The sequence below is a fragment of the Haloferax sp. DFSO52 genome, assembly GCF_048158745.1.
In the GTDB taxonomy this organism is placed as follows: Archaea; Halobacteriota; Halobacteria; order Halobacteriales; family Haloferacaceae; genus Haloferax.
In genome coordinates, this window is record NZ_JBLOPB010000001.1 from 888580 (window position 1) to 998346 (window position 109767).

Here is a 109767-nt window from a genome sequence, read left to right on the forward strand (position 1 = left end):
CTCTTTCGCCTCTTTTACGCCCCGCTGGTCCGCACGCTCGCCGACGAGACGAACGCGCCAATCGTCCACTATCTCGACTCGTTCCGGTACGCACTCGCTGGTGAGTTCGCGATGACGAGCGACCTCGCACAGAAGATGCGGTTGCCTCGCGCGTGGGGTCTCGAAGTCGGCACACTGGGTGACGCATTCACTCACGCAGGATTCGACAGAAGCGCGCAAGTTGACCTCGGTTCGTACGAACACGACCATCGGGCCATCAGCGGCCCGACCGGACTCTCGGATATGAGCGAGTCTGTCGGCCGGACGCTCCTCCAAACGGTAACTGAACACGGTGTCTCTCCCGACTACGAGACACTCGCCGAGCGGTATCGCGAAACTGGCTACCAGTTCGTCGAACAGTACGCCGCCGACGCGGCGTTCAATGGATTCGGCTACGACCGAACAGGTGAACGCAAGCAGGTCGAGACGTACGCCGACGCCGTCGTCGAACCGGACGAAGACCCCCGACTTCCACCGTGGGCGGACACATCGATTTCGCCCGAGGACGTACTCACTGCTGCGGCCGATGACATCGCGGCGATACAGGAGGGACGATGAGCGAGTCGATGTACGACGACCTGGCGGGCGTCGTCGACCTCTTCGGAGCGCTCACTCGCGAGGAACTCGAAGATGCACTCGACGAACTCGCGTTCAAGCAGGGCCGCGAAACGGACACCAACGCACTCTCTGATGCAATCTCGGACGCCATCGAAGCCTACTACCTCGTCGCGTACGACCCGGATGCCGTTGGGGAGCGTGAAGATTCACCCTCGGATGCGGACAGCGACGAACCGAGTGAACTCATCACTGTCGGACCGATGGCCTTTCCGACGTTGCCGCCGCGGGCAGAAGACCTGCCACACATTCTCGACTATCCCGAACGCGAGGTGCCGCGTGACGAACTCGCGACACAGGTCGAAGCGCGTCTGCGTGCGGCCGCGGCGGCCGCAGTCAACTCGGATGACACCGACGAAATCGCCCGACTGCTCGACGTGACCTACGACCTCGAAGCGTGGGCGAACACCGACGTGGCGGAGATTCGAGAGCGACTCGACGCAGCATTGGCCGAAGAGGGGCAGGCCTAAGTCGCGCCGTCACTTTACGATGTGTGACGATGGACCTCGCGGGCGTCACCCGACACGAACCGGTGGCAGTCGAGGCGGGACGACGGGCGGCGGTCATCGCCCCCGTTTTGTTCCGCGACGAGCGGCCGCACGTTCTGTTCACGAAGCGTGCGGACCACCTCGGACAACACCCGGGCCAGATGAGTTTCCCCGGCGGCGGGAGCGAACCTGTCGACGTGGACCTCAGAGCGACTGCCCTGCGAGAATCCAACGAAGAGATTGGGCTCCTCCCAGAGGAAGTCACGTTTCACGGCCGTCTCGACGACATCCAGACCGTGACCGATTACGCCGTCACCCCGTTCGTGGCGACGATTCCTGACCGCGAGTACGAACCAGACTACCGGGAGGTCGCCGAGATTGCCGCGCTCGCGGTAGACGACCTCACCGACCGGGCGAACTACGAGTCGGAACTCCGTGACCATCCGAAGTACGGCGAGGTTCGACTCCACTTCTTCCACGTCGACGGCTACACCGTCTGGGGTGCGACGGGGCGAATGCTCGTGCAACTCCTCGAACTCACGACAGAGTGGGAAGCCCCGCCAGAAGTCGACCGAATCGTCGATGCGGACGCCGACTACCCAGTGTAGCCGGTTCCTTTTTCCTGTCTCTTGCTTCCTGTTTCTCACAGACATGTGTCGAGACGGGCGACAGACCGAATGACTGGTCTCCGAGCCACAGACCGAATGTCGCCTCCGAGCCACAGCATCGCGTCCTGCAACGCTCACTCACCAGTGTCGCCACTGCTCGCGGTGTAACACACGTCAAAAATCAGCCACCGAAATCCCCCTCTCGTCTGGCCGGTATCCGGCCTTCAGCCGAGGAGGTATTTGAGCGCCGGGCGCTGGCGGACGAACTCCATCTTCTGGATGATGGCGTCGAGGCCGTAGATGCTCCCCGCAGCGGTGGTGCCGATGACGAGGAACAGCAGGAGGCCGAAGAGGTCGCCGTTGACCAGGCCGTGGCCCCAGTCGGCGTTCCCGAGGTAGAAGAACACCATCAGGACGCCACCGAATAAGGCAGCGAGCCGGGTGAGTGCCCCGAGGAGGATTCCCAGACCGATGAGGAATTCACCGACGGGAATCATGAAGTTCGTCAGGTCGAGCAGCCACGGGGTGTTCGCCGCGAAGACGAAGAAGCCGTGGATGGGCGAGCCACCGGTCGCGTTGGCCAGCCAGCCGCCTGCGTTGAAGGCTTCGGGACCCATCAGTTTCCCCCAGCCCGCGTGGAGGAACCAGTAGCCCGTCAGGATGCGGACGAGCAGGAGGACGTACCCAGTGACGCCCTGCGAGTAGTCGAAGTCCATGCGGTTCCCCAGCATCTGAATCTGTCCGGTTTCGGCCATCTTAGTTCACCTTACATCTGAAACGTCGGGCCGACATGCCATATAAAGAGAGAATGATTTCCGAATCTTTGGAACTGGGAATCATCGAAACAGCACCGCTGAGCCCGTTTCCTCCCCGAATTCGCCAGTTCACTTGATTAGACAATTGCCCGAACTTCACAATTCTGAGAGTTCGAGAGGCGAACCACCGACTGGCGGCTATGTGTGGAACAATCGTGACAGTTTGTGCATCTGGTGCTGTCGCCGTAACTGCAGTATATAAGGGTCTGTTCGCGAGGTTAGCATCGCCGTCATCGACAGGGTTTTGCCGTCAACCGCGCTATCCGTTCTCACATGGTCGCACAGACGATGGATCGCGTTCCGCGACGGTACTGAAATTTTTGTGGTGATAGCATGCTGACCGCCGGACGTGCGGTCTCGAAAGCTGGATTGGATGCGGTCGCACTCAAACCCGCCGAGTGTGACGTGCGTCGAGCGCTCGATATCCCGCTGGATATCGTCGCCATCGATTACGAAGGTCCGCACAGGATGCCCGACAGCGACGTTCTCGAAGCGCTCGCCGAAGAGAAAGAAGTCAGACTGACGACGCCAGTTCGAGTCGATGGCTTCGACCCACTCGGTGACGACTCGCTGTTCGATTGGGTTCCTGCGGGTGTCAATCAAGTGCTGGTCGCTGGTCACCCCGCGTATCTGACCGACGAAGAAAAGCGGCGGCCAGTCGCACCTCGACTCCGCGCCGCGCGAGAGCGTGTCCCAGACGCGTGGGTCGGCACCGAGGGAATCGAGCGAATCGCGCTCGCCGCCGGTGGCACCCAGTACGAACTGCTGTCGCGTTCGACCCGCCGCGACGTTCGTGCGCTTCGGGCCGCCGGATACGACGGTGAAATCGCACTCTACGCACCGACTGTCCTCTCCGCCGACGATGACGAGATTCTCGACGCTGTCGGCGCGTACGTCTCACGACGCCGACCCGTCGCCCGGGCGCTCCCGGACGGCGCGCCCACCGACTCGTCGGCCGAGGGTCGCGCGCGTGAGGTTCTCCTCAAGGCCGCCCGCGACTACGCGCTCATCGGGTCTGTCGCAGACGTTCGCGAGCGTATCGACGACCTGCGCGACATCGGTGTCGACCTCTTCGTCGGCTACCCCGCACGCGGCGTCGACGAGTTCACCACGTAGGGAACTCGCTCTCCACCCCCATTCATTCAAATAGCATGCCGACTCAGCGGTGCGTATGGATACTCCCGACCGAGTCGCCGTCGTCGGCGCGGGCGCAGTCGGTCTGACTGTCGCCCACGACCTCGCAACTGGCGGCGCGCACGTCTCGCTCTTCGAGCGGGACGCACCCGGGTCGGGGATGACTGGCCGCGCAGCAGGCATCTGTTACGACGCCTACGCCGAGGATATCGACGTGTCGGTGGCCGACCGAGCGATGGAGCGAATTCGGTCACTGTCGGGAACTGGTGAGTTCATCTTCCACGAGACGCCGTACGTCTTTCTGGCGCGCGAGGGCGACGACGCCGCAGTCTCTGCGCTCGAAGAGGCAGTCGAACGAATGCAGGTTCACGGCCGCGAGGTATCGACGGAGAGCGCCGACGAGGTTGCAGAGCGGTTCCCCATCCGAACCGACGACGTTGCGTTGGCGGGCGTCGCGGAGAATGCTGGCTGGGCCGACCCGGCGACCTACGTCGACCTGTTCGTCGACAACTGCGAAGACGTGGGCGTAGAGTTCCACGTCGGCGACGCGGTGTCTGTTCGGGCCGACCCACCGAGTGTCGTCGTCGACGGCGACGTGGTCGACGACGACGTGACCGACGTGTTCGACGCCGTCGTCGTCGCGGCGGGCGTCCACTCACGCCGCGTGCTCGAAGCCGCAGGCTATCCGATTGCGCTCAAACCGTATCGGGTGCAGGCGCTCGTCGGTAGCTGCGACTACCACGGACCAATCGTCTACGACGCCACGGACGAGTCGTATCTCCGACCCCATCCGTCGGGCGTCCTCGCAGGCGACGGTGTCGAACCAGTCGAGGCCACCCCGGACGAGTGGGACGAAACCGCAGACGACTGGTTCGTCCGCGACTCGCTCGCGGCGGCCGGGCACAGAACCAACACAGACCCGAGCGTCGAGCGGGCGTGGGCGGGGCTCTGCGGTGCAACACCGGACAGAAATCCACTCGTCGGCGAAGTCGCAGACGGCGTCTACGTCGCGTGCGGGTGGCACGGCCACGGATTCATGTGGGCACCGGCGATAGGGGAACTCCTCGCTGGAGAGATTCTCGAGAACGCGGGCGTCGTCCCCGACCCGTTCGACCCGCGTCGGTTCGACGGCGACGAGTCGTTCGCCGTCGTGGAGGGGATGACGCAACCGGACGACACCGAAACAGAGGGACGACCGAACAGAACCGACCGACAGTGAGAGAACTCAGGCGTCCTGGTCGTCGACGTCGTCGTAATCGACAGCTTCGTCCGCGGATTCGTCGCCTTCTTCGGTGACTTGGATGTCGCTGCTGCGTTCGTCTTTGGGAATTCGAATCTGTATCGTGCCGTTCTTCTTGACCGTCGCCGACCCCTCGGCCGCTTCGACGGCGGCATCGGAGGGAAGCGGTGCGCTCCCCGAGAGCGTCAGGCCGCGGCCGGGGAAGCGCATCTCGAAGCCTTCGTGGAAGTCGCGGAAGCGGTCGATACGAATCTCGACTTCGCCGTCGAGGAAGCGGACCTGCACGTCTTCGGCGTGGGCACCCGGCGCGTCGAAGACGAGGAGATAGGCGTCGTCGGATTCCAGCAGGTCGTGGGCGAGCGGTTTGCGCTCTTGCATCTGGCTGATGCCTCGACCGACGCGTTCGAGAACCGCGTTGGCCGCCGACTCGCCGAACTTTCGAAGGTCGCTCACAGTTGAATCTCCTCCAGGAACTGCTGTTCGCCGCAGTACGGGCAGTCGAAGTCTGCGAGCGTCACGTCGTGCGGCATATCGTAGGTGTAGTGCAACTCGAACATGTCGAGTTCGCAATCTTCGTTGGTGCACTTGATTTCGAGCGTCGAAGGCATACCCGATTGTAGCGTTCCCACGCTCATAAACGCGCGGGAGGCGGAACTCGTCACACGTCGGGGGAGTCGTCTCATCTCGCCCGTAGAACCTCGTGGTCGTCGTCGCTTCTCGCCGCGACGGTGCTGGACGCTCACAACCCTGACGCTGGACCGGTTGCGTTTTCAGCGTCGAACGCGAATCGCGACCGATGACCGACCCCGCCGACCTCACCGTGACAATCGTCGACGGATACGTCGACGAACCGGCGCACTTCGGGGTGCCGCCGTACATCTCGACGTATCCGCGATTCACCGCAGGTGCGGTGGTCGACGCGGGCGTCCCCGAGTCCAACGTCGTCTATCACACCATCGACGAACTCCGCGACGACCGCCAGAAGTGGCGCGACGTCGCCGACGCGGACCTCATGATTTACATCGGCGGCATGACCGTCCCCGGCAAGTACGTCGGCGGAACGCCCGCCGAACCCGACGAAGTCCGCGAACTCGCGTGGGTCGCCGACGGAACCGCGCTCATGGGCGGGCCGATTCGCTTCGGTGTCGGTGACGAAAACGCCGGCGGACAGGACATGCAGCGCAAGGACCTCGACTACGACTTCGTCGCCAAAGGCGACATCGAGGCGGCCGCCTACGACCTCGTCGATTCCGGTCTCGAAGGCTTCGGGAACCGGATGCGCGACAACGAGGAACTCGACCGCTGGGCGGCTAACGGGGCGTTCGTCGTCGAACAACACCCGAACCACCCCGACCACCTCATCTGCGAGATGGAGACCTCTCGCGGGTGTGCCTACAGATGTTCGTTCTGTACCGAACCGCTCTACGGAAATCCCGCCTTCCGAACCGCAGACTCCGTCGTCAGGGAAGTCGAGAATCTGTACAACCGAGGCGCACGGCACTTCCGCCTCGGCCGACAGGCAGACATCCTGGCGTTCGGCGGCGACGGCGAAGCACCGAATCCAGACGCACTGCGTCGTCTCTACGGCGGCATCCGCGAGGTTGCTCCCGACCTCGGGACGCTCCACCTCGACAACGTCAACCCGATTACCATCGTCAAGTGGCCCGAAAAATCGCGCGAAGCACTCCGCATCATCGCGGAACACAACACGGCAGGCGACACCGCCGCATTCGGCCTCGAATCGGCAGACCCCGTCGTTCAGGAAGAGAACAACCTCAACGTCTCCGCGGACGAGTGTTTCGAGGCGGTCAAAATCGTCAACGAAGTCGCTGGGTGGCGGCCCGGTGACGACCCGGCAGACGCGCCAACACACGGCCCGGACGCCGCAAGTCGCCTCCCGAAACTGCTGCCCGGAATCAACCTCCTCCACGGCCTGAAAGGCGAATCCGAAGAGACGTTCGCGCACAACAAGCGATTCCTCCAGCGCGTCTACGACGAGGGCCTGATGGTCCGCCGTATCAACATCCGGCAGGTCATGGCGTTCGACGGCACGGACATGTCCGAGACTGGCGCGTCTATCGCCCGCGACCACAAACAGCTGTTCAAGACGTACAAACAGGAAGTCCGCGAGGAGATCGACCGACCGATGCTCCGACGGGTCGCCCCGCCGGGGACCGTCCTCCCGGACGTTCACCTCGAATATCACCAGGACGGGCGGACGTTCGGCCGGCAACTCGGAACGTACCCACTCCTCGTCGGCATCCCCGGCGAGCGAGAACTGGGCCGGACCGTCGATATCGTCGTCACCGACCACGGCTACCGGTCTGTCACGGGCGTCCCGTATCCGCTGGATATCAACGACGCGTCGATGGACGAACTGACGGCGATTCCCGGTATCGGCCGGTCGACTGCCGGCGACATCGTCGTGAACCGCCCCTACGACGACCCGGCCGACGTGGGTATCGACGCGAATCTACTCAAATACGTTCAGTAGAGGATACAGCGCTTCTGACGGCGTTCTTCACGTGAAAGAGTACTCTCTCGTTCACTCGCAAGACCGGTGGGTGGTTCACTCGTAACCGTGGTCTGTCTGGGTCGAGACAGCGTCTGTTCGTGCGAGTGCGGCAGTACTACGAATGAATCGGCAGCAATCACCCCGAGAGAGGACAGCAGCACCGCAGTGTTCGAAAGATGAAGCGCTTAGAAGTCGTCTTCGACCACTTCGCCGACTGCGAAGTTAGACTTGACTTCGGTGATTTCGACTTTTACGCGTTCGCCAACGTCGGTTCCGGGGACGATGATGACGTAGCCACGCTCGACGCGGGCGATGCCGTCACCTTGCTTGCCGATATCCTCGATTTCGACGTATCGAAGCTCACCGGGTTCGACCGGCGGTTGTGGTTCGGCGGACGGGGCCGTCTCGCCGCTCGATTCAGGCTCGACAACTTCGTGCGTTTCACGAGAGATGAGCGCGACGCGATACGTCTCGCCAGGGTCGATCGCCCCATTTTCGACTTCGCGGCGAGGAATCTCGACGATATATCGGTCGTCCTCGGTGCGAACGTCAGCATTGAACAGACACAGGAGTTTATCTGAGATTTCCACCGTTAGACCTCCATTATGTGGTCATCCCGAACTGTTAAAGATGTACCGCCGTCCCTGACATTCGGCACTCACACGTCCGACCCATCCGGGGATTTGGCACCTTCAGAGTCGTGGACGACCACCTCACCCGGACCAGTTTCGACCGGGGAGTAGGCGTCCGAGACGGCGACTGCTTCCTCGATCTCGCGGATGGCGCGTTCTTTGAGTGCACTCGCCAGTTCCGCTGCGTCTGCCCGTGAGATATCTCGGCCGAGGCCTTCACACTCGTGTGCGCGGACGACTCCTGCTTCGTCGACCGCCTCGCCCATCGGTTGACTCGTGCCCGCGAGGTCGACGCTGAACGGGTACGTCTCGCAGATGAGTGGTCGGTCCGCGTGGACCTGACAGGCTCCCTTCCCCGCGTCGTCTTCTTCGTAGAATCGGCAGTCGCCGCAGGCGTTCGTCTGGAGTGCCCACTCGAACGTCTCGCCTTCGAGGCCGTCGTCGCCCTCGACGAGGCCGTAGGGCATGGGACGAGCGACGTCTCTCCACTCCAGTGAGGCGTCCGAGCTGGAGGCCACGGCGACGGAGTCGCCGTCTGCGTCGTAGTTGGTCGCTTCCTGAATCCTCCGCACTTCGTCCGGGAAGATAGTCGCGGTGTGGGGTTCTCGGTCGCCGTCGTCCGTCTCGTATCCTTTGCAACACGCGCCACAGCGTGTGCATTCGAAGCCGAGCGACTCGATGGCGTCGGCCAGTTCCGACACGTCGAGGTCGCGGGCGCGTGCGAGTTCGGCTTCGAGGTCCATACCCCTGATGCGAGCGCGAGCGTCAAGAGGCACGCGGTTCAAAGCGACCAGGAGCGTTCGCCGACCGTTGTCGTCACCGACTCAACGGGGAGTGACGTGTTCGTTTTCGGGGTCCCACCGGACGCGACGCTCGGCCGCGAGTTTCTCGATGTGGGCGACGACCGTCGCGCGAGCGAGGTCACGAACGGCCGAGATGTCCTTGTCGTACGCGGCGTCGGTGACGGCGTCGGGCGTCTCGTTGCCCGCGCGGATGGCGTCGAAAATCTTCGATTCGCGGGCGTTTCTGTGGTCGATGAGGCGAGCCAGTGTCGCGCGCGAGTCGGTAATCGGTGGGCCGTGGCCGGGATAGAGCGTGTCCGGGTTCCGCGCGTGGAGCCGTCTGAGTGCGACGAGGTAGGCGCGAACGTCGCCTTCGGGCGCGCCGACGACGACGCTCCCTTCGGCGACTGCGAGGTCACCCGTCAGGGAGTCGTCGCCGACGACGAACGTCACGTGGTCGCGTGCGTGCCCCGGTGTGTCGAGTACCTCGACACCGGATCCAACGGGGATGGTCGTCCCCTCGACGAAGGTCTGGTCTGGTTCGACGCCAGTCGCGGCGACGAACTCGCGCTCTCGGCCGCGACGACACCAGACGGTTGCGCCTGTGTCGCGCGCGTAGTCGGCCACCGCACCGACGTGGTCCGAGTGAGTGTGGGTGACTGCGACGTGGTCGAGGCCCGTTTCGACGAGTGCGTCGAGTTCGGGCGTTCGGGCCGCCGGGTCGACGAGCAAACGTTCGCCGCCGTCGGAGACGAGATAGGCGTTGGTCGCACCAGTAGGGGCGCGAGTCGCGACGGGAACCGAGACGCGCGTGACGTGCATGCCGACGGCTACGCTCGCGGGTGGTTTATCGGTTCGGCAGAAGTGGTGGCTTGGTCTGCGGGGTGCGCCCCCGCGGGCGTAGTCGACTGCGATTCGGTGGCCGTCCAGTTTACGTGTTGAGGAAGTAGACCTGCTTGCGCGCGTCCTTGAAGGAGTAGCGCGAACCGACGAGGTCGGACTCTTCGAGACGGTTGAGAGCGTAGCGGACGGTGCGGTCCGGCAGCAGCGACTCTTCTGCGAGTTGGCCCTGCGAGAGCGGGGCATCGCTTTCGAGAACTTTGGCGACGAGTTTCGCACTCGGCGGTAGTTCGCGGAGGCGGTTACGGAACTCGGCTTCCGTGAGGATGTCTTCTGTATCTGGCTCTGCGGTAGTGGTGCTCATACCAGTGTCAGATTGTTCCTCTGTGTTAAGAGTTAGCTTCAAGTGTGACAAAACAATGCAGACACCTTATACACATATTATCGTCTGCGGTTCGGGAGACATTCGCCACCCAGCAATCGATTTATCAGGCCTTCTGCATCGTATCGACCGCTGGCGCGCCGACGTGGTAGCTCCCCATCGGCGCGTGGCAGTCGGGACAGTGGATGATGAGATACTCTTCGATGACGTGACGCGTCAGTTCTTCGGCGTCGTGTTCCGACCTGCAACTTCGGCACGTTGGCATATACCATGGTATGCGTTCTACAGATGAAAGTATATCCATAGACCGCAACGGATATCCAGTACCGTTTTACCATCGCCCCCGCGACTATGCGTAGCGTGAAAGGAAAGGAGTGGTACCAGGCCGACGAGGTCGCCCAGGAGTACGACTCGAAGCGGTTCTCCAAGGGTGGTCGGCTCATCGACCGGCGAGAAAAAGAGGCAGTCCTCGCGGCACTCGGCCCTGTCGAGGACAAGAATATCCTCGAAATCGCCTGTGGGACCGGTCGGTTCACCGTGATGCTCGCCCAGGAGGGAGCGAACGTCGTCGGACTGGACATCTCGCGGGCGATGATGGTACAGGGGCGGGAGAAAGCCCGAGCAGCAGGAGTCGCCGATCGGATCGAGTTCCTTCGGGGCGACGCTGCACGGCTTCCATTCCCGGATGACTACTTCGATGCAGTGTTTGCGATGCGGTTTTTCCACCTCGCGGACACACCAGCGAAGTTCTTGGCGGAGATGGCTCGCGTCTCGAAAAATCAGGTGTTTTTCGATACATTCAACGACCAGAGCCTTCGCGTCGCGTACAACTGGTTGCTTCCGATGGGGTCGCGACTCTACTCCGAAACGGAGGTCAACAGACTCCTCACCGACGCGGGACTCGAACTCACGGACGCCAAACACGACTTCGTCGTTCCGTTCGGATTCTACCGAAAGGTGCCGAACGGGATCGCGCGGCCGTTCCGGTCGCTCGACCTCTCGGTCGGTAGCTCACCGATTGGTGACGATATCGCATCGGTGTCGTACTGGAACGCCAACGTCGAAGGTGCGGCGACAGCAGCGCGTGCATCGACACGCGCAAGCGATGCTGAGTAAGCGTTCGTGACGCCTTCTCTCGATACACAGTAACACGGTTGCCGATTCACATTTAAGTGCGTCCATCGCAAGTGTCGGGTATGGAACTCTCGGTTGTGCTTCCGACCCTCAATGGTCGGGAGCGTCTCGCCACCAGCCTCGACGCGCTGGCGGAGTACGCCCCCGACGCCGAGGTTATCGTCGTCAACGGCCCTTCGGCCGACGGAACGACCGGGATGGTACGCGAACGCGACGACGTAGACGTACTCGTCGAACTCTCCGACAGAAATCTGAACGTCGCACGAAACGCGGGCATCGAAGTCGCACGCGGCGACGTCATTGCCCTCCTCCGATACGACCTCGCAGTCGAACCCTCGTGGCTCTCGGCACTCGAAGACGCCATCGACGACGCCGATGTCGCCACCGGACCGCTCCATCAGACGCTCCGTAACGGGATGACGACCGAATCGGTAGAGGAAAACACCATCGCAGGCCGCGAGGTCACCTACTTCAACGGGAGCAACGTCGCCTTCCGCCGCCACGTCATCGAATCGCTCGACGGGTTCGACGAGTATCTCTTGACTGGCGGTGCTCGTGACGCCGCACACCGCCTCGCATCTCTCGGTCGAGACGTCGCGTGGGCACCCGAGATGTGCGTTCGCCGTGAGTTCGAAGCCGATGGCGGTATCTCGGAACAAGAGTGGGGGTGGAAGTATCGAGCGTTGACCTATCGCCTCGTAAAGAACTACGGACTTCGACCGGCGACCATCAAACGAACCGTCAAACACGCCGCCTCCGACGCGGGCCAAGCCGCCGTGGGCGTTCTCAAAGGCGACGTAACGCCGTCTGGGTGGGTTGGAACTGGACGCGACGTGATTACTGGCATCGCGACAGGTGCGTCCGATGGGATGGTCGCTCGCGCCCGTGACCGCTCTCGGGCCCGCAATCCACACGGGTGTTCTGCGCGCGCGGACCGCGCAGTCGCCCGCTACGACTGGCGCTAACAGTCAGGACTCTCCCGGCCCGAGCGCCGAGATGACTCTGGCAGCGTTTTTCGAGAACGCACGAGCCAACGCGTCTTCCGACACGTCGAGTGTCAGTATCTCCATGACGCCGACGTTCGGGTGCGTCTCCGGTGCGCCACTCCCGAACAGGACACGGTCTGGATGTTCGAGGAGCGCCTGTTCGAGAACACTGCGATAGCGGACGAAACTCGTTTCGAGATACAGGTCCTCGTGGTCGTCGAGGAGTTCCAGCGCGTCGTCCATCAGGTCTCGGTCGAGTGGGAAGCCACCGAAACTCGAGAGAATCACGGGGAAGCGTCCTAACAGCGACTCAGCGACCGCACTTGGTTCGAACTCCTGTCCGCTCTGGACGAAGACGGGGAGGCCGACGTCTTCCAGCATCGAGAGCGTCTCTTCATCCGGCAGGCCATCGATGGCCGGCGCGAGACTGAATCCGTGAAACCTGTCGTCGTAGGCGTACTGCTCGACGTCGTCGGGGTCCGTGTGGTAGTCTTTTCGCGACGACGTGAGATTCCGGAGTCGAGCAGACGTCCGTCCACTCGGGTCGCGCGGCCCGTTGACGCGAGCAAACGCGAGGAACGGTCGGTCCACGCTCATCCGCGCGACGGCGTTGTTCGGCCGGAGGTAACTCTGGTCTCCGGGTTGGGCACCCGGCGACACGATCGCCCGAACGACACCCGCCTGATGCAGTTCTCGTTCTAATCGCTCGGGGCTAATCTCTCGCCCGCGCGTCGCAATCGACTGTTTGTCTGGGTCGAGGCGAGCGTTTACGTCGACCACCCTGAACCCGTGTTCCAACTCCAGCATCATTCTTGGGTCACCCGTGTTCGTCAAATAGGTTGTAGAATCACGGCGCTGAATACGTGTTGGCCGTTTGAATTGCACCAGCACGTTTCGACGCCAGCCGCGGGAGAGATTCGAGACAGGATTCCGACAGCATTCGAGACCACAATTAGGACAGCATTCTGATAGCATTCGAGGCAGAATTCAGACAGAACTCGAGACAGTCATTTCTCCCAGAGTGCCGCGAGAGAATACAACGACGCAGCTTTTTGGTCTGTTCCGGCTATCGTTCACTGTGTGTCTGATTGCTGAGGTTCTCGTTCCCCTTTCTGTACTCCCACTCGGTCTGTCAGTCGAACGATACGACGTCGACGTCGAGCTGGAACGAGTCATCTCGGTTTCGGCGGACGAGCCCTCGTACGTTTGGGTGTGGGGCCCTGACGCAGCCGATTTCCTCGACGCATTCGAGTCTGTGCGTGACACATCTGCGGTGGAACTCATCGAGGCGGTTCCGAACGGGGCACTCTACGCGGCTGACTGGGATTTCACCCAGGACCGACTTTTCGCGGGAGTATCGAACTTCGATGCCGTCCTCCTCGAATGTGCCACCACCACCGAATCGTGGCGACTCAAACTTCGTATTCCGTCCCATAGCGCACTGAGCGACTTACGCCGATACTGGGCCGCCCACGGCATCGACTCCGAATTCGACCGCATCACTCCCCTCGACTCCGTCGAAACGTCTGTCAGTGACGAGTTGACCGAGAGCCAACGCGAGGCGCTGCTTCTCGCACTCGAACACGGCTACTTCGACGAACACCGGCGAACCTCACTCGACGAACTCGGTGCAGAACTCGATATCTCGCGACAGGCCGTTGCGGCACGTCTCCGGAGGGCGTACCGAACGTTCGCGGAGTTGACACGGGAACAGGGTCGTTGACCCGCAAGATTACATAGTCAACCCACACCCATACGTACTCCACTACCGTTGCGAACAGTATGGACGACCAGCTGGACGAACACGCTGGGTCCGTGGTAACCATCTCCGCTGACCGATATGACGAAGTCGCCGTTGCAATCACCTCTGCTGTCGCGACAGCAACTGAACTCAGCCCACTCGAACTCCCTCCATTAGCCGACATCGGGGTGGACCCTGAAGCGTTAGACGCCCTGTTCCAACCCTCTCGTGATGCATCTCGGCATATTCGGTTCCACTACGCCGGATTCCTCGTCTCACTGTTCGGCGATGGAACGGTGACTGTCGCAAAAGGAGAGGATTGACCAGCTGACCACGTGACTCTTTAGCTCGGCAACCGCCACCCTGTCGTGCGATTTCTTAGCTCACCCCACGCCGAAACATATTTATAGAACTGCAATCGTTGTTAGCGCTTGAGGTTTCAATATGGCTTCACGAATGCAGCAACCGTTATACATTCTCGCAGAGGGCTCGAACCGAACGCGCGGCCGCTCCGCACAGGACTCTAACATCCGTGCCGGCAAGGCCGTCGCAGAGGCAGTACGGACCACACTCGGTCCGCGCGGCATGGACAAGATGCTCGTCGACTCCTCCGGTGAGGTCGTCATCACGAACGACGGTGCGACCATCCTCGAAAAGATGGACATCGAGCACCCCGCCGCGCAGATGATCGTCGAAGTGTCCCAGACGCAAGAAGAAGAAGTCGGTGACGGGACGACCACCGCCGCCGTCCTCACGGGCGAACTTCTCGCGCACGCCGAGGACCTCCTCGACTCCGACCTCCACCCGACCGTCATCGTCGAAGGGTACACCGAGGCGGCCCGCATCGCACAAGAAGCGGTCGACGACATGGTCCTCGACGTGGACCTCGACGACGACCTGCTCCAGAAAGTCGCCGAGTCCTCGATGACCGGCAAGGGAACCGGCGACGTCACGGCCGACGTGCTCGCGAAACACGTCGTCAAGGGCGTCCGAATGGTCCACAAGGACAGCAACGGGAAGTTCCACCGCGAAGACGTTCGCGTCCTCACCCGCACGGGCGCATCGTCGTCTGCGACCGAACTCGTCGAGGGTGTCGTCCTCGACAAAGAACCCGTCAATGAGAACATGCCCCACTCCGTCGAAGACGCGACTGTGGCCGTCCTCGACATGAAACTCGAAGTGCGCAAGAGCGAGGTCGACACCGAGTACAACATCACCTCCGTCGACCAGCTCACCGCAGCTATCGACGCCGAAGACCGCGAACTCCGTGGCTACGCGAAGGCACTGAAGGACGCCGGCGTCGACGTCGTGTTCTGCACGAAGGCCATCGACGACCGCGTCGCCGGGTTCCTCGCCGACGCAGGCATCCTCGCGTTCAAGAGCGTCAAGAACTCCGACGCTCGCTCCCTCGCCCGTGCGACGGGTGCAAAGCGCCTCGGGTCGCTCTCCGACCTCGAAACGTCCGACCTCGGGCACGTCGACTCCGTCAGCATCCGCCGCTTCGGTGACGACGAACTCACCTTCGTCGAAGGCGGTGCCGCGGCCAAGTCCGTGACGCTGTTCCTCCGCGGTGGCACCGAGCACGTCGTCGACGAACTCGAACGCGCTATCAACGACTCCATCGACGTGGTCGTCGCCGCCATCGACAAGGGCGGTGTCGTCCCCGGCGCTGGCGCGACTGAAATCGCGATTGCCGACCGTATCCGGTCTGAAGCCGCCGGTATCGAGGGTCGCAAGCAACTCGCTGTCGAAGCCTACGCCGACGCCGTCGAAGCCCTCCCACGAACGCTCGCAGAGAACACGGGGATGGACCCCATCGACGCGCTCGTTGACCTTCGCGCTCGCTACGAGAAGGAAGGCATCGCCGGCATCATCTCGACCGGCCGTGCCGGCGAAATCGGTGACCCCGTTGAACACGGCGTCATCGACCCCGTGGCCGTCAAGCGCGAGGCCATCGAGTCCGCAACCGAAGCCGCGACGATGATCGTCCGCATCGACGACGTCATCGCTGCCAAGTAAGTAGTCACGGACGACTACATCTGTACTGCTCATCGACGGCACGCCTCTCGCCGTCGGGCTATTTCGTGTCGCTTTTCGTTCACTCATTCGCTCGTCGTCGACCGTCCACTCTCGAAGAGAGTCTTCCAAACAGCCAGTATATTCAACTGACAGGAGGGCCGAACACGACACAGTATGTCCGACAATGTCGGGCTTCCAGAAGCCGTGTCGATGGCACTCGGTGGAATGGTTGGCGGCGGCATCTTCGCCGTTCTCGGTGTCGTCGCGGGTGCGACAGGGACGCTCGCGTGGGCAGCGTTCGTCGTCGCTGGCGTCCTCGCGCTATGTGCAGGATACTCGTTGCTCCGGTTGAACAGTCTCTGTGATTCCCCCCGAACGCCAGTCGGGTACGTCCAGCGATTCACCGGAAATACGACGCTCTCGGGTGTCGTCGGGTGGACGTTCGTCTTCGGATACGTCGGGACGATGGCGATGTACGCCTACGCGTTCGGTGGCTATTTCACCGAACTCACTGGCGTCTCGACAGTGGACCTCACCGGTCTCGTCGGTGTCTCGACAGTGGGGTCGTTCGCGCTCCAACCCGTCATCTCGGTTCTCGTCATCGCGGTGTTCGTCGGACTCAACATCTTCGGTGCGCACGCGTCTGGTCGCGCCGAAGACGTTCTCGTGGGACTCAAAGTCGCTATCTTGCTCGTCTTCGGCGTCGGTGGCGTCTCCTACGGAGCGACACACGGCGGCCTCGAATTCGGCCTCGGCAACGTCGGCGTCGGGCCACTCGTCGCGGCCGGCATCTCGTTCGTCGCGTTCGAGGGGTGGGAACTCCTCTTGTTCGACCAAGAGAGCATCGAGGACCCGCGCGAGACCGTCCGAACGGCGGTGTACGTCTCCATCGTCGGCGCGACTGGGTTGTACATCCTCGTCGCACTCGTGACCACGAACCTCGCAGGGACACAGGCAATCCAACAACACGCCGAGACCGCGCTCGCTATCGCTGCCCGGCCCTTCCTCGGGCAAGCAGGTTTCGTTCTCATCTCCGTTGCGGCGCTGTTCTCCACCGGAAGCGCAATCAACGCCACACTGTTCAGTTCTGCGCGTCTCTCGAAGAACCTCGTCATCGATGACTTGCTCCCGAGCAGACTCCGCGACGAGGAGGCCGACGAACCGATTCGACCACTGCTCACGCTCGGTGTGCTCGCCGCTGGATTCGCCCTCGTCGGGAGTTTAGACGCGATTAGTTCGTTCGCCTCACTCGCCTTCATCAGTATCTTCGGCGGACTGTGCTTCCTCGCCTTGCAGGAGCGCGAGAACCTTCTGAGCACTGCAATTCCGACGCTGGGGACTGTTGGTGCGGGGGCGTCTGTGGTCGCCCTCCTGTGGCATCTCTTCGACGCAGAACGCGGGACGTTCTGGACGGTGCTCGTCCTCGCTGTGGTGGTCATCGGCGTCGAACTCCTCTACTTCGAACGGGAACCGCTAGAACGCGAGGTTCGGTCGGTCGAACGCCGCATCGAAAACGAGGTGTGAGGCCAATCGCTGCCGAAACCGCTGCGTTTCCCCGTTCTATCTCGGTAGGTCACACTCGCGGCAATCGCCACTCGTATCGGAGCGCGAGCATCCGCACCGTGAACACGAGCGCGGCACAGAGCGCCGACGGAACGACAGTCGGTGCACCGACTGCCTCGGCGATGAGAAACGCCACACCACCGACGACCGCTGGAGTCGCGTAGAAATCGTCGCGGAGGACGGTTGGAACGCGCCCGATGAGGATGTCCGCGATAGAGCCACCACCGACGGCGGTAATCGTCGCGAGGATGACGATGCCGAACGGCGAGACGCCCGCCTCGACGCCGACGAGCGCGCCGGTTGCCGCGAACGCCGAGAGCCCAATCGCGTCAGAGGTCAAGAATGCGGGATGGTCTCGCACCTGCCCGTGCAGCGAGCGAATGAGGACGAGTGCGAGGCCCACACCGACGAGCGCGACGCTCATGTCTCCAGTCGTTGCGAGTGAGGCCGGGAGGCGGTCCACGAGAATATCTCGGGTCGTCCCGCCGCCGAGTGCCGTCACCACCCCGAGCACTGCCACGCCGAAGATGTCGAGGCCGGCGTCGGCGGCTTTGAGCGACCCGGCGATGGCGAACGCCAGCAGTCCGACGACGTTCATCACCGCGAAGGGGTCGATTGCTGCCGCCATCACTTGACAGTGAGAGTGAGGGTGTCGCCGGGCACGAGGCCGAACGCCTCGTCTCCTCGCCCGTGGTTTACGTCGCACTCGACGTTGCCGTGACTGCCGACTGTGACGAGTCGTTCACCGCGTTCGACTGCCTCGAAGGTGTGGCCCACAGGCACGGGTTCGCCGTTGACACTGACGGTGTCGTGGCCGCGGACGAACGACCCGGGAACGTTCGTGAGACAGTTGCCGAAGTCGTCGACGACGAGCACTTCGCCGCGTGCAGTCGTCGCGTCGACGTCGATATCTGCCACCGGAAACCGAAGGTCGGTGAGTGAATCGACCGAGAGTGCTTCGAATCGGTCGATGGTGTCGAGCGCGTCCGCGCCGACGACGTGGGCATCTGCTGCCGCAGGGGCGAACACGTCGCGTCCGTGGAAGGTCGTGGAGTCGGGGTCAGGGACGTGAATCTCGTAGGCTTCGACTGGGGTGTCTCCGTCGCCTTCGGTCTTGACCGGACTCTCTCCATCGCCTTTGGTCTCGACCGGACTCTCTTCGTTGCTCTCCGCTTCGATGCGACGTGCCGGGGGGCGAAGAACGCCGTTGTCGGGGCCGACGAAGACGTGGTCGCCGACGCGGAGGACGACTGCTCGGCGGTCGGTTCCGACGCCGGGGTCGACGACGGCGAGGTGCGTTGCAGGCGGGAAATACGGGAGCGTCTCGCGAAGCCAGAACGCTGCGGTGCGAACGTCCTGTCGGGGCAGGTCGTGTGCAACGTCGACGAGTCGAGCGTCCGTCTTGGAGAGGATGACGCCCTTCATCGCGGCGGGATACGCCGACCCGAAGTCAGACGCGAGCGTAATCATCTCAACAGGGGTTCGAATCGTCGGTGACACCGGACGATGCGGCCTCGGACCGGTCGGTGTCGGTGATGTGTTGAATTCGCTCGATACCGCCGATTTCGCGGATGACGTCGGCGACGGCATCGGGAACGAGCGACTCCCAGTCGCGGTCTTCTATCATTCGCTGTCGCACTTCGGTCCCTTCCAACACGTCGCGGTTGAACATGGGCGACTGCCGAACTTCGACGCCCGCCTCCGTGAACAGTTGGATGACGAGCGGGTTGTTCGAGTACGCGACGTCGAACGCTGGCGACATCGACTGCACGTGACTGACCCACACCGAGTTGCGGTCGAGGTCCTCGATTGGGACCGCGTAGGTCGTGATGTCGAAATCAGAGACGGCCTTGTTGACCATCATGATTCGCTCGCCAGCAGTAAACGGATTCCGCGGTGAGTGTGAGTCACCTGCGGACCCGATGCCGAGGACGAGTTCGTCGACCTGTGAGGCAATTTCTTCGACCATTCGGTGGTGGCCGTTGTGGTACGGCTGGAACCGGCCGATGTAGAACCCCCGCATTGGTTGGCCGTTTGGTCGGACTACTTATAAATACGCCGAGTTGGTCTAAATCCGGTATTCTGGTGGTAGGGGCTTCGAAACATGCAGTATCGGCAATGTACGAGTTATGCAAATGGGGAGAAAGTATATCAGGCGTAGGGCCTACATTAGAAGTAGCGACGACAGTTCTATGAGTAACGATACGAATACCGACGACAGCCTCCAAGAGCAGGAGGATTCGCCCGCTGAGGTCCCCTTCGACGAGGGGACAGACAGCGAGTCGAATCTCCAGCAGGACGAGGCCGAAGAGGTCGATAACAAAACTATCGACGACCTCGGGAGCGACGTCGAAATCGAGGCCGACGTGGCCGACGACGTGGACGAAGACGACCTCCTCGGTGGACTTCAGATAGATTCCTCCGAAGAGATTACTGTCCCAGACCGACTCGTCGACCAGGTCATTGGACAAGAACACGCCCGCGACGTCATCATGAAGGCGGCCAAACAGCGCCGCCACGTCATGATGATCGGCTCTCCGGGGACGGGGAAGTCGATGCTCGCGAAGGCGATGTCCGAACTCCTCCCCCGCGAAGAGTTACAGGACGTTCTCGTCTACCACAACCCCGACGACGGTAACCGCCCGAAGGTCCGCACTGTTCCCGCGGGCAAAGGTGACCAGATTGTAGAGGCCCACAAAGAGGAAGCACGCAAGCGCAACCAGATGCGCTCGTTCCTCATGTGGATCATCATCGCGGTGGTGCTGGGCTACTCCCTCATCATCGCACAGCAGGTCCTCCTTGGCATCCTCGCTGCGGGTATCATCTATCTCGCGTTCCGCTACGGCTCGCGTGGCGGCGACGCGATGGTTCCGAACCTCATCGTGAACAACGCCGACCAGAAGGCCGCGCCCTTCCAGGACGCGACCGGTGCTCACGCGGGTGCGCTGCTCGGCGACGTTCGGCACGACCCGTTCCAGTCCGGTGGGATGGAGACGCCGAGTCACGACCGCGTCGAACCCGGGGCCATCCACAAGGCCAACAAGGGTGTGCTGTTCATCGACGAGATAAACACCCTCGACGTGCGCAGTCAGCAACACCTGATGACGGCGATTCAGGAAGGCGAGTTCGGTATCACCGGCCAGTCCGAGCGTTCCTCGGGTGCGATGGTCCAGACCGAACCCGTTCCGACTGACTTCATCATGATCGCGGCGGGTAACCTCGACGCGATGGAGAACATGCACCCCGCACTTCGCTCTCGTATCAAAGGGTACGGGTACGAGGTCTACATGGACGACACCATCGAGGACAGCCCCGAGATGCGCCGCAAGTACGCACGCTTCGTGGCACAGGAAGTCTCCAACGACGGCCGTCTGCCGCACTTCACCGAACAGGCAATCGAGGAAGTCATCCTCGAAGCCCGTCGACGTGCCGGCCGCAAGGGCCACCTGACCCTCGAGTTCCGTAATCTCGGTGGGCTCGTCCGTGTCGCTGGCGACATCGCTCGCGGCGAGGCCGCAGAGTACACGACTCGCGACCACGTGTTGCAGGCGAAGATGCGCGCGCGCTCCATCGAACAACAGATTGCCGACCAGTACATCCAGCGCCGCAAGGACTACGAACTCTCGGTCAACGATGGGTTCGTCACCGGCCGCGTCAACGGTCTCGCAGTGATGGGCCAAGACTCCGGTATCATGCTCCCCGTGATGGCAGAGGTCACGCCGTCGCAGGGTCCGGGTCGCGTCATCGCCACGGGGCAACTCAAGGAGATGGCAGAAGAGTCCGTCCAGAACGTCTCGGCCATCATCAAGAAGTTCTCTAACCAGGACCTCTCGGAGATGGACGTGCACGTGCAGTTCGTCCAGACCGGCCAGCAAGGTGTCGACGGTGACTCCGCATCCATCACGGTTGCGACCGCCGTCATCTCCGCGCTGGAGGACATCCCCATCGACCAGTCGGTCGCCATGACCGGTTCGCTGTCAGTGCGCGGTGACGTGCTGCCAGTCGGCGGTGTCACCCACAAGATCGAGGCCGCCGCGAAGGCTGGCTGTAAGACGGTCATCATCCCGGCCTCCAACGAGCAGGACGTGATGATCGAAGACGAGTACAAGGAGATGATCGACATCATCCCCGTCTCGCACATCAGCGAGGTTCTCGAAGTCGCCCTCGAAGGCGAACCCGAGAAAGATTCGCTCGTCGACCGCCTCAAGAGCATCACTGGCTCTGCCCTCAACAAGGGCAAGGGCGTCGGGCCCTCCAGCCCAAGCCCGCAGTAACGCGGGATGGCTGACTGGGCGACGTTTACGGGCTTTACCGGCCTCGTCCTCGTCGTCCTCCTCTCGTTCGCATATTTTTCACGCGGTATCCCACACGGAGACGGAGTCAGTTCTCTGCCGTCCGACGACACTGACGCTCGAGTTGCGACAGACGACGAGGCTGATAGGTTCGGTGGCGACGCTGCTGAGTTCGACGGCGACGACACAGCGTCCACGACGGTCGTCTCAGCGTCGGCGGACGACCACGAACGCGACCGTCCCACGCCCACACCCGTCGTCCCGAGGGCACACTCGTCCTCGTCACCCGCGGACATGCCGACGTACCTCCTCATCGCCAACGTCGCCGTCTCACAGGGGTTGCTGGGCGGGTTCTTGGCCATGGGTGCGTGGTACGCGGGTATCCCAGCGTCGGCGCTCGGTATCTCTGTTGGCAACGTTCCGATGGAACTCGCCCTCGGTACGGTCCTCGGTGTCGCCCTCTACGGATTTAATCGGATTGGGTCGTCACTCAGTCGGCACCTCGGGTTCGCTCCCGACGAAGCACTCAGAGAGTCACTCACGCCCGAGACGACGATGGGGTGGGTGTTGTTGCTCGTCGTCGCCCTTCCGCTCATCGCAGGATTCGAGGAGTTGCTGTTCCGTGGCGCGCTCATCGGTGCGCTCTCGGTCGGATTCGACGTGTCGCCGTGGCTGTTGGCCGCCGTCTCGTCGGTCGCATTCGGTGCAGGTCACACGGCTCAGGGCCGGCTGGGTATCGTCGTCACTGGCCTCCTCGGGTTCGTCCTCGCGGCGACGTTCGTCCTCACAGGGAGTCTGCTGGTCGTTTTCGTCGCCCACTACCTCGTGAACGCGCTGGAGTTCGTCGGCAACGAACTATTCGGCTGGTAGCGTCACACCGCTCGAACACTTGTGCGGGGATGTGTTCAAGTGCCCAGCCTGCGCGGTACTGGTATGGACATCGACACGAAGATGCTGACACAGGCGGGACTCATCGGGTATCTCGTCTTGGTCGTTGCGGCCATCGCCACGGGGAATCCAACACTTCAGTTCGCGGCAGACGTCGCGTTTGGTATCGTCGCCATTCTTCTCGGCGTCGTCACACTGCAGGTGCCAGTCGACAGTCAGCTCAAATACATCGCCGGTGGTGGCTTTCTCCTCGCCGGTATCGCACAGTTCGCCGAACTCGTGACCGGCCTCCAGTCGATCGCCTTCGCCAGCACGTTGTTCCTGCTCGCTGGCCTCCTCGGCTATCTCGCACTGCGCCGGCAGACAGACGCCGCGCCGTTCTGACGGACCGAAGACTTAGATTCCTTCCGCTCGGCGGAGTGCGTCAGCAACATCGGCGGGCGCTCCACTCGGCGTGTCTCGAACCCGGTGGTCGGGGATGACGACCGGAATCGGATTCGCCGCCAGTGTCTCACGAACGAGACGCTTCGAGTCGTCGTCTTCGGGGTCTAACCCTGCCATCCGAACGACGACACCGATATCGACCGCGTCCCCCCGTGGGACGTTTCGGACCGCTTCCAACACCGCACGCTGGTCGGTGGGGACGGTGAGACCGATTTGAATCGCACCCAAATCGGCGTCTTCGCCGGCGATGGCGTCGATGACAGCGTCGAGATATGCGTTGTCGTGCTCGGCGTCGTCTGGAATCGCGTCGGGAAACGAGACGCTGATGAGTTTCCCACTGACGACGCCGACTTGTACGACACGGTCGAGTGTCGGTGACGTGCGAGCGTAGATTCCGGAGACCTCCATACGTTCGCGTCTTCACGCAGGACGCTTGACCCTTCCGGCGACGACTGGATACTTGTACTCGACTTCGCGCACGTGCGCGTGCGATTGACGGTCAGTCTCCCCGCCGACGCAAGCCTTATGTACAGATGCGTTCGTTAGTGTACATCAATGAACGCTAGCGGAGATGAATTAGCTCCCGAAGTACGCGCCATCCTGGACGCGGCACGGGAGCGACCGGGCGGCGACACGCGCGTGTCGGTCGATGCGCGGTCGTTTCCAGACGCCGTCGCCGAAACGGCGGCCGACGGACGAGTTCCGGTCATCACTGAAGTCAAACCGACGAGTCCGACGACCGACGGCGTCCGCGACGACGACCCGGTCGAACTGGCCCGTGAGATGGTCGCTGGTGGGGCGACGGCGCTGTCGGTTCTCACCGAACCCGACCACTTTGGCGGGTCGCTCGAATCCCTTCGCCGTATCCGCGACGCGGTGGACGTGCCGGTCCTCCGGAAGGACTTCATCATGCGGGAGGACCAGCTCGACGCGGTCGAATCTGACCTCGTGCTCCTCATCGCGCGATTCGTCGGCGACGACCTTCCTGACCTCGTCGCGGCAGCACGCGAGCGAGGCTTCCAACCGCTCGTCGAGGTCCACACGCGCGACGAACTCGTGGCGGCCCTCGCCGCAGGTGCGGATATCGTGGGAATCAACAACCGCGACCTCGGGAAACTCGAAGTCGACCTCGGAACCTTCGAGGAACTCGCACCCGAGGTGCCCGACGACGTGCTGCTCGTCGCAGAGAGTGGCGTGAAGACCCTAGACGACGTTCGTCGGATGCGCGAGGCAGGCGCAGACGCCCTCCTCGTCGGGACGGCCATCATGGACGGCGACGTCCAAGCGAACACACAGTCACTGACGACATCACCATGAGTGTAGACGGAAAATTCGGAGAGTTCGGCGGACAGTACGTTCCCGAGGCCCTGATGCCGGCCATCGAGGAACTGGAAGACGCGTACGAGCGATACGTCCTGAACAACGAAGACGGCTTCATGGACGACTTCCGGACGCGACTGCGTGATTTCGGCGGGCGACCAACGCCACTTCAACGTGCGGACCGCCTCTCGGAACGCTACGGCCGCGAGGTGTATCTCAAGCGCGAGGACCTCGTCCACGGCGGCGCACACAAACTCAACAACGCCCTCGGGCAGGTTCTGCTCGCGAAGTACATGGGCAAAGAGCGAATCATCGCCGAAACGGGTGCCGGCCAACACGGGACGGCGACGGCGATGGCCTGTGCCCACCTCGATATGCCCTGTGAAATCTACATGGGCGAACGCGACATCAACCGCCAGCGCCCCAACGTCTTCCGGATGAAACTCAACGGGTCGGAAGTCAACCCCGTGACTGTCGGCCGTGGGACGCTCAAGGAAGCCATCTCGGAGACGATGCGCGACTGGGCGACCAACGTCGAAGACACCCACTACGTCATCGGGTCTGTCGTCGGTCCGCACCCGTTCCCGAGTATGGTCCGCGACTTCCAGTCGGTCATCTCTGAGGAAGCGCGCACGCAAGCACACGAGAAGATGGGCCGCCTCCCCGACGCAGTTCTCGCGTGCGCAGGCGGCGGTTCGAACACGATGGGCGCGTTCGCCGAGTTCGTGTCCGACGACGAAGTCGGACTCTACGCCGTCGAAGCAGGCGGGTCGTCGCTCGAAGTCGACGAAGAGGCTGGTGTCGCACCCAACTCTGCGTCGCTCACGACTGGCAGTGAGGGCATCCTCCACGGTGCGCGAACGACTATCCTTCAGGACCACGACGGGCAGATTATGGAGTCTCACTCCATCTCCTCGGGGCTCGATTACGCCGGTGTCGGCCCGGAACTCGCGTACCTCGTCGATATCGGCCGTGTGACTGCGGTCAACGTCGGCGACGACGACGCGCTGACCGCGTTCCACCGCCTCTCGCAGATGGAAGGCATCATCCCCGCGCTGGAGACGGCCCACGCCTTCGGCTATCTCGAAGCAGTCGCAGGTCCCGACGCTCCCGACGACGCTGACGACCTCGGCGAGTTCGTCGTCGTCAACGTCTCCGGACGCGGCGACAAGGACCTCGAATCGGCCATCGAAGAGACCTACGAGCGCGATATCGACATCGCGCCGAACATGGACGAGTTCACGGGGGGACTGTGATGGCGCTCGAAGACGCCTTCGCGGACGGCCCCGCGTTCATCCCGTATCTCGCCGCTGGCGACCCCGACTACGAATCGTCGCTCGAATACGTGGAGGCGCTCGAACGCGGCGGTGCGGACATCATCGAACTCGGTCTGCCCTTCTCGGAACCCATCGCGGAGGGGCCGACCATCCAGAACGCCGTCGTTAGATCGCTCAAAGGCGGAATGACGCCGACGCGTTTCTTCGAGTTCGTCGAAGACCTCGACGTGTCGGTGCCGCTGGTCTGTATGACCTACTACAACCTCATCTACCGCTACGGCGACGACCCCGGCCCGCGCCCGTTCGTCGAAAAAGCGGCCTCGGTCGGTATCGAGGGATTCGTCGTCCCCGACCTGCCGGCAGAGGAGTCCGACCCGCTTCGTGCGGCCTGCGACGAGTTCGGCCTCGACCTGGTGTTCATCGTCGCACCGACGACACAGGGCGAACGCCTCGAGCGCATCATGGAACAGGTTTCCGGCTACGTCTACGTACAGGCGCGTCTCGGCACGACTGGCGCGCAGACGGACGTTTCCGACCAGACCGGTTCCTCGCTCGACCGATTGGCCGACTACGACGTGCCCAAGGCTGTTGGTTTTGGAATCAGTAGCGGAGAACACGCAGAACGTATCGTCCGAAGCGGTGCAGACGGAATCATCGTCGGAAGTGCCCTCGTCGACATCGTTGCCGAGGGAACCTCGGCAGGCAACCAGACGACGTCTGGTGACGTTGCACAGGGCCACGAGAACGGCGACGACCCCAAAACCGTCGCAGACCGCCTCGAAACGCTCGCCCGCGAACTCAAAGAGGGTGCGATGGTCGGACTCTCGCAACGCCCACCGCATCCGGAACGCACATAACTACTCTGCCACCCTTTCACATACATGAACACTGACGTAGGAATCTCGGCACGACTCGAACGCATTTCGACAAATGGACGATACCTCATCGTCCCGATGGACCACGGAATCACGCTCGGCCCGGTCAAGGGCCTCGTGGACATCGAATCAACCATCGACGCAATCACACGCGGCGGCGCGGACGCCGTCCTCACACACAAGGGGACAGCACCGCGCGTCCACCCGAACAAAAACGGCAAAGGATACATCGTCCACGTCAACGGCTCGACGGTCATCGGCCCGGACGAAGCAGACAAACGACTCACCGGCACCGTCGAAGACGCCCTCCGCGTCGGTGCCGACGCCGTCTCGTTCCACATCAACGTCGGGTCGGAGTACGAACCCGACCAGATGACGCAACTCGCGACCCTCTGTTCTCGCGCCGCCGATTTCGGTGTCCCCGTCCTCGCGATGGCGTACGCTCGTGGCCCCGGTATCGACGAACAGGACTCCGAGAGCCTCGCACACGCAGTCCGCCTCGCTGAGGAAGTCGGCGCAGACATCGTCAAAACGGCCTACAGCGGCGATGCGGAATCCTTCAGCCGTGTCGTCGAAGCCACGCGCCTGCCCGTCGTCATCGCGGGCGGGAGTCGCGGGACAGACCGCGAAACCGTCGAGATGGTCCGCGGAACGATGGACGCCGGTGCCGCCGGTGTCTCGATGGGTCGGTCTATTTTCCAACACGACGACCCCGAGGCAATCACGCGCGCCGTGAGCGCCATCATCCACGACGATGCCGATGTCGAGACGGCCCTCGAGCGCGCCGGACTCGGTATCGAAGCCTAACGTCCCTCATTCTCCGTCTGACACTCACGTCGCTCCGTTTCGTTTCTCGTCCCGTGCAGCACGACCGCCACAGATAATGTGGGTTCGCCGCGAAGCACAGTCTATGCAGGTTACGATGTGGGAGTATGGTGTGGAAATCGACGAGGAGTTTCTCGACGCGCCGATGGAGGAACTCACGTCGCAACTGGCAGAATACGCTTCTGGCGAGCGGCGGGAGTTCGACCTGCCAGTCAGGCTCCCGGATTCGTTCACCGGCGACGTGATGCGAGCGATGCTGGATATTCCGTATGGTGAGACTCGTACCTACGGCGAGATTGCTGACGCGATCGATAGCCACCCCGTTCCAGTCGGCCAGGCCTGTGGTCGCAACCCTGTCCCGCTCGTCGTCCCGTGTCACCGTGTCGTCGGCTCCGATTCACTGGGTGGATTCTCTGCTGCGGGTGGGGTAGATCTCAAACGCGCACTGCTCGCCCACGAACACGACAGCGACTGGGAACAGTCTGCGCTGGACGCGTATCGCTGACGTTCTCGGCTTCGAACCGGCCAGTGGGCACCTATTCTCCGGACAGCGAGTCTGCCGAGCGGACGTACTGTCTGCAGCGAGGGATTTGACGCGACAGGACGTTTTTGTATCGCGCTATTTGGTTTATCTGGTGCGTATTCGACTGGTTGACTGGTTCTGAGTGCCGTCTTTCATGCAGATAGTGGGGGTTTCACCTGTTGTAGCCGTATGTTTAGAGTGAGCCCAACCACACGCGAGTGTTCGTGAAGTTGCGTCTATGACGTGAACGTTGGTTCATCGAAGGCATAGGTGAAGACTCCGGGGAACCGTCTCACGTGCCCACCGGTCATCGCGGTGAAACGAACCGGTGGAGCAGCCTCGGTACTCGAAACCGGCGGGCAGTGTGATCGAGTGCTCCGATACCCGTCCATGTTCTTGTTCTCCACCGGACGTAGCCGTGTTCTCCGCCCTTCGTGCTCGTACGCACTTTCTGTACAGCCACCTGTGTACTGCGGGTATCGACATCGCCACAAACGTATTCGACGACGTTCGGCACCGCTTCGGTCGCTCACCCGCTCTACGTTTCGTGGTGTCTCCTCAGGAACTACCCCACATTCCGCAATTCTGGACAGTCGTCTTCACCGTCTCAACCCCTGGGGTAGCGTGCTAAACATGGCCTTCTATCCTCGGGGAGTCGGGGATTCACCGTGTACCCCACAGGCTTTCGCACGAACCCGAACGCTGCAGCATCGTTCACCGGTCGAGGGCCCAGATCGTCGAGCGGTAGGTACGGAGCACCCATCCCAGACTTCTGACGGGAGGGCCGAGATATGTCCAGCGGAATTTTCTGCATGCACAGAACCCGGAGGTTCGAGTGTGTGTCTGTCCTCCCTTTGTAGCTGTCGAGCACACATTCGCTATTTCGAGTACCCGTCGTCCGGTTGCTCCTTCGAAGACTACATCCACAGAATGTGCGTCTGCTGTGGCCCCATATTTTGGCTCAACTGTGTCCGATACGGGCCTGATAAACCACATAATGCGATACAAAATATGTCTCTCGTGGTTCAGTGAACTCTCCGCCACAGTCCACCGCTGTCGGTTGATTCATCCGCCACGTTCAAGCCGACTGACCTTGTGTGGTCGATAATGACACGAAGCGTCTGGCTCAAGGCCGACGATACGGTCGGCGACTGGGAGTCGCGGAAGAGACGCATCACAGCGGGCCTCGAAGCAGGCGTCGATTGGGTCCTCGTCGACGAGGGCGACGTCGAAAACGTCCGCGAACTCGGTGACGTGAACGTCGCCGCGTTCCGGACCGACGCCGACGTCCACGTGATGGAAGCAGAAGATGACGATGAACCCGAGGCACTCGCCGACGCGTACATCGTCGGGAAAGACGGCGAAGGCGACGGTACCGTCGACCTTCCGTCTGACTTCTCTGGGTCTGCTGACCTGACGACACTCCGCCGCGACGACGACCTGGCAAACGGGTCGTACATCCGCATCCTGAGCAAGGACTACGAAGCGTTCGCCGAGGAAGCCGCTCGCGACGGCGACTACACCATCGTCGTCGGCGAAGACTGGACGATCATCCCGTTAGAGAACCTCATCGCCCGCATCGGCGACGAGACCGACCTCATCGCCGGGGTGACGAGCGCCGACGAGGCACAGGCCGCCTTCGAGACGCTCGAAATCGGTGCAGACGGCGTCCTCCTCGACAGCGACGACCCCGACGAGATACGAAAGACCACCGAGATTCGAGACGAGGCCGAACGCGAGACGTTAGACCTCGTCTGGGCAGAGGTCAAAGAGGTCGAGCGAACGGGGATGGCCGACCGTGTCTGCGTCGATACCGGGTCGCTCATGGACCACGACGAAGGCATGCTCGTCGGGTCGATGTCTCGTGGCCTCTTCTTCGTTCACGCAGAGACCGCAGAGTCACCGTACGTCGCCTCTCGCCCGTTCCGCGTCAACGCCGGGGCCGTCCACGCTTACGCGCGGACTCCCGACGGCGGGACGACCTATCTCTCTGAACTCGAAAGCGGTGACGAGGTGCAAATCGTCGACGAACAGGGTCACACTCGCGAGGCAATCGTCGGGCGCGTGAAGATAGAAAAGCGACCGATGTTCCGCATCACGGCCGACTACGAAGGTGACCGTGTGACGACACTCCTGCAGAACGCAGAGACCATCAAAGTCCACACACGAGACGGTCGAACCGCAGTGACTGACCTCGAACCCGGTGACGAGATGCTCATCTACTACGAAGATACGGCCCGCCACTTCGGCGAGGCCGTCGAAGAGAGCATCATCGAGAAGTAACGACCCGGCCGTCGAGTCGGCACACATCACCTGTTTTCGCTGTTTTCGCCCGGCTGAATCGTCACTCTTCGACGTAGTGCCATTCGAGTTCTGTCGCACACCATGGACAGAAGTCGAGTTCGTGGTCGAGCGCACCACCACAAATCGGACAGGCGGGTTTGCCGTCTGTAGTCTGTCGACGCCCACGAATCCCAACGCGGTACGCGTCGAGTGCGTTTAAAAACAGGAGGACAATGATTGGGACCGTCACCTCAGCCGGCAGCGTCTCGAGACTCGCTGTCGCTGGGTCTGAGAACGTCGAGACCAGAACGAGTCCTGCGCCGATGACGAAGGTGAACCACGCGATTGCTCGTCGCCACTCTCGCAGGTAGACGTGGCCAGCCCCTGCGATTCCGAGAGATGCGCCTACGACGCCAACGAGGGCGGCGACCACGGCACGGCGGCGAGCATCGACCATTGTTCGTTGGCCTCAACGCCCGTGCATTTAAACGTCCGGATTGTCAGACAGTTCGCGCACGAGCGAGCGAAGTGTCTGTGCGTCGTACTGGCCGGGAGCGGTCGCATCCGCGGGGTCGACCGGTGCGTAGCCAATCTTCGACCCGTACACCGGTGCGACAGCGCGGGTGTGTCTCCCTGCGTCTCCCATCGCCATCGTCGCGACAGTGTCTCCCCACGCGGTCGCCGTCTGCGTCGCCTGGAGCAGTCGGAGCGCGTCGGCGTCCGAATGGGCAGTGACCGCGAGTTTGCCGACGTCGCCGAGCGTGGCCGCTTCGTGGAGGAGGCTGCGCATCGCCGACCGTGCGGGCGTCCGGTCGAAGTCGTGAACAGAGGCGACGACTGTCGCGTCTGCTGCCCGTGCGCTGGTAGCGGCGTCGCTCCCACGTTCGTCACGGAGACTGGCGAGTTCGATATCCACTGCCGCGACGGCGTCGATTTCGGCGGCGGCGACCAGTGCGTCGAGGCGGTCACCTTCGGACTCGTCGGCCTCGCCACCTTCCCACGTCGCGCGGTTCGTCGCCAGAATCGGAAGCGACCCGTCGTACTCGCTGAGGGCGTCGAGCGGGTCGTCTGCGAGGTCCATCCTGAACTCGACAGCGTCTGCAACGTCCCGTGCGGCCGGTTCGTCGGAGAGGTCTGCAGTGCTCGCTGCGAGGACGAACGAGTCGAACGACAGGTCCATACACCCTGTGTGTCGGCCGGTGATAAATCGGTGTTCGTGTCCGCAATCGGATTGCAGTCGGTTACGGGAAGGTCGCAGTCGACCGCAGTCGGTCGCAATTAGGCCTCAAGCGGGTCGCAATCAGGGCGCAATCGGTCGCAGTCGATGCGTCGAGGCGCGGTGTCGTCCAATTAGTCGGTGGTCTGCGCGTCTTCAGCGACTACGTCGGAGTTCGACTCTGACGGCGCTGGAGTGGTCGGGGTCGTCTCGTCGATTGGTTCGTGGGTGACTGTGAACTGACGGTCTGCACCCGACCGGGTCTTCGTCACCGACGAAATAGCGTACAATCGAATCTGTCGTTCCTGTTTGGTGACGACGGGGAAATCGTAGTGTTCGGCCTCGTGTCCGGGGCGCTCGTCTCGCTCGCTCACGAACGACCGATGGTCGTCGAGTCGGCGTTCGACTTCTGCTCGCGAGCGCGCTTCTATCCCGTCTATCCGGTCTTCGAACGCGTTCACGAGGTCAGCATCGAGGTCGTACCCGACCGAATCGCGGCCGGCGAGCATGGCTGCCAGCGTCGTGGTTCCCGTCCCGGTGAACGGGTCGAATACGGTGTCGCCGTAGACGGAGTACATCCGAATCAGTCGGAGTGGAAGCTCGACCGGGAATGCCGCAGACCGTTCTCGTGTGCCCGAGTCGAGTTTCTGGGCCGTCCCTGTGAAGTCCCAGAGGTCGGAAAACCAGCGGTTTCGCTCCTCCCAGAAGAACGCGCTTTCGTATCGCGTCTCGTCTCCTGGCTGGAACGACCGAGAGCGGTCACCCTTCCGAACGATGAGGACGTACTCGTGTTCGAGTGTGACGTACGCGTTCGGCGGGAGTGTTCCAGACCCCATGAACTTCGTCAGACTGTTCGTTGGTTTTCGCCAGACTGCGTCTGGAAGTGGAATCAGCCCCCGTTCAGAGAGTGCGGTGAGAATCCGTGCGTGATTCGGATACTGCCGGAACGACCCGTCGAGACTGCGCGTCGCGTCGCCGACGTTCACGCACGCGATGCCGCCCGGTGTGAGGACGCGCTCGACTTCGTCCCACACCGCATCGAGTTGCTCGTGCATGGCCTCGAAGGCGGCGTCGCCGTCACCTGCATCCAGCGCGTCGGCGACGGCGTCGTCGCGCGCAGCAAAGAGGTCGTCCCACATCTCTATCATGGGGTACGGTGGTGAGGTAACGACGAGGTCCACGCTCCCGTCGGCGAGTCCACTGTCAGCGGCGTCGCCCACGCAGAGGGCGTGTTCCGTGCGCATCGTAGATAGGTGTTCACCTGGCGACAAAATGTTTCTCCCCGGTCGCATCTCGCCACCCGGTGTCGGTGTGGTTCATCACCCAGCGCTGTTGCTGGAAGGCGAAATACGGAAAAACTGAATCACCAATTGGGTACCCGCGTCGTCGAGGAGCGTCGACGATTCAGACGAGACTGAGGTTGTCCTCTGCTTCGAGGAGTTCGTGGTAGCGGTTGCGGATGGTGACTTCGGAGATGTCCGCAACCTCGCTGACGGCGGCCTGTGTCGTCTTCTCGTTAGTGAGGAGTGCGGCGGCGTAGACGGCGGCGGCGGCGAGGCCGACCGGCGACTTCCCGGAGTGGACGCCCTTTTCTTTGGCGTTCTTCAGGAGTTTGCGTGCGCGCATCTTCGACTCGTCAGAGAGGCCGAGTTCACTGGCGAATCGGGGGACGTACTGCTCGGGGTCTGCGGGCTTGACTTCCAGCGAGAGTTCGCGAGCGATGTAGCGGTAGGTGCGGGCGACTTCGCTCTTTTCGACACGGGAGACCTCCGCGATTTCGTCGAGCGAGCGCGGGACACCGGCCATGCGGGCGGCGGCGTAGGTACACGAGGTGGCGACGCCCTCGATGGACCGGCCGGGGAGCAGGTCGTCGTCGAGTGCGCGGCGGTAGATGACCGAGGCCGTCTCGCGGACGTTCTCGGGGAGGCCGAGCGCGGAGGCCATCCGGTCGATTTCGCCGAGTGCCTGTTTCAGGTTGCGCTCTTTGGAGTCACGCGTGCGGAAGCGCTCGTTCCACTTGCGGAGACGCTGCATCTTCTGGCGCTGGCGTGCGCCGAGAGAGTTCCCGTACGCGTCGCGGTCGCGCCAGTCGATGTTGGTCGAGAGTCCCTTGTCGTGCATCGTGTTGGTCGTCGGTGCACCGACGCGGGACTTCTCGTCTTTCTCGCGGGAGTCGAAGGCACGCCACTCCGGGCCGCGGTCGACGGAGTCGGCAGTGACGACGAGGCCACAGTCGTTACAGACGGTCTCGCCGTGTTCGTCGTCGGTGACGACGTGACCGTCACATTCGGGACACTTCAGCGTGTCTCCTTTGACGGCCTCTTCTTCAGTTTCGGCCTGCTGTCGGCCGTTTTTCGTGTTTTCTTCTCGCTTCTGTGCGCCAGGGTTTCGGGTCCAGATTCGTTCGCTCATGGATACGACGGCGGGTGCTCCGGGTAAGGTGGGTAAAGACGTCTAGAACCCGGATGCTGTCCGTAACACTCACGACCGTAGACGACTGCATAAATGGTTTGGTATCGCTCTCGGATTTGCCTAATTTTACATGTGTCAGGCTCTCACACGCGACTATCGAAATTCGGCGTATCTGTCGGTGCTTCGTCGTGAATCCGAACCCGAGGCATCTTTTCGGCGGCGGACGAAGAGACGAATATCGATGACTGAACCACCACGCGTCGTCTCACTCGCACCGAGTGCGACGGCCATTCTCACCGCGGCGGGGCTCACAGGCCGTGTCGTTGGGGCAACAGTCCACTCGGCACTGGACCGCCCCCGCGTTGGTGGATGGTTGAACCCCGATTTCGACCGTCTCGACGCACTCGACCCGGATGTTCTCTGTACCTGTGACGACATGCAGCACGATATCGCGGCCGAGGCCAGAACCCACGGATTCGACGTGGTGCACGTCGCGCCGGCGACGCTCGACGAAGTGTTCGACACGTTCTCGACAGTCTGCGAGGCAGCAGGCGACGCAGATGCGGGGAAGCGACTCGCAGCGGAGTGCCAGCGGCATCTCGACCGAGTCGACGCCGCGGTCGGAGACGAATCTCGACCGACTGTCTACTGCGAGGAGTGGGCCGACCCGCCGATGGCCGCGGGCAACTGGGTGCCAGACGTGGTTCGGGCCGCTGGTGGCTCGTATCCATTCCTCGAAGCGGGCGAGCGGTCCCGTGAAATCCCACGGAAGGCCGTCGAAGCGGCCGCCCCAGACCACGTCGTCCTCCACCCCTGTGGAAAGGGCACACGCGGCGACCCCGCCGCGTTCGAGGCACGAAACTGGGGCGTCGATGCCGACGTACACGCAATCGACGACTCGCTTCTCAACCAACCGAGTCCCGCGTTGATGGGCGGCATCGACCGACTCGCACGCTGTTTTCATCCGCATGCTGACCTCCCGGAGCCGTGGTCGCCACCCGAACACGAATCCGATGGACGCATATGACCACGCCGACGCATAGCTCACATGGACATCGCGGTCGGAAGTGGGAATCCGGTAAAACGCCGTGCGGTCGAACGGGCAACTACTGACGCCTCCATCTCGGCAGTCGTCGTCGAATCGGGCGTCTCGGAGCAACCGTTCGGGACCGACGAGACGATCGCAGGCGCGGTCACTCGCGCACGTCGCGCGCTCGACGCGGGGTCGTACGACCTCGGCGTCGGCATCGAAGGCGGTGTCGCCGCGTACCCCGCTGGTGACGGTACGGGCGACGACCTCTATCTCATCATGTGGTCGGCAGTGACCGACGGCGAGCGGGTTGGACGGGGTGCCGGGCCGACGTTCCTGCTCCCCGACCGCATCGCCGACCGCGTCCGCGACGGCGAGGAACTCGGACCGGTGATGGACGACGTGCTCGGAACCGACGATATCGCGAAAAACGAGGGTGCTGCAGGCGCGTTCACTGGTGGCCGAATCACCAGAACTGACGCGCTCGAATCGGCGGTGACGGCCGCGTTCGCACCGTTCCGAAGCGACCTCTACTACTCACTCTGACTCGGCAAGTTCGCGCTCGCGGACGTCCGCGCTCTCTTCGACTGCCGTCGTCAACGAGACGTTCAGCGAAATCATCGAGACGACACCACCGACAAGCGTGACGGCGTTCTTCACGGCGTGGTCCAGGACTGCCGCCGCGAGAGCAGTTGCTGGCGCAATCGGTGCGAGGGCGGCCATGAACACGGTGAAGGCGATTTCGTAGAGGCCGACGCCACCGGGAGACAGCGGCAGAACCTTCGCGAGGTTACCGACGCTCACGGCGAAGAAGGAGACGCCGACGAGGACGACGGGGTCGATATCGACGCCCAGTGCGTAGAGGACGACGAGCGCCGTCACCACGTCGACCGTCCAGATAGCGAGACTCGAAAGGCCGACGAGGCCGAACGCGGTTCGGTTGCCCGCGACGGCCTGGAGGTCGGAGACGAACTGTTCGATGATGTCTGCGACGTACTCGACGTAGGAGTCTGACGAGAAGCGCCCGACGACTGCGCGGACGTAGTTGCGGTCGGCGCGCGCAGAGAGTGCGATACCGACGACGCCGGCGATGGCGACGAGTCCGACGCCAGTCGCGACGTAGGCGACGGTCCGAACGTCGCTGGCGGACACCTGGACGGACCCACCGCTCACGCCTGTCGCGAGGACAGTCGCGATATCTGCGAGTCCACCCGTCGCTGCGAGGCCGACGAGAACGACGCCTGCGAGGCCGGCAATCGTCAGCAAGTCGAAGACGCGTTCGATGGCGAGCGAGGCGAAGCCAGTCGGGTACGGGATGCCACGCCGCGCTTTCACCACGTACGCGCGCACCGCGTCACCTGCACGTGCGGGGAACACGAGATTCCCGGTCTGACTGATGAATATCGCTCCGGTGAGGAAGCTTGCAGACTCGTGATAGCCGAGTTGGTCGAGGATGTCGCGGTAGCGCATGCCGCGAAGCGGCCACGAGAGGACGTAGATGCCGGCGGCGGCAGCGACGAGCGCGGGGTTCGCCTCTCTGAGTACCGACAACACCTCCGAGGGGTCGATGTAGAGCGTCATCAACGCGACGGCGGTGAGGGTGAGGAGCAACCCGGCGACGATGGTCACCCGGCGGGTGATTCGCGGCCGAACCGACAACTGCCACCACGTCCGGAGAATCTGACTCCCCATGCCGAGGACGTCGCGGACGAGGTCGACTTTCGTGTCGCCCTTCGGTTCCCAATCGACGGCGAATTCTGAGACGCGGAAGCCTGCGCGTTGCGCGCGGACGAGCATCTCCGTATCCCAGAACCAGTGGTTGTCTTCGACGTCGTCGCGGAGCGTCTCGAACGCCGTCCTGCTGAAGGCTTTGAATCCACACTGGTGGTCGCGGAGGTCAGACCGGAGGAAGAAGCGAACGAGGCCGTTGTAGACCTGACTCGGGAAGCCACGTTTCACCGGGCGTTTCGCGACGTGGTCTGGCATCCAGCGCGAACCGGTCGCCACGTCGTACTCGCCCGAGCGAATGCGCTCGACCAACTCTTCGAGGTGTCGCATGTCCGTCGCGAGGTCCGTATCGAAGTAGACGAGTGTCTCACCGTCTGCGGCGTCGAAGGCGCGTTCGAGCGCGCCGCCTCTTCCGAGTCGTTCGTCGCTGTGATAGTGCCGAATCCGGTCGTCTTCGGCAGCCATTCGCGTGGCGATTTCGGGGGTTCGGTCGTCGCATCCGTCTTCTGCGACGATGACCTCGAACGCGTCAGCGGGGAGAAATCCTTCGAGCGTCTCCACCGTGACGCGGACTGTGTTCTCGATAGTCCGCTCTTCGTTGTACGCGGGGAGGACGACGCTCACTTCGACGCCGGTCGAGGAAGCCGTGACCGAGCGTCGGTCTGTCGGGAGACCCATTGTCGTGGTATGGCCGCTTTCCGGGTATGAATTTTCTGTCTTCGGTCGGCTACACTCCGTTTAGACGGAGTATTACGCGACACAGTCACCGACGATAACACGTTCAGTCTCACAGTCGCTCGAGTGTCACTGTGGCGTTCGACCGGTGTGGCTGTGACGTGTCTGGTCCGTATGGGTGTTAGGCGACCGTACCTGCGGCGGGTTCGAGGGGACCCCTGTGCGCCCTTTCCGCAACGATAATCGAACGACAGCGAGGTGTTAACCTCCTGTACCAAACCCCTGATAGGGACCTCACGGCTGTATGTAGATATGAGCACTACTGCATCCGCCGCCGCAGTCGAGGGCGACGCCCTCGACACCGCCAGTTCACTCTCCGAGAAACAACGTCGTATCCTCCAGTATCTCCGCCGCAACGCCGACTCCCAGATGTACTTCAAATCGCGCCTCATCGCCGAAGACCTCGACCTCACGGCCAAGGAGGTCGGCGCAAACATGCGTCCACTCCTCGACGGCGAGTTCGACGTGTGTATCGAGAAGTGGGGCTACTCGTCCGGTACGACGTGGAAAGTCACCGTCTAATCGGCTCTCGGCTCTGTCGAAAATTCAGGTTCGGTCTCCTCAGGGGTCGAACCGAATCAACCCGGCGGCGTCGTTGGCGAACGCCGCCGCGTCGGCCCCGAAGGAGTCGGCGTAGCGAATCAAGAGCGTGATGACCGTCTCAGGTTCGCGGACGGCGTACCCGTCTTCACGAGAGAGCAGACCGACTGCATCGAGTTCTTTGGCGTACGTACTGACTGTCGCCCGCGACACGCCGAGTCTGTCTGCGAGTTCGCTCCCGGTGGCGTCCGGGTCACGAAGGAGGTGGACGAACATCCCACGTGGTGTGTCGCGCCGGAGATAGCCGAGTGCGACCTGTTCGAACTCGGAGAATCGACCAGCGACGAAGAACCGTTTGTAGTCGCCGTCGCGGCGAACCGCGAGCGTTCCGTCGTCGACGAGGTTCCGAAGGTGGTACTGGGTCTCGCCCGTTCCCAACTTCAAGTCGTCGCGTACCTTCGAGAAGTGTGCGCCCGGCGTGGACGCGACGTACCCGACGATTGCGTCACGCGCGTCACTCGACCCCGTCTCGTCGTCGTCTCGCGTTCCGAGTCCCACGAGCGGACTCGCGGCACCGAGGGCGGCGAAACGACGGAGCGTCGCGCGCTTGTCGTCGTCTATCTGTCGATTCGACATCTACGTGGACATACGATACGGTCCAAAGAAAAGCGCTTCGCCATCTATGCCGTACGATAGCACGACTGTCTGTCGATTCAGACGGTTCAAAAAACGAGCGTGTGGGGTCCCTATTCGAGGTCTTTCTCGAACGCCATCTCGGACTCGTCGTCGGATTCGTCGGTGTCGTCGTCGCTCTGTTGGCCGTTGGACGTCGCTTCGGTCTTCGACGGTTCGTCCGCCTCGTCCGATTCAGCGACGACTTCGTCAGACGATTTGATCGGCTCTTCTTCTTTGTCGACTTCGGCGATGACCTCGTCCGGCGATTTGATGTTGTTGACCTCTGCGCCGGCTTTGATTGCCTCTGCTTCCTGTTCGAGTTGTTCGACGTTCATCTCGGCGGCCTGGTCTATCTGGCCGAGGATGTCGTCGATGTCGTCTAATCCGATGAGTTCGCGCGTCTCCTCGTCGAACTGGTTGCTGGTGAGCCCCTCCATGTCCTGTACGTCGGAGCCGGAGAGTTGCTTGCCGTAGCGGCCGAGGAGCGACGTGAGCTCCTGCGGGAGGACGAACGTTGTCGATTCGCTCTGGCCGATGTTCGCCAACGTCTCCATGCCTTTGTCGATGATGGCGCGTTCGCCCATCGACTCGGCGGACTTCGCACGGAGGACAGTCGAGATTGCGTCACCCTGTGCTTCGAGAATCTGCGACTGCTTTTCACCCTGTGCGCGGATGATGTTCGACTGTTTTTCACCCTCTGCCTTCTCGACTGCGGAGCGCCGTTCACCCTGTGCTTCGAGAATCATCGCACGACGGCGACGTTCGGCGGAGGTCTGTTGTTCCATCGCCTGCTGCACGTCTGCACTCGGGTTGACTTCGCGGACTTCGACGGATTCGACGCGGACACCCCACTCGTCGGTCGGTTCGTCGAGTTCCTTGCGGATGCGGGCGTTGATCTCCTGTCGTTTGTTGAGCGTGTCGTCGAGTTCCATGTCACCGAGGACGGCACGGAGCGTCGTCTGGGCGAGGTTGGAGACGGCGCGTTTGTAGTCGTCGACTTCGAGGAACGCCTTCTTGGCGTCCATGACTTTGATGTAGACGACGGCGTCGGCAGTCACCGGCGAGTTGTCGCGAGTGATTGCTTCCTGCCGGGGAACGTCGAGCGTCTGGGTCCGCATATCGAACGCGTAGGTTCGGGAGACGAACGGCGGGATGAAGTTGATACCCGGTTCGAGGAGGCGTCGGTACTCCCCGAAGACGGTGAGCGCCTTCTTCTCGTAGGCGTCTACAATCTCCACCATCTGGTACACCGTGACGACGGCGAGCACGAGGACGAGGAGGCCTGCGACGGCGCTTCCAAGCCCGAGCCCAACCTGGAGAGCTAGTAGGTCCATAAGCCCGTCTAGGGTTGGCCGTATGATAAGTATTCGTGTACCAAACCAATCACGTCACACGGTTTTTCCACGACCGTGCGGGGGCGACCACTCGTCAGATTCGTTCGACGTCTTCTGGTTCCCGCTCGCGTTCGTCCTGCTCGCGTTCGTCTGACTCCTGCTCGCGTTCGTCTCGTTCACGTGCGCTGCGTGCACGCTCTCTGGCGAGTTCTCTGTCGATTTCGTCTTCACCGGGGCCGATTCCTTCGACGGTCACGACGTTCCCACCGCCAGGGTCGACGACGACCACTTCGCTCCCGACTTCGAGTTCGCCGTGAACCGACCGGGCAGCGTAGAACGGATTGAACCCACCTTCGGAGAGTTTGACCTGCCCACCGGTCGGGGTGACACGTTCGGTTACACGGCCCATCTTCCCCTTCAGCGCCGCCGAGTCACTTGTTCGACTTTCACCTTTGCCGCCATAGAGGTCTAGTTCGCGGTAGCCGTACAGTGCAAGCCCACCGAAGACGAAGACGAGCAAGCCGAGGACGAGTGGTGTCGCGAACGGCCCGATGAGCAGACCGATGAGTCCGGCAGCGAGGAGCGCGACGCCGAGAACGACGAAATGTGCGCCGGGTGCCATCGCTTCGGCGAGAGAGAGGCCGAGACCCGCGAGTACGAGGAGTAACGGCAGTGTCTCGGGGCCCACGAGCCCAGTCTGTAACGGAAACGGCGGGTGTGCCATAGGTGCTCTAGGGCCGTTGGCCGATTAAGGGTTGAGGATGAATCAGGTCGAAATCGACGATTCGGGGTCTCCGGTTCGGGTCACGTCGAAGACGCGAGTTACGCAGTCTGGTCTGGTTCGACCGGGAGCGATTCGTCGTAGACGAACGCGACCGTGTCGTCGCCCGAACCACGGACGAGAACGGTTCCTGTCGTCGTGTTCGACGGGACGGTAAACACCGTCCAGACGGTTTCTGACTCGTTCGGGGCGAACAGTCCGCCGTTCGCGAACCCACTGGAGTTCGAGAGCGGTTGATAGCCGTACCGGACACCGTCAGATTCGAACACGAGGTCAGACTGCGAGAGCGACCCCGGTGACGACCCCGTCGCAGAGACGTTCAGCGAAACGAGCACGAACTGCTTTCCCTCGGGTGCAGTGTACGACTCGTTTCCGACTGCGACCGAATCCGTCGTCCGCGAGTTCCACTGTGCGACGATATCTGCCGACGGGGAGGGGGAACTCGAAAGCGCCGAGACGGCGACACCGTCTTGCATTCCCGGTCCGCCGAGACCGTCGACCATCGGCCCGAGGGCAGCGACCGACCCGAGTGCGAGGACGAGGAGGAGCACGGCGACGACGACGACGCGGACGCTCGGCGGCGACCCGGATTTGAGGTCGTCGAGCGACGACGGGAGTCGGTCACGAAGCGACCCACCATCGCCATCGCTGCCCCTGAGCGAGTCGAGTCGCTCGCGCACGCTGTGAATGGGTACCGACGAGATGACGTTCGCGACCGGTTCGGGGACGTCGAACGGGAGGCCGAACTCGACGTCTGCGGTCTCGTACACCTCGCCGTCGGTGTACTGTTTGACCGTCTCTTCGAGGCCCTCGTCATCGACTGTCTCTCCGAGTAAGTCCAGGTCGAGGAGTGTCACGTCGTGTTTGGTCGTGAATCCCCGGACTTCGTCGGTGTAGACGCCCTGTGTCGCGATTGCGATGACGTCTATCTGGCGTTTCTTCGCGTGCGCGACGAAGCCTCTGACGTGGTCTTTCTCGACGGTGGCCTCGACGGCCGGAAGGACGAGCATCATGCCTTTCGTGCCGTCGCCGCGCTGTCCCTGAACGAGATAGCGGCCTTCACCACGAGGCTGGACGCTCGTCTGCCAGTTTCGCTGTGTCCAGAGGTCCGAGAGGAATCGGACGAAGTTCGCTGGTTCGAGTTCGACGAGTCTCGCCATCGTCAGGGTTCCTCCGTCGCTCGTCGGCGTGCGAGCAATCCGGTGACGACGAGCGCGAGAACCGCGAGCGCCGGCGAGAACGGAATTCCGGTGTTCGTCCCGGCGACTGCCGGTTCGAGTGGCGTCCGTTCGACGACCGGATACGGCGTGGTGTTCGCCGTCGTCTCGGCGGTCTGGTCGCCCGTTTCGGGTGTCTCTGTCGGTGTTGCCGTCGGTGAGGGTGTTGGTGTCTTCGCGTCAGGTTCGAGTCGAACCATCGCGTCGTCCGCGATGAGCGACCCGTTGACACTCGAATTCTCTCGGAACGCGAGGTCGACTGCGGGCGAGAAGTTCCCGTCTCGGTTTCGGTCGGCGTAGGCGACAGCGAGCAGTTCGCTGTCGGCCAGTTGCCGGCGGTCGAATTTTACGACGACGTTTTCGTGCGTGCCGGGTGGGAGAGACACACTCGTTCCCAGCGGTTCTTCGTCAGGCGTCTCGACCTGTACGAACCCACCGACAGAGAGGTTGACTTCGCTGATCGTGACGAACGTCCCGTCTGTCTCCTGGTCGACGAACCGAAGACTCGCGTCTGCTTCGTGGAACGTCATCGTCGTCTTCGTCTCGTCTTCGTACTCGCGAATCCACACCGGGAAGACGAGGCCTCTGTCTTCGGGCGCGAACGTGAGGTTGGTGGCCACGGTTCCGTTTTCGGTGACGGTCATCGGAACGAGTCGCAAGAACGGTTGGCCGGGTGCTCGTGCACGGAGTTCGAGAACCGTTCCGGGAGCTAACGACGTCCCACCCGTGACGTTGACGGTGAGCGCCTCCCACGGGTATATCGTCTCGTTGATGACGTCCATCGACACCGTCGGTTCGACGAGGGTGACTGGTGTCCGTGCAGTGATGGTGTCTTCGTCGACGAGGGCGTTGTGTTCACCCTGCAGCGTCACCGTCACTTCGTACGTCTCACGGTCGCCTTCGAGTGGGATGTCCGAGGTGTCCCAGACGATGTAGACGTCGTCGGTTTCGAAGTCGGTGACGACTGTCGCGCCGTTTTCTGGAGTCGCGAGGAACGTCTGCTGTTCGTGATTCGGCCGCACTTCGAGTTGGTTCATCGAGATTTCGATACCGTTTGCTGCTGGGCCGCCTGCCGCGTTGCCTGCTGCGAGCGCCGACTCGAGGCCGCTCTCGTTGAGGTGGATGACAGCGATGTCACCGCTGGCGACGACTGTTCGCTGCGTCGAGGCTGCGCGAATGTTCTCGACCGACGGTGTCGTCTCTTCGTCGGTCAGACTCGCCGGTGCGACAGCAGTCGAGGCCGACGTGTTGCCACGAGGCTGGACGTTGAGTTGCCCGATGGCGCGTTCGACGCCGTCGATCGTCACGTTCATCAAGTACGTCGTCGGTTCGAGTGGGCGCTCGAGTTCGGCGGTGTGAAGCGTCTTGTTTCCACCGCCAGAGACGTACGAGTCGGGAGACCCAGTCGAGTTGTAGGTGTCGATGGTGACCGTCGTCACACCCGCTCCCGTGAGTTCGACCGCCAGATGATAGCCGTAATCGTCGCCACCGACGTGAAGGACGCCGGGAGCCGAGTGACGAACCCGTATTTCGACCACATCGCCACGCGTGACGGTGGTGATGTCTTGCTCGAACGAAGCGGTCGGCTGGTCGGCCGCAGCGGCGGGCATCGGAACCCACAGCGTCGCGACGAGAACCAAGACGGTGACCAACACCGAGGGTGCACGGGTTGCGTAACTCATGGAGTGTTCCCGGTTGGGGTTGACGGCGATTTCGTTCGGGGTTACATAAATCAAAAGGCCCGATTATCAAAACGGAAATTCGCTGTACTCGTTCGGGGTTGGGAGCGAGTGGCCCAACCCCGCATTCAGCCGGGCCGAGTGGGGGACTGTCGGGGCAAACGCTCGGAGACGTAAGCGACGAGGTGGGACGAGAAGGTGCGATAAGGAGATGCGGCGAGAAGACGCGACGACGAGAGCGAATCAGATGGCGTTGGGGAACACCGTGACGAAGAGGAGGCCAACTGCGAGGAGGACACCGAGGAGGACGAACGCGACGTTCTCGAGCGTCGGTGACCCGGGTTCGATGGGTAGAGCCTCCACGCTGTCGGGCGAATCGTCGACGATTCCGTCGGGGCCGACGTCGTCGATACTGAATCGCCACTCGCCTTCGTTTTCGGTTTTCGGGTCGGAAGCGCGCGACATCGAGAAGAGATACGCTCCGCGTCGGGAAAGGGCTACCGCACTTCTATCGGCCGTCTTGTTCGTGGCCGATGACGTCGCCTTCGTAGACGATGCCGCGTTCGGCGTGCAGCGTGACCAAGGACCCATCTTTTGTCGTTGCAGGAAGTGGCGCACCGGAGACCATCGGGATGTCGAGTTCGCGGGCGACGAGGGCGGGATAGCCAGTCATGCCCGCGCGGGCGTCGATGATGCCTGCGAGTTTGTCTGCATCGCCATCGAACTCGCCGTCGAAGTCGGCGGCGAGCGCGAGAATCGCGCCCGCTGGGACGTTTGAGAGGTCACCGTCTGCAGTCCGGTGCAGTGGGCCTGCGACACGCCCGCCGACGATTTTCCGGCCCGTGGCAATCGATTCTGCGGCCACGTGGACTTTGAGCATGTTCGTCGTGTTCGTCCCTTCGAGTTCTGTCATCATCCCCGAGAGGACGACGATTGTATCGCCAGACTCTGCCGCGCCGGCGTCGAGGGCGGCGGTGACAGCGTCGTCCATGACGGACTCGACAGTCGTGCTGTAATCCGAGTATTCGGCAGAGACGCCCCACATCATGGCGAGTTGTCGGCGCGTCCGGTCGTTCGGCGTGACGGCGACGACGGGCACGCCCGGGCGGAACTTCGCGGTCTTCCGCGCCGTGTACCCGGACTCGGAGACGGCGACGATAGCCGCCGCGTTCACGTCGCGGGCGAGGTAGCGTGCCGAGCGAGCGAGCGCTTCAGTTCGCGACCCTTCGATTGCAGTGGGGACGCGCTGTTCCTGGCTCTCGTCGTATTCGGGACTCTCTTCGACTTCGTCGATGATGCGGGACATCGTCTGGACGACGCGAACCGGGTGGTCGCCGACGGCCGTCTCACCGGAGAGCATCACGGCGTCGGTACCGTCGAGAACGGCGTTTGCGACGTCAGATGTCTCGGCACGAGTTGGTCGCCGTGAGTGAACCATCGAGTCGAGCATCTCGGTCGCCGTGATGACGGGGACGCCCGCTGCCTGCGCCTTTCGGATGGTCCGTTTCTGGATGATTGGGACTTCTTCGAGCGGGCATTCGACACCGAGGTCACCGCGAGCGACCATCACGCCGTGTGCGGCTTCGATAATCTCGTCGAGGTTCGTGACTGCGCCGGCGCGTTCGATTTTCGCGATGATGGGGATTTCGGCACCGAGCGACTCGAGCGTGTCGCTGATGGTGTACACGTCCGCTGCGTCGCGGATGAACGAGGCGGCGACGAAATCGACTTCCTTCTCGGCGGCGAGTTTGAGGTTCTCGTAGTCGGAGTCGGTGATGAGGTCGATATCGAGGTCCACACCGGGGACGTTCACACCCTTTCGGGCACCGAGTTTGCCGCCGGACACGATGGTGGCGTAGACGGAGCCATCTTCGACTCGTTCGGCCTGTGCTTCGATACGGCCGTCGTCGAGGAGGATGGTATCGCCGGGTTCGGTCGCAGAGATAGAGTACGAGAGACCAACCGCCTCGGGTGTCGCATCGTCACCTTCGTAGAATCGGACTTCAGTGCCCGTTTCGAGGGAGATGTCCTCGTCGATTGGGGCGGTCCGCACTTCGGGACCCTGCAAGTCGAGCATGGCCGCGAGCGGTTCTTCGGTCGTATCGTCTACGGCACGGATCGCATCGATAACGTCCGACCGATGTTCGACGGTTCCGTGACTCGCGTTCATCCGAGCGACGCTCATTCCAGCGTCCGCGAGTCCACGAATCGTCTCTCGGTCGGCCGACGCGGGACCGAGTGTACAGACGATTTTAGCGTTGCGCATAACCCCGTCTATGAGTGACGAATAAAAAAGCCCGATGATGAACTCGTTTGTGAGTAAGCTGTTCACATAACTATTCTCTGTAGTCCGCTGGGTGGGCAACCGCACAGTCACCAGTCGGACTCTCTCTGCGAGATGCTCTCGAATCAGTGAACGTCACGAATACGGTTGTTTGAGAGTCCGACGCACACTTTTTGTGTGTTCGAGCTAATACTGTACCATGTCTCCGACCGAGGAGTCTCCGCTCCGAACTGACGGTGGGGTGGACGACGCTGGCGGCACACCAGAGGATACGTCGGCAACCACAGATGGAGGGGTCCCGGCGGGACCGGTTGCACCTGACAACGAGACGCCGACGTGGCGCGAGCGCAAGGAGAGAACGACTGGGTTGTCGCGCCTGACGTACGAGTACTTCGAGCGGGCGCGCTACGAAGACCAGACGGTTCGCCAGTCGTCAGACTACATCGAACGCGACGTGCTCGCGTTCCCGACGTGGCCTCACGAGACGGTTCGGAATCTCTCGATAGCGTCCTTTTTCGTCGGGATGATGCTGTTTCTCTCGGCGACGATGCCGCCGCACATCGGTCCGCCTGCAAACCCGTCGAGTACGCCGGCGATTATCCTGCCCGACTGGTATCTCTACTGGTCGTTCGGGCTGCTCAAACTCAATCCGCTGAATCCTGACCTCGCCATCCTCGGCGGCCAGAAACTCATGGCCGACCGGACCTACGGCGTGCTCGCGAACGGTGTCGTCGTCGGCTTCATCGCCCTCGTCCCCTTCCTCAATAAGGGGTCCGCACGCAGGCCGGTCGAAGAGCCATTCTGGGCGGCGGTCGGCATCGCGGGCGTCGTGTTCGCGCTGACCATCTCACTGCTGGCAGTCAAGAACCTCGTCCCGATGAACGTCGACCTGCTGTTCGACCTGACGTTCCTGCTTCCAATCGTCTTCGGGACGGTTACCTACGCGGTGCTCAAGACGATGCGCGAGGGCTACATGTATAACCTCAATCGCCGCTACTACCGGCTGCGTCCGCCGAAATAGGGGCTTCGACTGCCAAAATAGGGGCTGCGTCCGCCGAAATAGGACCCTCGCCGGGTGGCCACTTGGCCCCGATTGGCTCTCAGGGAACCGCAACCGCCGTGCGGTAGATGCCACCGTCGTACCGGACGTATCCGGGGTCGATGAACTCGTTTCGGTCGGTCCCTTTGTGGATTGTCACACTCCCGTCTTCGTCCAGCGCTCGCTGAAACGCGTCTTTCTGTTCCGGCGAGAGGTTGTCGTAGGAGACTGCGCCTTCTCCTTGCGGAAGTTCGTCGACCTGCTCGACGGTCAACTGGCCGGTGCCGTTGCTCCCACCGAGACAGCCTGCGGTGAGGACCACGAACACGACGACGAGTGAGACGCCCAGTCGCATACGTGGGGGTCGAATCTCGTCACTCATAGTGACTCCGGAATTGTGCCGACATTCGACCGAAGATGTTCGGCTAATGGGTCTCTCTGGGTTGTTTTCGGCATTTACGAAGAGACTGTCGTGCGGTAGATGTCGCCATCGTATCGAACGTATCCGGGGTCGACGAACTCGTTTCGTGCGGACGCAGTTGGGAGGTCGACGGAAGAACCAGTCGTCACCGCGTTTTCGAACGTCACTCGCTGGTCGGGGTCGAGATTCGCGAAGGCGACTGCGCCCTGTCCCTGTGGGAGGTCGTCCACGCGCTCGACCGTGAGTGTCCCGGCCCCACCGCCAGCGACGGCACCGACGACGCCGACGACTGCGACGAGCGCGAAGACGATTCCGACCACGGTTCGGCCACCGAGTTCCATAGACTGCGCTGGGGAGGCAGTAGTGAAAGCCCCGACGGTCCAGTCTCGTCAGCTGGGAAAAAACGAAAGTCGAACTGAGCGACGGTACTGGAATCGGGCGAGTCTGCTTACTGGACCTTCGTGCCGGGCGTCGCGTCGTCGTAGGTGGTCAGCAGGTCGGCCTGGTCACCGGCGGCGAGCAGCATCCCGTTGGACTCCGTGCCGAACAGTTCGGCCTTCTCGAGGTTGGCCACGATGATGACCTTCTTGCCGGGGAGTTCCGACAGGTCGTGGAGTTGCTTGATACCGGCGACGATTTGGCGCTCTTCGACGCCGATATCGACGGTCAGTTTGGCGAGCTTGTCCGCGCCGTCGATGCCTTCGGCGGAGAGAACTTCACCGACGCGCAGGTCGAGGTTCTGGAACTCGTCGAACGAGATACGGTCGGCGGCGATGGGTTCGAGGTCAGCGTCGTCTGCCATACGTTCGTCGGCGTCCTCCTCGGACTCGTCACTTTCGGATTCCGTCGCGGCGACTCGTTCTGCGAGTTTCTCGTTGAGCGCCTCCACGCGTTCGTCTTCTATCTTCTCGAACAGCGCTTCGGGTTCGCCGAACGACGCGGGTGGGGCGGCGAGTGCGTCATCGATGTCCGTGTCGGCCACGAGGCCTTCTTCGCCGAGTTGCTCCCAGAGCGCCTGCATCTTCGCGGGCGCGACGGGCTGGAAGATGACGGCGACGGCCTTCGCAATCTGGACGCAGTCGCGGATGACCTGTGCGGCCGCTTCGGGGTCTTCGTCGGTGAGTTTCCACGGTTCGTTCCGCTGGATGTACTCGTTTCCGAACTGCGCGAGACGGACGGCGGCGTTGCCGGACTCGCGAATCGAGTAATCGTTGATGGCCGCGCCGAACTCGTCGATGGCCTGTTGGATGCGGTCTTCGACTTCTTCGGAGACCTCGGCGTCTGGCGTTCCCTCGAAGTTCCGGTAGGCGAAGAGCATCGACCGGTAGAGGAAGTTGCCGACGGTGCCGACGAGTTCGCTGTTGACGCGCTCTTGGAACTTCGACCACGAGAAGTCCACGTCCTGCTGGAACCCGCCGTTCGTGGCGAGATAGTAGCGAAGCAGGTCGGGGTGGAAGCCCTCGTCGAGGTATTCGTCGGCCCAGACGGCGCGGTTCCGAGAGGTGGAAAAGCCCTTCCCGTTGAGCGTGATGAAGCCAGAAGCCATGACGGCACGCGGTTCGGTGTAGCCCGCTCCCTTGAGCATCGCCGGCCAGAAGACGGTGTGGTGCTGGATGATGTCGCGGCCGATGATGTGGACGATGTCGCCCGACTCCTTCCACGCCTGCTCCCAGTCGAACACGTCGGAACCGACGCGCTCAGAGTACTGCTTGGTCGAGGAGATGTACTCGATAGGCGCGTCGACCCAGACGTAGAGAACCAAGTCGTCGCCTTCCTCGCCGGGGTAGTCGATCCCCCAGTCCATGTCGCGGGTGATACACCAGTCCTGGAGTTCGCCTTCGATCCACTCTCGTGGCTGGTTCTGGGCGTTCGAGGTGCCCTCGACCCGATTGATGAACTCCTGAAGGTACTCCTGGAGGTCGGAGACGGCGAAGAACTTGTGCTGACGCTCGCGGTACTCCGCGGGGTTGCCGGTCAGCGTCGAGGTTGGGTTCTCGATTTCACCGGGTTCGAGGTGACGGCCACAGCCTTCGTCACACTCGTCGCCGCGGGCGTGTGCGCCGCAGTACGGACACGCGCCTTCGACGAATCGGTCTGGAAGCCACTGGTCGGCGTCGGGGTCGTAAGCGACCGGTATCTCCTTTTCGTAGACGTAACCCTCGGCTTCGAGCGTCTGGACGATTTCCTGCGTCAGTTCGGTGTTCGTCTCGTCGTGGGTGTGGCCGTAGTTGTCGAAGTCGATGTTGAATCGGGGGAACGTCGCTTGGTACTTCTCGTGGTGGCGGAGTGCGAACTCCTCGGGCGTGACGCCCTCTTTCTCGGCGTTGACGGCGACGGGCGTGCCGTGCATGTCGGAGCCGCTGACGAAGGCCGTCTCTTGGCCGAGTTTTCGCAGCGAGCGACTGTAGATGTCGCCGCCGACGTACGTTCGAAGGTGGCCGATGTGCAGGTCGCCGTTCGCGTACGGCAACCCGCACGTCACCACCGCTGGGTTCTGTGTGGGGAATTCCTCGTGGCTCATATGTGTCGTGTATCTCGGATGCGGGCCTAAAGCCCGCCGGTACAGGTGCGTCTGTCGGTCGATGCGATGCAACCTCGGGGTTCACCGGATTCGCCCTCGTCTCGCGTTACCGAGACGGACGCCGAAGACGGGTCCACCCGTGGCTAAAAGAGGGGACGCATACGCATGTTGTCCGGACGCAAGACGGTCACACCGCTACTGAGACAGGGGAGAAATAAAAAAGACGCGCCTCAGACGCCGAATCTGAGTGGGAGCAGCTCAGTCTTTAACCGAGACGCCACCGAAGCCACAGAACCCGCTGACGACGAGGTCCACACGTTCGTGTTCGAGTTCACGCAGTGGGCGTTCGTCTTCCGCCCCGCCGAAGATTGGAATCACGTCTATCTGGACGTTCCAGTCGCGCGGGACGATGAGTTCTGCACCGCCGAACAGCGCCGTGACGTTGATTCGGGCGGTCTCTTCGAGTTCGGGAACCTCACGGAGGTCCACTTCGACGGACCCGAACAGTGCAGTGATTGCCCCACCGGTGAACCGACTGGTCGTCACACGCGCGTTCCGACCGCCGAAGATTGCGACGAGGTCCACGCGTTCACCGGTGACCGGTTCGACGGACGACCGAACACGTCCGAGGACGACAGAGAGGCCGAGGATGACGATGAGCAACGGCCACAGCGACAGCACCTGCGACCCGGTCACCAGGTCGAGGGCGACGGCTTGCCACGCGCCGGCGACGGCGATGAGGACGAGCGGGCCACCGACGTTTCGGAAGCCGCTGGCGACGAGTGCGTACAGGCCGACGAGTACGAACAGCGACGGAATGTATCGGAACAGGCTGCTCGTGTCGTAGAGTCCGGTGCTGTTTGCGAGCAGTACGAGGCCGACGAGGACGATTGCACCCCCGACGACGACTTGATTCGAGATGCGTCTGTATGCCATGTTAGAGATACGCATCAAGAGGGGATAACCAGCGATTCTGATTCTCAGTTTATTGTGGCGTCGGCCCGCTCTACCGTCCGAATTCTGTCAGTTGTGAGTTCAGAGGAACACGAGGGCCGCTTCGATGCCCACGACGGTCACGATGAGGCGACCGGCCGACCCGACGAACGTCGCCGCGGCGAACTTGAGGTAGTCGTCTTCGAGGACGGCGAACGCGTAAATCGAGAGCGTGTCGGGGAACCCCGGAACGCAGAGTGCGAGGGCGAGGCCGGCGTAGCCCCATTTCTGGGCGATTTCGATGGCCCGTCGCTCGGTCCAACCCATCACGTCCACTGGAAGGCGGTCGAGCGCCCGTTCGACGAATCCCGATTCTTTCGTCTCGTGGCCGATGTAGAACGCGAAGACGCTCCCAGCGGCCTTTCCTGTCCCACTGACGAGGATGATGAGCGCCAGTTTCGCAGTCTCTGAGAGGCCGAGATTGAGGGGTGCAAAGAGGACGATTTCGCTCACGCCGGGGAGGGCAAAGGCGATGAGGAACGAGTAGACGAAGATAATCACCAGCCCGAACCACCCGGTTGCCGTCTCGACGAGTGACGAGAGCCACGAGAAGTCGGGATAGATTCCGAGGGCGAGGTCGGAAAGCGGCACGAGCGCGGGAAGGGTCACACCAGTCACTCGCAACCAACCGAATGTAAGCCTTCAGGTTTCGGTAGAGACTCCTTGGCGCGTAGAACAGTCTTCTCTCGGTGAGAGTCTCCCCGAACTAATAGTCCGACTCAGTTCCGTGCTGGATTACCGCCGACGTCGTCGAGGTCCGCGAGGAACTCCCGAAGCGACTCTCGAGAGACGTGGGGCATACAGACGACACGGAGTTCGCCGCTCGCAGTCTCACCCGAGGACGAACGACGACAGGAACAGCGTCGCGTTGTACAGGCCGTGAACGGCGATTGGAACGGCGAGATTCTCCGTTCGTTCGTAGATGTAGCCAAACACCGCCCCGACCAGAAACAGTGCCGTAACCGGGACGAGAATCACGATGCCGCCACCGACGAAGTTGAACACGTGAAGCGACGCGAAGATGGCGCTGGCGAGAACGATGGCCCCGAGTGGGCCGAACGTCTTGCGCAAGCGACCCTGCACAGCGCCTCGGAAGAGCAACTCTTCGGCGGGCGCGATGACGAAGATCGACAGGAGCGCGAGTGCGACGAGAATCGTCGGGTCGACGACTGCGGCATCTCCGACGACCGATTCGACCGGGCTGAGGTCGACGACTGTCGATGCGGCGACGAGTAGTCCGACGGCGGCGAAACTGCCGACGAGGCCGAGGGCAACCCATCTGAGGTCTCCCCGCGTCGGGATACTGACCGAGACACCGCCGAGGAGCGCAATCGCGACGAGGATGCCGACGAGTGCGAAGGCGAGTTGTGACGGTATCAGTGCGAGGATGAGGAACGTCGACCCGGTCGAGTCGATGGAGATGTTCGCTGCGAGGAGCGGAACGAACAGGGCGAACGTGAGGACGACACCGAGGATGAGTGCGGCGACGACGATTGCGACGGCGACGACGACGGCACGGAGTTGGCCGGTGAGGCTCGACTGCCGAGTGGAGGGGGAATCGACTGCGGTGGACATGGGTGGTTCAGGGACCTCTCACCGTGAAGGTACGAGACCTGCAGAGAAAAAGACAGATGGCTGTGTGGACAGAGAGCGCCGAGAACGGGCAAAACGGAAAAAACAGGGAAACAGGGAAACAGGGAAACGAGAAAGACGGAGAAATGGGGCGTTCGTGTAGCTGGTTAGTTGTGCGTCAGCGAACCGAGTCGAGCAGGAGTCGCTGTTCGACCCGCTTGACTTCGTGCTGGACGTCGCGGACGGCGTCGATATTCGCCGAGATGGAACTGACTCCCTTCTCGACGAGGAACTGGACCATCTTGGGCTTGGACCCGGCCTGTCCACAGATGCTCGTCTTCACACCGACGTCACGGCACGCTTCGATGGTGTCGCCGATGAGTTTGAGCACGGCCGGATGGAGTTCGTCGTAGATGTTGGCGACGTGCTCGTTGTTGCGGTCCACGGCGAGTGTGTACTGCGTCAGGTCGTTCGTCCCGAAGGAGGCGAAGTCGATACCGGCGTCGGCGAGTTCGCGGATGCACAACGCGGCGGCAGGCGTCTCTATCATGACGCCCCACTCGCGCTTGTCGGGGTTGATACCCGCCTCGATCATGTGTTCTTTGGCGCGAAGAACGTCCTCGGCGTCGTTGACGAGGGGTAACATGACTTCGATGTTGTCGTAGCCCATGTCGTACAGGCGGCGGAACGCCTGCAGTTCGAGGCGGAAGATGTTCGGGTTGTCGAGGCCACGGCGGATGCCGCGGTAGCCGAGCATCGGGTTGTGTTCGCGCGGTTCGTTCTCGCCGCCTTCGAGTTGGCGGAACTCGTCAGTCGGCGCGTCGAGGGTACGGACGCGGACTGGCCGCGGGTAGAACTCTTCTGCGACTTCGCGAACGCCGGAGACGATTTCGTCGACGTAGGCACGTTCACCGTTCTGCTCGATGAAGCGCTCTGGCGTCTTGCCGAGCGTCAACACCATGTGCTCGATTCGGAGTAACCCAACGCCGTCTGCACCCGTCGCGGCGGCGCGTTCGGCCGCTTCGGGGATGGAGACGTTGACCTTGACTTCCGTCGCCGTCATCGGTTTGACGGGCGTCTTGGGTCGTGCTTCTTCGACGGGTTGGCGCTGCTTCTCTTCGGGCATCTCGCCCTCGCGAATCGTTCCTTTGTCGCCGTCGATGGTGACGACGTCGCCGTCGGTGAGCGTCGAGGTGGCGTCGCCCGTGCCGACGACTGCCGGGACGCCGAGTTCGCGGGAGACGATGGCGGCGTGAGAGGTCATCCCCCCTTCGTCGGTGACGATACCGGCGGCGCGCTTCATCGCGGGCACCATGTCCGGCATGGTCATCTCGGTGACGATGATGTCGCCTTCGGCGACCTGGTCGAGGTGGTCGAGTTTCGTCACGATGCGGGCGCGACCCGACGCGATTCCGGGGCTTGCACCGAGGCCACGCATGATGACGTCGTCGCCGGCGTTCCTCGACGTGCTGTCGTCGCTCGCGGTGGAGCCCTCTCCGCCTTCGGAGATAGTCGTAATCGGCCGCGACTGGAGCATGTAGACGTCGCCGTCGTAGACGGCCCACTCCACGTCTTGTGGCGTGCCGTAGTGGTCTTCGACCAGTTCGCCGAGTTCGAGGAGGCGAGCGATTTCGTCGTCGGTGAGCACTCGTTCGTGACGCTTCTCGCTCGGAACTTCGCGGTCGACCGTTTGGCCCGTCTCTTCGTCGCGGATGCACATCGTCTTCTTGTCCGCGATGGTCGCCGTCTCCACGTCGCCGTTCTCGCGGTTGACGACGTAGTTGTCGGGCGAGACAGTGCCGGAGACGACTGCCTCACCGAGTCCCCACGCGGCCTCGATGATGACTTTCTTCTCGCCAGTCGAGGGGTGGCACGTGAACATCACGCCGGATTTCTCGGAGTCGACCATTTGCTGGACGACCACCGCGATGTCGACTTTGTCGTGTGGGAAGCCCTTCCGGTTGCGGTAGTAGATGGCGCGCTCGGAGAACAGCGAGGCCCAACACGCTTTGACGCTCTCTAAGAGTTCGTCTTCGGTGACGTTGAGGAAGGTCTCTTGCTGTCCTGCGAACGAAGCGTCCGGGAGGTCTTCTGCCGTCGCGGAGGAGCGGACTGCGACGTACGCGTCTCCGTCACCGATACTTCGGTAAGCGTCGACGATTTCCTCGCGGACGCTGTCGGGCATGGGCGTGCCCATGATGAGGTCGTGCGCCGCCTCGTGGGCTTCTTTCAGTGCCGCAGAATCCTCGTGGTCGACTTCGACCGCAGAAAAGAGTTCGTCGTCGATTCCCGCATCCTCGATGAAGGCTCGGTACGTGCCCGCCGTTACGACGAACCCCGGGGGGACAGGAAGTCCCGCACCAGTGAGTTCGCCCAGCGACGCGCCTTTTCCGCCGACCAGATTGAGGTCGTCGGACCGTACGTCGTCCAGCCAGACTACAGCCATGTGGTGTTCGTATGGTCCCGGAGGGCGATAAAGAAGTTTGCGACCGGGACATGCGTGAATAAAAACTCACTCGGTCGTGAGTATGGAATTTAATTGTGTCCCGAGGTCGCACTGGTTTTCACGCTTCTCGGCGCTCTTTCCCGTGAATTTCGCACAGTATCTCGCCAGTGTCCGGGTCGAGATAGAACGGATTTCCTGCGACGACAGGCTCACCACAGACCGCACACCCATCGTCGTGTCGGAGGAAGTATTTCCCCTCGCTTCGCCCGGTCTCCAGTCGGCCAGCGACGACGGCAACACGAGTCAGTCCTTCACCGATCTGTGTCCGCTCTGTGCTGTCTGCTTCCTCGAAGCGAATCGGTTGCATGTGAGAAGATGGCGTTCTACCGACATAGCAGTGTCTGGGTCGCATCGTCGTCTCTCCAGCAACCGAGTCCGGCAGCGAGGGGTTCTTACTTGTTCGTCCCGTGAATTATAGCGTGCTTCCGGAGTGGGTATTTCTGCTCCCCACGTGGCTGGTAGTCGGCCTCGTGGTCGGCGCAGTTGCGTCCGTCGTCGTCGCCGGCGTGTTCGTCGTCGGTGGCCGTCTCTTCCCGGACCGACCGGTTTCACGCGGTCCACGAGTAGATGGCGCTGGTCGTCGTCGCCTCGAAATCCGTGACTTCCTCTCGACGATTGGTGAGCGATTCGTCGAAGACTGGTCGATATACGGTGAGACGGTGGCGTTCTATCTCCCGGAGCGACACGTCGCGATTACCTTCGACGCACAGGCCTTCTTCCGTCTCGAACGGACGAGCGTCTTCGCCGTGCTGTGTGAACACGAGATGCCCGGCTATCAACTCGGCCGGCGACTCCCCTTCGAGGTCCCCAAAATCGAACCCGAGCTGGCCGACGTCGACGACCCAATCTCGGAAGCGTTCGACAGATTGGGACTGACGCCGTCCGCGACGACGGACGCCGTCCGCGACGCCTACCGGTCGCAAGTGAAGGACGTCCACCCCGACCACGGCGGCGACCGGGAGCGATTCCGCAGACTCCGAGAGGCGTACACGACGGCGCGGGAACACGCCGACGAGTGAGGTGTCTACTGTTCGGTCGGATTCTACGGTTCGGTCTGATTCTACGGTTCGGTCACTTCGAACAACACGCCTGCGTCGCGGAGCGCGTCGGTCACGCGTCCGGCGGCGTCGGTACTGGCGACGACGACGGCATCTAACCCGCGGGCGGCGGCGTCGGCGGCGACTTCGCCCGGTGAGAACCACGTTTCGAGTTCCGCGTCGGCACGGCGACAGGCGACGACTGCTTCGACACCGCTCGCGAGGACGATATCTGCCTCCGCACAGGCGTCGGCCAGTGCCGACAGGTCGACGTCGCTGCTGCCGCCGAGACGCGCGGGAGGAATCTGCAGGACGCGGACGCTCCCGGGTTCCATCTCGATGACGCCTTCGAAGCCGGTAACGCTGGCGTCTGCTCCAGCCATGGCATCGGTCGTCGCGACACCGATCGCCGGTCCGTCGTCGCCGGGTGTGGCGTACAAAAGCCCATCGCGGAGCGAGAGGGTCACGGTATCGCCGGCCGACACGTCGTCGGTGACGATCGCGGCGTCTTCGTTGACGCTTTCGAGCACGTCGTCGGTGACGTGTTCGGCAAACCGCTGGAGGGCGCGGGCCTCCTGAAAGAGCCAATCGACGCCTTCCTTGGTCACTCGATAGCGGGACCGCCCTTCCTTTTCGACCAGTTCGTCGTCGACGAGTTCTCGGATGTATTCGGAGACTGCTTGGCTCGTCACGCCGACTGCCTCGGCTATCTCGCCTTGGCTCACCGCCGGTTGCCGGTCGGCAATCTCCGCGAGGATTCGGAAGCGGGTCGCCGTCCGCTTGTCCTCGAGTGCGCCGCTCATACTACGAGTGAGGGTGGCGTCGTGTAAAAAGGCCCTCGCTCCGTCGCCCGGTCGGTGTCGCAGAGCCCGGTCCACTGGTAGCGTCTCGGAGGAAGGTCCACTGGTAGCGTCTCGGAGGAACTTTGTCGTCGTCGTCCCTCTCTCCGTCGTGCTTCGCGTCGCTGTCCGTGACCGGGCAATCTACCTTCTCGAAGCGGACGCACTCGTCTGCTCGGACCTGCACATCGGCCGTGCAGACGCCTCTGCTGTCGACTTCCCACTCGGCGAACAGACCGACCTCTCCGACCGACTGTCGGCACTCTGTGCCGAGTTCGAACCGCGTGAAGTCGTCTTCGCGGGCGACGTTCTCCACCGATTCGACCGGGTCTCGGAACGTCACGTCGTGGCCCTCGAAACCATCGCAGACGAATGCGTCGCTGCCGGTGCCGACCCGGTGTTCGTCGCCGGCAACCACGACACCATGCTCGCCGAGGTGTGGGCCGGCGACGTGCACGACGAGTACCGACTCGCCGACGAGACGCTCGTCTCCCATGGTCACTGCGAACCCGATGGTGAGAGCCACCTCTACGTGGTCGGCCACGACCACCCCATGCTCACTATCGAGGGTCGCCGGCGGCCGTGTGTCCTCTACGGCCCCGATGCGTACCGCGAGTCCGACGTGCTGATGCTCCCAGCGTTCACCCGTCTCGCTCCGGGTGTCGAAATCAACGGGATGCGAGGGGCCGACTTCGACTCTCCGCTCGTCCGCGACGCGAGTGTGTTCCGCCCACTCGTCCGCGACGACGACGCCGACGAGACGCTCACCTTCCCGCCGCTGGGGAAACTTCGTCGCCTCCTCTGATATAAACCTGTGCGAGGACGCAGCGCAGGTGCGCCGTTCCCGTCATTCGAGAAGCGCAGGCGCTGGCTATAGCGGACGAAAGAGTACATCTAGCTGTCATGCCTTCCTTCACAGAGCGACTCGAAGCGAACCGATTCCTCGCGTTTCTGGTCTTGACGTACGTCCTCACGTGGGTGTGGTGGATACCGGCGACGCTGCTCGTCAGGTCAGGCGGGTCCATCACGTACACGTCTCTGTTAGTCCTCGCTGGCGGGTTCGGCCCGTTCCTCGCGGCAATCGTCCTCGCGACGGCCACTGGCGACATCCGACCGTGGGGCCGGCAGTTGGTGAGCGTCCGCGCCTCACCGCTCGTGTGGGGCGCCGCCGTCGTCGTTCCAGTCATCCTATTCGGTGCCACACTCGTACTCACGGTGGCACTCGGGTGGACGTTCGACGTTGCGGCACTCGGGCCAGCAGGTGTGCTCGGGGCACTCCTGTTCTCGTCGCTCATCCGCGGCGGCTTCGAAGAACCCGGATGGCGCGGCTACGGGCTTCCGGTCCTCCAGCGCAGACTCGGCGCGTTCCGCGCCTCACTCGTCATCGGTGTGGTCTGGGCGGCGTGGCACATCCCGCTCTTTGCCATGCCCGGGAGTTCCCAGTCTGGAACGTCGTTCGGGTTCTACCTGCTTTCGGTCCTCGCAATCAGCGTCATCACGACGTGGCTCTACAACGAGTCCGGTGGGCGCGTCCTCCTCCCCATTGTGTTTCACACCACGTGGAACAGTATCTCGGTTTATCTGTCTGTGGGCGTCGTCGGCGATGGCGTTCTCCCGTCGGAAGCGGCGCTTGCCGTCGCGGCGTGGCTCTTCGCGGGAATACTCGTCTACCGCTACGGCGCGGAACGACTGTCGTCTCGCCCACTCCCGACGGGTGGGCTCTCGTTCGACGACACCCGTTCCGAAAGAGAAACCGATGCTGCCGCCGGTGTCACGCACTCGAACGACTGAACACCCACGCCTCGACCGAGGTACTACTTCGAGAGGTCCATCCGAACGGCGTTCGCCGCCTCTCGGCCGCTCCGCATCGCACCCTGAATCGACGACCACGCGGTGTAGTCGCCGGCGAGGTAGGTGCGACCCGGCGCGTCGCGGTGGCCGGGAAGTGAGTCGTGAATGCCCGGCGGTTGGGCGAACTGCGCAAACGAGATGTAGTCCGTGTGGACCAGTTCGAGGTCGTCGAAGTAGCGGTCGGGATACCACGCTTCGAGCGTCCGGCGCGTCTTCTCGAAGAGTTCGTCTTCGGGTTCGTCCTGGGCGGCGTCACCGAGGAACGTCGCGCTCAGAAGCGCTTTGTCCGCCGGTGCGTACTCCGGGGCAACAGTCGAGAGCGGGGCGACGGTGTTCGGGTCCGCGGTGGCGGCGTTGAGCATGATTCGCTTGCCCGCGTCGAGGCCGCGTCCGGACGGGAGCGTGTAGTACTGCGTCACACAGCCGTGTGCGTCGGTCGGAATCGACTCGACGCCAGTCAGTCGGTGTGCCTCTTTCGGGTCGGTTGCGACGACGACGGCGTCAGCTTCGAGAGACTCTCGACCTGTGGTGACGATTGCGCCACTCTCGTCGCTCTGGAGGCCGTCGACACGCTCGCCGAGCCGTATCGTGACACCGTCGTCGCGGGCGCTGTCTGCGAGTTGTTCGGGGATAGCTTGCATTCCCGCCGCTGGGACTGCTGTCGTTCCTGCGGAGAGCATCTTGAACGTATACTCGAAGACGCGCTTCGACGACGACAGCGTTCTGTCGAGGGTGATACCGCCGTAGAACGGCGCGACGAAGTGGTCGATGTAGTCCTCCGAAAAGCCCCAGTCGCGGAGATACGACCGGATGCTCTGGTCGGGGGAGGCGAATATCTCGGCTTCGGTCCGCGTGCTGACGTCCTGTCTGAGCGCCAGCGTCCGGACTTTGTCGCTCGTCGTCACCTCTGGGTTGCGAATGGAGTCGAACAGACTGGTGAGGGCACGCAGCGGGTCCGAGAGGACCGACCGGCGACTCGGCCGGCAGATGGTCGCACCGGGGGTGAAGGGCCGGAGATTCAGGGCGTCGAGGTCGAGTTCGCGCCGCACGGCGGGGTAGCCAGTAAACAGCACCTGAAAGCCCCGGTCGAGCGTGAACCCGTCTCTCGTTCGCGTTCGAACTCGGCCGCCGACGTCGTCACGCCGCTCGATGACGGTCACGTCGGCCCCATCGGCAGCGAGGTGTCGCGCGGTGACGAGGCCTGCCAGCCCCGCACCGACGACTACGATGTGGCTATCGTCCATACACTGTCTCTCGGAGCGATGACACAAAGCACCTGTGGGTGTCGGCATCGCCCGACGAGAAGGGCTTAGTTCCTCCCCCTGTAAGGGCCGCGTATGCAGACATCCGACACGTTCTCAGGGCTGGTGTGTACGGAGACTGGTGACGAGTACGACGCCGACGTAACCGGCACCAGTGCGGCCGACGCGCCACTGGACCCCACCTACGACCTCGACGCCGTCGAGTGGGATGCAGCGACCCTCGCAGAACGACCGTTCGATACCATGTGGCGCTATCGGGAACTCCTGCCATTTTCGGACCCGGTGACGGCCAACGAGGGCGCGACACCGCTCGTCGAAGCGTCGGCGCTCGGTGACGAGGTTTCGGTCGGGTCGCTGTACATCAAAGACGAAGGCCGAAACCCGACTGGAACCGTCCTCGACAGAGGCTTTTCGCTCGCCGTCACGGCGGCGCGAGAGGCCGGCACCGAACTCGTCGCCCACGCCTCGCCCGGAAACGGCGCGCAGTCGGCGGCATCCTACGCGGGTCTCATCGACGTACGCTCGTACGGGTTCGTCCCGTCGCGAACGCCGTTTCCCAACAAGGCGATGGTGAACGTCCACGGCGGACAGATGAAAGTCATCGGTGGGCGCTATCCGGCCGCACTCTCTGCGCTTCACGAGAAACTCAAGAGCGACTGGTACACGCTGCAGGAGTTCGACAACCCGTACCGCCACGAGGGGGCGAAGACCATCGCGTACGAAATCGCCGAGCGACTCGACTTGTCGGTTCCTGACTGGGTGGTCGTGCCCGCCGCAACCGGCGAACTCCTCTACGGTCTCTCCAAAGGCTTCCGCGACCTGACTGACCTCGGCCTCGTCGACGACGTGCCGCGACTCGTGGCAGCGCAGTCTGTGGGTTGTTCGCCGATTGCGACAGCGTGGGAGGCTGGAAACGACGCGACCGAAGCGTGGAACCACCCCGACACCATCGTCGGTGAACTGGAGATTCCAGACCCTGCGGGTGGGACGCTCGCACTGCGAGCACTCGACGCGACGAACGGCGTGGCAGTCTCAGTCAGCGACGACGACGCCCTCCAGTCGGCGGTCACCGCTGCACAGACCGCTGGCGTTGAAGTCGGGCCTGCGGGCGGCGTCGCACTCGCCGCGACGTGGGAACTCGCAGACGAGTTTGCCGAAGACGACACCGTCGTCGTCGTCAACACCGAATCCGGAACGAAGAACGCCGACATCCTCCGCAGCCACCTGATGGGACAGGGAATCTAACGGGACCGACACCGTCGATCTTTCTCGTTGTAATCTTCCCGTTGTGGTCTTCTCGTTGTGGTCTTCCCGGTGTAGTCCACGTTTCGAACGCTGGTTTTCACCCGCAGGATATTTAGTTTAGACGCGTCTAATTCAACCCATGTTGAGCGACGTGATGGAAGACTATCTGAAGGCAATCTATTCGCTCCAGATGGAGTATGGGCCGCCAGTTTCGACTTCGAGCATCGCGGAGTATCTCGGAAAGACACCACCGACAGTGACGAGTATGGTCGGAAAACTCGAAGACCGTGGCCTGCTCGAACGAGAGAAGTACAAGGGTGTCGAACTGACCACGGAAGGTGAGACCGTCGCGCTCGAAGTGCTTCGGCACCACCGTCTCCTGGAAGCGTATCTCACCGAACATCTCGACTACTCGTGGAGTGAAGTGCACGAAGAGGCAGACGCACTCGAACACCACATCAGCGAAGAGTTCGAGCGTCGCGTCGCCGCCGCACTGGGCGACCCCGAAGTCGACCCGCACGGCGACCCAATCCCGAGTGCGGACCTCACACCTCCGGAATCGAACGGTCTCTCCTCGCTCTCTGACCACAGCGTCGGTGAGATGGTCGTCGTCTGCAGAGTCAGCGACCGCGACCCAGAAGAACTGGAGTATCTCTCCGAAGCGGGCGTCACACCGGGGACGACCATCGAGATAACCGACGTCGCTCCGTTCGGCATGGTTACTGTTCGCGTCGCGGACTCCGGCCGAGAACAGAGTCTCCCCGAGTCCGTCGCACAGACGATTCGCGTCCGCGCACCCGACGAGGAGTGCGAGGACGAGAGTATTTCGACGGTATGACGAACTGGACTGAGATTCTCGTCGTCGCGCTGGTCGCCCAGTTAGCGGTCCTCCCCGGCGAGAAGGTTCAGTTCATCATCGCTGGACTCTCGACCCGATACGACCCGAAAATCGTCGTCGGGGCCGCCGGGTCAGCGTTCGCCATCTGGACCGCGCTCGAAATCTCTGTCGGGCAGGCGCTGAAAACTGCGCTTCCACCGGTCGCACTCGATGCTGTCACTGCCGTCTTGTTCGCATTCTTCGCCGTGCTTCTCTTCCGGTCGACGCCGGGACGCACCCAGACCGCAGTCACTGACGGTGGCGTGACCAGTTTCGACGCGACGCCGACTGTCTTCGGGCGTGACCTGTCGAACCACGGCTTTGGCGGCTTCTTCCCCATCTTCGCGATGATGGCCGCCGGCGAGTTCGGTGACAAGACCCAGCTGGTGACCATCGGACTCGCCGTCCAGTACGGCGCACATCCAGCAATCTGGGCCGGTGAGATGCTCGCCATCATCCCGGTGAGCATCGCGAACGCGTACTTCTTCCATCGGTTCTCGGGCCTGTTCGACGCCCGAAAGGCCCACCTCGGAGGGGCCGCCCTGTTCGGCTTCTTTGCCATCGATACCACTGTCGCCATCTTCACCGGATTCTCCGCGTGGGACACGTTCGTCGGTGTTGTCTCCGACGCGATTCTCGCCACTATCTGACCGGCGCTGCCACCACCGGTTCCGCGTCATTTTTCACGGGTTCGACCCAAAAGACGCCGATGTCAACCGTCCTCCCGTCGCTCGCTGCCGGGTTGGTCTTCGGCCTCGCCCTCGCCGCGCCGCCGGGGCCGATGAACGCCGTCATCGCCGAAGAGAGCGTCGTCCGCGGGTGGTCGTCCGGTGCGCGCGCAGGGCTCGGCGCGATGAGTGCCGACGCGCTCTTTTTCGTCCTCGCGGCACTCGGACTCGTCGCCTTCGTCGAGCAGTTCCCGACGATTCGGGCCGTGATGGTCGGTGCCGGGGGCCTGCTCATGCTCTACTTCGCGTACGGTGCGGCCAACGAGATGCGTTCGACCTTTCGGGAGGCCGCCGACCCAGACACCGACAGCGCCGGCTTTACGAAGGCGTTCGTCCTCGCGTTGACGAATCCGTACCAGATTCTGTTCTGGCTCACGATCGGTGTTGGATTACTCGAAACCGGCACCGTCGACGTTCTCTCGCACACGCCGTACCTCGGCTCGTCGCTCTCGAACCTGCTCATCGTCCGAACGGGGAGTCCAGCGCTCATCCTCGGATTCTTCGGCGGTATCGCTATCTGGGTGACTGGGTTCCCTGCGGCCCTCGTCGCAGCGGAAAAACGAGTCGAGTCGTTCGCACCGGTGGTCGCTGCACTCAGTGCTGTCGTCCTCGGTGGCTTCGGCGTCATGTTCCTCTGGGACGCCGTGCGGGTGCTCATCTGAGTCCAGAGAGCGCCGCTGTCGTGTCTGTGACCGACGACACGCCGAAGGCACGCCCCACGTGTCGGCGGCCAGACGGGAAACACTATCAACCATCGTGGCCGATGCGTTCGTATGTTCGACAAATCGACGTGGATCAAGCTGCCACGGAACGTCCTCGTCGGCCACGGCGTCCTCGACCAACTCGCTGACGCAGTCGCAGAGCTCTACCTCTCGGGAGAGCCGCTTCTCGTCACGAGCCCGTCTCCCGACCGGATTGCGGGCGACCGAGTTCGCGCGCAGTTCGGTGATATCTCGTCGGTCTCACTGGACCGTGCGAGTTTCGAGGCGGTCGAGCGCGTCGTCGAAATCGGCCGCGAGATGGACGCTGGCTACCTCATCGCGCTCGGCGGAGGGAAACCAATCGACGTCGCGAAGATGGCCGCTGACCGCCTCGAGTGCGGGTTCGTTTCGGTCCCCACGGCGGCGAGTCACGACGGAATCGTCTCCGGGCGGTCGTCGATTCCCGAAGGCGACACCCGCCACTCGGTCGCGGCGGATCCGCCGCTGGCAGTCGTCGCCGACACCGAACTGCTGGCTGAAGCGCCGTGGGAACTCACGACCGCGGGGTGTGCCGACATCATCTCGAACTACACGGCAGTCAAAGACTGGCAACTCGCCCATCGCCTCCAGAACGTCGAGTACTCCGAATACGCTGGTGCGCTGGCCCAGATGACCGCAGAGCTACTGGTCGAACGTGCGGACTCCATCAAACCCGGCTTAGAAGAGTCCGCGTGGATTGTGACGAAAGCGCTCGTCTCGTCCGGTGTCGCGATGTCTATCGCCGATTCGTCGCGCCCGGCGTCGGGTGCAGAACACCTCTTTTCGCACCAGCTCGACCGCCTCGCGCCCGGACGTGCCCTTCACGGGCACCAGGTTGGCGTCGGCGCGATTATGACCGAGTACTTCCACAGCGGCGAAAAGGGCGATTGGCGGAACATCCGCGACGCGCTCTCGACGATGGGCGCGCCGACGACGGCCAACGAACTCGGCATCGACGACGAGACGATTATCGAGGCGATGACGACGGCACACACGATTCGTGACCGCTACACGATTCTCGGAAACGGCGTGAGCAAGGAGGCAGCCATCGAAGCGGCGACGATTACGGGCGTCATATAACACGCCAGACGGGGAGTTGGGTCGCACGCTGGAACGACACTCGACCTCCGATAGCCCGCCGACGTTCTGACAGGTGCGTTTTCCGACGTATCGACCGAAACCCGAAGAGGCAAGAGAATTGCAGACGAAAGGCCGGGTATGGCAACTGCGAGCGCCAGCAACCAGCTGAAAGAACACCCCGCGGCCGCGACGGCCATCCTCTCGGTGATTGGCTACGCCCTCGTCATCGGAACCTTCGCCGGCGTCGTCCCCCGGAGCGTCTTCCCCGAGTTGACCCTCCAGCAGGTAAACCGCATCTCAGATGCGATTGCCCTGGTGAACACGATAAACGTCTTCGTCATCGCGGCGGGATGGCGCTGGATTCGCCGTAACGAGGTTCGAAAACACGCCACCGCGATGGTCATGGCCTTCACGCTCATCATCATCTTCCTCATCCTCTACCTCACGAAGATTGGCGGGGGCGGAACCAAGGAGTTCGTCGGCCCGGCGTTCGCGTACTACCCGTATCTCGCGATGCTGGCGATTCACATCACTCTCTCTATCGTGTCGGTTCCGGTGGTGCTCTACGCGCTCATCCTCGGCCTCACGCACACCGAACACGAAATCAGAACCGAGACACCACACCGAAAAATCGGGCGTATCGCGGCCTCAGCGTGGCTTCTGTCGCTCTCGCTGGGCGTCGTGACCTACTTCCTCCTCAATCACATCTACGGATGGGAGTACACCGTGGCTGCCGCTGGCGTACTCGTCGCACCTGTCGTCGGACTCTGAGGAAACCTCGCGAGTCACGTCTCAGTTCCTTCTGGCCACATATTTCCCGGCCACGTACTTCCCGACTACTCGGGGTGGTATCCACGACTCGCCCAACTGATTTGACCGGAACTCGCGTGCAAAAGACGTGGATTTTTATCGCGTCCCGTAGTGGCCGCGAATATGCGTGTCGCACTCGTCTCGATGTTCACCCCGCACCACGAAGAGACGGGAGCGACGTTGCGGATGCGGCGAACCGCAGAACTCCTCGCAGAACGCGGCACCGACGTCGTCGTTCTCTGTGCAAAGTGGTGGGACGGCGACGTCACCGAGTTCGAACAGCACGACGTGACATACCACCGCGTCACCGACTCGCCGGCGGCGGGCCGATTCGCCTCGCGCGTCCCCTTCGCCCTGCGTGAAGTCGATCCCGACGTGATTCAGGTGACGAGTTTCCCCCCGTCGCACGTGACGGCGGTCAAGACGGCGGCGCGATTCCTCAGAGTTCCCGTCGTCGCCGACTGGTGGTCACGTGACGAGCGAGGCGGGTCACGAACGTACCGACGGGCAGCAAAATCGCCACACGCCGTGTTGGCACCGTCTGAGATGGTTCGGACGCAAGTCCGCGAACTCGGCGCGCCGGTCGAGTCGACCCACGTCGTCCCCGAACCCATCAACATGGACATCGTCCGCGACGCACCGGTCGAAAAACGTGCCGACGTCGTCTACGCTCGCGAGTTGGACGAACACGCCAACGTCGAGAGCTTCCTCCTCGCGCTCGCGGAACTCCGCGACAAAGACTGGGATGCGGTCGTCGTCGGCGACGGCTCCGAGCGAGCGACCGCAGAGCAGACCGCGCGAGACCTCCGAATCGACGACAGAGTCGAGTTCCTCGGCGAACTCGCTGCCGACGAAGCGGTGCCGATTATGAAAGGCGCACACGTCTTCGCGCAGACGGCCACCGTCGAACCCTTCGCGACGAACTTGCTGTGGGCGCTCGCGTGCGGCTGTGTGAGCATCGTCGAGTACCAGGCACGCTCGGCGGCGCACGAACTCGTCGAAGGCCGCCAGCGGTGCTCACTCGTCACGAGTCCGCAGGAACTCGCAGACGAAATCGTCGCCGCGCGCGGATTCGACCACCAGACGGTCGACGAGGCGTTCGCCGACTACGACTACAGCCACGTCATCGGCCAGTACAAGTCGGTGTATCAGGCAGAGATAGACGACTACGGCTTCTTCTGAGGCGACGACCGGGGTTGTGTCTGCGTCGACTGGTCTGTGTCCACAACAGAATCCGACACAAAAGTTTACCAAATGGACTTGTGAATCTGTGTAATGGACGATATATCCACGCTCACAGGTGAACTTGCCCACTCTTTTGCAGGGGCCATCAACCAAGTAGACGAATCTATTGGGGAGAACAAAACCTACGGAGAAGGAATTGGCCCCCACGACGAGAATGGCCAGGTCGATGCACTCGTCAGAGAGGTCCGTGATGGATTTGATGGGCGGCTCTCGACCGTCAAATCCGACTCAGCGAGTGTTCGGTATCCAGATGGAAAGTCGGCTGACCTCGTCGTTGAAGGACCACAGTCGGAGTTCTGCGAAGTGAAGCTCTTCCGGTTCCAGAAGGCAAACGGACACCCATCGACACAGGGATTCAGCAAAGTATTCAGTCCATATCAAGACCGGAATCCAAGGTCGTTCATCCACGATGTCAACAAGCTCGCGAATGCAGAGATTCGAGCCTCAAAGACATTGCTTGGAATCTATTATCGGCCGGCACGGGGCGCAGGCGCGGATATTACTGGGAGAGAAATTGCGCAGAAGTTCGCTGCTGACGTAGAGCTGTGGACAGACAACACGGTACTTGTAGATGCAGTGGCCCCATTTTCAGGACTCCAACACGATGTGCTCCAAAGGGGAGCGATACTCGCTTGGAGTCTCGGTGAACAACCAGAGCGATTCTTCTGAGTAGGCACCAGTTGTTTCCCCGAAGTGAGCCCTCTCGTTGCACTCGAGCGCAGTCGCTCACGACCGGCAAAAATTGGAACGTATGGCGGGTTAGTCGTCTATCTCGTAGTCGCCGCCATATTTCATGAAGAAGTACGCGAGGCCGAGCGTCGCAATCATCGCGAACGTGGTCGCGACGCCGAGCGCTTTCGCGCTGTCTGGTACGGAGGGGAGGTTCCCGCCGCTCGGTGGCTCGTTGGTCACAACCGGAACTTCCTCGCCAACAGCGACTGCACCGAGCATCCCAAGTGCTTCGTGCGGTGCGCAGTGGTACTTGGTGATGCCTGCGTCGCCTTCTTCGAAGGTGTACTCGTAGGTCGAACCGGCTTCAGCGACCGGTGCACCGGATTCGAGGGACGCACCCTCACTCGCGATGACGTTGTGGCCACCGCCTTCGCCGGTCCACTCCCACGTCACCGTCGTTCCAACATCTATCCAGACACCAGCGGGCGCGAACGCGAGCGCACCGCCGTTGCCCTCTGCACCAACCTCGATGGTGACTTCGCTCTGTCCACGAAGGTCTTCGTAGCCACCATCGACGCCGTCGAGGTAGCCGCCGAAGTCGGGTTCTTCAGTCTGCGCCGCGGCCGTTCCGGAGGTGGCGGCAACCGCCGCGCCACCAGCGGCCGCGCCGAGGAACGCCCGCCGAGACATATCCACGTTGCCGTCGGTCATGTCCGCCGCTTGGTGTGGGCCTGTAGTGAATACTTTGGTTCGCGTTCGACAGCGACGGGGGATGGGCCCACAGTTTGACGGGGGCCAGACCGCCATTTATCGGCCGCGTTAGAGCGTGTAATCGAACTCGCCGGTTTCGCTCGTCAAGAACGCGGTCAACAGGTCGATGTACGCGGTCACGTCGTCGCCGTGGACGCTCTCGGTCACGGTGTGGAGGTAGCGCGTCGGCATCGAGATAGCGCCGACGGGTTTCGCACCGTAGGTGTTCTGGAAGCCACCGGTGTCCGTGCCGCCCGCGGGGAGCAGTTCCATCTGGTAGGCGATGTCGTTCTCCTCGGCCACGTCGCGCAGGCGACGGTGAACTTTCGGGTTGGCGATGGCGCTGGAGTCTTTCAGTTTGATACCCGCACCCTCGCCGAGTTTGGTCACGTAATCTGCGGGCTTGAATCCGGGGACGTCGTTGGCGACGGTGGTGTCGAGGCCGAGTGCGAGGTTCGGGTCGAGGTCGACACCCAGTGCCTGTGCGCCGCGGAGGCCGACTTCTTCCTGTACGGTCGCCGCGAAGTGGATGGTGACCTGCGGGTTCTCGATACGACGGGCCGCTTCGAGCATGGCGAACAGGCAGACACGGTCGTCGATGGCTTTGCCCGTGACGTGGTCGCCCATCTTGACGGTCGTCTGTTCCATCGTCACGAGGTCGCCGACGGCAACCTCCTCTTCGACGGTCTCTGCGGGAAGGCCGAGGTCGACGAACACGTCTTCGACCTTCGGTTCTTTCTTCTTCTGTTCTTCAGTCAGCGTGTGCGGGGGGACAGAGCCGATGACGCCAGTGAAATCGCCGTCTTCTGCGTGGACGGTGACGCGTTGTGCTTTCAGGACGCGAGGGTCCCAGCCACCGAGCGCGTCGAGTTGGAGGAAGCCCTCGTCGTTGATGTGGCGGACCATGAAGCCGATTTCGTCCATGTGCGCTGCAACAGCCACTTCGTAGTCGCTCTCGCCCTCGATGGTGCCGACGACGTTGCCCATGGCGTCGACGCTGACGCTGTCTGTCGTTTCTTCGAGGTCCTCGCGGACGAGCGCGCGAATTCGGTCTTCGTAGCCGGGGACACCGCTGGTCTCTGTGAGTTGCTTGAGACGGTCGAAGTCGAAGTCGAAAGCCATGCGTGTGGTTGCAATCCCGTCGTAGATAAGTCCACCACTCCCGGACGAAGCCCCAGACTCCCAGACGAACCTCCCGTCTCCCGGACGAACCTCCCGACTCCCGTGTACTGCTACCGAACGAAAAACTGCCCACGTGTTGTTGGTTGTTCCGGAATATTTTTCCACCTCACTACGAACGTACAGAGTATGTCCGACGTAGAATCTCAACTCCGCGACCAGTTTATGGATGCGTTCGAAAACGCGAGTTTCCCTGTCAAGAACCAGATGTCGCTCGTCCCTGCACTCCCGAACGGCCCCGGAACGAAGTTCGAAGCAGACGACGTGACCATCACGGCGATGGAACTCGCTGCAAAACTCGGTAAACACCAGGACTTCCCGTACGAAGACGCCGAGAGCCTCGTCGACGACATCATCGAGGGGCTCAAGGCCGAAGGGATGATTTAAGCACGGCTCGACGCCGTGACGGATACGAAACGCGCACTCTGGGAACGCTGGGTCGACCGCTTCGTCGACACCACGGACCCGATACCACTTTTCGAGACGACGAGCGACAGAACTATCGAAACCTTCGGGTACGGCAGGTCTGAGCGCCCGACGCTCCGTCGAGGCCGCCGAATGGAGCGAACGCTCCGCGAGGCTGGCAAGAAAGTCGTCACCGACTACGAACGCAGAGCAGGTCACTACGAGGGCCTCGTCTACATGATGTACACCCTCGACGGCGACGAGGTTGTCCCCCGATACCTCGGCAAGTGCGGGAAGTTCGGTGCGTCGGGAACGGCCCTCAACAGCAATCTGAAGAACGTCGAGACGAACGACGGCAAACTCGCGCGGTGGGGCTACGGAAACTACTACCACTTCGGAGACCTCTCGTCGGCGGTCTTCAGCGACGACGGGAGCAACAAGTACGACCGCTGGGTGACAGACCTCTTCGTCTCGACAGAACCGCCACGTCTCCGCGAACCGGTGTACTTCTGGGTCGAACCGTGGGAAGTCGGCACAGAAGGCCCCTACCCCGACACGTATCCCTATCTCGAAGAACTGGAGTACCAGCTCATCGGCATCGCCTTCGAACTGTATCCCGAGCGGTTGCTCAACACAGAAGGCGTGCCGACGAACCCCGATGCGTACGCGAAGATGCGCGGGTGGACCGACCGCGAAGACACGCGACTGTCCGACTTCTGACTCCCAAACCGATTTCACGTCACCGCGCCTATATTTCGAAGTTATGCGAACCTACGACATCGAGCGCTACCTGCACATCAGGAGCGCGTACGGTGCTTCCTTTGCTCCCGACGGGACCCGGCTCTCGTTCCTCATGGATACGACGGGCGTCCCGCAGGTGTGGACCGTCGACGGACCCGGCGTCTGGCCCGACCAACGAACCTTCTACGACGAGCGCGTCACGTTCGCGTCGTGGTCGCCTGAGAACCCTGAACTCGTCTTCGGGATGGACAAAGGCGGCAACGAGCGCGAGCAGTTGTTCCGCCTCGAACCCGACACGGGCGTCATCGAGAACCTGACCGAGCACCCCGACGCGAAACACCGATGGGGTGGGTGGAGTCACGACGGCAGTCGGTTCGCTTTCACGTCGAACCGCCGGGACAACGCCGTCTTCGACGTGTACGTTCAGGCGCGCGACGGCGTCGGAAACGACGCCACACTCGTCCACGAGGGCGACGGCTGGCTCACACTCGGTGGGTGGTCGCCGGACGACTCGAAACTCATCGTCGAGGAAGCGTACTCCAACGCCGACCAGGACGTGTACGTCCTCGACCTGATAACGAACGAACTGACGCACATCACGCCGCACGAGGGAACCGTCCGGTTCCAGAGCGCCTCGTGGGGACCGAACGGCGAGAACATCTACATGGTGACCGACCGCGACAGCGACACGCTCGAACTCGTCCGATACGACCTCGAAACGGGCGAATTCACACTCGTCGAATCCGGTGGCGACGACGAGGTCGACGGAATCAGCATCGACCACGAATCGGGTCGCCTCGTCTATGCTCGCAACGTCGACGGCTACACCGAACTCACGTTCGGCGAGTTCCTCTCCCCAGACGAGATCGACACGTTCCCCCAACCAGACCTCCCGAAGGGCGTCTCTGGCGGCGTCTCCTTCTCGCCAGACGGGGCTCGTGCCGCGCTGACGGTCACCGCCAGCGCCGACAACGCAAACGTCTACGTGGTGGAGTTGACCACGGGCGAGGCCGAACGATGGACGTTCGCAGCGACTGCTGGAATCCCTCGTGACACGTTCGTTCCCCCGGAACTCGTCCACTATCCGACGTTCGACGGGCGGAACATCCCTGCATTCTTCACGCTCCCCGAGGAGTCACCGGAAGACGAGACCCCCGTCATCGTCGATATCCACGGTGGGCCCGAAGCACAACGTCGCCCGTCCTTCTCGGCGGTGAAACAGTACTTCCTCTCGCGCGGGTACGCCTACTTCGAACCGAACGTCCGCGGGTCGTCAGGCTACGGAAAGGCGTACGGCCACCTCGACGACGTGGAAAAGCGAATGGACTCGGTGGCAGATATCGAGGCCGCGGTGGAGTGGTTACACGACCATCCGGCGGTCGACCCGGAGAAAATCGTCGCGATGGGTGGTTCCTACGGTGGGTTCATGGTCCTCGCGTCGATGACCGAATATCCCGACCTGTGGGCCGCCGGCATCGACATCGTCGGGATCGCCAACTTCGTCACGTTCCTCGAAAACACCGGCGACTGGCGGCGCGAACTCCGCGAAGCGGAGTATGGCTCGCTCGAAGACGACAGAGAATTCCTCGAATCTATCTCACCGCTCAACAACGTCGAGAAGATTCGCGCACCGCTGTTCGTCCTCCACGGCGAAAACGACCCACGTGTCCCTGTGAGCGAGGCCCACCAACTCGTCGAAGAAGCGCGAAAACACGCCCACGTCCGGGAACTCATCTTCGAAGACGAGGGCCACGGCTTCGCCAAACTCGAAAATCGCATCGACGCCTACACCCAGATTGCAGAGTTCCTCGACGAGTACGTAGGGAGCGTTCACACCGAGTAGGCGAACGCCAGCGGAGGGCCAGTCTCGTCAGGAAGACAGTAACGTTCCTTATCTTCCGTTAGAATCAAATCGGGTGACACCGAACCTCCGCGTATGAGCGCGGACTCTGAACAACGAACCATTCGGTGTCTCATCGCGAAGGTGGGACTCGACGGCCACGACCGTGGCGCACACGTAATCTCTCGCGCCTTCCGCGACGCGGGATTCGAAGTCATCTACTCCGGACTCCACCGCGCGCCTGACGAAATTATCCAGGCGACGGTCCAAGAGGACGTCGACGTTCTCGGCATCTCCATCCTCTCGGGTGCCCACAACACGCTCGTACCGAAAGTGTTGGCTGGCCTCGAAGAGTACGGCGCACTCGACGATACGCTCGTCATCGTCGGCGGCATCATCCCCGAAGAAGACCGCGCCGCACTCCTCGAAGAAGGCGTCGACGCCATCTTCGGCCCCGGCACCCCGATGCAAGAGACCATCGAGTTCGTGAAGGAAAACGCCCCCGAGCGAAAGTGACGATGGGCCAGTTGGCCGAATCTGACCTCGTCGAGCGACTGTTAGACGGCGAACATCGAGCGCTCGCTCGCGTCATCACGAAAATCGAGTCACAGACGCCGGGCTATCGTGACATCGTCTCCGAGATTCACGCCCACACGGGCCACGCGTCTGTCGTCGGTATCACCGGCAGCCCCGGTGCCGGAAAATCGACGCTCGTCGACAAACTCGCCAAACACTACCGCGACCAGGGCGAGACCGTCGGCGTCATCGCTGTCGACCCATCCTCACCGTACACCGGCGGTGCGGTCCTCGGTGACAGGATTCGAATGGCATCGAACGTCGGCGACATGGACGTGTTCTTCCGGTCGATGAGTGCCCGTGGGCAACTCGGTGGCCTCTCGACGGCGACAGCAGACGCCGTGAAGGCGCTCGACGCCTTCGGCAAGGACCGCATCATCATCGAGACGGTCGGCGCGGGCCAGAACGAAGTAGACGTCGTGAAGACGGCCGACACCGTCGTCGTCCTCGTTCAACCCGGCAGCGGCGACGACGTGCAGATGCTCAAAGCCGGCATCCTCGAAATCGGCGACGTGTTCGTCGTCAACAAAGCGGACATGGAAGGCGCATCGCGCACCGTCGCCGAGTTACAAGAGATGATTCACCTTCGCGACGACGACCCGACGAAAGGACTGAATATGGGTCACCACGGCAGCGACGCGATGTCGGAGACGCCGGGTCACGGCGGTCACGCAGAGCCCGATGGCGAACCGCACGGCACTGACGAGACCGGAACCAAGACTGGCGACGAAGGCGCTGCAGCACCGGTGTGGACGCCACAGGTGGTCGAGACCATCGCCACGTCCGGTGAGGGAATCGAGACGCTCGTCGAGACGCTCTCGGACCACTACACCTATCTCATCGAGTCGGGCGAACTCGAAGAGAAAGCCAGACAGCGTGCCGGCGAGGAGATTCGACAACTGCTTCGGAGCGACGTGAACCACCTGCTCGAACGGGAGTTCGACCGTCGCGGCGGCATCGACCAGTTCGCGTCGGCTGTCGTCGACAAAGAGACGGACCCCTACGCCGTCGCCGAAGACGTGCTCGAGCCGCTTCGTGAGTGTCTCGAAGACCGAGACGACTGACTCGGGACACCGAACGTTCGACGACCAACCCCACCACGGGCGGTCGAATTAAGGCCTCAGCGAACAATCTGTTTGACATGAAACTCCGACGAGCGATTGGTCTCGCTGCGGCCGGTCTCGGCGTCGCTGCCGTCGCCAACACTGCTCTCTCGAACCGTGCGGGCCCCCTCGAACCGCCCCTCGACGGCACGCAGAAACCGTATCGCTGGCGGGGGATGGATGTCTCCTTCGTCGAGGCCGGCGACGCCGACGCGCCCACACTCGTGTTCCTTCACGGTATCAACGCCGCCGGGTCGTCGGGCGAGTTCCGTGAGGTGTTTTCTGAACTCGCTGAAGACTATCACGTCGTCGCCCCAGACCTCCCCGGATTCGGCCTCTCGGACCGCCCGTCGTTGTACTACTCACCAGCGCTCTACGAGGATTTCGTCGGCGACTTCCTCACGGAGTACGACGACCCGGCAGTCGTCGCCTCGTCGCTCACGTCGGCGTACGCGGTCGCTGCTGCCGCCCGCGACGACGTGTCGGTCTCTCAGTTCGTCCTCATCTGTCCGACGTCTCGCGGCGGACCAGACCCCAAAGAGTGGCTTCGCGAACTCGTCCGCACGCCCGTGGTCGGTGAGACACTCTTCAACGTCGTCGCCTCCCGACGCTCTATCCAGTACTTCAACGACGACCACGGCTACTTCGACCCATCGAAGGCGAGCGACGAGTGGGAAGACTACGAGTGGCGGACGGCCCATCAGGAGAACGCACGGTTCGCACCCGCGTCGTTCGTCTCGGGCTATCTCAACTCGGATATCGACCTCGGGACGGCACTGGCAGACCTCGACGTGCCGACGACGCTCATCTGGGGCCGTGAAAGTGACATCACGCCGCTGAAAGACGGCCGTGAACTGGCCGACGCCGCCGATTGCACCCTCGTCGTGTTCGACGACGCGATGCTCCTCCCGCACGTGGAGTTCCCGAACGAGTTCGTCGAGACAGTTCGAGACGCCCTCGCGTAGTCATGTTCGGCAGTGCAGTCGACGTGGTTTCGCTGTTCCTCTACGGTGCAATCGCGCTCCTCGCAGGCGGATTCTGGATATGGGTCGTCGGGTCGTACGCCTACGGATGGACCTCGCCGGCCGAGGCCGTCGAACGAAGCGAGAAGTGAGAAGTGAGCGACAGAGGGATTACTCGTCGGCCGGTCGGAACACGAGCAACTGGTCACCCGTCGTCGCGTTTACGCCGAGGTCTGGCGTGACCGACATCCCGAGTTCGACGTCGGACCCAGACACGTCGCGGACGACGCCAGTGAGTCTGACGGGCCCGAACGACGCGATTGCAGTCACGTACGGCGCTTCGTCGGCGAAATCCGGTGCCGGGACGTGGACTTCGGTGAAGGTCACGATGGTGCCCGTCTCGGCGAGCGGTTCTTCGGTCAGTTCGTCGTCGCCACAGTGCGGACAGGACCGTCGCGGAGGGAGCGACCCGTGGCCGTCGGGACAGGCGAGATAGTAGCCCTCTCCGTCGGCGATTGCGGCTAACCACTCGTCGTAGCCAGCGTCTGCCATCAGTTCATCACCTCCAGCACGTGGACGACAGCACTCGCGACGGTTCCACCTGCGTTGTGGGTGACGCCGATTCGAGCGTCCGGAATCGCGTCACTGTTGGCGTGGTCACCGCGGAGGAGTTTCGTCATCTCGACCACCTGCGCGGTGCCCGTCGCACCGACCGGGTGGCCCTTCGCCTTCAGCCCACCTGAGAGGTTCACCGGCAGGTCGCCGTCACGGGTCGTCTCTCCACGGGCGGCGGCACCGATGCCTTCACCGGGTTCGTAGAAGCCGAGCGATTCGAGCGCCAGCACTTCCGCGATGGTAAAGCAGTCGTGGACTTCGGCCACGTCGACAGCTGCGGCGGTGATGCCTGCGTCTGCGTACGCCATCTCGGCGGCTTTCGTCGCTGCCGGCGTCTGCGCGAGATACTCGCGGTCCTGCAGTGCGGCTTTGTCGCCGCCCTGTCCGGACCCGGTGACGCGAACTGGGGCGTCGAGGCCGTGTTCGTCCGCGTAGTCGCCGCTGACGAGGACCACGGCGCTCGCACCGTCGGTGATTGGGCAGGCGTCGTAGAGGTGAAGCGGGTCTGCGACGACGGGACTTTCGAGGACGTCTTCGACGGTAATCTCGCGGTGGAACTGCGCAAACTCGTTGGTCATCGCGTTGGCGTGGTTCTTGACGGCGATGTGGGCGAGGTCTTCGTTGTCGCCGCCGAATTCGGCGAAGTACGCTCGGGCCATGAGCGCGTACGCGCCGGGGAACGTGACGCCGGCACGGACTTCGAACAACTCGTCGGCCGCGATGGCGAGCGACCGGGTCACGTTGGCAGTGCCGAGGTTGTTCATTCGTTCCATCCCACCGACGAGGACCACGTCGGCACCGCCGCCACGAATCGTCTGGACGGCCTGTCGGAAGGCGACACCGGCGGACGCGCACGCCGACTCGTACCGAGTTGCAGGACACTCCAGCCCTGCCGCTTCGGCGACGACCGGCCCCTGGTGGCCTTGCCCTTCCGCGAGTTCGCCCATGAAGTTCCCGTAGTGAATCTCCTGGTACTCGTCACGGGAGATACCGGCCTCGTCGCGGGCGGCGAGCGCTGCTTCGGCAAACAGGTCGCGGCCCGTTCGCTCGGGGTAACTGCCGAAATGGGTCAGTCCAACCCCAGCGATTCGAACGTCGTTCATGGATAATTGTACGTGATAGACGCCCCTTGAAGTTGCCGTTCGTCTGCAAACCTGGCAAATTAGTTCACTCGTGTCCGAGTTTCACCCAAGACGACACGTGTATCGGAATCATTACCCCCGAACCACGTGACTGCATCGTATGACCGAATGGATCGGAGATACCTTCACGAGTGAGGTTGGCTGGTCACATCTCGAACGACTCGTCGATATCGGAAACCGAATGGCTGGGTCGCCGGGCGAACGCGAGGCGATGGAAGTGACGCGCGACGCGCTCGACTCGGTCGGTGCTCGAAACGCCCACATCGACTCGTTCGACATTCAGGGCTGGGAACGCGGCGACAGCACCATCGTCGCCGAAAATACGACACAGGAATGTATCGCGCTTCCGCGGAGTCCTGCCGGCCAAGCCACCGGCGAACTCGTCGACCTCGGCTACGGACTTCCAGCGGACTTCGACCGTGACCTCTCTGGGAAAATCGTCGTCGTCTCGTCGACGGTTCCCGACCACTACGACCGGTTCATCCACCGCCGCGAGAAGTACTACTACGCGGTTCAGTCGAACGCTGCGGGGTTCATCTTCGCCAACCACGTCCCCGGGCAGCTGCCGCCGACGGGCAGCGTCGGCACCGCCGATGCACCGATTGGCGACATCCCTGCCGTCGGTGTGAGCAAAGAGGTCGGTGCTCGTCTCGGCCGCCGATTCGAGGGCGAGGAAGTCACCGTCGAGGTTACCTGTGAGACACCCAGCGCGAGCAGCGGTAACGTCCACGCCGAACTCGGGCCAGACACCGACGACGAAGTGCTGGTGACGAGTCACCTCGACGCCCACGACATCGCCGAAGGCGCGATGGACAACGGTGCGGGGACGGCGATGGTCGTCGAAATCGCGCGCGCACTCGCCGCCCGCGAAGACGAACTGGAGACGCGCGTTCGGTTCGTCTGTTTCGGTGCGGAAGAAGTCGGCCTCGTCGGGTCGGAGTACGAAGCGAAGCGACTGGGCGACGACCGAGCGAACGTCAAAGCACTCGTCAACAACGACGGCGTCGTCGCCGGTCGGACGCTCAAACTACACACGCACGGATTCGACGAACTCGACGACGTGGCCACGACCGTCTCAGAGCGATACGACCACCGAATCGCGACGATTCCGGAGCAACTCCCCCACAGCGACCACTGGCCGTTCGTCGTCTACGGTGTGCCCGCGTTCATGGTCGGCAGTGAGAAGAAAGGACGCGGCCGTGGCTGGGGTCACACGCACGCCGACACCATCGAGAAACTCGAATCGCGGACGCTCCGCGAACAGGCAATCTTGCTGACCGAACTCACCGTCGAAGTCGCTCGCACCGACCGTGAGATTCCACACGCCGACCCCGACACCATCGCGGCGGCACTCGAAGCAGAAGACCAGGCCGAGGGAATGAAAGTCACTGGCGACTGGCCGTTCTGAGGCGGCATCTCAGTCGTCTCGGGGGTATTCTTCCGCCCGGTAGTACAGCGTCACCCTCCCAACTGGCATCCGTCGGCCCCATCGACGGGGAAACCCTCGCAGCGAACCACGAGGGCTTTTATTCGGGGAAGCGTAGCACGGCACGATGCTCTGGTGCCCCGTCGGAGGGAGACGGCAATGAGATTCGCAGTCGTTGGTGACGAGCCGGTCGGCACCGCGATTCGCGAGGCCGGTGGCGACGTCGTCTCGGCCGACGACGCGGCGGCGATAGATGTCGTCGTCGCCGTCGGCGAGTCGGCCGTCACCGACGCCGTCTTCGACACGGCGTGGGACTGTCCGGTCCTCCCAGTCGATTGCGGGATGCCGTGGTCGGTTCCTCGCCTCGAACTCGCCGACGCCGTCTCGTCGGTCCTCGCAGGCGACAGCTGGCCGGTCGAGCACCCGATTCTCTCACTCTCGGTCGGTGCTGACCACGTCGGACGCGCACTGTTCGATACGATGCTCGTCACGAGCGAACCGGCACACATCTCCGAGTACGGCGTCGCGCACATTCGGCCAGGTGCGTCGGTGGACGCGCCACTCGAAGAGACGACAGCAGACGACTGGGCGACCGTCGACGAGTTCCGTGCCGACGGCGTCGTCGTCGCGACGCCACTCGGGAGCACTGGATACGCTCGCGCGGCAGGCGGCCCAGTCGTCGGCCCTGACGCTGGTGTTGCTGTCGTGCCCGTCTCGCCGTACGCGACACAGACCGATACGTGGGTCTACCAACCACCGCTTCGACTCACCGTCGAACGCGACGACACACCCGTCTCACTCGTCGTCGACGACGAGGTGGTCTGCGACGTCGCACCCGACGACCCCGTCTATATCACCCTCGACGGGACGGCGACGCTCGTTTCCTACTGAGCGGTCGTTTTGCGCGGCTCCCGAATGTTCAGACGTTTACCGAGTGTTTAGAGCGCCCGCTCAGCATCGAAACTCGTCTCCGTCTGAGTGACCGAACCGTCTCGAAACGGGCGTAAAAACGAACGATGGGAACGCCTTAGATGACGGCGTTCCAGAGGTCGGCGACGAGGAAAAACAGCGCCTGATAGGCCGCGTACAGGAATACGAGGACGGATGCAACGAGTGCGCCGTTCGGACGGTCGAGTTTACGGTCGTTCCGCGCTTCGACGTTGCGTGCTTCGAACTCGAAGAAGTCGGTCACGAACATCCCGACGACGAGGACGGACATAACCATCCCACCGTGCGGTTCGACGACCATGTAGAGGAACGACAGCAAGACGAGGCCACCGGACGTGAAACTGTGCGCCAGAGAGCGCGAGAGTTCTTCTGCGCCGTCTTCGGCCTGCTGGACGTACGACCGGTATGCGAGGAGTCGCGTCGCGAAGTTCGCCAGGACGAGTACCAGTATCGCAAACGGCAGGATGGGTTCGACCGCCGCCAACTGGTCGAGTGGGACGAGGAACTGGAGTGGTTGCATACAGGAACGTCAGAGGGATACTCATTAGAGTTTTTCCAATCTGACGCGGCATCGTCGCGAGGAAGCAACCGCTATCACGAGGGGATTTTTATACTAGCTCCGAACGAGACGAGAAGAGAGCGTGTCGGAGCGTTACTGCGCGTTACGGCGTTCTTCGAGCGCGGACATGATCTGATGGCCCACAGGGATGAGCACCCAGAACGTCAGTGCACCGAGGATGGCGAACCAGAGGAATGCGTCCATCAGGGTGACGCCGATGATGTTGAAGATGCCTTCGGTCGCACCCGACGACAGGGGTTCGATGAGCTGTTTCGTGCTCTCGAAACTGCTCGTCCGGTACCACGACGCGAGTACCATCCACGCGAGACCGGCGCCGGTCAGGATGCCCAGCCCCTTGATGAATTCGTCAGCCATTGTTCGAACCTTCGCCGGAGTCCTCTTGAGACTTTCCCATTCCGCGAGCGCGGAATCTGGTTCCGAGTGTGTAGACGACGGCACCGAACGCGATGATGGACAGGCCGACGATCGCCAGCGCAGAACTCAATATGCCATCTCCAACGTCGACACCGACGAACGCGAGGATGCTCGAAATGACTGCCCGAAGTGCGCTCACCTGCAACGTCGCGGCGTCGAGGAAGACGAAGCCGAGGACGACACTGATGACGGCGATGAGCGTCGAGAAGACGGTAATCGTCTTGTAGAGTCGCATGGGGACGACGATGTCGCGGCGGCCACGTCTGCTGGGCCGCGACTCGCCGGCGTCGCCGGCCCCGCTTTTCGCGTCGCTATCTGTCATTAGCATCTCTACGAAGGGGCGGTTGGTAGTGGTTCCGCTCTATTTCGGCGGACGCAGCCGGTAGTAGCGGCGGTTGAGGTTATACATGTAGCCCTCGCGCATCGTCTTGAGCACGGCGTAGGTGACCGTCCCGAAGACGATGGGCAGCAGGAACGTCAAGTCGAACAGCAGGTCGACGTTCATCGGGATGAGGTTCTTGACTGCCAGCAGCGAGATGGTGATTGCGAACACGACGCCCGCGATACCGACTGCCGCCCAGAACGGTTGCTCGACGGGACGTCGGGCCGACCCCTTGTTGAGGAAGGGGACGATGGCGATGAAACCGACGACGACACCGTTCGCGAGCACACCATACGTCCGGTCGGCCATAATCTTCTGGCCGCCGAGGATGGCGAGTTCGGGGTTCAGCGGGTTGAGTTTGAGCAGCCCGAACGACCAGTAGAGATACCAGTCGGGCAGGATAATCGCCGGCGTGCTCGATGGGTTCGCCGGTGGGCCGATGTGCGGCGGCATCGTCGCCGAGAGGAACAGCATCATCCCGACGAAAAAGGACGCAATCGAGAGGTTCCGAACCGTCTCGTGGGGCCACGTTGGGAACGCGAGTACGTCGCGTTCGATGTAGTCGGACTCCGTACGGAGGTCCTGGTCTTCACGACGTGCACGCTCGAAGTACTCGTAGGTAAGCCGAGAGAGCCCCGTCTTGCGAGCCTTGCGCTCGCTCCACGTGGGCGTCTCGTTGTCCGGGGCAACGATGCCCGTGCCGTCGGTGCGAATCTCCTTGTTGTCGGATTCGTTGTCGCTCATGTTTGTCACCTCAGTGCGGCTCCGCGATGCCCTGCACCCACACGATGCCGATGTGAATCGCGATGAGTGTCGTCACGACGAACGGGAGCAGGAACACGTGGATGATGTACATGCGCTGGAGCGTCGCCTGACTCAGCGTGAAGCCGCCGAACAGGAGCTGTGCCACCCACTCACCGGCGAGCGGGACGGACAGCGACATCTCGACGCCGATCTGACCGGCCCAGAAGGCGAGCTGGTCCCACGGGAGCAGGTATCCCGTGTACCCGAACACCATCGTCAGGCTGATCAGGACGATTCCGAGAAGCCAGTTCAGCTCGCGGGGTTCCTTGTACGACCCCGTGAAGTAGACACGGAGCATGTGCAGGAACACTGCTGCGACCATCACCTGTGCCGACCACCGGTGGATGGAACGAAGCATGAAGCCGAACTGCAGGTCGCGCATGATGAACTCGATACTGTTGTACGCCGTCGTCGGGTCACCGGTCGTCGCGGGGGAGTAGTAGAACCCGAGGAGGGCACCACTGATTGCCGCGACGACGTATGCGAGCGTCGAGAACAACCCAAGCGTGTACAGGGGGTACCAGTACCAGAACTTGTTGTCGAGGTTGTATTGCTCGGTGTGGCTCTTCGGCATCTGGAGGTTGACTCGGTAGTAGAGGCCCTCCAGAAGCTCGAGGTAGTCGACGATGCGGAGTCGCTTATCCAGCCAGATGAGGGTGGTGAGGAATGTGGCCTCGATGGGTGTGAGGTCCTTCTCCTTCATCCAGGCTTTGTGGTCGTGGTCTTCTTTGCGTTCGAGACTCATGGTTTATCGCTTGTAGTAGGGGTACACCGCGCGCTTGACCTGTTCCCACGCGCCGTCACCGAGCGTGACACCGTCGACGTCCTCCTCGCGGACGTAGAGGTCTTCCCACTTACGACGTCGTTTCTTGACGATCATGACGTCAGGGAGGAACTCCTTGCGGTACAGTGCGAGGATGAACGCGAGGTCCACGAAGATGACGGCGAGGATACCACCGAGGAACATGTTACCCGTGTCCGTCAGGCCCCACCCGGAGACGAATCCGTAGGTGAAGAGGAAGACGAACACGACCTCGATAATCGTCAAGAGGACGATTGCGATGGCCGCCGCAGTACTCTCGCGTGCCGGTTCGTATCGGTGAATGTCGCCGTATGTGCTGCCGGTTGAGGACATTATTCGCCACCTCCAGTGTTACCCGTATTGGGGGACTCGCCGTACTTCAAGATGAAGAACGTGTAGATGACGGTGACGATGATTCCGAGGATGGTCGCCGCGCCGACCCAGTGTGCCTGAATCGGAACGCCGAGTTCCTCGAGTTCTTTCTCGCCGCCGCCGCCACCGACGCTGACGGTTGCAACGTCGCCACCGACGGCGACTGCGCCTTTCATGCCGAGTGCTTCGTGGGGTGCACAGAAGTATTTCGAGATACCTGCGTCACCCTCTTCGAAGGTGTACTCGTAGGTAGTTCCGGCTTCAGCGACGGGCGCACCAGAGTCGAGACCTGCTGGTCCCTCTCCCATCTTGACGTTGTGGCCGCCACCTTCGCCAGTCCATTCCCACGTTACGGTCGTGCCGGGGTCGACCCAGATGCCTGCCGGGGCGAACGCGAGGGCACCACCGTTTCCGGAGGCACCGACCTCGACTGTCACTTCGCTCTGGCCGCGGAGGTCTTCGTAGCCTCCATCGACGCCGTCGAGCCAACCGCCGAAGTCAGGTTGAACCTGCGCTCCACCGCCGCCTTCTTCCTGCGCAGCAGCGGTCCCGGCGGCAGCAGTCGCGGCGGCTGTCGCACCGCCGGCCGTTCGGAGAAACTCCCGCCTTTTCATACGCTCGTTCGTCAGAATGGGACGCGCTTAAACCCACCGACTATGGCCTCGCGGAGGGGTATTAGCGCAGTGTGTGGGGACGTGACGTTATCCCTCAGAACTGAGGGGTTCGCCCTCTGGCCCCTCGACCAGCGCCTCTCTGTCGGTGTCGCCGTCGAACGATGGGACGAACGCGGGGCGTTCGCCGTCTTCGAGGCCGATCGCGCGAAGTCGGTCACGGTACTCTTCGGACCGGAAGCGGTCCGAGAGGCGAGCGTTCGCGACGGTGACGAAGAGAAACAGGCCGATGAGGATGAATCCGGCGCCGACGACGGGCGCGACGATAGTCTGGACGTTCGGCGAGATAATCCACGCCCCGATGAGCGCGATACCGCCGAGTAACTGCCCGAAGGCGACGACCTGAAGCATTCGGTTGCCGAAGTCACCGCTTCCCTGCGAGACTTCGTCGGGGGCGGGGAGGCGGACGTTCGCAGGCGCCTGATTCACTTCGAAGTCGTCCATCGAACAGAGTGCGACGGTCGGTTTCACGTCGCGAAGGACGGTCCCTTCACCCTCGACGCTGCCGTCTGGGTAGACGACTGCGTAGCCTTCGTCGGAGTACGCGAGGATACGGGGCTCGCCGTTTTCGGTGACGCGTTCGAGGACGGCGAACACTTCGCGAATCGCGACGCGGTACCGAAGTTCCTCTTCGACCCGGTCTAAGAGTTCTTCACCGACGATCCACGAGTCCGGGTCGAACGCGGCTTCCCACTCGTCGACGCTCATCTTCGCCATATCCGCCGGGCCGAAGTTGTCGAAGTCGTACTTCTCTTCGACTTCCCGGCGCAGGGTTTCGAGTTCGTCCTCGGACACCGCATCGTCGGCACCCGCTTCCGGTGACGCTCCGTCGTCGTCCGGTGCGGAAGACGAATCTGCCATCGCCGGGAGTAGGGCGTAGGCCGGTAAACGTGTTCCGACCCTAATTCATCGGACACCCTCGATTCAGTGGCCGCGATGTGGTCTAGCGCTCGAATGCTCGTCCGTGCATCGGTCCCTTTACGCCGACTGCGTCCCAACGCCGGGCGATGGCAGACGAGACGACCCTCGCCACACTCGCCGCGGTCACCGTCACGGCCAGTCTTCCGTTCTATCTCTACGGTGCGTGGATTATGATAGACGCCGAGACGGTGTCGTGGGACGTCCTCGTGTTCCACCTCAAGGTCATCTTCCCCGGACTCGTCTTGAACACCGTTCCGGTCGTCACGTGGATGATGCCGCGCTTGCTCGACCAGTTGAACGGCTTGAGCGCCTTACACGCCATTCTCGGCCTGCAAGCGTACGCGATGCTCGTGTTCGCGCTCACCGGCATCGTCCGCATCTTTCAGGCGAAGTGGGAGGCCGACCTCTATCGCAATCCAGACCCGAGCGTCTCGCTCGACGAGTTACACGAGAACATGAGTGCGTGGCGTGGCCGTCTCCGCGTCGGCGTCTTCGGATACGTCATCTTCTGGTTCTTCGCGTGGGTTCTCGGTATCTACCGATACGTCACTGGCTATCTGTTGGCCTGAAGAAGGGTCGCAACCGGAGAGCCCGTCGTGATTACCACTCGTCGCCGCTGGCGAGGTCCACGTCGTGGTCGAGTTTCGAAGAGGGACAGATAGCTTCGAGGACGCACGCGTCACAGTCCGGGTTGCGGGCGTTGCAAACGGCACGGCCGTGGCTGATGAACAGGTGGGTGAACTGCTGCCAGTCAGTCTCGGGAACGACGGGCATCAGGTCTTCTTCGATGCGTTCGGGGTACTCCTCGTCGGTCAGACCGAGTCGACGCGAGAGCCGCTGGACGTGTGTGTCGACGACGATGCCCTCGACGATGTCGTGGCCGTGTTGGAGGACGACGTTGGCAGTCTTGCGGCCGACACCCGCGAGGTCGGTGAGTTCGGACATGGTGTCGGGAACCTCGCCGTCGTGTTTTTCTATGATGTCCGCGCACGCGCTTCGGATGTACTTCGCCTTGTTATTGAAGTACGTAATCGAGTTGATGTCCTCGGCCAACTCCTCCTGGTCGGCGGCAGCGTAGTCCTCTGCGGTGTCGTACTTTTCGAACAACTCGGCGGTGACCGTGTTGACGCGTTCGTCGGTACACTGCGCCGAGAGCATGACGGCGATGAGCAGTTCGAGCCGGTTCGAGTAGGAAAGTGAGATGGTGGTGTCGGGATACTCCTCGTAGAGGCGTTCGAGGACTTCCTCGGCCTGTGCTGTCCGGGTGTCGAGTGGCGTGCCCATATCTGTGGGTGCGACCCGGGTGGTTTCAGTCGTTCGGGTTCCGGCGACACGTGGGTCTGTTCGACGGTGCTGCTTCTTAGCAACTGAGACACATCGCTCGCCGCTTTATCGATATCTCACGTCTAGTGCGGTGGATGAGTACGGATGACAGATACGACCCAAACGACCCAAACGACTCAAACTGGAACACAACAGGCAGTTGATGCACACGTCGAGTACGGTTACGTCCGTGAGCGATTCCTCGCGGGTGCGCTCTTGTTCGTCTTCGGACTCGTCGCGCTCATGGGCATCATCACTGCGGAAGCGTTCTATCCCGGCTACAACGCCGGTGTGCAGGAGATAAGCGACCTCGGGGCGACGAGGCCACCGAACAGTGTCATTCTCCAGCCGTCGGCAACGATCTTCAACACGACGATGCTCGTCTCGGGGCTGTTGGTACTCGCTGCGACGTACTTCGCCCACCAGACGTTCCGTGACCGGGTGGTCACCGTCGCCCTCGGACTGCTCGGACTCGGCATCGTCGGCGTCGGTCTCTTCGACGGGAGTGAAGCCCCGATGCACGGCATCTTCGCACTCCTCACGTTCTTCGCGGGAGGTGTCTCGGCTGTCGTCGCATCCCGGGTGATAGACACGCCGTTCAAGTATCTCTCGGCAGCAGTCGGTGGATTCGTGGTGCTCTTGCTACTGAGCATCATCGGCCTCGGATTGCTCGGTATCGTCCACCCACTCGCGTTCCTCGGTGCGGGCGGCGTAGAACGGTACGTCGCGTACCCGATACTCCTGTGGGCACTCGGATTCGGTGGATACCTGATGGCACCTGCTCCGGACCACGAGGCTGTGTAGGCTCGGCTGCAACTCTGCTGTCCCGCCCGAGACCAACAATTTATCAGCGACGACCGTGACCGAGAGCGTATGTCTGCGTTCGAACTCCCGGGACGGCGTGAATCGTGGTTGACTGCGGCGGCGACGTTCGCCGGATACGGACTCATTCTCACCGCGATGTTCGTCGTGCTGTTCGTCCTCCCGTACCTCGCGTTCGCGGCGTAGTCACTCTGCGAGTGGCGGTTCGGAAATGAAAACCGTGTGAATACTCGCGGAGCGCCGAGTTAGGCGAACGCGCGCGAGATATCTGCGGTGTCTTCTGCTTCTTTCTGAATCTTCTCCCAGGCGTCCACGAAGTCCTGCATGAAGATTTCCGTGCGCTCGTCGCGGATGGCGAACATCCCGGCTTCCGTACAGATCGCCTTGATGTCGGCACCGGATGCGTCTTCTGCGAGTTCGGCGAGTTCCACGAAGTCCACGTCGTCGGAGACGTTCATCTTGCGGGTGTGGATCTTGAAGATGATCTCACGGCCGTCCTCGTTCGGCTTTGGCACCTCGATGAGGCGGTCGAACCGGCCGGGCCGGAGAATCGCGGGGTCGAGCATGTCGAAGCGGTTGGTCGCTGCGATGAGGCGGATGTTTCCGCGCTCGTCGAAGCCGTCCATCTCCGCGAGGAGTTGCATCATCGTCCGCTGGACCTCGGCGTCGCCGGAGGTCTTCGAGTCCGTCCGCTTCGACGCGATGGCGTCGATTTCGTCGATGAAGATGACGGCGGGTTCGTTCTCGCGAGCGACCTCGAAGAGGTCGCGAACGAGTTTCGCGCCCTCACCGATGAACTTGTGCACCAGTTCGGACCCGGCCATCTTGATGAACGAAGCGTTCGTCTGGTTGGCGACGGCTTTCGCGAGCATCGTCTTCCCGGTGCCCGGCGGTCCGTAGAGGAGGACGCCAGACGGTGGGTCGATACCCACCTTCTCGAACATCTCCGGACGGTCGAGTGGCATCTCGACGGTCTCTCGGACTTCTTGCATCTGTTCTTCGAGTCCGCCAATATCCTCGTAGGTCACGTCGGGGCTGTGTTCGACTTGCATGACGCGTGCCCGGACGTCAGTTTCCTTGTCGAGTCGCTTGACGATAGACAGAGAGTTGTTCACGGCGACACGCGCGTCGGGTTCTAACTCCTCGCGCATCTCGTCTGTCACCTCGGTGAGGGCCTCTTGGTTGTTACCATGCTGCTTGATGATGACCCCCTCGTCGGTGATTTCCTGAACCGTCGCAACGAAGAGCGGCGACTGCTTGAGCTTCTTGTTCTCGTGGGTAAGTCGCTCCAGTTTCTGCTGATACTTGTTGTTCTCTGCGTTCGCGTCGAGGAGTTTGTCGCGCATCTCCTCGTTTTGCGTTTCGAGAACTTCGAGCCGCTCTTGAAGGGCGGTGATCTTCTCCTGCTGCGACGCCGAGTCCTTATCGTACGGTAGGTCGACGTCGTCCACAGTGTCGGTCATCAGGCGGGATAGGGCGCAGGCTCATAAGAGGCTTCGGGTGTGTGTGGGATTCGCCGGCTATGAGCCGTCTCTGCGCTGAGATGTCGAGTCTGACGTCCGTCACACATATTTCTAACAGTAATAAAATAGGATAGCAAATATTATCTAATAGCATTCCCTGAGTACAGGTACGATGAGCACCACGGAAGCGATCGAACGAGACGCCGACACCCACACTGAAGACCGTTGGGCAGCGGTTCGAGAGATGCCCCCGAGCGCGAAGCTGGTCGCGAAGGTTCTCGACTACGAGGACACGCTCACGCAGAGCCAAATCGCAGAAGAGTCGCTCCTCCCGCCGCGAACTGTTCGGTACGCACTCTCGCGTCTCGAAGAGGAAGGCGCAGTCGATTCTCGCTTCTCGTTCTCTGACGCCCGCAAGCGCCTCTACACGCTCAACATTTAAATCAGAGGACGGGGCCAGACGGTGTATGCCCGACCCTGCCGTCGTTGGCCGCGCTCTCGCGGCGCTCGCCGACCCAGACGCCACCGCTCAGCGACAGTCCTACGAATACACTATCGCATCCGCCGCCGACGCCTTCTCCGACATCGCGACTGCTGCGACGTTTCTCGACGACGACGGTGAGGCGACGCTTCGCCGTGCAGTCGGTGCAGCGACCCGTGACGGTCATCCAAGTGCACGAACCGGCCGCACGTTACTTCGTGACCTCACTCGAGTGCGCGAGTCGATAGCAGGTCCGGAGTCGTCGGCTCCGTCGGCGTCGCGTCCGCCGTCGTCGGGTTCACCATCGTCGCGCCCGTCGGCATCGGAATCACCATCGTCGTGTCCGCGGTCGTTGGATTCACTATCGGCTCACGGACGCGACGGCGACCACTTTCACTCCCCTCGCACAACCGTTTTCAGCGGTGGCGGTGAACCAACTGATAGATGACACGGGTGATACACACCGGCGACACCCACATTGGGTATCAGCAGTACCATTCGCCGGAGCGCCGTCAGGACTTCCTCGACGCCTTCGAACAGGTCGTCGCGGACGCGATTTCGGAGGAGGTGGACGCCGTCGTCCACGCGGGTGACCTCTATCACGACCGTCGCCCCGAACTCCCTGACCTCCTCGGAACACTCGCAGCGCTCCGCCGCCTCGACGATGCAGGAATCCCCTTCCTCGCTATCGTCGGCAACCACGAATCGACGCGCGGCGGCCAGTGGTTAGACCTCTTCGAGCGGCTCGGCCTCGCGACGCGTCTCGGGAGCGACCCCTACGTCCTCGGCGACGTGGCGTTCTACGGACTCGACCACGTCCCGCGCTCCCGACGAGACGAACTCGACTATCAGTTTACTCCTCACGACCAGTCACAGGCCACGCTCGTCGGCCACGGTCTCTTTACGCCCTTTGCCCACGCGGACTGGGACACTGAGACGGTTCTCTCGGAGTCGAACGTCGAGTTCGACGCGGTACTCCTCGGCGACAACCACGTCCCCGACAAGGTGGACCTCGACGGGACGTGGGTCACGTACTGCGGGTCGACCGAGCGCGCGAGTGCGAGCGAACGCGACCCACGCGGGTACAACATCGTCTCGTTCGACGCCGAAGAGATAGATATCCGCCGACGCACGCTCGAAACCCGGCCGTTCCGATTCATCGAGGTGGACCTCTCCGGCGACGAGGGAATCGAACGCGTTCGACAACGCGTCCGCGAGTTCGACCTCGAAGACGCCGTCGTCATCGTCGAACTGACCGGTGACGGCGAGTCCGTCACCCCTGCTGCCGTCGAATCGTTCGCCGTCGAAGAAGGCGCACTCGTCGCGCGTGTCAACGACCGTCGCGAGATAGACACCGAGGCCGAACTGCGCGTCGACGTCTCGTTCGCCGACCCCGACGAGGCCGTCCGTAACAGAGTCCGCGACATGGGACTGTCGAGCGCCGCCCTCGATGTCGACGAGACGGTCCGTGCCAGCAAGGTTGCGGATTCGAACGTCCGTGACCAGGTTCGCGAACGCGTCGCGTCGCTCCTCGACGACGACCCCGGTGCGTTCGTCGCCGCCGAGAAGGACGGCGACTCTGAGAGTGAAGACGGTGCAGGAGACGGCGAACCGACTGCACCCGTGAACGGCGAACCGTCGAACGAAGCGACAGTCGAATCGGCAGTCGAACCAGGAGACGAACCGGGAGAGAACTCGGTAGGAGAATCGGCAGACGAATCGGCAGACGAATCGGCAGACGAACCGGAAGCCGGAACCACGGACGACTCAACAGACGAATCCACGTCCGACCCCGACCCGACCCCCGCCCGAGACAGTTCGCTGGGTGATTTCGCATGAGGTTCACCCACGTCGCACTGAAGAACTTCAAGCCGTACGACGACGCTGAACTCGAGTTACGCGACGGTGTGACGGTCATCCACGGCGTCAACGGGAGTGGAAAATCGTCGCTCCTCGAAGCGTGTTTCTTCGCCCTCTACGGGTCGAAGGCACTCGACGGGACGCTCGAAGACATCGTCACGACCGGCGAGGAGGACGCCGAAATCGAACTCGAATTCGTCCACGACGGGGGTACCTATCGAATCGAGCGCCGGATTCGGATTTCGGGTGACCGCGCAACCACCGCCAAATGCGTCCTCGAAGGCCCGGACGGCACCGTCGAAGGTGCGCGCGACGTGCGCCGAACCGTCGCGTCGCTCCTCCGAATGGACGCCGAGGCGTTCGTCAACTGCGCGTACGTCCAGCAGGGCGAGGTCAACAAACTCATCAACGCCTCTCCCTCCCAGCGACAGGACATGATAGACGACCTCCTGCAACTCGGGAAACTCGAAGAGTACCGAGAACGGGCCGGAAACGCCCGATTGGGGGTCGAAGACGTACTGACGAGCAAACGGAGCGTTCTCGAAGAAAAAGCGTCCGAAATCGAGCAGATAGAAGATAAAGACCTCCACACGCGACTCAACGCGCTCGAATCCAAACTCGCCGAAAAAGACGAGAAGATTTCGAACTACGAGTCCCAGCGAGAGAAGGCGAAGTCGCGGTTCGACGACGCGAAGGCGACGCTCGAAGAACACGCGGAAAAACGCGAACGACTGGCTGAAGTCGAAGCGGCCATCGAAGAGATCGAATCGAAGGTCGCCGAAGACGAAGCAGAGCGCGACACACTCACCGAGCGAATCCGCAAACTCGACGCCGAACTCGACGAGATTGGCGAGAACATCGAGTCCGCACTCGCCGAGACAGACCTCGACGACGCCACCGAGTCGACGATCGAGACGCGACGTGAACAGTTCACCGAGCGAGAATCGGAGATTCGCGAGGAGTTATCTGACGCTCGACAACAGGCACAGGCCCTCGAAACGCAGGCCGAACGACTCGAAGAACGTGCGACTGACCTCGAAGACCGGGCCGAAGAAAAACGCGAGAGCGCGGACGAAGACGAATCTGCCGCGGCAGACGCGGCGGCCGAACTCGAATCCTTCCGCGAGAAACGAGCGGACATCCAGTCGTCGCTCTCCGACATCGAGGAGCAGTTTGCCGACGCTCCCGTCGACCGGGGGGCCGCCGCGTCACTCCTCGATGACCGACGGAGCGACCGCTCAGCGGCGCGCGAATCACTGGCGGAGACCGAGACCGAACTCAAGAACACACGGGAGCGACTCGAAGAGGCCGAAGCACTCCGAGACGCAGGAAAGTGCCCCGAGTGTGGCCAACCCGTCGAGGAGTCGCCACACGTCGATGCCATCGGTGACCGGGAGGCCGACGTCGAGTCGCTCGAATCCGACCGAGACGAACTCGAATCGACGGTCGAAGCACTCGACTCGGCAGTCGAGACGGCGGAGCGACTCGTCGAGTTGGAGAACCGCGCGGACTCGCTCTCGGAGCGTCTCTCTCATCTCGACGAACGTATCGAAGACCGAGAGACGACGGTCGAATCACGCCGAGAAGCGGCCGAAGAGAAACGCGAGACCGCCGCCGAGCTCGAAGCCGAGGCGGCAACGAAGCGCGAAGCAGCGGAGACGCAGGCCGAACGCGCCGCAACGGTGACTGAGACGGTCGAGGAACTCGAATCCGACCTCGAAACGCTCGAAACGCGCCGAGCACGTGTCGACCGCGTCGAATCTCTCGTCCAAACGCGGAACGAGAACCGAGACGCCTGCGAGCGACTGCGCGAGAAGCGCGAGACGATTGCGGAGGTCAACCGCGAGCGACGACAACACCTCAAAGACCGCCGAGACAGACGGACCGAACTGCGCGACGCAGTGGACGAATCGGCCGTCGAGTCGGCGAAGGAGTACAAGAAGAAGGCCAAGAAGTACATCGACCAGGTCGACGAAGTACTCCCCGAACTGCGCGACCAGCGCGACGATATCCAGAGTCAGATTGGTGGCGTCCAGTCGGCCCTCGAACGCCTCGACGAACTCCGAGAGCGACGGGACGAACTCGGCGAACGAGTCGACGCACTCGACTCACTCCACGAGGAGGTTTCGACGCTCGAATCGACCTACGGCGACCTTCGAGCGGACCTCCGTCAGCGGAACGTCGAAGTGCTCGAACGGATGCTCAACGAGACGTTCGACCTCGTCTACGCCAACGACGCATATTCGCGCATCCGTCTCGACGGCGAGTACGGCCTCACGGTCTTCCAGAAAGACGGCACGGCACTCGACCCAGAGCAGTTATCCGGCGGTGAACGTGCCCTGTTCAACCTCAGCCTTCGCTGTGCAATCTATCGACTGCTCGCGGAGGGTATCGACGGCGCAGCACCGCTTCCGCCGCTCATCCTCGACGAACCGACCGTCTTCCTCGACACCGGCCACGTCTCTCGTCTCGTCGACCTCGTCGAAGACATGCAATCGCGCGGCGTCAAGCAGATACTCATCGTCAGCCACGACGACGAACTCGTCGGGGCGGCAGACGACCTGGTCCGAGTCGAAAAGAACCCGACGACCAACCGTTCGACCGTCGAACGCACCGACGCGCCGGACCTCGCGAGCGTTCTCGCGGACGACTGAGGAGCGCTCCCGCGACCGACTGAGAGTGCGGGTCGTGCTCGCTGCAGGTCGCCCTCACTACACGTCCCGCTCGATATCTCGCAAGCGCTCGATTCCTTCTTTCGCGACTGTCGTCGCCTCGTAGCCTCGCTCGCCGTAGATAGTCGTCTCTTCTACGAGGCCGGCGATTTTGAACTCGGTCAGCAGGCCGTGGAGGTCGCTCTCGCAGAGGTCGTACGCGCCCATGATGTCCACGACTGGAAGCGGACCACGGTCGACCAAATCTACGAGCAGGCCGAGGCCACGCTCGGTCGGGGTCGCGACGAGGATTCGACGGACTGATTCGGGGACGGCACGCGCCGCGGTTTCGAGCGGAGACTCGCCACCCACGTCTTCGAGTTCGGCGTTCGGGAGATAGCGCTCCGTGCCGGTCTTCGGGTCGCGGACGCGACTGCTGTCGCTGGAGCGTTTGACGAGCAGGTACGTTCGGCCATCCGGCCCGCGAACGGTACGCATGATGAGTCGAAGGCGTCGGCGTGGGTTATCGGTTGCGCTCGTCGGCGTCGGACGCAGCGTCGTCGGCCGCCGGCGTTTCTTCGGATTCGTCGTTCGACCCCGTCTCGTCCTCCGCTGAATCTGCCTCGTCGTCCGGGCGCTCGCGGTTCTGGAACTTCTGATACGTCTGGTAGACGCGGACGAATGCGCCGACGCCGAAGAGCATCAAGGCGAGGCCGAGCATCACGTCACCACGGAAGTAGATGAGCATCGGCCCGACGGTGACGCCGGCGAGACCGATGTTGGCGAAGATGACGCTGGCCCAGAACAGGCGGGAGACTTCGGGGTCGACGTCGGTCGTGAACTCCGGCGCGTAGTCGTCGCCGGGTTCGCCTCCTGCCCCGGACTTCTCGCCCGGCATTCGGACGCGAGGTATCTTGGGGAGGTCTTTTTCGGGGTTTCCCCACCGAGTTTCCGGGTCGCCCCATCGCTTCACGGGGTCGAGTTTCTCGGCGTTGTCGCGCGCTCGTCGCTCGTCGTCCGTCACGATGTCGTCGAAGAACTGGGCCGAGAAAAAGAGTCCGCTTCGGTCGAGTTAGGCGCAATCGTCGAGGCGGAAAGACCGCGTCGCCTCGACCCATGCAAGTGGGTTCTCCGCGTCATAGAACACCACGCCACCGTCGATATCGTAGGATTCGATCGTCTCGGCTCCAGTCGGACCGGTCGGTCCGTCGCCGTCGATCGTGCCGTCCCACCGTTCGGGTGCTGCGTGGTCGGTCATATCGTGTGTCAATGAATGTCACACACTGGTATATGTCTTTCCGTGATTCTGCGGGGGTGGAGAAACGCCGGGGTTTTTAGCCGCGCCACCGAAGCGAGTGGCATGACGCAGACGGGTTTGAGCGACTTCGGGGGACACGCCGACGGCGGGGGCGACGAGCGGCCCGACGGAGAGGCCGCTATCGCAGAAATCGTCGCCGGCGACGCCGACCAGTATATCTCCGACATCATCGACACCGACGAGATACGCTTCCCCGACCCGGACGGCGTGGTCGAACTTGCGGTCACGCAGGTCGATTACACTATCGAGGGAACCGGCCGAACAGAGTATCCCGTCCTCCACGTCTTCGGTCGGACGGCCGACGACGACCCAGAACACGTTCGCATCCTCGGGTTCGAACCGTACTTCTACGCCCCGACAGACAGCCTCGACGACGACCTTCTCGACAAAGACGTCATCACGAAGACGGAAGCCGGATACGAGAGTATTCGCGGCGAGGAACTGACGAAGATTTTCACGCGCACCCCACGCGACGTCGGCCAGATTCGTGACGAGTTCGACCACTACGAAGCGGACATCCTCTTTCCGAATCGCCTCCTCATCGACAAGGACATCAACGACGGTATTCGCGTCCCCGAACGCCGTCTCGACGACGGAACGATTCAGATTCCCCATCAGGAAGTCGAACCCACGTCTGTCGAAGCGAACCTCCGCGTGAACACCTTCGACATCGAGGTGAACGACCGAAACGGGTTCCCCGAAGAGGGTGAAGAACCCATCATCTGTCTCACGTCGCACGACTCGTACCGCGACGAGTACATCGTCTGGCACGCAGTCGCCCCCGACGGCGCAGGCAAACGCCCCGACGCCCTTCCAAACTACGAGTTCCTCCACGAAGGAGGGGAAGTCGAGGTCCGGACGTTCGACGACGAACCGGCGATGCTCGACGCGTTCCTCGCGTACATCGAAGAGACGAACCCCGACGTGATGACGGGGTGGAACTTCGAAGACTTCGACGCACCGTACTTCCTCGACAGACTCGACGTGCTGAACCCGACGACCGAGTACAACCTCGACGGCGACCGAATGTCGCGTCTCGGAGAGGTGTGGCGCAGTAACTGGGGCGGCCCGGACATCAAAGGCCGCGTCGTCTTCGACTTGCTGTACGCCTACAAGCGGACCCAGTTCACGGAACTCGAATCCTACCGACTGGACGCCGTGGGCGAACTCGAACTCGACGCCGGCAAAGAGCGCTACACGGGTAAAATCGGTGACCTCTGGGAAGAAGACCCAGAGCGCTTGCTGGAGTACAACCTCCGTGACGTGGAGTTGTGTGTCGAAATCGACCGCAAACAGGATATCATCGCCTTCTGGGACGAAGTGCGGACGTTCGTCGGGTGTAAACTCGAAGATGCGCCGACGCCGGGCGATACCGTCGACATCTACGTCCTGCACAAAGTTCACGGCGAGTTCGCCCTGCCCTCGAAGGGCCAACAGGAATCTGAAGACTACGAAGGTGGTGCCGTCTTCGACCCCATCACGGGTGTCAAAGAGAACGTCACGGTGCTCGACCTGAAGTCGCTGTACCCGATGTGTATGGTGACCATCAACGCGTCGCCGGAGACGAAAGTCGACCCCGACGAGTACGACGGGGAGATGTTCCACGCGCCCAACGGGACGCACTTCCGGCAGGAACCCGACGGGATGATTCGGGAGATGGTGGACGAACTCCTCGCAGAACGCGAGGAGAAGAAGGGTCTCCGAAACGAACACGAACCCGGAAGCGCCGAATACGAGCAGTTCGACCGCCAGCAGGCCGCAGTGAAGGTCATCATGAATTCGCTGTACGGCGTGCTGGGGTGGGACCGGTTCCGCCTCTACGACAAGGAGATGGGTGCGGCGGTGACGGCGACGGGTCGCGAAGTCATCGAGTTCACCGAGAAAGCGGCGAACGAGTTCGGCTACGATGTGGCTTATGGTGATACTGACAGCGTCATGCTCGAACTCGGCCCCGACGTGTCGAAAGACGAGGCCATCGAGCAGTCGTTCGCGATTGAAGAGCACATCAACGGTGCCTACGACGACTTCGCGAAGGAGGCGCTCGGCGCAGACGAACATCGCTTCCAGATCGAGTTCGAGAAACTCTACCGGCGGTTCTTCCAGGCGGGCAAGAAGAAACGCTACGCCGGCCACATCATCTGGAAAGAGGGGAAAGACGTAGACGACATCGACATCACCGGCTTCGAGTACAAACGCTCAGACATCGCACAGGTGACGAAAGAGGTCCAGAAGAACGTCATCGACATGATCGTCCACGGTGAGGACACCGAGGTCATCAAAGACTACCTCTACGACATCATCACCGACTTCCAATCCGGGAACCTGCCGCTCGAAGAAGTCGGTATCCCCGGCGGTATCGGGAAGCGACTGTCGGCCTACGAGACGGCGACTGCACACGTCCGTGGCGCGCAGTACGCAAACGCGTTCCTCGGGACGAACTTCGGGCGTGGGTCGAAGCCGAAACGCGTCTACCTCGCCAAAGTCCACCCGTCGTGGTTCCGGGAGATGGAAGCAGGCAGTTTCGACCCGCAGACTGACGACCTCTATCGCGCATTCAAACGCGACCCGGACGTCATCTGTTTCGAGTATGCAGACCAGATACCCGAGGAGTTCGAGGTCGACTGGGATACGATGCTCGACAAGACGCTCGAAGGGCCGATTTCGCGTATCATCGAGGCGCTCGGGATGTCGTGGGACGAAGTCAAGAGCGGCCAAGAACAGACCGGGCTCGGGAGCTTCGTCTGACCACCCGACTCACTCCCTCTCTCGAACCGCGTTTGAGACACCGATGAAACCGAATTCGGTTACATCGTTCGCGGAGACGACACTGACTTCGGCTACCCGAAATCCGGACACACGTCACGATTCGTCACTGATTCTTTGCGGTTTTGAAAACAAATTTTCTTTCTACAAAAGTCGCCGGGGGTAAATGCGCAACCATTATGGGCGATACTCCCTACCCTTCGAGTACGAGGCAACGAACCAACGATGGCAACTCTCGAGATTAAAAACCTCCACGCACGAGTCGCGGAGGACGATGGTGAGCAGATTCTGCGAGGTGTCGACCTGGAAGTCAAATCCGGCGAGATCCACGCACTGATGGGTCCGAACGGGTCCGGCAAGTCTACGACGTCTAAGATTATCGCCGGCCACCCCGCATACGAAGTAACCGAGGGCGAGATTCTCCTCCACCTGGAGGACGGTGACTTCGGTGATATCGACATTCCGGAAGACGCCCGCACGTGGAACCTTCTTGACCTGGAACCGAACGAGCGCGCCGCGCTCGGTATCTTCCTCGGCTTCCAGTACCCCGCGGAGATCGAAGGCGTCACCATGACCAACTTCCTGCGAACCGCGCTCAACGCGAAATACGACGAGCGCGAGGAACTCCTCTTCGGCGAAGACGACGACGCAGAAGAAGAGGAAGCAGGCTACGACACCTCCCCGATGGAGGGCAACGTCGACGACGGCGAAGTCGGTGTCGCCGAGTTCCAGAAACTCCTCAAAGCAAAGATGGAACTCCTCGACATGGACGAGAAGTTCGCAATGCGCTATCTCAACGCCGGGTTCTCCGGCGGTGAGAAGAAACAAAACGAGGTGCTCCAGGCCGCCATCCTCGAACCGTCCATCGCAGTGCTCGACGAGATCGACTCCGGTCTCGACATCGACCGCCTGCAGGACGTTTCGAAAGGCATCAACGCGCTCCGCGACGAGCAGGGCACGGGCATCCTTCAGATCACTCACTACCAGCGTATCCTCGAATACGTCGAACCCGACCACGTCCACATCATGCTGGACGGCAAGGTCGTCAAGAGCGGCGACGCGTCGCTCGCACACGAACTTGAGGACAAAGGCTACGACTGGGTCCGTGAGGAAGTCTACGAGGCCGCGTAAACCTACCCCAACACCATGAGTTCCGACCAAGACCACCTAAAAGAGACAGACACGGAAGCTCGCTTCGAGTTCAAGAAGGAGCAGAAGGCCGCGTTCGCGGCAGAGAAAGGTCTCACCGAAGAGACCATCCGCGTCATCTCGGAAGACAAAGACGAACCTGAATGGATGCTTGAGCGCCGCCTTCGCGCGCTCAAGCAGTTCCAGAAGATGCCGATGCCGACCGACTGGCCCGGCCAGCCGGACCTCTCCGAGGTCGACGTGGACGAAATCGTCCCGTACATCCGCCCCGACGTGGACGTGCGTGGCGGTGTCGACGACTGGCGTGACCTGCCGGACGACATCAAGGACACCTTCGACAAACTGGGTATCCCGGAAGCCGAGAAGAACGCCCTCTCGGGCGTCGGTGCCCAGTACGAGTCCGAAGTCGTCTATCAGAACATGCAGGAGCGCTGGGAGGAGAAAGGCGTCGTCTTCATGAACATGGACCAGGCGGTCCAGGAACACGAAGACATCGTCAAGGAGTACTTCATGACGAAGTGCGTCCCGCCGAGCGACAACAAGTTCGCCGCACTCCACGGGGCCATCTGGTCCGGTGGGTCGTTCGTCTACGTCCCCGAGGACACGACGGTCGACATGCCGGTACAGGCGTACTTCCGCATGAACTCCGAGGGGATGGGCCAGTTCGAACACACGCTCATCGTCGCGGAGAAGGGCTCCGAAGTCCACTACATCGAGGGCTGTTCCGCGCCGAAGTACTCGGCGTTCAACCTGCACTCCGGCGGCGTCGAAGTGTTCGTCGGTGAGGACGCTCACGTGCAGTACTCGACCGTTCAGAACTGGTCGAAGAACACGTACAACCTCAACACCAAGCGTGCAATCGTCGAGAAGAACGGCCGCATGGAGTGGATTTCCGGTTCCATGGGCTCGAAGGCGACGATGCTCTACCCGGCTTCGATTCTCAAGGGCCGTGGCGCATCCGACAACCACATCACCATCGCCTTCGCGGGCGAAGGCCAGAACATCGACACCGGTGCGAAGGTCTACCACAACGCGCCCGATACGAAGTCGACCATCGAGTCGAAGTCCATCTCGAAAGACGGCGGCCGCACCAACTACCGCGGCCTCGTCCACATCGCCAACGGCGCGAAGAACTCCTCGACTGCTGTCGAGTGTGACGCGCTGATGTTCGACAACGAGTCCACCTCGGACACGATGCCGTACATGGAGATCAACGAGTCCCAGGTCGACGTTGCCCACGAGGCGACCGTCGGCAAGATTGGAGACGAAGACATCTTCTACCTCCAGTCGCGCGGGCTCGACGACGACGACGCAAAGCAGATGATCGTCTCCGGGTTCATCGAACCCATCACGGAGGAACTGCCCATCGAGTACGCAGTCGAACTCAACCGACTGGTCGAACTCGAGATGGAGGGTAGCCTCGGATAACCAATGAGTGCGCAACTTCCCGCAAACCTGTCTGCAGAGACAGTACGAGAGATTTCGGACGCACGGGACGAGCCCGAGTGGCTGCTCGAGGCGCGACTCGACGCCCTCGACGCACTCGACGGACTCGAACTCCCCGACGTCATCCAGACGCCGGGCCGCCGATGGACGAACCTCGAAGCGCTCGACTTCGAGTCGCTAGTCGACCCCCTGAATCAGGCCGACGAGACGACTCGCGAGGCACCCGACGACGTCGTCGTCCTCCCCTTTACGGAGGCGTTCGACGAGTACGGTGACCTCATCGAGGAGCGCTTCGGCTCCGTCACCGACCTCGAGACGAACTACCTGACCGCGCTGTCGGCAGCGCTGTTCACCACGGGCACGTTCATCTACGTCCCCGAGGGCGTCAACGCCGAAGACGTGAAGATTCGCGCCGAGATGAACTCTCGGTCGCTCTTCAGCCACACGCTCGTCGTGACCGAGAAATCCTCGTCGGTCACGATTCTCGAAGGTGTCGAATCCGGCGACGCCGACGTCGACGGTGAGCGCTACTTCTCGAACCTCGTCGAAATCGACGCGGGCGAGAACTCGTACGTCCAGTACGGGTCGCTCCAGAACCTCGACGAAGACACCTACACCTACTCGCTGAAGCGTGGCGACGCCGACACCTACTCCACCATCAACTGGATCGAGGGCAACCTCGGGTCGCGTCTCACCCGCAGCGACGTGGAGACCGAACTCACCGGCGACGCGTCGGAGACGAAAATCGTCGGCGCGTTCTTCGGTCACAACGACCAGCACATCGACGTCAACGCCCGTGTCTGGCACAAAGCCGAGAACACGACTGCAGACCTCGTGACGCGTGGCGTCCTCGACGACCGCGCACGCTCGGTCTACGAGGGTGTCCAGGACGTTGGCCGCGACGCGTGGAGTACGAACTCCTACCAGCGTGAGAACACGCTGATGCTTTCGGACGAGTCCGAGGCAGACGCGTCGCCGAAGCTCATCATCAACAACCACGACACCGAAGCGTCGCACGCCGCGACGGTCGGGCAGGTGGACAAAGAGGACCTCTTCTACATGGTCTCTCGGTCCATCCCCGAGCAGCAGGCACGCAACATGCTCGTGGAGGGCTTCTTCGTGCCCGTTCTCGAAGAGATCGAAGTCGACGAGTTCCGCGAGGACCTCGAAGCACTCATCGCCGCGCGTCTGCACTAAGACGCCTACTCTTCTCGAATTTTTAGCAGTTTACTCAGCTACGCTTCCGTAGTGTGAACGAACGACTGCTGTTCTCTTCTATGATGTTGTGATATTCCTGCGAGTCGGTCAGTCAGGAAAGTGTCTATCTACTAGTATTTTTCTCGGTTGCGAACGTATTCTGACCAATCGGAGAACAGACAATGTCCAACAACAACAATGGAGAGCCATTCCGCTACGACGCCGAGGTCCGCCCCGGTGAGAAACGACACATCATGTACGAGGTCGGCGAGTCCTTCCTCGGAGACCCCATCAAGCTTCCAGTGACAATCATCAACGGTGCCCGCAAGGGTCCACGGGTGTTCGTCAGCGCGGCGATGCACGGTGACGAAGTCAACGGCGTGAAGGTCGTCCAGGAAGTCGCAGACCGATACGACCCACAGGACCTCTCTGGAACTATCGTGTGTCTGCACGTCCTCAACGTCCCGGGCTACCGTGCGCACATGCGGTATCTTCCCATCTACGACCGCGACCTGAACCGGTCGTTCCCTGGGTCAGACCACGGGAACGAAGGACAGCAGATGGCGAAGGTCATCTACGACCGCTTTATCTCGAAATGCGACATAGGTGTGGACTTCCACACGTCGACGAAGAGCAAAGTGACGATCTTCCACACGCGAGCGGACATGAGTGACCCCGCAGTGAAAGAGGTGGCGGACGCATTCCTCTCGAACGTCGTTCTCGACGGGGCAGGTTCGGAGGGGATGATGCGCCGAGTCGCGTCCGAAAACGGGATTCCAACCATTACTGTCGAGATGGGTGAGGCCCACCGATACCAACCACTGATGGTCGACAATGCGCTCGAAAAACTGCACAATCTCTTCGCCTACTACGGCATGATAGACGCCGAGTTCGAGTCCGAACCTGTGTGGCAACGAGTCGTCGGGTCGAAAGAGAAGAAGTGGATTCGCTCGACTGCGGGCGGGTGGATAGACATGGACTGGGGACCGTATCCAATCGTCGAAGAGGGGAAGTCCGTCTGTACCATCTCGGACCACTTCAAACGCGAAGAACACGTCGTCGAAGCACCGTTTACGGGACTCATCATCGGGATGGCCGCAGACCCGATAACCGTTCCCGGGCAGATAATCGCGCACGTCGTCTCCATCGACGAAGATGACCGGAAGGTAATCGAGAGTATCATCGACGAGCAAGGCTACTCCAGTATCGGGACCTACCACTGGATGGGTCGCCGCGTGACGCCGAAAGAAGAACTGCGACGGTCTACGGAAGAGCCAATGACTCCTGAAGAGGCCGAGACGGCCGAGTCGGAACCCGAAAGGGGAACCGCTTAAGTCCGTAACAGACTCACCTCTGGGTATGACTCAGTTGGTATCGCACGCGAACGGAGGGCTTTGCCGATGAGCGTGGGCTATCAGGTCACGTCGGACCACCAGCTCGCCCGCTTGCTCCAGATCGGTATCGTCCTCGAAGAAGTCGTGGAGGCGCGGGCCTACCACCACTACGAGGAACTCGACGAGGTAGAACTCGACGAGGAACTACGTGACCTCCTCTCACACGCTGCCGAAGAGTCGGCCGACCACCGAAATCGGCTCGAAGCGGTCATCGACCGATTAGATGTCGAGAGCGTTCCGTTCGAGGAGATAGAGGCGCTCGTCGAAGCGCAGTATGGGCAGACGAAACCAGAAGACTTCGACGGCGTGCTCTACGACCAACTCTGTAACGAGGAGACGGCCTACAAGTTCTACGACGACGTTATCAGGGCAATCGAAGCGAGTGACGCACAGTTCACCATCGACCGCGAAGAACTCGTCGCGACGCTGGCAACGATTCGCGACGAGGAGGCCGAGGGCGTGGAGAAAGTGACGCAGATAATGGAAGAGCGCGAGTGACACAATGAACACGGCAGACCAATACGTCAAAGCGATTTACCTGCTGCAGGAGATGGAAAACGGCCCGGCCGCCACCGGTGCACTCGCAGACATGATGGACGTGAGTCCAGCGAGTGCGAACGAGATGATTGGCAAACTCGAATCCCGTGGCCTCGCGGAACACGAGAAATACAAAGGCGTCACGCTGACCGACGACGGCATCATCCGCGCTCGCGACGCGCTCCAGACCTACTGTATCATCGAGCGCTTCCTCGCGAACGTCCTCGACGTGGACGAGTTCCGCACCGAGGCCCGCGAACTCGAACCCGTCATCGACGGCATGATTGCCGACCGACTCGACACCATCATCGACCGAAATTCGGAGTGTCCCGACTGTTTCGACCCCGAGACGGACGCGTGCCAGTATCTCGACGTGTGTCAGGCAGAGACTGAAAAAGAGACAGAAGCGGCGGACTGAAGAACTCTACCGTCGGTTGTTGCAGCTAGTCACTGACTTCGTCGTGGGTATCGAGGTCGGCCCCGATACCGCGAGCGAGTGCCAGTATGAAGTTCATGCCACGCTGGACCTCCGGGTCTCGGAGTTGGCGAACCATGCCGAGAGTGCCGGTCCGCTTCGGGGGTTCGCTGCCGGCCGTTCCCATCGCTCGGAGCATCGTCTGGATGGCCCGGACTGTATCCGGGTCGCTGGCCGTGTCGGCCATTTCGCCCAGCGAACTTCCGGTCTTGGCCAGTTTCATCACCATCTCGTCGTCCATGGCGGACGTGGCGAGGGTGATGGCGTCGGCCGCCTGCGCGAGTTCGTCGAGGGTTCCGTCCCGTTCGAGACGGATGAGTTTCTGCAGCGCACCTTCGAGTTCTCCGGCGTTGTCTCCGACTTCGCCTGCGAGATGAGACATCTCGCGAGTGGCGAGGCCGTCGGCAGACTCCATCAGGAGCGACGACGTGCCTGCGAGTTTCGACACCATCTCGTCGTCCATCGCGGACGTGGCGAGCGACGTGGCGTCGAGGAGTTCGTTCAACAGGCCGAGTCGCTCGACGAACGCGAGCACTTCGTCTGGGTGTTCTGCGACGGCCGCTTCGAGGGCGTCGCGCACCTCGTCGACCTGTGGCGATTCGTCCGACTCGATCTGCTCTTGGCGGTCTTCCGTCGTCGTTTCGGTTGATGAATCACTCATCGAATCACCTCAGATGAGCCCTCTTGCAGTGAGCCAGTAGGACTCGTTGTACGCGAGTTTGCTCCAGTGGAGCAGTTTCGATGGCTCGCGGACGACCGGTTCGTCGCCGTAGCTGAACTCGACGAACGTGGCTTCGTCCATTCCGCTCTCGACGAAGCAGATGGTCTTGCCGTCGTAGGTCGCGGTGGGGACGAGACCACGGACGCGACTCGCGAGGCGGTCTGCGAGCGTTCCGGCCGCGTAGTGGGCGACACTGCCGGCTTTCGAGGTCGGCAGGTCGGCCACGTCACCGATGGCGTAGACGTCGTCTGCGTCCTTGGCTTCGAGTGTGTTCTTGTCCACCTGAACCCATCCGTCTTCGCCGAGTCCGGCGTCGATGACGAGGTCACTTCCCGCGTGCGGCGGGATGGCGACGAGCAGGTCGTAGCTGAGTTCGGTCCCTTCCATCGTCTTGAGAACCTTCGCGTCGGGGTCGACCTCTTCGGCGTTGAAGAACGTCTCCAGGTTGATGTCGCGTTCTTCGAAGAGTTCTGTCGCCCAGTCCGCGATGGACTTGATACCGTGAGCGCGCTGGATGGGGTAGGTGTAGGTAATCTCCACCTGGTCGCGGAGGCCACGTTCACGGAACCACGCGTCGGCCATCAGCACGAACTCGACAGGTGCCGCTGGGCACATGTGCGGAACACCGATGACCGAGAGGACGAGGTGTCCTTCGGTGAAGGTGGCGAGTTCGTCGCGGAGACGCTCGGCACCGTCGGGGGAATAGAAGTGGTGTCCGCCCTCTTTGAGGCCGGGAACTTCGTCCGGTGCGAGGTCGGCACCCATCGCGAGTACGAGGTGGTCGTAGTCGATTCCATCCACGTCTTTCTCGAGTGTCAGGTGCTTGCTCTCGGTGTCGATGCCGGTGACTCGGTCGATGACGAGGTTCGCGTGCCGGAGGTCGATGAGGTCAGAGAGTGGCCGACGTGCATCGTGTATGGTCTTCTTGCCGAAGGCCATGTAGAGGAACATCGGCTTGTACGTCTGCTCTGGCGTGTCGTTGATGAGCGTCACCTCGACGTCGCCCGCTTCGATTTCAGCGAAGAGTTCGTCAGTGAGTCGGTTGGTCAGGACTGACCCGCCCGTTCCGCCGCCGACGATTACAATTCGTTCTGTCATAGTGTTTGGATAATGTTGGTTGATTCGGCCGCGTGGCCGCGCGACACGCCAGCTACTTCGTGGTCTGGACGAAGACGGACCAGTAGCCCTCGTCTTCGTGTTCGACGATGTCGAGGGTCTCGTGGCCGGCCTTCGCGACCCATTCGGGAACGTCGTGTCTGGACGAGCTGTCAGTCGTCTGGAGTTCGAGGACGGTGCCTGCATCGACTTTCTTTACTTTGCCGATAAGGTCCATCAGGGGACCTGGGCAGGTTGCACCGCGGGAATCGACCGTCACATCGGGTTGGATTGGTTCGCTCATTGTCGTGGTTTGTGTTGTGTTGGGGTGTTTGGAGGCGTTTCAGGGTGTGGGCGCGTGGGCGTCCTTAGACGAAGATTACTTGCTTGTCTTCGGCGTGGCTCAGGAAGCCAGAGACGCCGAGCACGTCGTCGAAGACGTCGTGGTAGTCGTCCAGAGTTTTCCCAAGCATGTCCATCGATAACTCACAGGCGTAGACGTGGAGTGGGCCGATGTCTTTCGCCTGCGCGATGCTCTCGAAGAACATCGGCATCTGGACATCTTCGTTTGCCATCATGGCCTGTCCGACTTCGCCCACTTCGTAGTCCATCGACTCGATACGCTCTTTATCGAACGCTTCAAGCCCTCCCATCGTTGCGAAGATGTCTACAGGGATCTCAGATGCCGCGGCGATTGCTGCGATGTTTCCAACGGCTTGGAGGCGTTCGAGGGTGCTTGCTTCGAGTACAATTGCATATCCAGTCATGGCTTTCTCACAGGTGTTGATACGGTTTGAGGAAGGATAATATTGCATAGAAATTCCAAGATTACGAGAATCGGGTCGAGGGTTAAGGTTCAGTTCAGGGAGATGTCCAGAACGACCAGTACAGCCCTCGGAGACGCCGCCCAAGAGCTGTGTTACCCCATCACGTCCTCCGGATTTGGAGTATTCTGGGACCGAGACGAAAAGTAAGGTTATTGTGTCGTCACCGCGCTACCTGTAATTGCGAAGTCCCATGGTGTTGAGCAGCCTCGAAGAGGGTGCGAGGTACGTGGGACGAGTGTACGAAGTCCCATGGTGTAGTGGCCAATCATAGCGGCCTTTGGAGCCGTTGACGGCGGTTCGAATCCGCCTGGGACTATTCTGCGACGAACGAATGTGAGGAGCGAATAGTCACAACGCGGATTCGAATCAGGGAGCGAACGACAGTGAGCGACCAAGGTTCGAATCCACACAAGAGACTCACACCCGCAAAAAACAGGTTGGAGAGCCGAATTTCGGCCCTCTTCACAACCTACTCCAACCGTCTCAGACGCCGGTCCCGAAGATGAACGCGGCGTGTTCTGCGATTGTTGCACCGCTTCCATCACCATCGGGGAACGGGCCGTACGTCTGGCCGTCGAGGTGGACTGCCGCGACGAGGTGTGTCTCGTACTCGTTGGTGAGTCCATCTGGGACATCGCCGAATACGGAGAGCGCTCCATTCGGATGGAAGACAGAGAGCCTTCCAGACGACCCGGACACGTTGAGGGTGTTTTCACTTCCGTCGTTTGCGCCGAGTGAGCCTAGCCCACTGACGCTCGCCAGTGCCGTGGCGATATCCCGGGTCGTGCCGTCGAATCCCGGTGGGGCGAACTTCACTACCCAGACCGTGTAGACACCGCCGGGTATCAACCCGGACAGCTTGATATTCACCTTGGTGCCTCCCGCCTTCTCCACCAGTCTTGCCTTGCCTTGGATTGCCCTGAACGCCCCCCAGGTGAGTTGGTGTGACCCATCGAGTCCGACTGTCGTTCCGTCGTCGATTGGGTTGCTTCCTGCGCGATTGACGAGCAGGTCTTGTGGGTCCGGCACCGGTGACGGTTCTCCGTCATCGGCCGCCCGCACGAAGAGACTAATCGGAACTGCTCTGACGGTCAGTCCCGAGTTTGCGCCTACTGTTCCACCCATCGACGACCCCAGTACGAGTCCGCCCGATACTGCGAGCCCTGTTCGCAACGCGGTGCGCCGGGTCATCGCCGATAGGTCTTGTTGTTGTTCTCGGTCCATCTCTTGAGTCGGGGACTACATTCCGTTCGCTATGCTGTCGGCCTCCATCTCCATCTTCCGCCGGAGGGTCTCCACACGAGAGAGTGCCTAGTGGTCAGTGGGGCACGACGTAGCCCCCAGTTTGTTCGTTTCCTTCACCGCCCCCGTAGCTGCCGCGTGACGCTGTGCAAACTACGCTAGATATTCTCTCGCATAAATATACGGCATAGTCAAAGAAATACACCACCTCTTTTGTCCGGTACAATAAGGAACTCAGATCGAATAGTGACCCCATATCTGAGTGGGTAGCGCTGGGCCGCGGCGCGGTGCCGGACCGACCGGTGAGCCTTCGGAACCACCCCCCGACACGATACCGGAGCAACGTTTTCTATCTGACACATAGTAGCTCGACACATGGTCGACTTCGAAGCACTCGATATCGACTCTGTCGCAGTCGAACCGGACTACTGCCACCGATGTGGAACCAAGTTGGGAACCACTGAGTTCGAAGGCGACGACTACCCGTGGTGTCCGTCGTGTGACCTCATCCTCTCCAGAACCGCCGTACCGGCCGTCCACGTCGTCGTCCGCGACGACAACACCGTCCTCGTGCTCGACGAACCGATACCGCAACACGAGGGTGTCTGGAGCCTCCCCGGTGGGCACGTAAAACCCGACGAAGGACCGAGGGAAGCGGTTCTCAGAGAACTCGAAGAAGAGACTGGACTGCGTGCGGACCCCGACGACCTGCGGTTTCTGACGATACTCCACGTCGAGACACCGACAGTCGCGTTCTACTTCATCACCTACGCACTGGAGCGGTCTGCAGTCGCTGGCGAGTTGACACCCGAAGCAGACGGATTCGAAGCGAAATTCCGACCCCTCACGGAGATTCAGTCGTCACCCGACCGGATTCGCGACTCCGATATCGAGCGCATCGAACGTGCATTCGATTCGTAGAGCGCGTTCGACGTTCCGACTACCGCCGCTCGTCCCTCGGTCGCCGACCATCCCGAGTGATTTTTATCGACATAGTATGACAGATAGACAAGGTGTCATTCTTCCACCCGGTCGCTGTGATTCGTCACGTCGGGTTCGCGCTCCACTACGCACTCGTCCGTGCCAACTACAAGGGGAGAGTCTTCGCGACGAAGAAGAACGTCGGGCAGGCGTCGTTCCGAAGTTACGAACTGTACAACAGACACGGCCGCGACGTGCTTCTCGAAGCCATGTTGTTGTATCTCCGTGACGGCGACGTCGTCGTCGACGTGGGTGCCAACACGGGAACGTACACACTCGCGGCGGCGGCCAAATCACCGACTGTCGACGTCGTCGCCGTCGAACCGAACCCCGACGTTGCGTCACAGCTGCAGGCGAACGTCGAGGTCAACGGATTCGAATCTCGTGTCACCGTCCTCGACTATGGACTGGGCGATAGAGACGAGACCTGTTCGTTCCACCTGTCCAGCTATGACGAGTTAGGGTCGTTCTCGGAGGCGCACGCGAGCGCGTGGACGGCGCGTGTCGTCGATACCGAAGAAGTGCCGATGCGTCGTCTCGACACACTCGTCGAAGACGGTGAGATTCCACCGCCAGACCATCTGAAGATCGACGTCGAAGGGTACGGTCTGAACGTCCTCCGAGGTGCAGCGTGGGTCCTCGAAGAACACCGCCCACGAATCTACTTCGAACGCCACGAGTCGAGAGGTGGACACGACGAATCAGCGGCAACAGACCTGTTGCGACAGCATAACTACGATATCGTCCAAGTGCAAGATGGGTTCGTCTGTGAGCCACAGGCGTGACTCTCGTGGGCGCAGAGAAGCAGACAACGCAGAGAAGCAGACAACGCAGAGAAGCAGACAACGCAGAGAAGCAGAGCGCTCGCAGGTCCTCCCCGAGATAGAATGCGTCCGTTCCGTGGTCGTCACCGACCGTGAGCGAGATGGCGTCGTCGTCTGTCGGACCGTCGTACGTCTCGACGAACTCGGGGTTCTCGACGCTCGGGATAGCATCTCTCTGGATGGCCTGCCGGAAGTTCATTCGAGTACGAAGTCGATGCGCTCGTGTGAAGCTCCCTGTGTCGTTCGACCCGTGAGCACGACCGTTCCGATTTCGCTCGTCGATTCGACGTGCGTCCCGGCGCAGGCAGTCCGGTCGAACGGGTCGTCTTCGTCGCCGATTTCGACGATTCTCACCTCACGAATCGAGTCTGGCAGGAGATGGAGTCGGGTTCGCTCCGGGTCGAGCGTCGCCTCCGCGTCGTCTCTGTCGAGTGTGTACCACCGAACCGGCATCTCGGACGCGACGAGTTCGTTCAGTCGAGTCTCGATGTGCTGGAGGTCGTCGTCGTCGAATCGCTCGTAGGCACAGTCGAGGTGTGCGTGGTCGGCGTAGAGTTGGTTCCCAGTCGTCTCGGCGTCGAATTCAGTGAGGAGAACTGCAGACAGCAGGTGCTGGGCCGTGTGGTAGCGCATATGTGCGTGCCGCCGGTCGGCGTCGATTTGCCCGGTCACCGTCGTCCCCGGTTCGGGTGCGTCGCCGTCGACGACGTGTTCGATTCGGTCTCGTTTCTGTACGTCTGTGACGGTCCACGTCTCGTCACCGGCCGAGAGCGTCCCCGTGTCGTGCGGTTGGCCACCGCCAGTCGGGTAGAAGTACGTCTGGTCGAAAACGACTCGATTCGTTCCACGGACCGTTTGGACCGTCGCCTCGAACGTGAGACGGGTGGAGTCGTCGAGATACCGAGCGTCAGTCATGTGGTGTTCGAAGCGGGGTGACGAGTTAGGTATACGCATCGCGAGACAGGGGGACGAAGGGATGGTACCTCCGCTCGCTGGTCGCCGCGAGAGGCCGCGAGTTCGGGCGACGAGAGCGTTTTGCTCACTCCTCCTGTGCGTAACGCCTAAGAGTGGAACGGTCCTCATTCTGTGTAATGAGAACGCGTACTCGCCAACACCTACAGAGGTGGTACTGTGGGCGTTGAAATCAAAGAGGGGGCAGTCTCCGACGCGGAGTTCGAGGATATGAAGCGCTTCGTCTCGGGCTATCTTTCTGCGAGCGTCGAGAACGAAGATGAC

General features: G+C 62.0%; 120 protein-coding genes, 1 tRNA gene and 1 pseudogene (2 of these 122 cut by a window edge). 63 read left to right on the forward strand and 59 right to left on the reverse strand.

What is annotated here, in order from left to right; translation table 11 throughout:
- The 3 genes in view from ACK3SC_RS04625 to ACK3SC_RS04635 are tightly spaced (at most 29 nt apart) and all read left to right on the forward strand, a layout consistent with a single transcriptional unit that may run on beyond the window.
- A protein-coding gene (locus ACK3SC_RS04625; RefSeq protein WP_416838941.1) for a glycosyl transferase family 2 crosses the window boundary here: on the forward strand, positions 1 to 597 show its 3' portion. The gene continues 504 nt to the left of window position 1, outside the view; 597 of the gene's 1101 nt are visible here — the last part of the coding sequence; the start codon falls outside the window, past its left edge; the stop codon is at positions 595 to 597.
- Positions 594 to 1124 (forward strand): hypothetical protein, encoded by a 531-nt coding sequence (locus ACK3SC_RS04630; RefSeq protein ID WP_416838942.1) that lies wholly within the window; start codon positions 594 to 596, stop codon positions 1122 to 1124. The genes ACK3SC_RS04625 and ACK3SC_RS04630 overlap by 4 nt, the downstream gene beginning before the upstream one ends.
- A 29-nt stretch (positions 1125 to 1153) precedes the next feature.
- Entirely contained in the window at positions 1154 to 1750 is a 597-nt protein-coding gene (locus ACK3SC_RS04635) for an NUDIX hydrolase (protein ID WP_416838943.1), read from the forward strand.
- 224 nt (positions 1751 to 1974) lie between these two features.
- Here the strand turns inward: ACK3SC_RS04635 and ACK3SC_RS04640 are convergent, their stop codons facing one another.
- Complete coding sequence (locus ACK3SC_RS04640) at positions 1975 to 2466, reverse strand: DoxX family protein (protein WP_416839941.1); 492 nt, start codon at positions 2464 to 2466, stop codon at positions 1975 to 1977.
- A 432-nt stretch (positions 2467 to 2898) separates the two neighbouring features.
- Here ACK3SC_RS04640 and ACK3SC_RS04645 point away from each other — a divergent pair, with 432 nt between their 5' ends.
- Both ACK3SC_RS04645 and ACK3SC_RS04650 read left to right on the forward strand, forming a co-directional pair.
- On the forward strand, positions 2899 to 3681 hold the full coding sequence (locus ACK3SC_RS04645; RefSeq protein WP_416838944.1) for a luciferase: 783 nt from the start codon (positions 2899 to 2901) through the stop codon (positions 3679 to 3681).
- Positions 3682 to 3736: 55 nt separating this feature from the next.
- The gene (locus ACK3SC_RS04650; RefSeq protein ID WP_416838945.1) at positions 3737 to 4918 is read left to right on the forward strand and encodes an NAD(P)/FAD-dependent oxidoreductase; all 1182 of its coding nucleotides are present in this window, start codon (positions 3737 to 3739) and stop codon (positions 4916 to 4918) included.
- A gap of 6 nt (positions 4919 to 4924) precedes the next feature.
- Here the strand turns inward: ACK3SC_RS04650 and ACK3SC_RS04655 are convergent, their stop codons facing one another.
- Positions 4925 to 5392 carry an Hsp20/alpha crystallin family protein gene (locus tag ACK3SC_RS04655; protein WP_416838946.1) on the reverse strand — a complete coding sequence of 156 codons (468 nt, stop codon included), beginning with the start codon at positions 5390 to 5392 and terminating at the stop codon, positions 4925 to 4927.
- Positions 5389 to 5547, reverse strand: coding sequence for a hypothetical protein (locus ACK3SC_RS04660; RefSeq protein WP_416838947.1), 159 nt, complete (start codon positions 5545 to 5547; stop codon positions 5389 to 5391). Before ACK3SC_RS04660 ends, ACK3SC_RS04655 begins: the two co-directional genes overlap by 4 nt.
- A gap of 188 nt (positions 5548 to 5735) precedes the next feature.
- Between ACK3SC_RS04660 and ACK3SC_RS04665 the strand changes: the two genes are divergently transcribed.
- A complete protein-coding gene (locus ACK3SC_RS04665) occupies positions 5736 to 7433 on the forward strand; it encodes a radical SAM protein (RefSeq protein ID WP_416838948.1) in 1698 nt (565 codons plus the stop codon).
- A 206-nt stretch (positions 7434 to 7639) separates the two neighbouring features.
- Here the strand turns inward: ACK3SC_RS04665 and ACK3SC_RS04670 are convergent, their stop codons facing one another.
- The 5 genes from ACK3SC_RS04670 to ACK3SC_RS04690 form a co-directional block, all read right to left on the reverse strand.
- A complete protein-coding gene (locus ACK3SC_RS04670) occupies positions 7640 to 8044 on the reverse strand; it encodes a TRAM domain-containing protein (protein WP_416838949.1) in 405 nt (134 codons plus the stop codon).
- Between the two features lie 68 nt (positions 8045 to 8112).
- Positions 8113 to 8829 carry a YkgJ family cysteine cluster protein gene (locus tag ACK3SC_RS04675; RefSeq protein WP_416838950.1) on the reverse strand — a complete coding sequence of 239 codons (717 nt, stop codon included), beginning with the start codon at positions 8827 to 8829 and terminating at the stop codon, positions 8113 to 8115.
- 81 nt (positions 8830 to 8910) lie between these two features.
- The gene (locus ACK3SC_RS04680) at positions 8911 to 9690 is read right to left on the reverse strand and encodes an MBL fold metallo-hydrolase (RefSeq protein WP_416838951.1); all 780 of its coding nucleotides are present in this window, start codon (positions 9688 to 9690) and stop codon (positions 8911 to 8913) included.
- Positions 9691 to 9799: 109 nt separating this feature from the next.
- Positions 9800 to 10072, reverse strand: a complete 273-nt coding sequence (locus tag ACK3SC_RS04685; RefSeq protein WP_416838952.1) for a winged helix-turn-helix domain-containing protein — start codon at positions 10070 to 10072, stop codon at positions 9800 to 9802.
- Positions 10073 to 10196: 124 nt separating this feature from the next.
- Complete coding sequence (locus ACK3SC_RS04690; protein ID WP_416838953.1) at positions 10197 to 10355, reverse strand: hypothetical protein; 159 nt, start codon at positions 10353 to 10355, stop codon at positions 10197 to 10199.
- 95 nt (positions 10356 to 10450) lie between these two features.
- On the opposite strand from ACK3SC_RS04690, the gene ACK3SC_RS04695 reads away from it, so the two are divergent.
- Together ACK3SC_RS04695 and ACK3SC_RS04700 are read left to right on the forward strand one after the other, a co-directional pair.
- Entirely contained in the window at positions 10451 to 11206 is a 756-nt protein-coding gene (locus ACK3SC_RS04695; RefSeq protein WP_416838954.1) for a class I SAM-dependent methyltransferase, read from the forward strand.
- A gap of 80 nt (positions 11207 to 11286) precedes the next feature.
- A complete protein-coding gene (locus ACK3SC_RS04700; RefSeq protein ID WP_416838955.1) occupies positions 11287 to 12189 on the forward strand; it encodes a glycosyltransferase family 2 protein in 903 nt (300 codons plus the stop codon).
- Between the two features lie 3 nt (positions 12190 to 12192).
- Here the strand turns inward: ACK3SC_RS04700 and ACK3SC_RS04705 are convergent, their stop codons facing one another.
- Positions 12193 to 13017, reverse strand: a complete 825-nt coding sequence (locus tag ACK3SC_RS04705; RefSeq protein WP_416838956.1) for an amidohydrolase family protein — start codon at positions 13015 to 13017, stop codon at positions 12193 to 12195.
- Positions 13018 to 13288: 271 nt separating this feature from the next.
- Between ACK3SC_RS04705 and ACK3SC_RS04710 the strand changes: the two genes are divergently transcribed.
- From ACK3SC_RS04710 to ACK3SC_RS04725, 4 genes are all read left to right on the forward strand, one after another.
- The gene (locus ACK3SC_RS04710; protein ID WP_416838957.1) at positions 13289 to 13933 is read left to right on the forward strand and encodes a helix-turn-helix domain-containing protein; all 645 of its coding nucleotides are present in this window, start codon (positions 13289 to 13291) and stop codon (positions 13931 to 13933) included.
- 59 nt (positions 13934 to 13992) lie between these two features.
- Complete coding sequence (locus ACK3SC_RS04715) at positions 13993 to 14274, forward strand: HalOD1 output domain-containing protein (RefSeq protein WP_416838958.1); 282 nt, start codon at positions 13993 to 13995, stop codon at positions 14272 to 14274.
- Positions 14275 to 14407: 133 nt separating this feature from the next.
- Positions 14408 to 15970 (forward strand): thermosome subunit alpha, encoded by a 1563-nt coding sequence (thsA, locus tag ACK3SC_RS04720; RefSeq protein WP_416839942.1) that lies wholly within the window; start codon positions 14408 to 14410, stop codon positions 15968 to 15970.
- A gap of 174 nt (positions 15971 to 16144) precedes the next feature.
- Positions 16145 to 17494, forward strand: coding sequence for an APC family permease (locus ACK3SC_RS04725; protein WP_416838959.1), 1350 nt, complete (start codon positions 16145 to 16147; stop codon positions 17492 to 17494).
- A gap of 49 nt (positions 17495 to 17543) precedes the next feature.
- Here the strand turns inward: ACK3SC_RS04725 and ACK3SC_RS04730 are convergent, their stop codons facing one another.
- Genes ACK3SC_RS04730 through ACK3SC_RS04740 form a run of 3 tightly spaced genes read right to left on the reverse strand, consistent with a single transcriptional unit; the run spans position 17544 to position 19556 of the window.
- A complete protein-coding gene (locus ACK3SC_RS04730) occupies positions 17544 to 18161 on the reverse strand; it encodes a trimeric intracellular cation channel family protein (RefSeq protein ID WP_416838961.1) in 618 nt (205 codons plus the stop codon).
- The gene (locus tag ACK3SC_RS04735) at positions 18161 to 19003 is read right to left on the reverse strand and encodes an SAM hydrolase/SAM-dependent halogenase family protein (RefSeq protein WP_416838962.1); all 843 of its coding nucleotides are present in this window, start codon (positions 19001 to 19003) and stop codon (positions 18161 to 18163) included. Before ACK3SC_RS04735 ends, ACK3SC_RS04730 begins: the two co-directional genes overlap by 1 nt.
- Before the next feature lies 1 nt (position 19004).
- On the reverse strand, positions 19005 to 19556 hold the full coding sequence (locus tag ACK3SC_RS04740; RefSeq protein ID WP_416838963.1) for a nicotinamide-nucleotide adenylyltransferase: 552 nt from the start codon (positions 19554 to 19556) through the stop codon (positions 19005 to 19007).
- A gap of 169 nt (positions 19557 to 19725) precedes the next feature.
- Here ACK3SC_RS04740 and lonB point away from each other — a divergent pair, with 169 nt between their 5' ends.
- The 3 genes from lonB to ACK3SC_RS04755 all read left to right on the forward strand — a co-directional run bounded on the left by lonB (position 19726) and on the right by ACK3SC_RS04755 (position 23097).
- Positions 19726 to 21807, forward strand: a complete 2082-nt coding sequence (gene lonB / locus ACK3SC_RS04745) for an ATP-dependent protease LonB (protein ID WP_416838964.1) — start codon at positions 19726 to 19728, stop codon at positions 21805 to 21807.
- Between the two features lie 6 nt (positions 21808 to 21813).
- Positions 21814 to 22695, forward strand: coding sequence for a type II CAAX prenyl endopeptidase Rce1 family protein (locus ACK3SC_RS04750; RefSeq protein WP_416838965.1), 882 nt, complete (start codon positions 21814 to 21816; stop codon positions 22693 to 22695).
- A gap of 63 nt (positions 22696 to 22758) precedes the next feature.
- The gene (locus ACK3SC_RS04755) at positions 22759 to 23097 is read left to right on the forward strand and encodes a hypothetical protein (protein WP_416838966.1); all 339 of its coding nucleotides are present in this window, start codon (positions 22759 to 22761) and stop codon (positions 23095 to 23097) included.
- A gap of 12 nt (positions 23098 to 23109) precedes the next feature.
- Here the strand turns inward: ACK3SC_RS04755 and ACK3SC_RS04760 are convergent, their stop codons facing one another.
- A complete protein-coding gene (locus ACK3SC_RS04760) occupies positions 23110 to 23565 on the reverse strand; it encodes an MGMT family protein (protein ID WP_416838967.1) in 456 nt (151 codons plus the stop codon).
- Positions 23566 to 23712: 147 nt separating this feature from the next.
- Here ACK3SC_RS04760 and trpC point away from each other — a divergent pair, with 147 nt between their 5' ends.
- From trpC to ACK3SC_RS04790, 6 genes are all read left to right on the forward strand, one after another.
- Positions 23713 to 24474 carry an indole-3-glycerol phosphate synthase gene (gene trpC, locus ACK3SC_RS04765; RefSeq protein ID WP_416838968.1) on the forward strand — a complete coding sequence of 254 codons (762 nt, stop codon included), beginning with the start codon at positions 23713 to 23715 and terminating at the stop codon, positions 24472 to 24474.
- Complete coding sequence (gene trpB, locus ACK3SC_RS04770; RefSeq protein WP_416838969.1) at positions 24471 to 25733, forward strand: tryptophan synthase subunit beta; 1263 nt, start codon at positions 24471 to 24473, stop codon at positions 25731 to 25733. Before trpC ends, trpB begins: the two co-directional genes overlap by 4 nt.
- Entirely contained in the window at positions 25733 to 26611 is an 879-nt protein-coding gene (gene trpA, locus ACK3SC_RS04775) for a tryptophan synthase subunit alpha (protein WP_416838970.1), read from the forward strand. The genes trpB and trpA overlap by 1 nt, the downstream gene beginning before the upstream one ends.
- Positions 26612 to 26635: 24 nt before the next feature.
- Positions 26636 to 27436: a 2-amino-3,7-dideoxy-D-threo-hept-6-ulosonate synthase gene (locus ACK3SC_RS04780; protein ID WP_416838971.1), complete on the forward strand. Its 801-nt coding sequence runs from the start codon at positions 26636 to 26638 to the stop codon at positions 27434 to 27436.
- Between the two features lie 103 nt (positions 27437 to 27539).
- A complete protein-coding gene (locus ACK3SC_RS04785) occupies positions 27540 to 27959 on the forward strand; it encodes a methylated-DNA--[protein]-cysteine S-methyltransferase (protein ID WP_416838972.1) in 420 nt (139 codons plus the stop codon).
- Between the two features lie 1125 nt (positions 27960 to 29084).
- On the forward strand, positions 29085 to 30260 hold the full coding sequence (locus ACK3SC_RS04790; protein ID WP_416838973.1) for a 3-dehydroquinate synthase II: 1176 nt from the start codon (positions 29085 to 29087) through the stop codon (positions 30258 to 30260).
- 61 nt (positions 30261 to 30321) lie between these two features.
- On the opposite strand, the gene ACK3SC_RS04795 is transcribed toward ACK3SC_RS04790, so the two are convergent.
- The 4 genes from ACK3SC_RS04795 to ACK3SC_RS04810 all read right to left on the reverse strand — a co-directional run bounded on the left by ACK3SC_RS04795 (position 30322) and on the right by ACK3SC_RS04810 (position 33888).
- The gene (locus tag ACK3SC_RS04795) at positions 30322 to 30717 is read right to left on the reverse strand and encodes a zinc ribbon domain-containing protein (protein ID WP_416838974.1); all 396 of its coding nucleotides are present in this window, start codon (positions 30715 to 30717) and stop codon (positions 30322 to 30324) included.
- 27 nt (positions 30718 to 30744) lie between these two features.
- On the reverse strand, positions 30745 to 31440 hold the full coding sequence (locus ACK3SC_RS04800) for a type I 3-dehydroquinate dehydratase (protein WP_416838975.1): 696 nt from the start codon (positions 31438 to 31440) through the stop codon (positions 30745 to 30747).
- A gap of 170 nt (positions 31441 to 31610) precedes the next feature.
- Entirely contained in the window at positions 31611 to 32720 is a 1110-nt protein-coding gene (locus ACK3SC_RS04805) for a DNA-methyltransferase (RefSeq protein ID WP_416838976.1), read from the reverse strand.
- 160 nt (positions 32721 to 32880) lie between these two features.
- Positions 32881 to 33888, reverse strand: a complete 1008-nt coding sequence (locus ACK3SC_RS04810) for a transcription initiation factor IIB (RefSeq protein WP_416838977.1) — start codon at positions 33886 to 33888, stop codon at positions 32881 to 32883.
- Positions 33889 to 34129: 241 nt separating this feature from the next.
- Here ACK3SC_RS04810 and ACK3SC_RS04815 point away from each other — a divergent pair, with 241 nt between their 5' ends.
- Together ACK3SC_RS04815 and yjjX are read left to right on the forward strand one after the other, a co-directional pair.
- On the forward strand, positions 34130 to 34915 hold the full coding sequence (locus tag ACK3SC_RS04815; RefSeq protein WP_416838978.1) for a helical backbone metal receptor: 786 nt from the start codon (positions 34130 to 34132) through the stop codon (positions 34913 to 34915).
- 21 nt (positions 34916 to 34936) lie between these two features.
- Positions 34937 to 35464 (forward strand): inosine/xanthosine triphosphatase, encoded by a 528-nt coding sequence (yjjX, locus tag ACK3SC_RS04820; protein ID WP_416838979.1) that lies wholly within the window; start codon positions 34937 to 34939, stop codon positions 35462 to 35464.
- On the opposite strand, the gene aglD is transcribed toward yjjX, so the two are convergent.
- Positions 35456 to 37324, reverse strand: a complete 1869-nt coding sequence (aglD, locus tag ACK3SC_RS04825; protein ID WP_416838980.1) for a flippase domain-containing glycosyltransferase AglD — start codon at positions 37322 to 37324, stop codon at positions 35456 to 35458. The genes yjjX and aglD overlap by 9 nt on opposite strands.
- A 309-nt stretch (positions 37325 to 37633) precedes the next feature.
- Here aglD and ACK3SC_RS04830 point away from each other — a divergent pair, with 309 nt between their 5' ends.
- Entirely contained in the window at positions 37634 to 37903 is a 270-nt protein-coding gene (locus tag ACK3SC_RS04830; RefSeq protein WP_416838981.1) for a hypothetical protein, read from the forward strand.
- Positions 37904 to 37942: 39 nt separating this feature from the next.
- Here the strand turns inward: ACK3SC_RS04830 and ACK3SC_RS04835 are convergent, their stop codons facing one another.
- The 7 genes from ACK3SC_RS04835 to pyk form a co-directional block, all read right to left on the reverse strand.
- Positions 37943 to 38557, reverse strand: a complete 615-nt coding sequence (locus tag ACK3SC_RS04835) for a winged helix-turn-helix transcriptional regulator (RefSeq protein ID WP_416838982.1) — start codon at positions 38555 to 38557, stop codon at positions 37943 to 37945.
- Between the two features lie 110 nt (positions 38558 to 38667).
- Entirely contained in the window at positions 38668 to 39930 is a 1263-nt protein-coding gene (locus ACK3SC_RS04840; RefSeq protein ID WP_416838983.1) for an SPFH domain-containing protein, read from the reverse strand.
- Positions 39931 to 40024: 94 nt separating this feature from the next.
- The gene (locus tag ACK3SC_RS04845; RefSeq protein ID WP_416838984.1) at positions 40025 to 40654 is read right to left on the reverse strand and encodes an NfeD family protein; all 630 of its coding nucleotides are present in this window, start codon (positions 40652 to 40654) and stop codon (positions 40025 to 40027) included.
- Positions 40655 to 40752: 98 nt separating this feature from the next.
- On the reverse strand, positions 40753 to 41871 hold the full coding sequence (locus tag ACK3SC_RS04850; RefSeq protein ID WP_416838985.1) for a hypothetical protein: 1119 nt from the start codon (positions 41869 to 41871) through the stop codon (positions 40753 to 40755).
- Positions 41872 to 41873: 2 nt separating this feature from the next.
- Positions 41874 to 43610: a hypothetical protein gene (locus tag ACK3SC_RS04855; protein ID WP_416838986.1), complete on the reverse strand. Its 1737-nt coding sequence runs from the start codon at positions 43608 to 43610 to the stop codon at positions 41874 to 41876.
- Between the two features lie 240 nt (positions 43611 to 43850).
- Positions 43851 to 44072, reverse strand: a complete 222-nt coding sequence (locus ACK3SC_RS04860) for a hypothetical protein (RefSeq protein WP_416838987.1) — start codon at positions 44070 to 44072, stop codon at positions 43851 to 43853.
- A 43-nt stretch (positions 44073 to 44115) separates the two neighbouring features.
- A complete protein-coding gene (gene pyk, locus ACK3SC_RS04865) occupies positions 44116 to 45873 on the reverse strand; it encodes a pyruvate kinase (RefSeq protein ID WP_416838988.1) in 1758 nt (585 codons plus the stop codon).
- 217 nt (positions 45874 to 46090) lie between these two features.
- Between pyk and ACK3SC_RS04870 the strand changes: the two genes are divergently transcribed.
- A complete protein-coding gene (locus ACK3SC_RS04870) occupies positions 46091 to 46912 on the forward strand; it encodes a cytochrome bc complex cytochrome b subunit (RefSeq protein WP_416838989.1) in 822 nt (273 codons plus the stop codon).
- A gap of 79 nt (positions 46913 to 46991) precedes the next feature.
- Here the strand turns inward: ACK3SC_RS04870 and ACK3SC_RS04875 are convergent, their stop codons facing one another.
- From ACK3SC_RS04875 to ACK3SC_RS04915, 9 genes and pseudogenes are all read right to left on the reverse strand, one after another.
- Positions 46992 to 47285 carry a hypothetical protein gene (locus ACK3SC_RS04875; RefSeq protein WP_416838990.1) on the reverse strand — a complete coding sequence of 98 codons (294 nt, stop codon included), beginning with the start codon at positions 47283 to 47285 and terminating at the stop codon, positions 46992 to 46994.
- A 101-nt stretch (positions 47286 to 47386) separates the two neighbouring features.
- On the reverse strand, positions 47387 to 47692 hold the full coding sequence (locus ACK3SC_RS04880) for a hypothetical protein (RefSeq protein WP_416838991.1): 306 nt from the start codon (positions 47690 to 47692) through the stop codon (positions 47387 to 47389).
- 107 nt (positions 47693 to 47799) lie between these two features.
- On the reverse strand, positions 47800 to 49872 hold the full coding sequence (metG, locus tag ACK3SC_RS04885) for a methionine--tRNA ligase (RefSeq protein ID WP_416838992.1): 2073 nt from the start codon (positions 49870 to 49872) through the stop codon (positions 47800 to 47802).
- A gap of 258 nt (positions 49873 to 50130) precedes the next feature.
- Positions 50131 to 50808 carry a LiaF transmembrane domain-containing protein gene (locus ACK3SC_RS04890; protein ID WP_416838993.1) on the reverse strand — a complete coding sequence of 226 codons (678 nt, stop codon included), beginning with the start codon at positions 50806 to 50808 and terminating at the stop codon, positions 50131 to 50133.
- Between the two features lie 99 nt (positions 50809 to 50907).
- Positions 50908 to 51474, reverse strand: coding sequence for a YqaA family protein (locus ACK3SC_RS04895; protein ID WP_416838994.1), 567 nt, complete (start codon positions 51472 to 51474; stop codon positions 50908 to 50910).
- A 110-nt stretch (positions 51475 to 51584) separates the two neighbouring features.
- Positions 51585 to 51695: pseudogene (locus ACK3SC_RS04900) on the reverse strand (tyrosine decarboxylase MfnA); the annotation flags it as partial.
- Between the two features lies 1 nt (position 51696).
- Positions 51697 to 52440, reverse strand: coding sequence for a CPBP family intramembrane glutamic endopeptidase (locus ACK3SC_RS04905; RefSeq protein WP_416838995.1), 744 nt, complete (start codon positions 52438 to 52440; stop codon positions 51697 to 51699).
- Between the two features lie 175 nt (positions 52441 to 52615).
- A complete protein-coding gene (ppsA, locus tag ACK3SC_RS04910) occupies positions 52616 to 54883 on the reverse strand; it encodes a phosphoenolpyruvate synthase (RefSeq protein ID WP_416838996.1) in 2268 nt (755 codons plus the stop codon).
- A gap of 118 nt (positions 54884 to 55001) precedes the next feature.
- Positions 55002 to 55250, reverse strand: coding sequence for a hypothetical protein (locus ACK3SC_RS04915; RefSeq protein WP_416838997.1), 249 nt, complete (start codon positions 55248 to 55250; stop codon positions 55002 to 55004).
- A 112-nt stretch (positions 55251 to 55362) separates the two neighbouring features.
- Between ACK3SC_RS04915 and ACK3SC_RS04920 the strand changes: the two genes are divergently transcribed.
- A complete protein-coding gene (locus ACK3SC_RS04920; protein ID WP_416838998.1) occupies positions 55363 to 55962 on the forward strand; it encodes a J domain-containing protein in 600 nt (199 codons plus the stop codon).
- A 41-nt stretch (positions 55963 to 56003) separates the two neighbouring features.
- On the opposite strand, the gene ACK3SC_RS04925 is transcribed toward ACK3SC_RS04920, so the two are convergent.
- Complete coding sequence (locus ACK3SC_RS04925; RefSeq protein ID WP_416838999.1) at positions 56004 to 56783, reverse strand: MarR family transcriptional regulator; 780 nt, start codon at positions 56781 to 56783, stop codon at positions 56004 to 56006.
- Positions 56784 to 56931: 148 nt separating this feature from the next.
- On the opposite strand from ACK3SC_RS04925, the gene ACK3SC_RS04930 reads away from it, so the two are divergent.
- Complete coding sequence (locus ACK3SC_RS04930) at positions 56932 to 57624, forward strand: metallophosphoesterase (protein WP_416839000.1); 693 nt, start codon at positions 56932 to 56934, stop codon at positions 57622 to 57624.
- 98 nt (positions 57625 to 57722) lie between these two features.
- The gene (locus ACK3SC_RS04935; RefSeq protein WP_416839001.1) at positions 57723 to 58610 is read left to right on the forward strand and encodes a CPBP family intramembrane glutamic endopeptidase; all 888 of its coding nucleotides are present in this window, start codon (positions 57723 to 57725) and stop codon (positions 58608 to 58610) included.
- A 23-nt stretch (positions 58611 to 58633) separates the two neighbouring features.
- On the opposite strand, the gene ACK3SC_RS04940 is transcribed toward ACK3SC_RS04935, so the two are convergent.
- Positions 58634 to 59914, reverse strand: coding sequence for an NAD(P)/FAD-dependent oxidoreductase (locus tag ACK3SC_RS04940; protein WP_416839002.1), 1281 nt, complete (start codon positions 59912 to 59914; stop codon positions 58634 to 58636).
- A 93-nt stretch (positions 59915 to 60007) separates the two neighbouring features.
- On the opposite strand from ACK3SC_RS04940, the gene ACK3SC_RS04945 reads away from it, so the two are divergent.
- From ACK3SC_RS04945 to ACK3SC_RS04980, 8 genes are all read left to right on the forward strand, one after another.
- On the forward strand, positions 60008 to 61177 hold the full coding sequence (locus ACK3SC_RS04945) for a threonine synthase (protein ID WP_416839003.1): 1170 nt from the start codon (positions 60008 to 60010) through the stop codon (positions 61175 to 61177).
- Between the two features lie 139 nt (positions 61178 to 61316).
- Positions 61317 to 62015 carry a metal-dependent transcriptional regulator gene (locus tag ACK3SC_RS04950; RefSeq protein WP_416839004.1) on the forward strand — a complete coding sequence of 233 codons (699 nt, stop codon included), beginning with the start codon at positions 61317 to 61319 and terminating at the stop codon, positions 62013 to 62015.
- Complete coding sequence (locus tag ACK3SC_RS04955) at positions 62012 to 62704, forward strand: TMEM165/GDT1 family protein (RefSeq protein WP_416839005.1); 693 nt, start codon at positions 62012 to 62014, stop codon at positions 62702 to 62704. The genes ACK3SC_RS04950 and ACK3SC_RS04955 overlap by 4 nt, the downstream gene beginning before the upstream one ends.
- Before the next feature lie 59 nt (positions 62705 to 62763).
- The gene (locus ACK3SC_RS04960; RefSeq protein WP_416839006.1) at positions 62764 to 63444 is read left to right on the forward strand and encodes a LysE family translocator; all 681 of its coding nucleotides are present in this window, start codon (positions 62764 to 62766) and stop codon (positions 63442 to 63444) included.
- A gap of 111 nt (positions 63445 to 63555) precedes the next feature.
- A complete protein-coding gene (locus ACK3SC_RS04965) occupies positions 63556 to 64602 on the forward strand; it encodes an NAD(P)-dependent glycerol-1-phosphate dehydrogenase (protein ID WP_416839007.1) in 1047 nt (348 codons plus the stop codon).
- A gap of 138 nt (positions 64603 to 64740) precedes the next feature.
- The gene (locus ACK3SC_RS04970) at positions 64741 to 65373 is read left to right on the forward strand and encodes a DUF420 domain-containing protein (protein WP_416839008.1); all 633 of its coding nucleotides are present in this window, start codon (positions 64741 to 64743) and stop codon (positions 65371 to 65373) included.
- A 162-nt stretch (positions 65374 to 65535) separates the two neighbouring features.
- Entirely contained in the window at positions 65536 to 66594 is a 1059-nt protein-coding gene (locus ACK3SC_RS04975) for a glycosyltransferase family 4 protein (RefSeq protein ID WP_416839009.1), read from the forward strand.
- A 93-nt stretch (positions 66595 to 66687) separates the two neighbouring features.
- Entirely contained in the window at positions 66688 to 67326 is a 639-nt protein-coding gene (locus tag ACK3SC_RS04980) for a hypothetical protein (protein WP_416839010.1), read from the forward strand.
- Between the two features lie 90 nt (positions 67327 to 67416).
- Here ACK3SC_RS04980 and ACK3SC_RS04985 read toward each other — a convergent pair whose 3' ends face one another.
- Positions 67417 to 68040, reverse strand: a complete 624-nt coding sequence (locus ACK3SC_RS04985) for a halocyanin domain-containing protein (protein WP_416839011.1) — start codon at positions 68038 to 68040, stop codon at positions 67417 to 67419.
- Between the two features lie 108 nt (positions 68041 to 68148).
- Positions 68149 to 69201, reverse strand: a complete 1053-nt coding sequence (locus ACK3SC_RS04990; RefSeq protein WP_416839012.1) for a M42 family metallopeptidase — start codon at positions 69199 to 69201, stop codon at positions 68149 to 68151.
- A 186-nt stretch (positions 69202 to 69387) separates the two neighbouring features.
- Between ACK3SC_RS04990 and ACK3SC_RS04995 the strand changes: the two genes are divergently transcribed.
- From ACK3SC_RS04995 to ACK3SC_RS05025, 7 genes are all read left to right on the forward strand, one after another.
- Positions 69388 to 69645 carry an MTH865 family protein gene (locus ACK3SC_RS04995; protein WP_416839013.1) on the forward strand — a complete coding sequence of 86 codons (258 nt, stop codon included), beginning with the start codon at positions 69388 to 69390 and terminating at the stop codon, positions 69643 to 69645.
- A 15-nt stretch (positions 69646 to 69660) separates the two neighbouring features.
- Positions 69661 to 70383 carry a hypothetical protein gene (locus ACK3SC_RS05000; RefSeq protein WP_416839014.1) on the forward strand — a complete coding sequence of 241 codons (723 nt, stop codon included), beginning with the start codon at positions 69661 to 69663 and terminating at the stop codon, positions 70381 to 70383.
- Between the two features lie 43 nt (positions 70384 to 70426).
- Entirely contained in the window at positions 70427 to 72247 is a 1821-nt protein-coding gene (locus ACK3SC_RS05005) for a S9 family peptidase (RefSeq protein ID WP_416839015.1), read from the forward strand.
- Between the two features lie 93 nt (positions 72248 to 72340).
- A complete protein-coding gene (locus ACK3SC_RS05010) occupies positions 72341 to 72760 on the forward strand; it encodes a cobalamin B12-binding domain-containing protein (protein ID WP_416839016.1) in 420 nt (139 codons plus the stop codon).
- Positions 72761 to 72762: 2 nt separating this feature from the next.
- The gene (gene meaB / locus ACK3SC_RS05015; RefSeq protein ID WP_416839017.1) at positions 72763 to 73884 is read left to right on the forward strand and encodes a methylmalonyl Co-A mutase-associated GTPase MeaB; all 1122 of its coding nucleotides are present in this window, start codon (positions 72763 to 72765) and stop codon (positions 73882 to 73884) included.
- A 77-nt stretch (positions 73885 to 73961) separates the two neighbouring features.
- On the forward strand, positions 73962 to 74888 hold the full coding sequence (locus ACK3SC_RS05020) for an alpha/beta fold hydrolase (protein WP_416839018.1): 927 nt from the start codon (positions 73962 to 73964) through the stop codon (positions 74886 to 74888).
- 2 nt (positions 74889 to 74890) lie between these two features.
- The gene (locus ACK3SC_RS05025; protein ID WP_416839019.1) at positions 74891 to 75037 is read left to right on the forward strand and encodes a hypothetical protein; all 147 of its coding nucleotides are present in this window, start codon (positions 74891 to 74893) and stop codon (positions 75035 to 75037) included.
- A gap of 19 nt (positions 75038 to 75056) precedes the next feature.
- Here the strand turns inward: ACK3SC_RS05025 and ACK3SC_RS05030 are convergent, their stop codons facing one another.
- Positions 75057 to 75437 (reverse strand): Zn-ribbon domain-containing OB-fold protein, encoded by a 381-nt coding sequence (locus tag ACK3SC_RS05030; RefSeq protein WP_416839020.1) that lies wholly within the window; start codon positions 75435 to 75437, stop codon positions 75057 to 75059.
- Entirely contained in the window at positions 75437 to 76603 is a 1167-nt protein-coding gene (locus ACK3SC_RS05035; protein ID WP_416839021.1) for a thiolase domain-containing protein, read from the reverse strand. Before ACK3SC_RS05035 ends, ACK3SC_RS05030 begins: the two co-directional genes overlap by 1 nt.
- A gap of 139 nt (positions 76604 to 76742) precedes the next feature.
- Between ACK3SC_RS05035 and ACK3SC_RS05040 the strand changes: the two genes are divergently transcribed.
- Positions 76743 to 78050 carry a M28 family peptidase gene (locus ACK3SC_RS05040; RefSeq protein WP_416839022.1) on the forward strand — a complete coding sequence of 436 codons (1308 nt, stop codon included), beginning with the start codon at positions 76743 to 76745 and terminating at the stop codon, positions 78048 to 78050.
- 177 nt (positions 78051 to 78227) lie between these two features.
- Positions 78228 to 78959 carry an ATP-NAD kinase gene (locus ACK3SC_RS05045; RefSeq protein WP_416839023.1) on the forward strand — a complete coding sequence of 244 codons (732 nt, stop codon included), beginning with the start codon at positions 78228 to 78230 and terminating at the stop codon, positions 78957 to 78959.
- Between the two features lie 136 nt (positions 78960 to 79095).
- Here the strand turns inward: ACK3SC_RS05045 and ACK3SC_RS05050 are convergent, their stop codons facing one another.
- The 8 genes from ACK3SC_RS05050 to ACK3SC_RS05085 all read right to left on the reverse strand — a co-directional run bounded on the left by ACK3SC_RS05050 (position 79096) and on the right by ACK3SC_RS05085 (position 83902).
- Complete coding sequence (locus tag ACK3SC_RS05050; protein ID WP_416839024.1) at positions 79096 to 79536, reverse strand: hypothetical protein; 441 nt, start codon at positions 79534 to 79536, stop codon at positions 79096 to 79098.
- Positions 79537 to 79668: 132 nt separating this feature from the next.
- On the reverse strand, positions 79669 to 79950 hold the full coding sequence (locus ACK3SC_RS05055; protein WP_416839025.1) for a hypothetical protein: 282 nt from the start codon (positions 79948 to 79950) through the stop codon (positions 79669 to 79671).
- Entirely contained in the window at positions 79943 to 80332 is a 390-nt protein-coding gene (locus ACK3SC_RS05060; protein WP_416839026.1) for a hypothetical protein, read from the reverse strand. The genes ACK3SC_RS05055 and ACK3SC_RS05060 overlap by 8 nt, the downstream gene beginning before the upstream one ends.
- A gap of 39 nt (positions 80333 to 80371) precedes the next feature.
- A complete protein-coding gene (locus tag ACK3SC_RS05065; RefSeq protein ID WP_416839027.1) occupies positions 80372 to 81136 on the reverse strand; it encodes a cytochrome bc complex cytochrome b subunit in 765 nt (254 codons plus the stop codon).
- A 10-nt stretch (positions 81137 to 81146) separates the two neighbouring features.
- The gene (locus ACK3SC_RS05070) at positions 81147 to 81941 is read right to left on the reverse strand and encodes a cytochrome b (protein ID WP_416839028.1); all 795 of its coding nucleotides are present in this window, start codon (positions 81939 to 81941) and stop codon (positions 81147 to 81149) included.
- Positions 81942 to 81944: 3 nt separating this feature from the next.
- Complete coding sequence (locus tag ACK3SC_RS05075; RefSeq protein WP_151161209.1) at positions 81945 to 82331, reverse strand: DUF7318 family protein; 387 nt, start codon at positions 82329 to 82331, stop codon at positions 81945 to 81947.
- On the reverse strand, positions 82331 to 82984 hold the full coding sequence (locus tag ACK3SC_RS05080; protein ID WP_416839029.1) for a halocyanin domain-containing protein: 654 nt from the start codon (positions 82982 to 82984) through the stop codon (positions 82331 to 82333). The genes ACK3SC_RS05075 and ACK3SC_RS05080 overlap by 1 nt, the downstream gene beginning before the upstream one ends.
- 87 nt (positions 82985 to 83071) lie before the next feature.
- Positions 83072 to 83902: a hypothetical protein gene (locus tag ACK3SC_RS05085; RefSeq protein ID WP_416839030.1), complete on the reverse strand. Its 831-nt coding sequence runs from the start codon at positions 83900 to 83902 to the stop codon at positions 83072 to 83074.
- A gap of 146 nt (positions 83903 to 84048) precedes the next feature.
- Here ACK3SC_RS05085 and ACK3SC_RS05090 point away from each other — a divergent pair, with 146 nt between their 5' ends.
- Positions 84049 to 84531 (forward strand): hypothetical protein, encoded by a 483-nt coding sequence (locus ACK3SC_RS05090; protein ID WP_416839031.1) that lies wholly within the window; start codon positions 84049 to 84051, stop codon positions 84529 to 84531.
- A gap of 31 nt (positions 84532 to 84562) precedes the next feature.
- Here the strand turns inward: ACK3SC_RS05090 and nth are convergent, their stop codons facing one another.
- Complete coding sequence (gene nth / locus ACK3SC_RS05095; protein ID WP_416839032.1) at positions 84563 to 85246, reverse strand: endonuclease III; 684 nt, start codon at positions 85244 to 85246, stop codon at positions 84563 to 84565.
- 144 nt (positions 85247 to 85390) lie between these two features.
- Here nth and ACK3SC_RS05100 point away from each other — a divergent pair, with 144 nt between their 5' ends.
- Both ACK3SC_RS05100 and ACK3SC_RS05105 read left to right on the forward strand, forming a co-directional pair.
- On the forward strand, positions 85391 to 86089 hold the full coding sequence (locus ACK3SC_RS05100; RefSeq protein ID WP_416839033.1) for a DUF998 domain-containing protein: 699 nt from the start codon (positions 85391 to 85393) through the stop codon (positions 86087 to 86089).
- A gap of 69 nt (positions 86090 to 86158) precedes the next feature.
- Positions 86159 to 86293, forward strand: a complete 135-nt coding sequence (locus tag ACK3SC_RS05105; RefSeq protein WP_416839034.1) for a hypothetical protein — start codon at positions 86159 to 86161, stop codon at positions 86291 to 86293.
- A gap of 59 nt (positions 86294 to 86352) precedes the next feature.
- On the opposite strand, the gene pan1 is transcribed toward ACK3SC_RS05105, so the two are convergent.
- Positions 86353 to 87570: a proteasome-activating nucleotidase Pan1 gene (gene pan1 / locus ACK3SC_RS05110; RefSeq protein WP_416839035.1), complete on the reverse strand. Its 1218-nt coding sequence runs from the start codon at positions 87568 to 87570 to the stop codon at positions 86353 to 86355.
- Between the two features lie 172 nt (positions 87571 to 87742).
- Between pan1 and ACK3SC_RS05115 the strand changes: the two genes are divergently transcribed.
- The 4 genes from ACK3SC_RS05115 to rad50 are packed head-to-tail and all read left to right on the forward strand — an operon-like array spanning position 87743 to position 92565.
- Positions 87743 to 88012 carry a MarR family transcriptional regulator gene (locus ACK3SC_RS05115; protein WP_416839036.1) on the forward strand — a complete coding sequence of 90 codons (270 nt, stop codon included), beginning with the start codon at positions 87743 to 87745 and terminating at the stop codon, positions 88010 to 88012.
- Between the two features lie 25 nt (positions 88013 to 88037).
- A complete protein-coding gene (locus tag ACK3SC_RS05120; RefSeq protein ID WP_416839037.1) occupies positions 88038 to 88499 on the forward strand; it encodes a hypothetical protein in 462 nt (153 codons plus the stop codon).
- The gene (gene mre11, locus ACK3SC_RS05125; RefSeq protein ID WP_416839038.1) at positions 88496 to 89890 is read left to right on the forward strand and encodes a DNA double-strand break repair protein Mre11; all 1395 of its coding nucleotides are present in this window, start codon (positions 88496 to 88498) and stop codon (positions 89888 to 89890) included. The genes ACK3SC_RS05120 and mre11 overlap by 4 nt, the downstream gene beginning before the upstream one ends.
- Positions 89887 to 92565, forward strand: a complete 2679-nt coding sequence (gene rad50 / locus ACK3SC_RS05130) for a DNA double-strand break repair ATPase Rad50 (protein ID WP_416839040.1) — start codon at positions 89887 to 89889, stop codon at positions 92563 to 92565. The genes mre11 and rad50 overlap by 4 nt, the downstream gene beginning before the upstream one ends.
- Positions 92566 to 92622: 57 nt before the next feature.
- On the opposite strand, the gene ACK3SC_RS05135 is transcribed toward rad50, so the two are convergent.
- From ACK3SC_RS05135 to ACK3SC_RS05145, 3 genes are read right to left on the reverse strand one after another with little or no spacing between them, the layout of a single operon-like run.
- A complete protein-coding gene (locus ACK3SC_RS05135) occupies positions 92623 to 93060 on the reverse strand; it encodes a hypothetical protein (RefSeq protein ID WP_416839041.1) in 438 nt (145 codons plus the stop codon).
- Between the two features lie 25 nt (positions 93061 to 93085).
- A complete protein-coding gene (locus ACK3SC_RS05140; RefSeq protein ID WP_416839042.1) occupies positions 93086 to 93586 on the reverse strand; it encodes a hypothetical protein in 501 nt (166 codons plus the stop codon).
- A gap of 48 nt (positions 93587 to 93634) precedes the next feature.
- The gene (locus ACK3SC_RS05145) at positions 93635 to 93820 is read right to left on the reverse strand and encodes a hypothetical protein (protein ID WP_416839043.1); all 186 of its coding nucleotides are present in this window, start codon (positions 93818 to 93820) and stop codon (positions 93635 to 93637) included.
- Positions 93821 to 93922: 102 nt separating this feature from the next.
- Here ACK3SC_RS05145 and ACK3SC_RS05150 point away from each other — a divergent pair, with 102 nt between their 5' ends.
- The 7 genes from ACK3SC_RS05150 to ACK3SC_RS05180 all read left to right on the forward strand — a co-directional run bounded on the left by ACK3SC_RS05150 (position 93923) and on the right by ACK3SC_RS05180 (position 102784).
- Complete coding sequence (locus tag ACK3SC_RS05150) at positions 93923 to 96625, forward strand: DNA-directed DNA polymerase (RefSeq protein ID WP_416839045.1); 2703 nt, start codon at positions 93923 to 93925, stop codon at positions 96623 to 96625.
- Positions 96626 to 96868: 243 nt separating this feature from the next.
- Positions 96869 to 97774 (forward strand): ABC transporter ATP-binding protein, encoded by a 906-nt coding sequence (locus ACK3SC_RS05155; protein WP_416839046.1) that lies wholly within the window; start codon positions 96869 to 96871, stop codon positions 97772 to 97774.
- A gap of 15 nt (positions 97775 to 97789) precedes the next feature.
- Positions 97790 to 99220, forward strand: coding sequence for a Fe-S cluster assembly protein SufB (gene sufB / locus ACK3SC_RS05160; RefSeq protein ID WP_416839047.1), 1431 nt, complete (start codon positions 97790 to 97792; stop codon positions 99218 to 99220).
- 3 nt (positions 99221 to 99223) lie between these two features.
- Entirely contained in the window at positions 99224 to 100435 is a 1212-nt protein-coding gene (gene sufD / locus ACK3SC_RS05165) for a Fe-S cluster assembly protein SufD (protein WP_416839048.1), read from the forward strand.
- 182 nt (positions 100436 to 100617) lie between these two features.
- Complete coding sequence (locus ACK3SC_RS05170) at positions 100618 to 101769, forward strand: succinylglutamate desuccinylase/aspartoacylase family protein (protein ID WP_416839049.1); 1152 nt, start codon at positions 100618 to 100620, stop codon at positions 101767 to 101769.
- 66 nt (positions 101770 to 101835) lie between these two features.
- Positions 101836 to 102327 carry a ferritin-like domain-containing protein gene (locus ACK3SC_RS05175; protein ID WP_416839050.1) on the forward strand — a complete coding sequence of 164 codons (492 nt, stop codon included), beginning with the start codon at positions 101836 to 101838 and terminating at the stop codon, positions 102325 to 102327.
- Between the two features lie 4 nt (positions 102328 to 102331).
- A complete protein-coding gene (locus tag ACK3SC_RS05180; protein ID WP_416839051.1) occupies positions 102332 to 102784 on the forward strand; it encodes a metal-dependent transcriptional regulator in 453 nt (150 codons plus the stop codon).
- A gap of 25 nt (positions 102785 to 102809) precedes the next feature.
- Here the strand turns inward: ACK3SC_RS05180 and ACK3SC_RS05185 are convergent, their stop codons facing one another.
- The 4 genes from ACK3SC_RS05185 to ACK3SC_RS05200 form a co-directional block, all read right to left on the reverse strand.
- Positions 102810 to 103502, reverse strand: a complete 693-nt coding sequence (locus tag ACK3SC_RS05185; RefSeq protein WP_416839052.1) for a DUF1641 domain-containing protein — start codon at positions 103500 to 103502, stop codon at positions 102810 to 102812.
- Positions 103503 to 103511: 9 nt separating this feature from the next.
- Positions 103512 to 104660, reverse strand: a complete 1149-nt coding sequence (locus ACK3SC_RS05190) for an NAD(P)/FAD-dependent oxidoreductase (RefSeq protein ID WP_416839053.1) — start codon at positions 104658 to 104660, stop codon at positions 103512 to 103514.
- 52 nt (positions 104661 to 104712) lie between these two features.
- Positions 104713 to 104961 carry a sulfurtransferase TusA family protein gene (locus tag ACK3SC_RS05195; RefSeq protein WP_416839054.1) on the reverse strand — a complete coding sequence of 83 codons (249 nt, stop codon included), beginning with the start codon at positions 104959 to 104961 and terminating at the stop codon, positions 104713 to 104715.
- A gap of 64 nt (positions 104962 to 105025) precedes the next feature.
- The gene (locus ACK3SC_RS05200; RefSeq protein ID WP_416839055.1) at positions 105026 to 105424 is read right to left on the reverse strand and encodes a hypothetical protein; all 399 of its coding nucleotides are present in this window, start codon (positions 105422 to 105424) and stop codon (positions 105026 to 105028) included.
- 303 nt (positions 105425 to 105727) lie between these two features.
- Here ACK3SC_RS05200 and ACK3SC_RS05205 point away from each other — a divergent pair.
- Positions 105728 to 105800, forward strand: a tRNA-Gln gene (locus ACK3SC_RS05205).
- Between the two features lie 167 nt (positions 105801 to 105967).
- On the opposite strand, the gene ACK3SC_RS05210 is transcribed toward ACK3SC_RS05205, so the two are convergent.
- Positions 105968 to 106708, reverse strand: coding sequence for a hypothetical protein (locus tag ACK3SC_RS05210; protein ID WP_416839056.1), 741 nt, complete (start codon positions 106706 to 106708; stop codon positions 105968 to 105970).
- A gap of 393 nt (positions 106709 to 107101) precedes the next feature.
- On the opposite strand from ACK3SC_RS05210, the gene ACK3SC_RS05215 reads away from it, so the two are divergent.
- Both ACK3SC_RS05215 and ACK3SC_RS05220 read left to right on the forward strand, forming a co-directional pair.
- Complete coding sequence (locus ACK3SC_RS05215) at positions 107102 to 107647, forward strand: NUDIX hydrolase (protein WP_416839057.1); 546 nt, start codon at positions 107102 to 107104, stop codon at positions 107645 to 107647.
- 92 nt (positions 107648 to 107739) lie between these two features.
- On the forward strand, positions 107740 to 108492 hold the full coding sequence (locus ACK3SC_RS05220) for an FkbM family methyltransferase (RefSeq protein WP_416839058.1): 753 nt from the start codon (positions 107740 to 107742) through the stop codon (positions 108490 to 108492).
- Positions 108493 to 108726: 234 nt separating this feature from the next.
- Here ACK3SC_RS05220 and ACK3SC_RS05225 read toward each other — a convergent pair whose 3' ends face one another.
- Positions 108727 to 109446: an alanyl-tRNA editing protein gene (locus ACK3SC_RS05225; RefSeq protein WP_416839059.1), complete on the reverse strand. Its 720-nt coding sequence runs from the start codon at positions 109444 to 109446 to the stop codon at positions 108727 to 108729.
- Positions 109447 to 109662: 216 nt separating this feature from the next.
- On the opposite strand from ACK3SC_RS05225, the gene ACK3SC_RS05230 reads away from it, so the two are divergent.
- Positions 109663 to 109767 carry the 5' portion of an HD domain-containing protein gene (locus ACK3SC_RS05230; protein WP_416839060.1) on the forward strand. The gene runs 585 nt beyond the window's last position, so the window shows 105 of its 690 coding nt (coding positions 1-105); it begins with the start codon at positions 109663 to 109665; its stop codon lies off the right edge, out of view.

Bases quoted from the DNA above. Each gene is read 5' to 3' on its own strand.
- ACK3SC_RS05145 (WP_416839043.1), bottom strand. From the start codon at position 93,820: ATGACCGACCACGCAGCACCCGAACGGTGGGACGGCACGATCGACGGC.
- trpB (WP_416838969.1), top strand. From the start codon at position 24,471: ATGAGTGTAGACGGAAAATTCGGAGAGTTCGGCGGACAGTACGTTCCC.
- trpC (WP_416838968.1), top strand. From the start codon at position 23,713: ATGAACGCTAGCGGAGATGAATTAGCTCCCGAAGTACGCGCCATCCTG.
- ACK3SC_RS04740 (WP_416838963.1), bottom strand. From the start codon at position 19,556: ATGCGGGGGTTCTACATCGGCCGGTTCCAGCCGTACCACAACGGCCAC.
- ACK3SC_RS04980 (WP_416839010.1), top strand. From the start codon at position 66,688: ATGGACGATATATCCACGCTCACAGGTGAACTTGCCCACTCTTTTGCA.
- ACK3SC_RS04790 (WP_416838973.1), top strand. From the start codon at position 29,085: ATGACACGAAGCGTCTGGCTCAAGGCCGACGATACGGTCGGCGACTGG.
- ACK3SC_RS04685 (WP_416838952.1), bottom strand. From the start codon at position 10,072: ATGAGCACCACTACCGCAGAGCCAGATACAGAAGACATCCTCACGGAA.
- ACK3SC_RS05185 (WP_416839052.1), bottom strand. From the start codon at position 103,502: ATGAGTGATTCATCAACCGAAACGACGACGGAAGACCGCCAAGAGCAG.
- ACK3SC_RS05180 (WP_416839051.1), top strand. From the start codon at position 102,332: ATGAACACGGCAGACCAATACGTCAAAGCGATTTACCTGCTGCAGGAG.
- ACK3SC_RS04725 (WP_416838959.1), top strand. From the start codon at position 16,145: ATGTCCGACAATGTCGGGCTTCCAGAAGCCGTGTCGATGGCACTCGGT.
- ACK3SC_RS05200 (WP_416839055.1), bottom strand. From the start codon at position 105,424: ATGACTGGATATGCAATTGTACTCGAAGCAAGCACCCTCGAACGCCTC.
- ACK3SC_RS04985 (WP_416839011.1), bottom strand. From the start codon at position 68,040: ATGACCGACGGCAACGTGGATATGTCTCGGCGGGCGTTCCTCGGCGCG.
- ACK3SC_RS04950 (WP_416839004.1), top strand. From the start codon at position 61,317: ATGTTGAGCGACGTGATGGAAGACTATCTGAAGGCAATCTATTCGCTC.
- rad50 (WP_416839040.1), top strand. From the start codon at position 89,887: ATGAGGTTCACCCACGTCGCACTGAAGAACTTCAAGCCGTACGACGAC.
- ACK3SC_RS04750 (WP_416838965.1), top strand. From the start codon at position 21,814: ATGGCTGACTGGGCGACGTTTACGGGCTTTACCGGCCTCGTCCTCGTC.
- ACK3SC_RS04955 (WP_416839005.1), top strand. From the start codon at position 62,012: ATGACGAACTGGACTGAGATTCTCGTCGTCGCGCTGGTCGCCCAGTTA.
- ACK3SC_RS04965 (WP_416839007.1), top strand. From the start codon at position 63,556: ATGTTCGACAAATCGACGTGGATCAAGCTGCCACGGAACGTCCTCGTC.
- ACK3SC_RS05135 (WP_416839041.1), bottom strand. From the start codon at position 93,060: ATGCGTACCGTTCGCGGGCCGGATGGCCGAACGTACCTGCTCGTCAAA.
- ACK3SC_RS05175 (WP_416839050.1), top strand. From the start codon at position 101,836: ATGAGCGTGGGCTATCAGGTCACGTCGGACCACCAGCTCGCCCGCTTG.
- ACK3SC_RS04715 (WP_416838958.1), top strand. From the start codon at position 13,993: ATGGACGACCAGCTGGACGAACACGCTGGGTCCGTGGTAACCATCTCC.
- nth (WP_416839032.1), bottom strand. From the start codon at position 85,246: ATGGGCACGCCACTCGACACCCGGACAGCACAGGCCGAGGAAGTCCTC.
- ACK3SC_RS04945 (WP_416839003.1), top strand. From the start codon at position 60,008: ATGCAGACATCCGACACGTTCTCAGGGCTGGTGTGTACGGAGACTGGT.
- ACK3SC_RS04870 (WP_416838989.1), top strand. From the start codon at position 46,091: ATGTCTCCGACCGAGGAGTCTCCGCTCCGAACTGACGGTGGGGTGGAC.
- ACK3SC_RS04700 (WP_416838955.1), top strand. From the start codon at position 11,287: ATGGAACTCTCGGTTGTGCTTCCGACCCTCAATGGTCGGGAGCGTCTC.
- ACK3SC_RS04995 (WP_416839013.1), top strand. From the start codon at position 69,388: ATGTCCGACGTAGAATCTCAACTCCGCGACCAGTTTATGGATGCGTTC.
- metG (WP_416838992.1), bottom strand. From the start codon at position 49,872: ATGAGCCACGAGGAATTCCCCACACAGAACCCAGCGGTGGTGACGTGC.
- ACK3SC_RS05005 (WP_416839015.1), top strand. From the start codon at position 70,427: ATGCGAACCTACGACATCGAGCGCTACCTGCACATCAGGAGCGCGTAC.
- ACK3SC_RS04640 (WP_416839941.1), bottom strand. From the start codon at position 2,466: ATGGACTTCGACTACTCGCAGGGCGTCACTGGGTACGTCCTCCTGCTC.
- ACK3SC_RS05210 (WP_416839056.1), bottom strand. From the start codon at position 106,708: ATGGACCGAGAACAACAACAAGACCTATCGGCGATGACCCGGCGCACC.
- thsA (WP_416839942.1), top strand. From the start codon at position 14,408: ATGCAGCAACCGTTATACATTCTCGCAGAGGGCTCGAACCGAACGCGC.
- ACK3SC_RS05035 (WP_416839021.1), bottom strand. From the start codon at position 76,603: ATGAACGACGTTCGAATCGCTGGGGTTGGACTGACCCATTTCGGCAGT.
- ACK3SC_RS04875 (WP_416838990.1), bottom strand. From the start codon at position 47,285: ATGCGACTGGGCGTCTCACTCGTCGTCGTGTTCGTGGTCCTCACCGCA.
- ACK3SC_RS05030 (WP_416839020.1), bottom strand. From the start codon at position 75,437: ATGGCAGACGCTGGCTACGACGAGTGGTTAGCCGCAATCGCCGACGGA.
- ACK3SC_RS05075 (WP_151161209.1), bottom strand. From the start codon at position 82,331: ATGTCCTCAACCGGCAGCACATACGGCGACATTCACCGATACGAACCG.
- ACK3SC_RS04630 (WP_416838942.1), top strand. From the start codon at position 594: ATGAGCGAGTCGATGTACGACGACCTGGCGGGCGTCGTCGACCTCTTC.
- trpA (WP_416838970.1), top strand. From the start codon at position 25,733: ATGGCGCTCGAAGACGCCTTCGCGGACGGCCCCGCGTTCATCCCGTAT.
- ACK3SC_RS04805 (WP_416838976.1), bottom strand. From the start codon at position 32,720: ATGCGCACGGAACACGCCCTCTGCGTGGGCGACGCCGCTGACAGTGGA.
- ACK3SC_RS04970 (WP_416839008.1), top strand. From the start codon at position 64,741: ATGGCAACTGCGAGCGCCAGCAACCAGCTGAAAGAACACCCCGCGGCC.
- ACK3SC_RS04935 (WP_416839001.1), top strand. From the start codon at position 57,723: ATGCCTTCCTTCACAGAGCGACTCGAAGCGAACCGATTCCTCGCGTTT.
- ACK3SC_RS05170 (WP_416839049.1), top strand. From the start codon at position 100,618: ATGTCCAACAACAACAATGGAGAGCCATTCCGCTACGACGCCGAGGTC.
- ACK3SC_RS04690 (WP_416838953.1), bottom strand. From the start codon at position 10,355: ATGCCAACGTGCCGAAGTTGCAGGTCGGAACACGACGCCGAAGAACTG.
- ACK3SC_RS05100 (WP_416839033.1), top strand. From the start codon at position 85,391: ATGACAGATACGACCCAAACGACCCAAACGACTCAAACTGGAACACAA.
- ACK3SC_RS05120 (WP_416839037.1), top strand. From the start codon at position 88,038: ATGCCCGACCCTGCCGTCGTTGGCCGCGCTCTCGCGGCGCTCGCCGAC.
- ACK3SC_RS05020 (WP_416839018.1), top strand. From the start codon at position 73,962: ATGAAACTCCGACGAGCGATTGGTCTCGCTGCGGCCGGTCTCGGCGTC.
- ACK3SC_RS04840 (WP_416838983.1), bottom strand. From the start codon at position 39,930: ATGGACCTACTAGCTCTCCAGGTTGGGCTCGGGCTTGGAAGCGCCGTC.
- ACK3SC_RS05055 (WP_416839025.1), bottom strand. From the start codon at position 79,950: ATGGCTGACGAATTCATCAAGGGGCTGGGCATCCTGACCGGCGCCGGT.
- ACK3SC_RS04940 (WP_416839002.1), bottom strand. From the start codon at position 59,914: ATGGACGATAGCCACATCGTAGTCGTCGGTGCGGGGCTGGCAGGCCTC.
- ACK3SC_RS04760 (WP_416838967.1), bottom strand. From the start codon at position 23,565: ATGGAGGTCTCCGGAATCTACGCTCGCACGTCACCGACACTCGACCGT.
- ACK3SC_RS04850 (WP_416838985.1), bottom strand. From the start codon at position 41,871: ATGGCGAGACTCGTCGAACTCGAACCAGCGAACTTCGTCCGATTCCTC.
- ACK3SC_RS04925 (WP_416838999.1), bottom strand. From the start codon at position 56,783: ATGAGCGGCGCACTCGAGGACAAGCGGACGGCGACCCGCTTCCGAATC.
- ACK3SC_RS05050 (WP_416839024.1), bottom strand. From the start codon at position 79,536: ATGCAACCACTCCAGTTCCTCGTCCCACTCGACCAGTTGGCGGCGGTC.
- ACK3SC_RS04810 (WP_416838977.1), bottom strand. From the start codon at position 33,888: ATGAGCGAACGAATCTGGACCCGAAACCCTGGCGCACAGAAGCGAGAA.
- ACK3SC_RS05060 (WP_416839026.1), bottom strand. From the start codon at position 80,332: ATGACAGATAGCGACGCGAAAAGCGGGGCCGGCGACGCCGGCGAGTCG.
- sufD (WP_416839048.1), top strand. From the start codon at position 99,224: ATGAGTGCGCAACTTCCCGCAAACCTGTCTGCAGAGACAGTACGAGAG.
- ACK3SC_RS05090 (WP_416839031.1), top strand. From the start codon at position 84,049: ATGGCAGACGAGACGACCCTCGCCACACTCGCCGCGGTCACCGTCACG.
- ACK3SC_RS04675 (WP_416838950.1), bottom strand. From the start codon at position 8,829: ATGGACCTCGAAGCCGAACTCGCACGCGCCCGCGACCTCGACGTGTCG.
- ACK3SC_RS04785 (WP_416838972.1), top strand. From the start codon at position 27,540: ATGCAGGTTACGATGTGGGAGTATGGTGTGGAAATCGACGAGGAGTTT.
- ACK3SC_RS05040 (WP_416839022.1), top strand. From the start codon at position 76,743: ATGACCGAATGGATCGGAGATACCTTCACGAGTGAGGTTGGCTGGTCA.
- ACK3SC_RS05010 (WP_416839016.1), top strand. From the start codon at position 72,341: ATGAGCGCGGACTCTGAACAACGAACCATTCGGTGTCTCATCGCGAAG.
- ACK3SC_RS04845 (WP_416838984.1), bottom strand. From the start codon at position 40,654: ATGGCACACCCGCCGTTTCCGTTACAGACTGGGCTCGTGGGCCCCGAG.
- ACK3SC_RS05065 (WP_416839027.1), bottom strand. From the start codon at position 81,136: ATGAGCGACAACGAATCCGACAACAAGGAGATTCGCACCGACGGCACG.
- ACK3SC_RS04735 (WP_416838962.1), bottom strand. From the start codon at position 19,003: ATGATTACGCTCGCGTCTGACTTCGGGTCGGCGTATCCCGCCGCGATG.
- ACK3SC_RS04650 (WP_416838945.1), top strand. From the start codon at position 3,737: ATGGATACTCCCGACCGAGTCGCCGTCGTCGGCGCGGGCGCAGTCGGT.
- ACK3SC_RS05215 (WP_416839057.1), top strand. From the start codon at position 107,102: ATGGTCGACTTCGAAGCACTCGATATCGACTCTGTCGCAGTCGAACCG.
- ACK3SC_RS04830 (WP_416838981.1), top strand. From the start codon at position 37,634: ATGAGCACTACTGCATCCGCCGCCGCAGTCGAGGGCGACGCCCTCGAC.
- ACK3SC_RS05045 (WP_416839023.1), top strand. From the start codon at position 78,228: ATGAGATTCGCAGTCGTTGGTGACGAGCCGGTCGGCACCGCGATTCGC.
- ACK3SC_RS04890 (WP_416838993.1), bottom strand. From the start codon at position 50,808: ATGGCATACAGACGCATCTCGAATCAAGTCGTCGTCGGGGGTGCAATC.
- ACK3SC_RS04975 (WP_416839009.1), top strand. From the start codon at position 65,536: ATGCGTGTCGCACTCGTCTCGATGTTCACCCCGCACCACGAAGAGACG.
- ACK3SC_RS04705 (WP_416838956.1), bottom strand. From the start codon at position 13,017: ATGCTGGAGTTGGAACACGGGTTCAGGGTGGTCGACGTAAACGCTCGC.
- ACK3SC_RS05195 (WP_416839054.1), bottom strand. From the start codon at position 104,961: ATGAGCGAACCAATCCAACCCGATGTGACGGTCGATTCCCGCGGTGCA.
- ACK3SC_RS04645 (WP_416838944.1), top strand. From the start codon at position 2,899: ATGCTGACCGCCGGACGTGCGGTCTCGAAAGCTGGATTGGATGCGGTC.
- ACK3SC_RS04665 (WP_416838948.1), top strand. From the start codon at position 5,736: ATGACCGACCCCGCCGACCTCACCGTGACAATCGTCGACGGATACGTC.
- ACK3SC_RS04660 (WP_416838947.1), bottom strand. From the start codon at position 5,547: ATGCCTTCGACGCTCGAAATCAAGTGCACCAACGAAGATTGCGAACTC.
- ACK3SC_RS04800 (WP_416838975.1), bottom strand. From the start codon at position 31,440: ATGGACCTGTCGTTCGACTCGTTCGTCCTCGCAGCGAGCACTGCAGAC.
- ACK3SC_RS05190 (WP_416839053.1), bottom strand. From the start codon at position 104,660: ATGACAGAACGAATTGTAATCGTCGGCGGCGGAACGGGCGGGTCAGTC.
- ACK3SC_RS04835 (WP_416838982.1), bottom strand. From the start codon at position 38,557: ATGTCGAATCGACAGATAGACGACGACAAGCGCGCGACGCTCCGTCGT.
- ACK3SC_RS04990 (WP_416839012.1), bottom strand. From the start codon at position 69,201: ATGGCTTTCGACTTCGACTTCGACCGTCTCAAGCAACTCACAGAGACC.
- ACK3SC_RS04860 (WP_416838987.1), bottom strand. From the start codon at position 44,072: ATGTCGCGCGCTTCCGACCCGAAAACCGAAAACGAAGGCGAGTGGCGA.
- mre11 (WP_416839038.1), top strand. From the start codon at position 88,496: ATGACACGGGTGATACACACCGGCGACACCCACATTGGGTATCAGCAG.
- ACK3SC_RS05225 (WP_416839059.1), bottom strand. From the start codon at position 109,446: ATGACTGACGCTCGGTATCTCGACGACTCCACCCGTCTCACGTTCGAG.
- pyk (WP_416838988.1), bottom strand. From the start codon at position 45,873: ATGCGCAACGCTAAAATCGTCTGTACACTCGGTCCCGCGTCGGCCGAC.
- ACK3SC_RS04730 (WP_416838961.1), bottom strand. From the start codon at position 18,161: ATGGCGGCAGCAATCGACCCCTTCGCGGTGATGAACGTCGTCGGACTG.
- sufB (WP_416839047.1), top strand. From the start codon at position 97,790: ATGAGTTCCGACCAAGACCACCTAAAAGAGACAGACACGGAAGCTCGC.
- ACK3SC_RS04960 (WP_416839006.1), top strand. From the start codon at position 62,764: ATGTCAACCGTCCTCCCGTCGCTCGCTGCCGGGTTGGTCTTCGGCCTC.
- ACK3SC_RS05150 (WP_416839045.1), top strand. From the start codon at position 93,923: ATGACGCAGACGGGTTTGAGCGACTTCGGGGGACACGCCGACGGCGGG.
- ACK3SC_RS05155 (WP_416839046.1), top strand. From the start codon at position 96,869: ATGGCAACTCTCGAGATTAAAAACCTCCACGCACGAGTCGCGGAGGAC.
- ACK3SC_RS04915 (WP_416838997.1), bottom strand. From the start codon at position 55,250: ATGCAACCGATTCGCTTCGAGGAAGCAGACAGCACAGAGCGGACACAG.
- ACK3SC_RS04855 (WP_416838986.1), bottom strand. From the start codon at position 43,610: ATGAGTTACGCAACCCGTGCACCCTCGGTGTTGGTCACCGTCTTGGTT.
- ACK3SC_RS04795 (WP_416838974.1), bottom strand. From the start codon at position 30,717: ATGGTCGATGCTCGCCGCCGTGCCGTGGTCGCCGCCCTCGTTGGCGTC.
- ACK3SC_RS04815 (WP_416838978.1), top strand. From the start codon at position 34,130: ATGACTGAACCACCACGCGTCGTCTCACTCGCACCGAGTGCGACGGCC.
- lonB (WP_416838964.1), top strand. From the start codon at position 19,726: ATGAGTAACGATACGAATACCGACGACAGCCTCCAAGAGCAGGAGGAT.
- ACK3SC_RS04780 (WP_416838971.1), top strand. From the start codon at position 26,636: ATGAACACTGACGTAGGAATCTCGGCACGACTCGAACGCATTTCGACA.
- aglD (WP_416838980.1), bottom strand. From the start codon at position 37,324: ATGGGTCTCCCGACAGACCGACGCTCGGTCACGGCTTCCTCGACCGGC.
- ACK3SC_RS05105 (WP_416839034.1), top strand. From the start codon at position 86,159: ATGTCTGCGTTCGAACTCCCGGGACGGCGTGAATCGTGGTTGACTGCG.
- meaB (WP_416839017.1), top strand. From the start codon at position 72,763: ATGGGCCAGTTGGCCGAATCTGACCTCGTCGAGCGACTGTTAGACGGC.
- ACK3SC_RS05025 (WP_416839019.1), top strand. From the start codon at position 74,891: ATGTTCGGCAGTGCAGTCGACGTGGTTTCGCTGTTCCTCTACGGTGCA.
- ppsA (WP_416838996.1), bottom strand. From the start codon at position 54,883: ATGGCTGTAGTCTGGCTGGACGACGTACGGTCCGACGACCTCAATCTG.
- ACK3SC_RS04755 (WP_416838966.1), top strand. From the start codon at position 22,759: ATGGACATCGACACGAAGATGCTGACACAGGCGGGACTCATCGGGTAT.
- ACK3SC_RS05080 (WP_416839029.1), bottom strand. From the start codon at position 82,984: ATGAAAAGGCGGGAGTTTCTCCGAACGGCCGGCGGTGCGACAGCCGCC.
- ACK3SC_RS05070 (WP_416839028.1), bottom strand. From the start codon at position 81,941: ATGAGTCTCGAACGCAAAGAAGACCACGACCACAAAGCCTGGATGAAG.
- ACK3SC_RS04635 (WP_416838943.1), top strand. From the start codon at position 1,154: ATGGACCTCGCGGGCGTCACCCGACACGAACCGGTGGCAGTCGAGGCG.
- pan1 (WP_416839035.1), bottom strand. From the start codon at position 87,570: ATGACCGACACTGTGGACGACGTCGACCTACCGTACGATAAGGACTCG.
- ACK3SC_RS04905 (WP_416838995.1), bottom strand. From the start codon at position 52,440: ATGTCCACCGCAGTCGATTCCCCCTCCACTCGGCAGTCGAGCCTCACC.
- ACK3SC_RS05115 (WP_416839036.1), top strand. From the start codon at position 87,743: ATGAGCACCACGGAAGCGATCGAACGAGACGCCGACACCCACACTGAA.
- ACK3SC_RS05085 (WP_416839030.1), bottom strand. From the start codon at position 83,902: ATGGCAGATTCGTCTTCCGCACCGGACGACGACGGAGCGTCACCGGAA.
- ACK3SC_RS04880 (WP_416838991.1), bottom strand. From the start codon at position 47,692: ATGGAACTCGGTGGCCGAACCGTGGTCGGAATCGTCTTCGCGCTCGTC.
- ACK3SC_RS04680 (WP_416838951.1), bottom strand. From the start codon at position 9,690: ATGCACGTCACGCGCGTCTCGGTTCCCGTCGCGACTCGCGCCCCTACT.
- yjjX (WP_416838979.1), top strand. From the start codon at position 34,937: ATGGACATCGCGGTCGGAAGTGGGAATCCGGTAAAACGCCGTGCGGTC.